Source organism: Rhodococcus sp. ARP2, assembly GCF_001029585.1.
Lineage (GTDB): Bacteria > Actinomycetota > Actinomycetes > Mycobacteriales > Mycobacteriaceae > Rhodococcus_F > Rhodococcus_F erythropolis.
In genome coordinates, this window is record NZ_LEKE01000024.1 from 57,672 (window position 1) to 173,014 (window position 115,343).

Genomic DNA, 115,343 nt, shown 5'->3' on the forward strand with positions numbered 1-115,343 from the left:
GCGACGCTCTCACCCGCTGCTTGCAACTGCACCGCCGCCGCGTGAGCGATCAATCCCCCGATCGACCACCCCAGCAGGTGATACGGACCGTGCGGCTGAACTCCGCGAATTTCCTCGACGTACCGCGCCGCGAAGTCCTCGATCAGCTCCGCCCGGAATTCGGGGTCCGTCAGAATCGGCGACTGCAGGCCGTAGAGCGGCCGGCTGGAATCGACGTACCGATCGAGTGCCCCGTAGCACCAGGCCAATCCGATGGCCGGATGGATGCAGAACAGTGGCTCGGCGCGGCCTTCCGGGCGTAGTGGCAGGACTACTGCAAGTGCGGAGGTATCCGCGTCACTTGTCACAACTGTTGCCTCGAGTTCGAAGAGTCTGCGCGCCAATGCCTCCGGCGTCGGGTCGGAGAATATCCACGCGACGGGGACGGTCATGCTGGTGCGTTCCTTGATGGCAGCGACCAAACGCGTTGCCATGAGCGAGTTTCCGCCGAGTTCGAAGAAGCTCGAATCGGCGTACGTGTCTGCGTCGGCGAGATCGAGTACCTCCGCGAAAGCAGCGCAGATCGCAATCTCGTCGCTGCCGTCCGGACTGCGTCCACTCGGCGCCTCCCAGAGGGGCGCAGGCAGAGCTGCGCGATCCAGCTTGCCCGCCGGTGTGGTCGGGACTGCACCGATCGTGACAAAAGCGGACGGGATCATGTGCGCAGGTAGGGATGTGCCTGCGTGGCGTCGTAGTGCGGTGACGTCGACGTCCCCGTGTGCCGGGACGACGTACGCGACGATCCGAGCGTCGACGCCGTCGCCGACGACCACGCTCACAGCCGAATGCACGGACGCCTCCGACGCCAGCACCGCGTCGATTTCACCGAGTTCGATCCGGAACCCTCGGACCTTGACCTGGTGGTCCGCGCGTCCGAGATAGACAAGCGACCGTGCGCGATCTTCACGCACAAGATCTCCGGTGCGGTACATCCGAGAGCCTTCGGGTCCGTGCGGGTCGGCGACGAACCGCGCTGCCGTGAGCGCGGGGTTGCCGAGGTACCCGCGGGCGAGACCGTCGCCGCACACGTAGAGCTCACCGACGACCCGTCCGGGGACCGAGTGCAGTCGGGAATCGAGAACCATCGCATCCACGCCTCGGATCGGACCGCCGATCGTCACGGTCTCCCCCGCGACGAGTGAATCGCTGATGGTGACTGCGACGGTAGCCTCGGTCGGGCCGTACGCGTTGAACATTCGGCGCCTCGGCGCCCACCGAGATACGAGGTCGGCGGTGCAGGCGTCGCCACCGACAACGACGGCCTCGAGATGGTCGAGACCGGCGGGATCGACAGTCGCCAGGGCGGCCGGAGTCACGAATGCATGGGTGATCGTCTGCTCGTCGAGCAGTTCGTGCAATTCGACACCGCCGAGAACCGTCGGAGGCGCAATCACCATCGTTGCGCCGGCGCCGAATGCCAGAAGGAGCTCGAGAACCGACGCGTCGAAGCTCGTCGAGGCGAAGCTCAGAGCGCGAGAGTGCGCGGTGACGCCGAAACGTTCCCGCTGTTCGTCGGCAAACGCAGCCAATCCCGCGTGAGTGACCAATACGCCCTTGGGTTTTCCGGTCGAGCCCGAGGTGTAGATCAGGTAGGCCGGGTTATCGAGCTCGAGTGGCGCGTCCGGCAGTGTCTCGGAATGGGCTGCCTCGATTTCGGTGGTGAATTCGACCGCGTCGAGCTCGATCCACGGCGTGGAGCCCGGAAGGCCGGCCACATACTCGCCCCTGGTGATACCGAGTACCGCCCCACTGTCGGTGAGCATGTGCTCGATCCGCTCGGCGGGGTACGCCGGGTCCACGGGAAGAAACACTCCGCCGGCTTTCGCTACGGCCCAGAGCGCGATCACATAGTCGGCCGACCTCGGAAGCGCGAGTGCCACAATCATTTCCGGCGCAATCCCGCGAGCGATCAACGCAAACGCCATTGCGTCGGAGCGTCGGTCGAGTTCGCCGTACGTGAGCGTGGCGGAAGCCGCGACGTCGACGATTGCCGGAGCATGCGGATCGGCCGCGCCGCGAAGCAGCAACTCCGGCAAGGTCAAAGCATCGCCGGCCGGACGTCCGGGCAACGCACGCAGGCCACGTCCCGCAAGATCCACGTCACCGACGACGGCGGAGGGCTGGGCAGTCAGTGTCTCGATGATCGTTTCCAGCATCACCGCAAACGACTCCGCCGTATCGGTGTCGAAGAGGTCCTTCGCGTAGGTGAGGGAGGCCTCGTAGCCGCCGCCTTCCTCCGCGGTCTGTTCGACAACGGTGAACTGCAGGTCGTACTTGGCGATGTCCGGTGTGATCTCGTGGGCACGAACGGCAAGTCCAGGCAGGTCCCACGTCGTCGGGTGGGCGCCGTGGAACGAGATCATCGTCTGGAACACCGGATGACGGTCGGTGGTCCGGGTCGGCGCCACAACGTCCACGACCTGCTCGAACGGAATGTCCGCGTGGGCGAAGGCGTCGAGATCGACGGAGCGGACAGTACGCAGAACGTCGACGAACGTCGACCCGGGATCGACCGTCGTGCGCAGTCCGACCGTGCCCACGAACATTCCCACGAGGTCGTCGAGAACTCGGTGTCCTCGCCCGGCGACCGGAGATCCGATCACGATGTCCGTGCTTCGACTCAGCCTGGACAGCAGCACGGCATAGGCAGCGTGCAACACCATGAACGGCGTCGCCGCATTCGAGCCGGCGACCGCCTCGACCGCGATCCGGGTGTGCGCCGGAAGCGAGACCGCGGTGTGGCCGCCGCTCAACGACTGGGTGAGCGGGCGCGCTCGATCGCTCGGAAGGTCGATCAGCTCAGGTGCTCCCCGCAACGTCTCCCGCCAGTACGACGCCTGTGCCCCGAGCACGCTCTCGGATTCGTTCACAGAGCCCAGCGCTTCCCGCTGCCAGATGGCGAAGTCCGCGAAGTGCACCTCGAGCGGGGTGAACTCGGGAGCGCGTCCCGAACTTCTCGCGACGTAGGCGGTGAGCACGTCCTTCATCAACGGCGCGATCGACCATCCGTCCGCCGCGATGTGGTGGATCACGATGACAAGCGTGTGGTGCTGCGGCGTCGACTCGAGCAGGAGCGCGCGAACGGGAGCTTGGGTCGTGATGTCGAATCCACACGACGCGAATTCTCTGGCGAGCTCTGCCGGTTCACGGGTGTCCGCATTTGCGTACTCCAGCGAGGTGAATGCATCCTGGATCACCTGGTGTGGGCCGGTGTCGGAGTCGGGGAACACCGTGCGCAGGATTTCGTGCCTTTCGATCACGTCGAGGACCGCAGCTTCGAGGGCTGGGACGTCGAGTGCACCGTCGAGGGAGATCGCGGCAGGGACGTTGTACGCGGGTGAGCCGGGATCCATCTGGTTGAGGAACCAGATGCGGGCCTGCGCGTAGGACAGCGGAACTTGCTCGGGGCGGTCGACGGCGGTGATCGGTGGTAGCGGCTTCGCCCCGGCGGATGTGTCGAGCACGGTGGCAAGTTCCCGAATTTCGGGGTGCTCGAACAGCATTCGGACAGGTACCTGCCTGCCCAACGATTCGCCCAGTCGCTGGGCAAGTCTGGTGGCGAGCAGTGAGTTGCCGCCGAGTTCGAAGAAACTGTCCGACGCACTGATCTGTTCGATACCCAGCAGTTCCGCCACGACGCCGGCAACCTGGAGTTCGGTCGCGGTGGTCAGCGGCTCGACACTCCGCTCGGACGAACGCAGTGTCGGCGCCGGCAGCGCCGATCGGTCGAGTTTCCCGACGGGGGTCAGCGGAACGTGCTCGATCGGGGTGATCGCCGACGGCACCATGAAGGCGGGCAGTGAGCGGCGCGCATGGATCAGCAATTCGTCCATCTCGACCGCATCGGCGCCGAGCACTACGTACGACGCCAACATCGTCTCACCGGAAGCTGCGTCGACGCCCACGGTGACCGCGAACTCGACGCCGGGGTAAGCGCTGAGCACGGAGTCGATCTCGCCCAGTTCGATGCGGAATCCGCGCACTTTCACCTGATGATCAGAGCGTCCGACGTATTCGATCGTCTCGAGCGGCGTCCACCGAACCAGGTCACCGGTCCGGTACATGCGGGCGCCGGCCGGGCCGAACGGCGCTGCCACGAATCGCGTCGCCGTCAACGCGGGTTGGTCGAGGTAGCCGCGGGCAAGTCCGAGGCCGGCGATGTAGAGCTCACCGGTGACCCCGACGGGTACCGGCTGAGCCGAGCCGTCGAGAATTACCGCGGACACGCCCCGGACGGGCCCGCCGATGGTCACGGTCTCCCCCACCGTCAGGGCATCGCTGATGCACACCATGACCGTGGTTTCCGTCGGCCCGTAACCGTTGAACAACCGGCGACCCGGTGCCCACTTGCGGACCAGTTCGGGTGAACAGGCCTCGCCGCCGACAACGATCGACTGCAAGACGTCCAGCCCGGTGGGATCGACCGAGGCCAGCGCAGCCGGCGTGATGAACGCGTGGCTCACCTGCTGATCGGTGATCAGTTTTGCGAGGTCCTCGCCGCCGTACACATCGGGAGATGCGATTACCATCGTCGCGCCCTCACCCACGGCGAGCAGCAGTTCGAGGATGGATGCGTCGAAGCTCGGTGAGGAGAAGTGCAGCGTCCTCGAGTGCGCCGAGATGCCGTAGCGCGCCGTCTGCTCGGCGGCCAATGCGCTCAGGCCACGGTGAGTGACGCTGACACCCTTGGGCTTTCCCGTCGATCCGGAGGTGTAGATGATGTAGGCGAGGTTGTCGATTCGGATCGGCGCGGCAGGAACCGGCTGCCAGACACCGTCGCCGTGGATGTCGTCCATCGTCATCCACGGAACCGGACGGGGCAGTGATTCGATCACCGCTTCCGTTGTCACTCCGCGAGTGGCTCCGGAGTCGGTGAGCATGTGCAGAATGCGATCGGCGGGGTATCGCGGATCGACCGGAACGAACGCGGCGCCGGTCAAGGAAACGCCCCACAACGCGACGATCGAGTCGATCGAACGCGGAATCGCTATCGCCACAATGTCTTCGGCGCCGATACCTTCCGTGGTCAAACGGCGGGCAAGCGCCGATGCACGGGCGAAGAGATCTCGGTAGAGCACGGTGGTGTCACCAGATCGAAGGGCCACCGAATCGCCTGAACGGGTGGCGGTCCGCGTCAATATTTCGGCCAAGGTGCGCGAACTGGTCCACGCCGGACCTCGTACCGGCATCAGCGACGCCCGCTCGAGGGTGCTGAGAAATTCCATGTCGTCGATTGCGGTGTCCGGGTCTGCGGCGACGGCACGGGCCACCGACTGCACACGTGCGGCGATCGTTTCCGCAGTGGAAATGTCGAAGAGCGCCTCGGCAAACCTGAGCGACCCGGTGATCTCCGCCTTCTCGGAATCGCCTGCCAGCAGGGTGAACTCGAGGTCGAACTTCGCGACGGACGGTTCGAGCGCTTGCGCCTCGAGATGCGCGTCGTGGACGGTTACCTGCGGCGAGACCACATTCTGGTGGTACGACAGCATGACCTGAAACAGCGGGTGTCGCGTAGTGGACCGGTCGAGATCGAGGGCGTCGACCAGCACCTCGAATGGCAACTCGGGGTGCGCGAAGGCGGCAAGGTCGCGTTCACGGACGACCTCGAGCAGGGAGGTGAACGACGCTCGGTGATCGACCGGTGTGCGAAGCGGTACCGAATTGACGAACATCCCGATCAGGGAATCCAGTTCGGGTCGGCCGCGGCCTGCCACAGGAGTGCCGACCACCACGTCGTCGGTAGCACCGAGACGCGCCAGAACAACCGTCAAGATCGCGTGTACGACCATGAATTGCGTCGCGCCACTGCGCCTTGCCAAGGCGGCGAGCCGCTCCCCGGTCGCCGCGTCGATGACGATCGGCACCGATCCGACGGCGGTCGTGGTGACAGATCCGCGTGGGCGATCCACCGGTAGCAGTACCTCGTCCGGGGCACCAGCCATGGCAGCGGTCCAGAAGGTCAGCTCGCGGGCAACCAGAGACTCCTGGTCGTCGATCTGCCCGAGCGAGTCTTGCTGCCACACCGCGTAGTCGGCGTACTGCACGTCGAGCGGTATGAAAACCGGGGCGTCTCCGACGACGCGTGCGGAGTACGCCGCGACGAAATCTGTCGCGAAGGGAGTCAGGGACCAGCCGTCGAAGGCGATGTGGTGGATGACGACAATCAGTACGTGAGCGAAAGTGTCCTCGCGCACCAGCATGGCCCGAATCGGCAGATCCGAACCGAGATCGAACCCACGCGCCGCGAACTCCGTCGTCGCGGATTCGATACCTTCGGATCCGCAATAGCGCTCGACGGAGAACTGCACGTCGGAAATTGCTCGGATGACCTGGCTCGGGCCGTCGGCGCTGTCGACGTAGATCGTTCGAAGCACCTCATGGCGTGCAATGACGTCCGCAAGCGCCTCCTCGAGTGCATCGCCGTGGATGTCTCCGGTGATCCGGATCGCGAACGGAATGTTGTAGACCGCGGACTGCGGGTCGAAGCGATTGACGAACCACAGGCGCTGTTGCGCAGCGGAGAGCGGTAGTCGGTCCGGGCGAGCACCGGCGCTCAGAGCAGGTCGATCGTCTGATTCTTCGGCGCTCGCCGCCAGACGTGCAGCGAGCGCTTCGACGGTCGGCGCTTCGAAGATCGAGCGCACGTCCACAGCGAGTCCCGTCGCTGCGCTCAACCGCGCGGACACCTGCGTCGCGACGAGCGAGTTGCCCCCGAGATCGAAGAAACTGTCTCCGGCCCGGACCTCGGGTACGTCGAGCAGTGAAGCGAACACGTCGGCGACGGTGCGTTCGAGCCCGGCCTCGGGTTCACGACCCGTACCGAGGACTTCGCGCGGTATCGGCGTCGGCAATGCTCTCCGATCGAGTTTGCCGACCGGAGTCAACGGAATCGCGTCGATCGGGGTGATCGACGACGGAATCATGTACCGCGGCAGCGTGTCGGCGAGTGCCGCAAACAGCGACTCGATATCAGCGTCGCCGCTCAGCAACACGTACGACGCCAGAGTGGTGCCTGCGGCGGATTCGACGGGAATCGTCGTGGCGAAGTGAACGAGAGGGGAATCCATCAGAGCAGCGTCGATCTCGCCGAGTTCGATGCGGAACCCGCGGATCTTGAGCTGATGATCGCTGCGGCCCACGTAGCGAAGGGTCAGGTCCTTGGTCCAACGGACCAGGTCACCGGTTCGGTACATCCGCGCACCGGACGTCGAGTACGGATGCGCGACAAAACGATCCGACGTCAGCGCGGGACGAAGGTGGTAACCACGTGCAAGCCCCGGCCCACCGATGTACAGCTCGCCGACGCCGCCGATCGGGACCGGTTGCAGCCGAGCGTCGAGCACCACGGCGTCGATTCCGCGGATGGGACCGCCGATGGTGATCGGCTCGCCCGGTGAGAGTGGGTCACTGATGGCAACCATGACAGTGGTTTCGGTCGGACCGTATCCGTTGTGCAGTCTGCGCCCGTTGCCCCAGCTCGAGACCAATTCCGGGGTGCACACGTCGCCGCCGACGACTACGCATTCCAGTGCCGTCACGCCCGCCGGATCGACGGTCGCCAGAGCAGCCGGAGTGATGAAGGCATGAGTGACCTCGCGGCTTCGGAGGAACTCGCTCAACGCCTCCCCTCCGTAGATGTCGGGAGGGGCGATCACCATCGTCGCGCCGGTCGAACCGGCGAGCAGTAGCTCGAGTACGGCGCCGTCGAAGCTCGGTGACGCAAAATGCAGAGTCCGCGACCCGGCGGTGATCCGGTACCGATCCTGTTGTTCGCGAGCAAGATTGGCCAAACCTGCGTGAGTGACGACGGTGCCCTTCGGCACTCCGGTCGAGCCGGAGGTGTAGATGACGTACGCAGCCGACGCCGCAGTGATCGACGCTGTTCTGTCCGCGTCGTCGATGGCAGCGTCGTCGATGGCAGCGTCGGAGTAGGCGGCACATTCTGCAACCGTGTCCGCGTCGCCGAGGTCGATCCAGACTGCGACGTTCCCGCCGGTTGCCGGACCGGCCGCAACCTCGGCGGACCGAATTCCGATCCGCACACCCGAATCCTCGAGCATGTGCGCAACTCGATCTGCGGGATAACGGGGATCGACCGGGACGAAAACGCCACCGGCTTTGGTGACCGACCAGACTGCGAGCACGGAGTCGACCGATCGGGCGACGGCCAGTGCGACCGGTGTCTCGGGGCCGACGCCCAGGTCCATGAGGTATCGAGCGATCCGATTCGATCGACGCTCCAGCTCCCCGTACGAGAGTGAGCGCTCGGAGTCTTCGAGGGCGATCGCGTCGGGATACGTCCTCGCGGTAGCCCCGAGGATCTGCGCCAGCGTCGATTCGCCCACCGAAGCCACGCCGCGCCGCGGCAATATCGCGGCACTCTCCCGGGATCCGAGTACACGAAGATCACCAACCGGTGCAGTCGGTTCCGATACTGCCGATTCCACGAGGGTCACGAAGTTTCGAGCCAACGCTTCGACCGTCGCGTTGTCGAACAGGTCGGTGGAATAGGTGAACGTGGCATCGATTCCAGCTGCGGCCCCGGACTCGTGACGTTCGGTGACGGTGAGCTCGAGGTCGAACTTGGTCAGCCCCGTCTCGACTGCCCGCGCCGTCATCGACACCCCGGCCAGTTCGGCTGTGTGAGCCGTGGTTATCCGAGAGGTGATGGCAGCTTGAAAGACCGGATGGTGCGCAGGCGAGCGGTCCAGTTCGAGCGCGTCCACGACGACGTCGAAAGGCACGTCCGCATTGTCGAAGGCATCCACGTCGACGGCCCTGACCTGCGACAGGTGTGCGGCGAACGTCGCGTCCCGATCGACGACGGTCCGCAAGGCCAGAGTGTTGACGAACATGCCGACGAGCAGATCGAGAGATCTGTCCCCTCGTCCTGCCACCGGTGTTCCGATGACGATGTCGTCCGTGCCGCTGTACCTGGCCAGAAGCAGGGCGAAGCTCGCGTGCAGGGCGATGAACGGCGTGGCGTCGTGATCGCCGGCGAGTACAACGAGCTTCTGATGAGTGGAAGCGCCAATTCTGATGTCGACTCCGGCCCCGCGCATGGTCGGGTCGAGTGGGCGCGGACGGTCCGTCGGCAGGTGGAGTTGCTCGGGCGCTCCCGCCAGCTGCTGCTTCCAGAACGCGATCTGTGAGTGGGCAAGCGAATCGGTGGATGCCGCGTCGCCGAGGTGTTCTCGGTGCCAGAGCGTGTAGTCGGCGTACTGCACCGGAAGGGGCGCCCACTGCGGGCTGTTGCCGCCGACGCGGGCGGCGTAAGCGCCGGTGAGATCAGCAGCCAACGGCGCGAGCGACCAGCCGTCGGCCACCATGTGGTGCAGAACTACGACGAGGACTGCTTGCTCGTCATCGCCGTCCTTGCCATCGCCTTCCTCATCGTCGGCGACAGTGATCAGCAGGTAGCGGACCGGGCGTTCGCGGACCAGATCGAAACCCGCCGAGGAGAATTCGAAGATCACTCTTTCGAGATTCTCGCGTTCCACTTCGATCGACTCGAGCCCCGCGATACCCTCGCCCAGGCCCAGAACCTTCTGCGTTGCGTTGTCCCCGATTTGAGGAAACACGGTGCGTAGTGACTCGTGACGTGTCACGACGTCCACGATCGCGGCGCTCAGTGCGTCGGGATCGACGTCGCCGCGCAACGACACCGCCAACGGAATGTTGTATGCACCTGATTCCGGTGCGACGCGGTTCAGGAACCACAGTCGCTGCTGCGCGGGAGCGAGAGGTAGTACCGCCGGCCGGGCCACGACCTGGATACCGTCAGCGTCCGGGGTCTGGGCAGCACGCTCGATCGTCGCCGCGATCCCGGACACCGTGGGATGGTCGAAGAGCGCACGCAGTGGCATACGAACTCCGGTGGCTTCGGTCAAGCGCGCCACAGCCGTCGTCGCTACCAGCGAGTTTCCGCCCAAATGAAAGAAATTGTCGTCGAGCCCGAGCGGTCCGCTACCCAGGATGTCAGCCAGAACCGCGGCTACCTTGCCCTCGGTCGTGGTCGTCGGGGGCCGGAAGACCCTGGTGGAGGCGAGGATCGGCGACGGCAGCGCACGCCGGTCGAGTTTTCCGTTGGTGGTCAACGGAATCGAATCGATGACCATGAAGGCATCGGGAACCATGTAGGTCGGGAGGGCTTCGGCGGCGTGCGTGCGAAGGGCTTCGGCGTCCACGGCGTCCGAAGCGGTCACATAGGTCACGAGAGCGCCGCCGGCCGGCGTCGGAGCCACGACGGTCACGGCGTCGTCGATTCCCGGCGCGCCGAGGATGACGGAGTCGATTTCGCCGAGTTCGATCCGGAATCCGCGGATCTTGACCTGCGCGTCGCCGCGTCCGAGGTATTCGAGTTGTCCGGGCGCAATCCATCGTGCGCGGTCACCGGACCGGTACAACCGTCGTCCGCCGGCATTGAACGGATCGGCGACGAACCGGCCCGCGGTGAGGTCTGGTCGGCCCAGATAGCCACGGGCGAGTTGACCGCCGGCGACATAGATCTCCCCCGCAATCCCCACCGGGACCGGGGAGAGATGCTCGTCGAGCAGGTACACACGAAGTCCGTCGATCGCGTCACCGATCCGGCTGCCGGTAACCGCACTCGCGCTCGCCCGGTCGAGTTCGAGATGGGTGACATGCACCGTCGTCTCGGTGATGCCGTACATGTTGACGAGTGCGGGCCCGGATTCCGTGGGATTGTCGTGATTGTCGTAGCCCGCGTGATTGTCGTACCAGCGCCCGAGGCGACGAAGATCCAAGGCTTCGCCACCGAAGATCACGTACCGGAGCCGGGTCGCCGAATCGGCTCGAAGGTCGGCTTCGATGTACTGGTAGAAGGCCGAGGGCGTTTGATTGAGCACGGTGACGCCTTCTGCGGCGACGAGCGCGCGGAAGGCATCGGGGTCGCGTGAGACTTCGTGATCGACCAGAACCAGCGTTCCACCGTGGAGCAGCGCGCCCCACAGTTCCCACACCGAGAAGTCGAAGGCGAACGAGTGGAACATCGTCCACACGTCGTTGCCGTCGAATCCGAATTCGACCTGCGTGTTCTCGAACAATCGCACCACGGTGGCGTGGGTAACCGAGACGCCCTTGGGTCGGCCCGTCGACCCCGAGGTGTAGATCACGTACGCCAGATTGCCGGCTCCGTGCCCGCGCGGGCACTCATCGGTTTCCAGACCCTCACCGGAGTACTCGTCGGAGTCGACCCCGACGACCACCACGTCAGAGTTCGGGAAGGCGGAGTTCGGGAAAGTGGAATCGGAGATGACGCACACCGGTTGCGCATCCTCGACCACGTATGCCAAACGCTCGGCGGGGTGCGCACGATCGAGTGGGAGGTATCCGCCGCCGGCCTTCACTACCGCGACAGCGGCAACGATCATGTCCACGGATTTCGGCAGCATGATTCCGACCAACGACTCGGATTGCACGCCATGCTCGACGAGCTTGCGCGCCAACTGATTCGATCGTCGATCGAGTTCGCGGTACGACACGCGCTCGCTACCTGCGACAACGGCGATCGCTTCCGGGGTCGCCCGAATGCGATCGGAAAGGATGTCGGAGAGCGTTCGGACCGGGGTAATCGGGAGAACGGGCGGCACCAGCGCCTGGCGCGCGTCCGGGCGGAGCAGATCCACTGAGCCGAGCGCCGAGTGCGGAGCACCGACCATCGCGGTCAAGATTCGTAGATAACGGTCGGCGAGGTCCTCGGCTTGCTCCTTCGTGCCGAGCCAATCCAGAACACCGGAGATCGGCTGATCGAATTCGGCATGCTCACCAGTCGGAATCGCCAGGGAGACAAACAGTTCCGGCGCGGTGGCCAGATCCGATCCGATAGGCGCACCGACCATGAGCCCCGGAAATCTCGGGTGAGCATCCAGCGGCTCCTCGAAGCAGACCATCGCCCGGAACAACGGGCCCGTCTCCACCCAGCGGCCGTCACCGAGTGCGGCGGTTACTGAAGACAGAAGAATGTCTGCGTGTTCGAAAGCTTCGATTGCGACGGTGTCCACCGCACCGACCAGGTCGTTGAGCGTCATGGTGTTCGACACCGTCGAGCGAAGCACCAACTGGTTGGCGAACATCGAGACGAAATCGTCCGGGTTCGAGGCGCCGTACCCGCGGACCGAGACGCCGATCGACACCTCGTCAGCCGAACCGACGCGGCGCAGCAGTCCGGCCATCGCAGACTGGAACAGCACGAACAGACTCGTGTTCATCGTCGTCGCCATCGTCTCGAGGCGGCGGCAGAGGTCTGCCTCGATCTCGAGGGGCGTGGACGTCCGACCGGATCCGGCGACGACCGGCAAACCCAGATCCTCGGCGGGGTTCGACAATGTCGAAGACCAGTACTCGACGTTGCGGGCGTGTTGAACTTCGGCGATCCACTTCCCCGCGGCGTCCGGGTCGATGTCCATCAATCGAGTTCCCGATTCCGCAGCGCAGAACAATTCGAGGAATTCGAGGAAACGTCGGTGGTGACGCGTGATGTCCTCGTTGGTGTAGAGGTCTGGATTCGCGGCGAAGTCGATCTGGATCTCTTCGGCTGCGGAAGTCTGATAGACGTTGACCGAGAGGTCTTCGATCGGCCCGGTCGAGATCACGTTCAGTTCGCCGTGCGCGTCCCCGAGAGTGATTCCCGAGTGGAACAGCATGAGGTTGATCAACGGCCCGTGGAAGCCGCGTCCGTCGGCGATGCTGTGATCACCGGCGTTGAGGTCGCGTCGTAGGTCCTCGTGGCGGTACTTCTGATGACGCAGTGCGCCGGTGAGTTCGATCTTCACCTCGTGCAGCAAGTCTCCCACCGCGAAGTGCGGATCGACACTCGCACGTATCGGGACGACGTTCGACATCATTCCGCCGGACCTGCGAGCAGCTTTTGTCGTCCGCCCCGAGACCGGCAGGCTGAGGACCACGTCGCGAGTCCCGGTGGCCCGGGCGAGGTAAGCCGCCAGTGCACCGATCACCACTGACGACGTAGTCACGTCGTGAGCGACGGCAAGCCGTTCGAGGGAGCTTCGCAGTTCCGTAGGTACCGTCGCCGACCGTAGGCGTGACCACGCCTGCGACGGAGCAGTCGAGGACGCGAGCGAGGTTCCGCCCGGCTTGTCGGCCATCTTGGTGTTCCAGTAGTCGCGATCGCGTTCCCACCGGGAAGAGCCCAGATAGTCGGCCTCTGCCTTCACCAACGATTGGAGGGGGGCAGTTACCGCTGGGGGAACTGGCAGATCCCGCACCGCGGCGGTGTAGATCTCGGCTGTGCGGTTCATCATCGACATCGCGCCGAAACCGTCGAGCGCGACATGATGAATACGGCTGTACCAGTAGTAATGGTCGTCGCGAAGCACCAGGACTGCCAGCCTGACCAGGCGATCGGTGAACGGATCGATGGCAGCAGTGTGCTCTTTGCGCATCCATTCTCGCGCCGCCGATTCCGGATCGGATTCGGCGCGCAGGTCGACCACGTCGAGGGAGTCGTCCATGTCGAGATCGAGCCACTGACGCGCAACCCCGTCCACCTCGACCAGGCGCAGGTATCCGGAGCCGATCTCACGGCCGGTCTGTTTACTGGCAGCGGTCAGCAGCTCGATGTCGAGCGGGCCGTCCACGTCGACGTACTGAGCGATGCTGACGGGAATCTCGGGTCGAAGCTGTTGTGCGACAAGCAGGGAAAGTTGCGCGGCAGAAAGAGGGAAGGTGAGTTCGTCGTCCGGACGAGCTGCGGAAACGATTCCTCGGTCGGGACTGCCATCCACACGAATCTCCCTCTTACAACTTGATCATGATGCAAACAGGTATATGCGTCCGCTGGACGCTTCGAACTGATCGGGGCACTTCGAAATGAGACGAATACATTGGAAAGCTCGGGTGGAAACTGGCAAATCGCCCGCCGGAGATCACATCGTGACAATCAGCTGCGATGTTACCGATCAGTCAGCTTCCAGCAAATATTCATCAAACAACCATTTGGGACTATTGTCCTGAATATCATGGCTAAAACGGCCCTATATAACAAACCGAAGCGCCGGTACCCGACGAACAGGCACCGACGCTCCGGTGAAATGTATTCAGTTGATCGTGCAGCGAGGCTGCTTGTCAGACCGTGAAGCCGAGTGCGCGCAGTTGCTCGCGTCCGTCTTCGGTGATCTTGTCCGGTCCCCACGGCGGCAACCACACCCAGTTGATCTTCATGTCGGTACACAGATCGCTACGCACAAGTGCGCCGCGCGCCTGGTCCTCGATCACGTCGGTCAACGGGCACGCCGCCGACGTCAAAGTCATGTCGATCGTGACGACACCGTCGTCTTCGAAGAGTCCGTAGACCAAGCCGAGATCGACGACGTTGATTCCCAGTTCGGGGTCGACGACGTCGCGCATCGCTTCTTCGAGTTCGTCGAGTCGCTCAGGCGACGGGACAGTGCCACTGCCCTGTGCGCCACCGAATTCCGCAGTGGAATCGGGATTCGGATTCACCGGAGCGCCGACCTCGGCGTCCTGCACTGGTTGTGTCTCGGTCATGATCCCTGTCCTTCAGTCGTGTCGACCAATTCACTGCTGCTGTCCGCCGTCGTCACAGCACTGCCGTCGACAATCTGGACTACAGCATCCTTGAATGCCATCCATCCGAGCAAGGCGCACTTCACGCGTGCCGGATACTTCGAGACACCGACGAACGCGATGCCGTCGCCGAGAACGTCCTCGTCCCCCTCGACGGTGCCCCGACTGCTCACCATCTCGTTGAACGCCGTCACCGTCTTCAATGCGTCGGTGACCTGCATCCCGATGACGAGGTCGTTCAGCACCGACGTCGACGCCTGGCTGATCGAACAACCCTGACCGTCGTACGAGACGTCGGAGACCGTTCCGTCCTCGGAGATCTGGACGCGCAACGTCACCTCGTCGCCACACGTCGGGTTGACGTGGTGCACCTCGGCGCCGAACGGCTCACGGAGTCCGCGGCCGTGCGGATGTTTGTAGTGATCGAGGATCACTTCCTGATACATCTGCTCCATGCGCATGATTCAGTTCAACTCCCCTGCGACACCGAAAAATTCCTGCGCACGCTTGATCGCTGCAACGAGAACATCGATTTCCGCGGTGGTGTTGTAGAGCGCAAACGACGCACGGGCCGTCGCAGCGACACCGAACTTACGATGCAGCGGCCACGCGCAATGGTGTCCGACGCGGATCGCGACGCCCTCGTCGTCGAGGATCTGTCCGAGGTCGTGGGCGTGAATACCGTCCACGACAAAGGAAATCGCTCCGCCGCGGTTCTCGGACGTCTGCGGTCCGATGATGCGCAGACCTTCGATCGCCGACAACTTTTCGAGAGCAGCCTCCACCAACACGTGCTCGTGCGCGGCGACGGCGTCCATCCCGAAGGTGTTCAGGTAATCCACGGCAGCGCCCAGTCCGACCACCTGTGAGGTCATCGGTACGCCGGCTTCGAAACGCTGAGGCGGCGGCGCGTAGGTGCTGACCTCCATGGTGACCGTCTCGATCATCGACCCGCCGGTGATGAACGGAGGCATCGCTGCCAGCAGTTCACGACGGCCGTAGAGAACTCCGACCCCCGAAGGGCCGAGCATCTTGTGGCCCGAGAACGCCGCGTAGTCCACTCCCAGTTCGTGGAAGTCGACGGCCATGTGAGGCACCGACTGGCACGCGTCGAGCACGACGAGTGCACCGACGGCGCGTGCTCGTCGCACCAATTCCTCGACGGGCGCGATCGCGCCGGTCACGTTGGACTGGTGGGTGAACGAAACGACCTTCACCGCGTCCGTCAGCTCCAGCGAATCGAGATCGATCCGGCCGTCGTCGGTGACGCCGTACCACTTGAGCGTCGCACCGGTTCGGCGCGCAAGTTCCTGCCAGGGAACGAGGTTGGCGTGGTGTTCGAGTTCGGTGATGACGATTTCGTCGCCAGGACCGACATGGCGGTCGAAGCGATCGTCACCGAGAACGTAGGTCACCAGATTGAGAGCCTCGGTGGCGTTCTTGGTGAACACCAACTCGTCCGAATCCGCGCCCACGAAAGAAGCGATGGTGGCGCGAGCATTCTCGTACGCGTCCGTCGCCTCTTCTGCGAGCTGATGAGCACCCCGGTGTACTGCCGCGTTACACGTGGTCAGGAAGTCCCGTTCGGCATCGAGAACCTGGACCGGACGCTGCGAGGTAGCGCCGGAATCCAAGTACACCAAAGGTTTTCCGTCGCGCACGGTTCGCGCCAGGATCGGGAAGTCGGCCCGAACCGCTGTGACGTCGAGCTCGCGCACCGAGGTGGTCATCGTGATTACGCTCCCTGGGTAGCTGCGGTGTCCGCGGTGAAACGAACGTAGCCGTTGGTCTCGAGCTCGTCGGCCAGCTCCGGTCCACCGGACTCGACGATGCGGCCACCGACGAACACGTGAACGAAGTCGGGGTTGATGTAGCGCAGAATGCGCGTGTAGTGCGTGATCAGCAGAACACCGCCGTTCTCGCGCTCCTTGTAGCGGTTGACGCCTTCGGAGACGGTACGCAGAGCGTCGACGTCGAGGCCGGAGTCGGTCTCGTCGAGGATCGCGATCTTCGGCTTGAGCATGCCCAACTGCAGGATCTCGTGGCGCTTCTTCTCGCCACCGGAGAAGCCTTCGTTGACCGAGCGCTCGATGAACGAGGGATCGATCTCGAGCTCGCTGAGGGCTTCCTTGACTTCCTTGACCCAGTGGCGCAGCTTGGGAGCCTCGCCTCGCACGGCCGTGGCGGCGGTGCGCAGGAAGTTGGACATGGAAACGCCGGGAACCTCGACGGGGTACTGCATCGCCAGGAAGAGCCCGGCACGTGCACGCTCGTCGACGCTCATTGCTAGGACGTCTTCACCGTTGAGGGTGATGGAGCCGGACGTGACCTGGTACTTGGGGTGACCGGCGATGGCGTACGACAGAGTCGACTTGCCGGAGCCGTTGGGGCCCATGATCGCGTGGGTCTCGCCGGAGCGGACCGTCAGGTCGACGCCCTTGAGGATCTGGATGGGCTCGGCGTTGGCATCGGAGTTGGCGACCTCGACGTGCAGGTCACGAACCTCGAGGACCGAGGTGGTGGTGTTGTCACTGGTAGACATGAAATTCCTTCAAGATGAGGCGGGCGAGCGTAGCGACGGGGTGGTGTCGCAGGCGGGGCGGTCAGGAGCCGACGGCTGCGAGTTCGGCTTCGACTGCGGCTTCGAGGCGATCGCGCACCTCGGGAACAGCGATCTTGTTGATGATTTCGTGGAAGAACCCACGTACGACCAGACGACGAGCCTGATCCTCCGGGATACCACGAGCACGCAGGTAGAACAGCTGCTCGTCGTCGAAACGTCCCGTTGCACTTGCGTGGCCGGCACCGACGATCTCACCGGTCTCGATTTCGAGGTTCGGAACCGAGTCGGCGCGGGCGCCGTCGGTCAGCACCAGGTTGCGGTTGAGCTCGAACGTGTCGGTGCCCTCCGCTGCGGCGCGGATGAGAACATCGCCGATCCACACGGTGTGCGCGTCGGGCTTGCCGGATCCGGGATCGCCCTGAAGCGCACCCTTGTAGACCACGTTGGACTTGCAGTTGGGCTGCGAATGATCCACCAGCAGACGCTGTTCCAGATGCTGGCCGGCGTCGGCGAAGTACAGGCCGAGCAGTTCGGCGTCGCCGCCCGGTCCGTCGTACTTGACGGTGGCGGACAGGCGAACCAGGTCGCCGCCCAGGCTGATCGAGGTGTATCGAAGCACTGCGTCGCGATTCAGGCGAGCGTGGTGTGACGTCACGTGAACTGCGTCGTCCGCCCAGTCCTGGATGGCCACCACGGTCAGCTGCGAACTGTCACCGAGAACGAATTCGATGTTCTCCGCGAAGGTTCCGCTGCCGCGCTGGTCGATCACGAACGTCGCCTTGGCGAACTGTGCCAGGTGAATCTGGGTGTGCCCGTAGGCGACGTTGTCGACTCCGGGGCCGGTCATGGTGACCACGACTGGCTTCTCGACCTCGACCTCGGCGCCCACCGAGATGACCGTTGCAGTCTCGAAGCTCGAATACGCCTGCGCTGCAATGCGATCAGCGGGAACGCCGGCTTTGCCCAGACGCGCGTCGTCACGGCCGACGGTCTCGACGGTGATGTCGCTTCCCCCGTCGACCTCGACGGTGACCTGTCCGTTGGCGACGGCGCTGCCGTCATGCAGTCCCCGGAGACGACGCAGCGGGGTGAACCGCCAGATCTCGTCACGTCCGCCGGGAACCTCGAATGCATTGACGTCGAACGAGGAGAACTGCTCGCCCTTGTTCGTGATAGGTGAGCCTGTGGCTGCACCCTTTACAGGAGCGGTCGGGTTCTCCCCGGCAACAGCTCCGATGACTCCGGTCTCTGGCGTGGTCACTAACCCACAGCCCCTTCCATCTGAAGTTCGATAAGGCGGTTGAGCTCGAGCGCGTACTCCATCGGGAGTTCCTTCGCGATGGGCTCGACGAATCCACGCACGATGGTGGCCATCGCCTCGTCCTCGGTCAGTCCGCGGCTCATCAGGTAGAAGAGCTGATCGTCACTGACCTTGGAGACGGTGGCCTCGTGACCCATGGTGACGTCGTCCTCGCGGATGTCGACGTACGGGTAGGTGTCGCTTCGGCTGATCTGGTCGACCAGCAGAGCGTCACACTTGACGGTCGACTTGGAGCCGTGGGCACCCTTGTTGACCTGCACCAGACCGCGGTACGACGCACGTCCACCACCACGGGCGACAGACTTGCTGATGATGGTCGAGGACGTGTGCGGCGCGAGGTGGAGCATCTTGGCGCCGGTGTCCTGGTGCTGGCCCTCGCCGGAGAACGCAACGGAGAGAACCTCACCGCGGGCGTACTCGCCCATCAGCCACACGGCCGGGTACTTCATGGTGACCTTGGAGCCGATGTTGCCGTCGACCCACTCCATGGATCCGCCTGCCTCGACCTTGGTGCGCTTGGTCACCAGGTTGTAGACGTTGTTGGACCAGTTCTGGATGGTCGTGTAGCGGCAGTGGCCGCCCTTCTTCACGATGATCTCGACGACGGCCGAGTGCAGTGAATCGGACTTGTAGATCGGCGCGGTGCAACCCTCGACGTAGTGCACGGAGGCATCTTCGTCGACGATGATCAGGGTGCGCTCGAACTGACCCATGTTCTCGGTGTTGATGCGGAAGTACGCCTGCAACGGGATGTCCACGTGGACTCCCGGCGGAACGTAGATGAACGAGCCGCCGGACCACACGGCGGTGTTCAGCGCGGAGAACTTGTTGTCGCCGGCCGGGATGACCGATCCGAAGTACTCCTTGAACAGCTCCGGGTGCTGCTTGAGACCGGTGTCCGTGTCGAGGAAGATGACGCCCTGCTCCTCGAGGTCCTCACGGATCGAGTGGTAGACGACCTCGGACTCGTACTGAGCTGCGACGCCGGCAACGAGGCGCTGCTTCTCCGCCTCGGGGATGCCGAGCTTGTCGTACGTGTTCTTGATGTCCTCGGGCAGATCTTCCCACGACTCGGCCTGCTTCTCGCTGGACCGGACGAAGTACTTGATGTTGTCGAAGTGAATACCTTCGAGGTCGCTGCCCCAGTTCGGCATCGGCTTCTTGTCGAAGGTGCGCAGCGCCTTGAGGCGGATGTCGAGCATCCACTCGGGCTCGCTCTTCTTGGCGGAGATGTCCCGCACGACAGCCTCGGACAACCCGCGCTGCGCGCTGGCTCCGGCTTCGTCGGAATCGGACCAGCCGTAGCCGTAATGACCGAGGGACGCGATGGTCTCTTCCTGCGTGAGCGGCTCGGTGCCTGCTGCCGCAGTGGTAGTCGCCTGGTCTGATGTGACGGTCATGCGAGCTCCTTCCGGAGTCTTGTTTCTTGACGGCTGCTCGGGTTCAGCGAGGGCTGGTCGCTGTGGTCGAGCAGTTCTGACTTTGAAGAACTAGCTGAAAAATCTCTATTCGAACGCTGCACGGTGGCAACGCTCGGTAGAACACTGTGGTCCGGTCATCTACTCCCGGTGGACACGAGGGGCACGTGCGTCGTGCAGGCGCAGTCACCGTTGGCGATGGTCGCCAGACGCTGGACATGAGTCCCGAGCAATTGCCGGAATGCTTGCTGCTCTGCCTCGCACAGTTCCGGAAACTCTTCTGCCACATGGGAAACCGGGCAATGGTGTTGGCAGATCTGCACGCCGTTGCCGACCGGCCGGGTCGACGCTGCGAACCCCACCGCATTGAAGGCTTCGGCGATTGCGTCCGCTGTCGCCTCGACGTTGTCGACATCTGTCGGATCAGCCGGTTCGACGTCTCCGACGATCGCCTGGACCCGACGCTTGGCGAACTCCTCGATTGCCGCGTCTCCGCCGATTTCACGGAGTTGCCGCATCGCGGCTCCCGCCAGATCGTCGTAGGTGTGGCCGAGGCGGCCGCGACCGGTCGCGGTGATCTGGAACTGCTTGGCGGGACGACCTCGTCCACGCTGACGCAGCGACGACGCCGAAGCGGTACGGGCTTCGCCCGACTCGATCAACGCATCCAAGTGACGTCGGACACCTGCGGCACTCAAACCGAGGCGTGTGCCGATTTCGGAGGCGGTAATGGGGCCTTCTTCGAGTAGCAGCTTGACCACTGCCGCCCGCGTCTGACCTTCGACGCTCACCGTAACCGGATTTGCGGCAGCACTCGGCGAGGCCGCTACAGTGGGCTGACCTGCAACTTCCTTGCTTCGTGGGTCTGACGCATTTCTTTTCACAACACAAGTGTGACGGAATTCTTTTCGCAGGTCTACTAAGGGCAACCTGCATTACATTCGGGAATATCCGGACAACGTGCGTTGTTTGTGCTTGTCTGTCCGGCTGGATGGAGCCGCTACGCTGCCTGGTGTGCCGCAGACCCCCGAGAAGACGACGACCGCGCGATCGGCGCGCGCGATCCTGCTGGAAAAACCCAAGGCACTCGCGCTTTCCACAATCGGCGTTCGACCTTTCGGATCCGCTCCCCGGCAGAGTATGGCCGCGGTGCTGCACGGCGACGAGGACGAGCGCCCGGGCCTGAACGCGAAGGAAACCGCACAACTGCGAGGGATCCGCCGATTCGGCGCGACCGGCGCGGTCTTGATGGCAGTCGGAGCGCTCGGCGCCGGCGCACAACCCGTCCTGCAGAATCCGACCGCAGGACTTCGAGTCCTCAGCCTTCCCGGACGTATGCCGACGGTCTCACTCACCATGACGATGACCGGAACCGTGCTCGTCGTTCTCGCCTGGCTGATGATGGGCCGATTTGCAGTCGGGGACATACGCAGCCGTTCCGGCGCACCGCGGCGCATGACCCGTTCCCAGTTGGACCGCACACTCCTGCTGTGGATCCTGCCGCTCTCGGTCGCACCGCCGATGTTCAGCCGCGACGTCTACTCGTATCTGGCACAAAGCGAAATCGCGGCCCGTGGACTCGATCCGTACGCCATCGGCCCCAAGGCGGCACTGGGCGTCGACCACGTTCTCACCCGTACGGTTCCGACGATCTGGCGCGACACCCCGGCTCCGTACGGTCCGTTCTTCCTGTGGCTGGGACGCGGGATCAGCTCACTGACCGGCGACAACATCGTGGCCGGAATCTTCTTGCACCGCTTGCTCGCATTGGCCGGCGTCGCGCTCATCGTGTGGGCGATACCTCGACTGGCCAAGCGATGCGGTGTCTCTGCTGTCAGTTCGCTCTGGCTCGGTGCCGCGAACCCTCTGTTGCTCTTCCACTTGGTGGCCGGCATCCACAACGAAGCGCTCATGCTCGGGTTGATGCTCGCCGGAATCGAGATCGCCCTCCGCGCAGTCGAAGGGTCCGGGCCCATCCGTGGGCAAGCGCTGTTCTATCTCGTTGCGGGATCAGGTTTGATCGCGTTGTCGTCGACCGTCAAGATTCCGTCCTTGCTTGCGCTGGGATTTGTCGGCATGGCCTTGGCTCGGCGTTGGGGTGGAACCTGGAAAGCCCTGGCGGGAGCCGCGATTCTCCTGGGCGTCGTTGCCGCTGTCGTCACGTTTGTCATCAGCGTGGCCAGTGGGCTCGGTATGGGTTGGATCAACACCCTCGACACCGCCACCGCAGTCCGGAGTTGGATGTCCATCCCGACGCTCCTGGGCGTCGGCACGGGATTGGCCGGTGTACTGCTCGGACTCGGCGATCACACGACGGCGATCCTCACGATCACGCGGCCCATCGCGACTCTCGTCGCCATGCTCGTCACCGCACGGATGATGATCTCGGTGTACATGGGCCGCATACACCCGGTCGGTGGACTCGGCATCGCGCTCGGAGCGATCGTTCTCCTGTTCCCCGTCGTTCAGCCGTGGTATCTGCTGTGGGCGATCCTTCCGCTGGCCGCGTGGGCAACCGCACCGATTTTCCGCATCCCTGCCGTCGTCTTCACCTCGATCGTCAGCGTCATGTTGATGTCCAACGGCGCCGAATACCTTCCGTTCATGATCGTGCAGGCCGTCATCGCGACCATCCTCACCGCCGGAACGCTCATCGTCTTCACCCGCAATTCACTCCCCTGGCGTAGCGACAAGCCAGTAGCGGAGATCACGAAAGGCGGACCGGTAGACGAAGACAACTCGGCGGGGGCTTACGCTGATTCCCCGTGACCTCGAGAGCCTCCAGATCGTCGACGCCGGCGGTACAGATCCAGGGTGTCGTCAAGTCCTTCGACGGTGTTCGAGCCGTCGACGGTATCGATCTCACTGTCGAGACGGCCCAGGTCGTTGCCCTGCTCGGCCCCAACGGAGCCGGTAAGACAACCACCGTCGAGATGTGCGAAGGGTTTGTCACCCCCGATGCCGGCACGGTTCGAGTGCTCGGTCTCGATCCCATCGCCGACTCCGGTGAAGTCCGCTCGCGAATCGGCGTCATGCTGCAGGGCGGCGGCGCGTACCCCGGGTCCAAGGCCGGAGAAATGCTCGACCTCGTGGCCGCATACTCGGCCGACCCGCTCGATCCCGCCTGGCTCCTTTCCAAACTGGGCCTCACCGATGCGCGCAAGACCCCGTACCGACGTCTTTCCGGAGGCCAGCAGCAACGACTGTCCCTGGCGTGCGCGCTGGTCGGCCGCCCCGAATTGGTATTTCTGGACGAACCCACCGCTGGACTCGACGCTCAGGCGCGCCTGCTCGTGTGGGAACTCATCGACGCTCTGCGACGCGACGGCGTGAGCGTCCTGCTCACCACGCACCTCATGGACGAGGCCGAAGCGCTCGCCGACGAACTGGTCATCATCGACCACGGCAAGATCGTCGCGTCGGGAACGCCGGCCGAGGTCACCAGCAAGGGCGCCGAAGGACAACTCCGTCTGACGACGGTTCCCGGTTTGAGCCTCGATTCGCTGGCCGGTTCGCTCGCGGGGTTCCGCATCGAGGAATCCAACCCAGGCACCTACGTCGTCGAAGGTGCAATCGATCCGGCAACCGTGGCAACAGTTGCGACGTGGTGTGCCGATCAGGACGTGCTGATCAACGACATTCGCGTCGATCAACGGAGTCTGGAAGACGTCTTCCTCGAATTGACGGGCCGGGAACTGAGGGGATGACGGAGATCAAGGTCATGAACGAAACAGCGTCGAACGGCCAGAACAGTCCCATCAGCGTTGCCAGAGACCGACGGCTCGCCGAGAACCGCTTCGAGCCAGGCACCTTCTCGCCGGATCCCCGCCCCAATTCGGCGGCCAAGATGCTGGCGGCGCAGACCAAACTGGAGCTGACACTTCTGCTCCGCAACGGTGAGCAATTGCTGCTCACCATGTTCATCCCGATCACCCTGCTCATCGGACTGTGTCTGCTTCCGATCGGCGATTTGGGCGATTCTCGGGTGGATACCGTGCTCCCTGGTGTCATGATGGTTGCCGTGATGTCGACGGCGTTCACCGGACAGGCCATCGCCGTCGGATTCGATCGCCGATACGGCGCGCTCAAACGACTCGGTGCAACGCCTCTACCGCGGTGGGGAATCATCGCAGGCAAGAGCGCTGCCGTCATCATCGTCGTGGCGCTGCAGTCGCTGTTGCTCGGCGCTATCGGTTTGGCGTTGGGGTGGCGTCCGTCGTTCGTCGAACTTGTACTCGGCGCAGTGGTCATTGCCATCGGTACTGTCACATTTGCCGCGCTTGGCCTCCTGCTCGGCGGTACTTTGCGAGCAGAAATCGTTCTCGCGCTCGCCAACATCCTGTGGTTCATCATGGTGGGCATCGGCAGTGTGGTCTTCGCCAGCGGTGAACTCCCGACCGCTGTTCACACGCTGGTGCGCATTGTTCCGTCCGGCGCACTGGCACACGCACTCGAAGCGGCCCTCGACACCTCGATGGACTGGTTCTCGATTCTCGTACTTCTCGTCTGGGCCGCAGTGGCCGGAGTCTGCGCAGCAAGGTGGTTCAAGTTCACGTGAGTACACGACGGACAGCTCAGATCGTCGGCTGTGTGGCCGCAACAGTGATGTTGTGTGCCGGACCCGCAACGGCGACCCCTTCGGTGTCCGGTCCACTCGCACCTGCAAATCCGCACCTCGGTCCCGTCGGTACTTCCACCATGCACGGTGACGCGGGCTCGTCCGACGTCACGCCGCTGCCTGGTCCAGGAACCGGCCCACACGAGGTGACAGCTTTCCCGATGATGGCCGCCTGCCCGACGGTCCTCCAGGGTTCCGACGGCATGATCGTCTCGCTCTGCACGACGATGATCGGCCAGATCCCAACAATCCATTTGATCGATCCGAAGGCCGACGCCACGCCGTTGGGCCGGTCGGTCGCGCAACTGCCGCTCGCGAAGGGCAGCCTCCTCGGCGGCGTCTACGCCTACCTCGACAACGAGAACCGTCTCGTAGCCGTCGACGGAAACCGTCAACTGGTCCGTATTTCCCATGCGCAGAATCCGGACGGCAGTTGGCGGCTGGAACTCGCGGATGTCATCGATCTCAGTGGTGCGGTTGCCGCCGACGACAACGTCACCGGTCTCGCCCCGGATTGGGACGGCAATGTCTGGTTCGCCACCGGGCACGGCACCGTCGGGTACGTCGGCACGGATCGAATCGCGCACAGCATTGCGCTCCCCGAGGGTGAGCAGGTGCAGAACAGCATCTCCACCTCCCCGACGGGCACTGCCGTCGCAACGACCCACGCGCTCTACCAACTGAAGCGAAGTGGCGACGAGGTCGTCATCGACTGGCGTCAGCCGTACGACCGCGGGCCGGCCCGCAATCCGGGTCAGCTCAGCTGGGGAACCGGATCGACTCCGACATACTTCGGCCCGTCGACGGGCAGCGATTTCCTGACCATCGTCGACAACGCCCACCCGACGGTGAGCTTGCATGTCTATCGCGCTGACACGGGCGCCGAGGTGTGCACGCAGCCGGTGTTGTCCGCGGCCAGCAAGGACGGCTCACCGAGTGGCAGCGAGAACTCCCCCGTCGGCATCGGTCATTCGGTCTACGTGGCCGGCACTTACGGATACCCGTACCCCACGACTCCTGAAGGTGCCGGTCCAGCGGTCCCCGCCACGGCACCCTTCAACGGCGGAATGACCCGGGTCGACATCGATCCGGTCGGCTGCCATGTCGTGTGGGACAACACGATTCGTAGCTCCGCGGTACCGCACCTCTCGACGGCGGACGGCTCGATCTACACCGTCACGCGGGACGGTAATCCGAGCACCTCTCCGCTCGACGGGTACTCGTTCGCGGTGATCGACTCGAAGGACGGGTCACAGATCGGTTCGACTCCCCTGCCGTCGACCATCCTCAACGACACCCTGCAGATGTCGGCACTCATCACCGAGTCGGGCGAGTACTTCCAGGGAACGATCTCAGGAATCGTGCGCGTTCGCGCGAACTGACGCGAGCTGGTCCCGACGACGCGGGGCAGCTCGCTTCGCGCCTGCTTCAACGCCTGCCCCCAACGACGCGGGGCAGGCGCGGAGCGAGCTGGCCCCAACGACACTGTGTAGTTGATGGGGAACTACGATCGTTGGCGTGGTGAATCGTGTGTATGCCGGATTTTTACGCTTGGTGGATCGACTACCTCTCCCCTCGCTGAAAACGCAGAAAATCATCGCGTTCATCGTGATCCTGACGCAGGGCGGCATCGCTGTCACCGGCGCGGTGGTTCGCGTGACGGACTCGGGACTCGGTTGCCCGACGTGGCCGCAGTGCTTCCCCGGTAGCTTCGTCCCGGTCGGCCACGGACAGGTCGCAGTGATTCACCAAGCCGTCGAGTTCGGCAACCGCCTACTCACGTTCCTGGTCGTCATCGTCGCTGCCGCAATCGTGCTCGCGGTGACTCGCGCTCGCCGCCGCAAAGAGGTGCTTGTCTACGCCTGGATGATGCCGCTCGGCACTGTCGTTCAGGCAGTGATCGGCGGTATCACCGTCCTCACAGGTCTCCTGTGGTGGACGGTCGCCATTCACTTGGTTGCGTCGATGCTGATGGTCTGGGTTGCCACGGTGATGTACGCGAAGATCGCGGAACCCGACGAGGCAACAACTCTGGTCGTGATGCCGAAGCCGCTGCGCTGGCTTACCGCGCTGTCAGGTGTCGCGCTCGCCGGCGTATTGGTCGCCGGAACTCTCGTGACGGGTGCAGGTCCCCACGCGGGCGACAAGGGCCTGGAGCGCACGGTTCCGCGCCTGGAGGTCGAGATCGTGACGCTTGTTCATCTGCACTCACAGCTGCTGGTCGGATATCTCGCGCTGGTCGTGGGTCTGACATTCGGTCTATATGCGGTCGGGACATCTGCGGCCGTGAAGATCCGTCTGAAGGTCCTGCTCGGACTGATCCTCGCCCAAGCGCTCATCGGGGTCGTGCAGTACTTCACCGATGTGCCGGAAGTTCTGGTGATCATGCACGTCGCCGGTGCGGGACTGTGCACGGCTGCGACCGCAGCAGTTTGGGCTGCGGGTAAGACCCGCCAGTACACGCCGACCGATTCGCCGATACCGGCCCTCTGACGCTTCAAGACACGTGTGGGGCGTAGGAACACCAAGAAGTGTTCCTACGCCCCACACGTCATTTCAGGCTTCGTTGCGTGCTTTCGGGAACCGAGTCTGGTTGGCGACCCAACCGGCCATCTTCTTGAAGTGGCCTTCCTGGGGGGTGACGATGCTCGTCAGCTCACGCTCCCACTCGGCAACGGTGACGGTGTCGAAGGACGCAACGACGGCATTGGCCGTGGCGAGGTCCTCGACGACCTGATCACCGAGGATGCCGTCGGCACCCACGAGAGTGATGCGAACGCCGGCCAGGCCGACCGGCTGAATGACGGCGCTGGCGGTGCCGCCGTGCTCGGCGACGAACTTGGTGATGGCGTTCACCGTGGACTTCGGCAGTTCCGGCGCGGACGGGGTGGCGTCCGACTTCTCGGTATCGGTGCTCATGACTCGACAATACTGGTCGGTAGCCCGGAAGCGACACCAGGCATGGACTGAGCGTCGGCCGTCTCGGGTGTAGAACAGAAACCATGCGAGCCATCTACGTGACCGAGACCGGCGGACCAGAGGTTCTGACTCTGACCGAACAACCCGAACCGACACCCGGCCCAGGCGATCTACTCGTCAGGACCGAAGCGATCGGCATCAATTTCATCGACACGTATTTCCGAATGGGCCAGTACAAGCGTCCGCTCCCCTACATTCCCGGCGACGAGGGCAGCGGCGTCGTCGAAGCTGTCGGTTTTGACGTCACCGAATTCGCCGTTGGTGACCGTGTCGCGTGGGCGGCCGCCACGGGCAGCTACGCCGAGAAGGTGGCTGTTCCCGCCGCAGTCGCCGTGAAAGTGCCTGACGGTGTCCCGGCATCGGCCGCAGCGTCGGCGCTCCTGCAGGGGATGACGGCGCACTACCTCGCGAAGTCGACGTATCCGATCCAGAGCGGCGACACCGTGCTCGTGCACGCAGGCGCGGGCGGCGTCGGGTTGATCCTGACGCAGATGGCCGTCAGCCTCGGGGCGAAGGTCATCACGACTGTGTCGTCGGATGCGAAGGAAGAACTCTCGCGCGGCGCCGGTGCCTCGGAGGTCCTGCGGTACGACGAGGACATAGCAGCGCGAGTCCGGGAGTTGACCGGCGGCGAAGGAGTAGCGGCGGCATACGACGGCGTCGGCGCGACAACTTTTGATTCGAGCCTGGCTTCCGTCCGTATTCGCGGCACTGTCGCATTGTTCGGTGCGGCCAGTGGACCTGTTCCGCCCGTAGATCCGCAGCGGCTCAATTCATCGGGTTCGCTGTTCCTGACGCGTCCCACGCTCGCGCATCACATTCGCACTCGTGAGGAACTGAGCTGGCGTGCCGGTGATGTCTTCGACGCCATTGCGGCCGGGAAGCTCGATATTCGCGTCGGCGCCGAGTATCCCCTCGCCGATGCGGCAACAGCGCATCGGGATCTGGAGGGTCGAGCAACGACCGGGTCGATCGTTCTGATTCCCTAGCGAAGTGCTGTGCGCCTTTATTAACCGCCCGCGGTTAATAAAGGCGCACAGCAGAATCAGCTGAGCATGTCGCTGATCGTCTGGAGTCCGAGAACCGAGTCGACAGCGAGGCCGACGAAAACGATCGCAAGATAGTTGTTCGACTGCAGGAACAGGCGCAGCGGCTTGACCTGAGCACCGCCGCGAACGCTGCGGTACAGCTGATGAGCCATGAGCAGGAACCACGCACCGGCGACGATGGTGATTGCGGCGTAGATGACGCCCGACGCGGGGACGAGGACAAGCGTCGTGACGACCATCGCCCAGCTGTAGAACAGGATCTGCTTGGTCACGTGCTCCTCGGTGGCGATCACCGGAAGCATGGGAACGCCTGCCGCCTTGTAGTCCTCTTTGTATCGCATCGCGAGCGCCCAGGTGTGCGGCGGCGTCCAGAAGAAGATGATCAGGAACAGCACGACGGGCTGCCAGCTCAGCGACCCGGTGACAGCGGCCCAGCCTACGAGGACGGGCATACATCCGGCTGCGCCACCCCAGATGACGTTCTGCCAGGTACGACGCTTGAGAACCATCGTGTAGATGAGGACGTAGAACGCGATCGTGATCACGACGAGGATGCCGGCCAGGAGGTTGGCTCGCCACCACAGCCACAGGAACGACGCGAGTCCGAGAAGAAGTCCGAAGACGAGTGCGTTACGGGTCGGCACCGCCTCGCGGGCCAACGGACGCTTCGCGGTGCGCTTCATGACCTTGTCGATGTCGGCGTCGACGACGCAGTTGAGCGAGTTCGCACTCGCCGCGCCCATCCAGCCACCGAAGAGGGTGCTGAGGATCAGAACGATGTCGACCGTTCCGCGAGCTGCCAGCAGCATTGCCGGAATGGTTGCCACCAACAGCAATTCGATAACTCGCGGCTTCGTGAGCGCGATATAAGCCAGAACCTTGCCCGTTGCGCGACCCCACACCGTATCGGTATTGGTCGCCCGCGGGGCGGCACCTGGGCTGCCGAAGCCATGTCCGCTCGGCTGTTGCCCTGTCCGCACGTTCTCTCCTTGCACCACGCGTTACCGCACTAACTGTTCACGACACACTGCTGACACTGTCCTCTACTACGAACGATGGTAGACCGCAGCCATTGAGGAACCGAATCGACCCGGACAGCCAGGACCATTAGGCTGGGTTACGCAGTGGAGGGACACCCCACCCTCGCAATCCACGTACACCATGTCAGGAGACATCTGCCAGTGTCGATCACAGACGAGATCCACGTCCTCACGCAACCCGTCCACCCCTCGGACTGGACCGACCTGGACACCAAGGCTGTCGATACCGCCCGCGTGCTCGCCGCCGACGCGGTTCAGAAGGTCGGCAACGGCCATCCCGGAACTGCAATGAGCTTGGCGCCGTTGGCATACACCCTCTTTCAGCGCATCATGCGCCACGATCCTTCGGATGCAGAATGGGTCGGCCGTGACCGCTTCGTTCTTTCCTGTGGCCATTCGTCCTTGACGCTGTACACCCAGCTCTACCTGTCGGGCTACGGTCTCGAGCTTGCTGACCTCGAAGCTCTCCGCACATGGGGCGCACTGACCCCCGGTCACCCCGAGGTCGGCCACACCGTCGGCGTCGAGATGACCACCGGTCCGCTCGGCCAGGGCCTTGCGTCCGCAGTCGGCATGGCCATGGCTGCGCGTCGTGAGCGCGGGCTGTTCGATCCGGAGACCCCGGTCGGCTCCTCTCCCTTCGACCATCACATCTACGTGATCGCGTCCGACGGTGACATCGAGGAAGGCGTCACCTCCGAGGCGTCGTCTCTCGCCGGTGTCCAGGAACTGGGCAACCTGATCGTCTTCTACGACGACAACAAGATCTCCATCGAGCACGACACCGCCATCGCTCTCGGCGAAGATGTCGGAAAGCGCTACGAGGCATACGGCTGGCACGTTCAGCACGTCGAGGGTGGCGAGAACGTCTCCGGCATCCTCGACGCGGTTGCCGCTGCCAAGGCCGTCGTCGATCGTCCGTCCATCATCTTGCTCCGCACCATCATCGGTTTCCCGGCGCCGAAGAAGATGAACACCGGCGACGTTCACGGCTCCGCACTCGGTGCCGACGAGGTCGCTGCGGTCAAGGAAGCCCTCGGCTTCGATCCGAGCAAGTCCTTCGACGTCGACGCCGACGCTCTGGCTCACGCCCGTGAGGTCGTCTCGCGCGGAGCCGACGCACACAAGGCATGGCAGGTCGAGTTCGACGCGTGGGCCGCACGTGAGTCCGAGCGCAAGGAACTCTTCGACCGCCTGTTCGCCGGTGAGTTCCCTGCCGGCTGGGCCGACGCTCTCCCGACCTACGAGGCCGACGCCAAGGGCGTTGCGACTCGCAAGGCCTCCGGTTCGGCACTCAACGCGCTCGGACCGATCCTGCCCGAACTGTGGGGCGGTTCCGCCGACCTCGCCGGCAGCAACAACACCACCATCAAGGGCGCAGATTCGTTCGGCCCCTTCTCCATCTCCACGAGCGACTGGACTGCGCAGCCTTACGGCCGCACGCTTCACTTCGGTATCCGTGAGCACGCGATGGGCTCGATCCTCAACGGCATCGCGCTGCACGGCCCGACCCGCCCGTACGGCGGAACCTTCATGGTCTTCTCCGACTACATGCGTCCGGCGGTTCGCCTGGCTGCACTGATGAAGACTGCCGTCACCTACGTCTGGACCCACGACTCCATCGGTCTCGGCGAAGACGGCCCGACTCACCAGCCGGTCGAGCACCTCGCTGCTCTTCGAGCGATCCCGAACCTCGCCGTCGTCCGCCCGGGTGACGCCAACGAGACCTCGTTCGCATGGCAGGCAGCACTCGAGAACAAGACGGGCCCGACGGCTCTGGCGCTCACCCGCCAGGACATCCCGGTTCTCGAAGGCACCAAGGAGAAGGCTGCCGAAGGCGTCAAGCGCGGCGCTTACGTCCTCGTCGACGCTGCCAACGGTTCGCCCGAGGTCATCTTGCTTGCGACCGGTTCCGAACTGCATCTGGCCACCGAGGCTCGCGAGACCCTCGAAGCTCAGGGCGTCGCAACCCGCGTCGTTTCCGTGCCGTGCCTCGACTGGTTCCTCGAGCAGGATCAGGCGTACCGCGACGAGGTCATTCCGCCCGCCGTCCGCGCACGCGTGTCCGTCGAAGCCGGTATCGCAATGCCGTGGTGGCGCATCCTCGGCGACGCCGGCCAGGCCGTCTCGCTCGAGCATTACGGCGCTTCCGCCGATTACAAGACCTTGTACCGGGAGTTCGGCATCACCGCCGACGCGACTGTCGAAGCCGCGCAGCGCTCCCTCGCATCTGTGAAGGGATGATCTCGATGACACAGAACGTGAATACCGAAAAGCTCTCCGCTGCAGGCGTTTCCATCTGGCTTGACGACCTCTCGCGAGATCGCATCCAGTCCGGCAACCTGCAGAACCTCATCGACACGAAGTCGATCGTGGGTGTCACGACCAACCCGTCGATCTTCCAGGCGGCACTGTCCAAGGGCTCCGACTACGACGCTCAGGTTCGCGAGTTGGCCGAGCGCGGCGCCGATGTCGACGCCACCATCACGGCCGTCACCACCGACGACGTGCGCGCTGCGTGCGACATCCTGGCCCCGCAGTTCGAGGCATCGAACGGCGTCGACGGCCGCGTGTCCATCGAGGTCGATCCTCGTCTGGCGCACGACACCGACGCGACTGTCGCGCAGGCGATCGAGCTGCACAAGATCGTCGACCGCCCGAACGTCCTCATCAAGATCCCCGCGACGCTGGCCGGTATCCCCGCCATCGCCAAGGTGATCGGTGAAGGCATCAGCGTCAACGTCACTTTGATCTTCTCGGTCGAGCGCTACGAAGCTGTCATGGGCGCGTACCTCGACGGTCTGGACACCGCCAAGGCTGCCGGCCGCGACATCTCGTCCATCGAGTCGGTCGCCTCGTTCTTCGTCTCCCGTGTGGATTCCGAGATCGACAACCGCCTCACGGCGATCGGCACGCCGGAAGCTCTCGAGCTTCGTGGCAAGGCTGCACTCGCAAACGCTCGTCTGGCGTACAACGCGTACCAGCAGATCTTCGAGGTGCAGCCGCGCTTCCAGGCTCTCCTGGCCGATGGCGCCAAGGCTCAGCGCCCGCTGTGGGCGTCGACCGGCGTGAAGAACCCGGATTACCCGGACACGCTCTACGTCACCGAGCTGGTTGCGCCCAACACGGTCAACACCATGCCGGAGAAGACGCTCGACGCTCTCGCCGACCATGGTGAGATCACGGGCGACACGATTTCGGGCACCGCTCAGGACTCGCAGGTCGTCTTCGATCAGCTCGCAGCTGTCGGCATCGATCTTGCGGACGTGTTCAAGGTCCTCGAGACCGAGGGCGTCGACAAGTTCGAGGTGTCCTGGAACGAGTTGCTCGACGCAACTGCCGAGCAGCTTCGCGCAGCAACCCAGAAGAGCTGAGCCTGTGAGCGATTCCGCGGCGGCATCAGATTGGGTGAATCCCCTTCGGGACAGCACCGACAAACGGCTTCCGCACATTGCGGGGCCCTGTGCCCTGGTGATCTTCGGTGTTACCGGCGACCTCGCCAGGCGCAAGCTCATGCCAGCCATCTACGACCTCGCCAACCGTGGACTGTTGCCGCCCGGATTCGCTCTGGTCGGGTTCGCCCGGCGTGAATGGACGGACGAGGACTTCGCGAACGTCGTCCTCGAAGCAGTCAAGGACGGTGCTCGCACCAAGTTCCGTCAGGACGTCTGGGAGAGGCTCGCCGAAGGTATCCGGTTCGTGGAGGGCAGTTTCGACGAGGCCGAGGCCTTCCAGAACCTGTCCGTGACGTTGGCCACGCTCGACAACGAACGTGGTATCGGCGGCAATCACGGGTTCTACCTTGCGATTCCGCCCAACGCGTTTCCTCAGGTGCTCGAGCAACTGTCGGCGTCAGGCCTCGCGCAGGCCGAGGACGGTCAGTGGCGACGAGTTGTCATCGAGAAGCCGTTCGGTCACGACCTCGAGAGCGCTCGCGAACTGAACGCCGTCGTCAACAAGGTGTTCCCCGAGGACACGGTCTTCCGTATCGACCACTACCTCGGCAAGGAAACGGTCCAGAACATCCTGGCTCTGCGCTTCGCGAACCAGTTGTTCGATCCGATCTGGAACGCGCACTACGTCGACCACGTCCAGATCACGATGGCCGAGGACATCGGCCTCGGTGGGCGTGCCGGGTACTACGACGGCATCGGCGCGGCCCGTGACGTGATCCAGAACCACCTGCTCCAATTGCTCGCGTTCACGGCGATGGAAGAACCCATCAGCTTCGAACCGCTCAATCTGCAGGCGGAGAAGATCAAGGTTCTTTCGGCAACGCGTCTGGCCGAACCACTCGACGAGACCACTGCCCGCGGACAATACGAAGGTGGTTGGCAGGGCGGGTTGCCGGTGGTCGGACTCCTCGAAGAAGAGGGCTTCGCAGCGGACTCCACGACGGAGACCTTTGCCGCCATCACCCTCGAGGTCGACACCCGTCGCTGGGCGGGCGTGCCGTTCTACCTGCGCACGGGCAAGCGTCTCGGCCGCCGCGTCACCGAGATCGCGGTGGTCTTCAAGCGCGCACCACACCTGCCGTTCGACAAGACCATGACCGAAGATCTCGGCCAGAACGCACTCGTGATCCGCGTGCAGCCTGACGAGGGCGTCACCATGCGGTTCGGCTCGAAGGTTCCCGGATCGAGCATGGAAGTCCGTGACGTCAACATGGACTTCTCGTACGGTCAGGCTTTCACCGAGTCGTCACCGGAGGCGTACGAGCGACTCATCCTCGACGTGTTGCTCGGCGAGCCGTCTCTCTTCCCCGTCAATGCCGAAGTCGAATTGTCTTGGGAAATCCTCGATCCCGTCCTCGAACACTGGGCAGCCGGCGGCAAGCCGGAACCCTACGAGGCTGGAACGTGGGGACCACCGTCTGCGGACGAAATGATGCAACGCACCGGACGCGAATGGAGGCGACCCTAGTGATTCTCGATTTGCCCTCCACCACCACGGTCCAGGTCAGCAAGAAACTGGTCGAGGTACGTAAGACCGGCGGCGCTGTCACCTTGGGACGTGTGCTCACGCTTGTCGTCTGCACCAGGGACACCGGGAACGCCGAGGCCGCAATCGAGGCCGCCAACGAAGCAAGCCGTGAGCACCCCTGCCGCGTCATCGTGCTTCTGCGTGGCGACGAGCAGAGCGAGCCTCGGCTCGATGCTCAGATCCGCGTCGGTGGGGATGCCGGCGCCTCTGAGGTCGTGGTGCTGCGCCTCTACGGTCCCCTGGCGGACCACGAGAGCAGCGTCGTCATCCCGTTCCTGCTCCCCGACACACCGGTAGTCGCGTGGTGGCCCCTCGAGGCACCCGAGATTCCGGCGAAGGACCCCGTCGGAAAGCTTGCGATCCGTCGTATCACCGACGCCACCGGTGCCCCGGATCCGACTGCCACCATCAAGGGACGACTCGCGTCGTACACCGCCGGTGACACCGATCTCGCCTGGAGTCGCGTCACCTACTGGCGCGCACTGCTCGCGTCGGCTCTCGATCAGCCGCCGCACGAGAAGATCACCTCAGCGGTGGTCTCCGGTCTCAAAACCGAACCGGCACTGGATATTCTCGCCGGTTGGTTGGCTGCCAAGATCGACGGTCCGGTCATCCGACGTACGGGTGAGCTCACCGTCGAGCTGAAGCTGGAGACTCGCAGCATCTCCATCAGCCGCCCACAGGAGGGTACGACCGCAACCCTGATCCGCACCGGTCAGCCCGACTCGCTGGTCTCGCTCGGTCGTCGAGAGACGCGCGATTGCCTCGCCGAGGAATTGCGTCGGCTCGATCCGGACGAGATCTACGAAGAAGCTCTGGCTGGGTTGGACAAGGTGACCTATGAGTGATGTTGTCGTAGAGAAGTTTCCCGACGCCGGCCAACTGGTCGATGCCGCTGCCGCACGCCTGGTCACGACAATCGTTGATGCCCAGAAGGCTCGCGGGTTCGCATCCATCGTGCTGACGGGTGGCGGAACCGGGATCGCACTTCTCGAGAAGTTGCGTGACGCTCCCGGCGACATCGACTGGTCGCAGATCGATCTGTACTGGGGCGACGAACGGTTCCTGCCGTCCGGCGATCCCGAGCGGAATGAAGTCCAGGCTCGTGAGGCGCTTCTCGATCACGTGCCGGTCGATCCCGACAGGGTGCATGCGATGGCCGCATCCGACGGTATCTACGACGGTGATCCGCACGGGGCGGCGACGGCGTACGAACAACTGCTGGGCGCTCAGGCACACGGCAATCAGGTTCCGACGTTCGACGTGCACCTGCTCGGCATGGGTGGAGAAGGACACGTCAACTCGTTGTTCCCGCACACCGACGCCGTTCGCGAGGAAGCTCGTTTCGTTGTCGCGGTGACGGACTCCCCCAAGCCGCCACCGGTACGGATCACCCTGACGTTGCCTGCTGTTCGGCGTGCCAAAGAGGTCTGGCTGCTCGTCTCGGGTGCTGCAAAGGCCGAGGCCGTTGCCAAAGCTGTCGGAGGTGCTTCGTCCGAGGACTGGCCGTCCGCCGGCGCCACCGGTTTGGTGGCGACGCGTTGGTTCCTCGATACGGACGCTGCCTCGCAGCTCTGATCTGATTTCACGGATCTGATTTCACACCGGGCCGGGAATCGTCTTCAGGCGATTCCCGGCCCGGTGGTACATCGAGGACATTTTCACAGTGGCGAGTCATGACTACCCGCCGAGTCCGGATCCGATGCGAATTTCCTTTTGACGGAACGGAACTCAATCCCGAGATCCCTTGTCTCCAAAGGGCACTCTGCCCTGCACAATGATTCATCTCTCCCCCTGTCTCGTTCTTTCGAGCGATTACTACCTTGGACGCCGCGAAGTAGGGTTCGGTTCCGCAGATCGCTTTCACTCTTGAACGAAGCAATCCAGGCGAGAACAATCGAACAATGTCGTGGACACCGAATCCGGATGCACTTCGCGGGCGAGTGGCTGTTGTTGCCGGGGCGACGAGGGGCGCCGGACGCGGAATCGCCGCAGCCCTGGGTGAGGCCGGTGCAACCGTCATCTGCACTGGCCGGAGCACATCTGCCGGAATACTTCAGTCGGACTATCCGCGCGGCGAAACCATCGAGGAGACGGCAGAGCTTGTCACCGAACTGGGCGGCGTCGGCGTGCCGATTGCCGTCGATCATCTCAAGAGCAAACAAGTGGCTGATCTCGCCGAACGCTTGCGCGCCGACTATCAACATATCGACATCTTGGTCAATGACATCTGGGGCGCGGAACTACTCAAGGGTGGGCCGGCGGAGTGGAACACGCCGGTGTGGGAACACGATCTGGACAAGGGCTTTCACATTCTGCGCCTGGCGATCGACACCCACATCACCACGTCGCACCACCTCCTGCCGCTGATGATCGATCGGCCAGGCGGACTGGTCGCCGAAATAACCGACGGCACTACCGAATACAACGCATCGAACTATCGCATCTCGGTGTTCTACGACCTGGCGAAGGTATCCGTGAACAGGCTTGCATTTTCGCAAGGCCACGAACTTGCCCCGTTCGGCTGTACTGCCGTCGCCATCACTCCGGGGTTCCTGCGATCGGAGATGATGCTCGACAATTTTGGTGTCGGCGAATCGAATTGGCGTGACGCTTTGTCGCCGGAGCGGGATGGGCCGACTGCACCTCCGGATTTTGCCCGCTCCGAGTCACCAAGATTCACAGGACGTGCGATCGCCGCCCTCGCCGCCGATTCGAATCGGAAGCGATGGAATCAGCGATCGGTCAGTTCAGGCGAACTCGGAACGGCATACGGGTTCACCGACACCGACGGCAGCCGCCCCGATTTTTGGCGAGCCAACTGAATCCGACAGTGATTAAGATCCGTTTCATGGCCGAATTCGCGACGATCGACGATTACATCGCGTCGTTTCCCACCGACGTGCAGCGATCCCTCGGGAGCATCCGCGAGACGATCCACAGCACTGTTCCCGGCCTCGATGAAACCATCAGCTATCAGATGCCGACCATGACGGTGAATGGGAAGAACCTGGTTCACTTCGCAGGCTGGAAACACCACATCTCGATGTACCCACTCCCGGCAGGTGACGCAGAGTTCGAGAAGTCCGTCGACCCGTACCGGGCTGCGAAATCAACCGTGAAGTTCCCGCTGAACAAACCGATCCCCCTCGATCTCGTGGCTCGAATCGTCGAATTGCTCGCGCAGCGCCACTAACCTCAGTTCCCGTCGGAGCCTTGTGAGAGCGTATGGCCGTGCAGAGACAACCCATCCGACGCATCAAGGCCGGGACATCGTCGGGCGCTGACGTAGGCAGCTGGCCGATGACGGTGCCCGCGGTTGCGCAGATCATTCAGGACGGTCTTGAACTTCCACCGGGTGTCACCATTCTGGTCGGCGAAAACGGAGCGGGGAAGTCGACCGTCATCGAAATTCTTGCCGCCGTTCTCGGTCTCAATGCCGAAGGCGGGTCGACCAATACGCGACATCAGACCAGATCGAGTGAACCGAGCGCCCTCGACCTTGTGGTCGAGCGGAGCCCCGGCGCGTCGAAGTGGGCGTACTACCTCCGAGACGAAACCTTGCACGGGTTGTACACGTATTTGGAGGACAACCCCAATCCCACGCGACCTGAACCGCTTTACCATCACCTCTCCCACGGTGAGGCGCTGCTCGAGATCTTGTCGTCGAGGACCTCCGACGGCGGCTTCTATCTGATCGACGAACCCGATGCCGCACTCTCATTCCAAGGGACCTTGACGCTGGTCGCGCTGCTCGGTGAGCTGGTGGAATCTGGCGCGCAGGCGGTGATCGCGACGCACTCGCCGATCATCGCGGCACTGCCGAACGCCAATCTGCTCGAGATCGGCGAATGGGGAATCCGAGCCGCGAGCTGGGAGGACCTCGATCTGGTCTCGAACTGGCAGCGGTTCCTTCACGACCCGCAGACGTACCTGCGCCACCTGATCTAACCTGGAACTCCACCCCAGGAGGCATCCATGGCATACGACAAGGCGCTGGCTGAGCGTATCCGCGATGCGCTCTCGGGCGAGAGCGACGTCGAAGAAGTAAAGATGTTCGGTGGGCTGAGCTTCATGGTGAACGGGAAGCTGGCCGCCAGTGCGAACTCACACGGCAACATCATGGTTCGGTGTGACCCCGATCGAGTTGACGAACTCCTGACGCACAAGGGTGCAAGTTGGCCCGAGATGCGGGGTAAGCCGATGAGCAAGGGATGGATCGTCGTCGACCGAACCGGGACGAGTTCGAACGTCGAGTTCAATGCGTGGATCAAGGAAGCTCTGGACTTCGTGCACTGACTGGTACTGCCGGTTCGATCAATTTCGCTCGATTCGGCAAAAAGTGAAGTGGGCGGCCCTAGACTCCGAAAAAGCATTGGATTGGGCGCCACGACGGCGCGGAGGAAAGGTGGTCCGTCGCGTGACGTTCACACCCAATCAGCCGGATCACCAACGCGCCTTCGGGTTTCAGCCGCCGTCGACCCGCGCAATTCCCTCCCTCATGCCCGACCGTTTCGGACCTAGCCTCATCGGCTCGCTGTGGGCGTGCGCCGGGATCGTCGCCGGAAGCCTCGGCCCGTGGACGTCGTCCTCCGCCCTCGACCACAGTGGTATCGACGAATGCGGAGTGATCACACTCGTCCTCGCTCTGGGCTCGGTAACCGCGCTTATCACCCTCATGGTTCGAGACGTCACGCCCGAGATGAAGAATCACTGCACGGGACCGCTGGTGGGAATCGCCGTCTTGATCGTTGCCGTCGGAAACGCCGCGTCCATTGTGCGACGTAGTACCGAGGTCGCAGGGCACACCGCCGGACCGTCCATCGGGTGGGGACTGTGGGTGGTCATCGCGTCTGCAGTGATCCTGTGCATCATGTCGTCGTCCGTCGCGCACATGATCAGGTTTCAGGCAGCAATGATCACAAGGTCTTGATCAGCCCGCCGTCGATCACGAAATCCGCGCCCGTCACGTTCCCCGCGCGATCGCTGGCGAGGAACAACACCAGGTCCGCTACCTCTTCGGGAAAGGTGAAGCGGCCCGTCTCGGCGCCGGCGGCGGCACTTTCGACGATATCGTCGGCCGCTGAACCATTCGCCTTCGCCAGCGTCGAGGCCACTCCGTGCTTGCCGAGCCACAACTCCGTCTGCACCGGACCAGGGCTGACGGTATTGACGCGGATCCCCTTCCCTCCCAGTTCTTTCGACAACGACTTCGAGAAGTTGGTCAACGCCGCTTTGGCGGCGCTGTAGTCGATCACCGTGGGGTCAGGCAAGAATGCGTTGACCGAACTGATCGTCACGATGCTCCCACCACCTCTGCGGATCAACTCCGGCAGCGCAGCGCGAACAGTGCGTACAGCCGACAAGAACGTCAGATTGAATGACGACGCCCACTCTTCGTCCGTGATAGCCGCGAAGCCGCTCGTTCTCGGAGTGACGGCGCCGACGTTGTTGACCAAGATGTCGACGCCGCCCCTCGCTGCTGCAACCTCGAGCAGTCGGGTAGATCCTTCGACACTCGCGAGGTCGACGCCGACAAAGGTGACGGCGCCGCCGGACTGCAGCGATTCGAGTTCCGGCGAGAGCGTCCGCGAGCCCGCGACGACGTGGACTCCCTCGGCCACCAAGGCCCGAGTGATCGCCAACCCGATACCTTTTCCCGCGCCGGTAACCACGGCAGTTCGTCCGTCCAATTGCAGATCCACTGCGGTCCCCGTTCGGTCCGGTGCGCAGCGTTGGGTGTGCGTGCGACAGCTCTAGAGTCGCCGCACGCACACCCTGGTAAACCTGCAGAACCAGCCGCTGTTACCTAGCCACTGTTACGAAGCGCAGTGGCCAGGCCGTTCATCGTCAGCTGGATACCCCGACGCACCTGATCGCTCTCGTCGCCGGAACGGTACCGACGGATCAGCTCGACCTGTAGATGGTTGAGTGGTTCGAGGTACGGGAACCGGTTGTGAACCGAACGCTCGAGGCCCGAGTTGTCGGCAAAGAGGTTCTCGTTGCCTGTGATTGCCTTGTACATGCGAATTGTGCGTTCGTGCTCGTCGGTGATCATTCCGAAGACTCGATCGCGCAGTTCGGCGTCGGGCACGAGGTCCGCGTAGCGGGCCGCCAAACCGAGATCAGACTTCGACATCACCATGGCCATGTTCGAGAGCACGGTTCGGAAGAACGGCCACTTCTCGTACAGGGCCGTCAACGTGGCAAGCCGAGTGTCGTCTCCGTCTATCCATCTTTCGAACGCGGCGCCGGTTCCGTACCAACCCGGAAGCATCACGCGAGACTGACTCCACGAGAGCACCCAAGGAATGGCACGCAGATCGGAAATCGCCTTGGTCTGCTTGCGAGAGGCCGGACGAGAGCCGATATTGAGTGCTCCGATCTCGGCGACCGGTGTCGACGCTTCGAAGTACTGCACGAATCCTGGTGTGTCGTGCACCAATTCGCTGTACGCGGTACGGGCGAGTGCCGCCAACTCGTCCAACACCGCGTAGGCCGCATCTGCGTCGCTGCCAAGACCTTCGACGTCGAGCAACGTCGACTCGATAGTCGCGGCGATGAGTGTTTCGAGGTTGCGGTGCGCCAGACGCGGTTCGGCGTACTTGGCCGCAATCACCTCACCCTGCTCGGTGATTCGCAGAGAACCAGCGACTGCACCGGGGGGCTGCGCGAGAATCGCTTCGTAGCTCGGTCCGCCGCCACGTCCGACGGTTCCGCCGCGGCCGTGGAAGAGCCTCAACCTGATTCCGCTCTTACGCGCGGCATCGACGAGGTCGAGTTCGGCACGGTACAGCGCCCAGTTGGCGGCCAGGTATCCGCCGTCCTTGTTCGAGTCGGAGTACCCGAGCATCACTTCCTGACTGTCACCGCGAGAACGGACGATCGCACGATAGATCGGGATGTCGAGCGTCGCCAGCAATGTGTCGGCGCCGCCCTGCAGATCCTCGATCGTCTCGAACAACGGGACGATTCCGATCGGGCAGGAGGGCTCGCTACCGACGCCCGGATCGAGCACTCCAACCTCTTTGAGCAGCACCGCAGCTTCGAGCATGTCGCTGACCGAGGTACACATGCTGATGATGTAGTTGGGTACTGCGCCCGCTCCGAGAACCCGCACTGCCTTGGCGCCGGCCGCCATGATGGCCAGTTCCTTGGTGGTCAATTCGCTGAACTCGGCGTCCGGCGAAGTCAGTGGTCGCCGCGTCGTCAACTCGGCCGACAGCAATTCGATTCGATCGGCTTCCGGCAAGGACGTGTAGTCCGGGTGAACTCCGGCCCACGCCAGAAGTTCTGCGACGACGCTTTCGTGTACCTCGGAGTTCTGCCGCATGTCCAGACCGGACAGGTGAAAGCCGAACACCTCCACCGCTTCTCGGAGCCGATCGAGTCGATCGTCAGCGATGGTCTCGTCGCCGAAACGACGCAACGAGGTGTCGATGATTCCGAGATCCCGCTGCAGTTGTGCCGGGTCGGTGTACGCCTCGAGACCTTCATCAGCACCGTGTGCGGGCAACTCCCCCAATACCGTCAGTGCGGTTGCGCTCAATCGCCCGCGGATACCGCGAATCGCACGACGGTACGGCTCGTCGGCCCGGAATGCAGAATCGTCGCCAGAGGTAGACGCCAGCAGATCGAGTTCGGGCGTGACGGACACCAGCCGCGCCGACATCGACAGTTCACGCTCGAGATGTTCGAGTTCCTCGAGATGATGCTCGAGAGCAGTCGCCGCAGCGCGCGACGTGGCGCGCTGGACGATTTCGCCGGTCACGTACGGATTGCCGTCCCGGTCACCGCCAATCCACGAACCCGGCCTCAGGATCGGTTCCGGCAGGAGCCCGGCGTCCGGCCAACGCGTGCGCAGAGCTTTGCGGACCTCGGCATTGATCTTCGGAATCACCTCGAACAACGCCGCGTCGTAGTAGCGCAGGCCTACCTCGATTTCATCCTGGATACGGAGGCGGCTGAGCCGGATCAGAGCCGTCTGCCACAGGGTCAGAATCTGACGGCGCAATTGCAGATCGACATCAGCGGTTTCTGCGACGCTCAGCGCCGTGCGCTCGCGGTATCGCATCAACTCGGTGATCCGACTCTGCGTCTCGAACACCGTGCGGCGTCGAGTCTCCGTCGGGTGAGCGGTGATGACGGGCGAGACCAGGGCGCCCCGCAGCGCTTCTTCGACGGTAGCCGAATCGATATCGGCTGCATCGAGTTTGGTGTACGTGGCGGCGAGAGTGCTGTCGCGGGGCGGTTCACCCGCGTTGACGTGGATGGCCCGTCGACGCTCGCGGTGGATGTCCTCGGCCAGGTTGGCGAGCAGCGCGAAGTGACTGAACGCACGAATGACGGGAATGGCGTCGTCCGTACTGATTTCGGCGAACAGCGACACCAGTTCGGCGCGGTCGATCTCCGACCGACGGACTCGGAACGACTCGACACGGGCTCGCTCGACCAGATCGAAAACATTGTCGCCGGCTTGCTCTCGCACTATTTGTCCGAGTATTCCGCCGAGAAGCCGGATGTCTTCGCGCAGCGGCTCGGTGGCCTCTCGCGGTGTTTCTCGATGCGACGCGGTTTCAGTCATCACTCAATTATCGACCGAAACAAAGAACCCCGCTCGATAGGCGGGGTTCCGTGTCTGAAATTCGTGTGTGAAAAACTACCGGCTGCAAGTCATGAGCCGAGAATCAGGCGAACTTGATCTCCAGGCCGATGCCGACGATCGAAATGAGCCAGATCAACGCGGTGAAGACCGTCAACCGGTCGAGGTTCTTCTCGACAACAGTCGATCCGGACAGGCTGGACTGGACACCGCCACCGAACAGACTCGACAAACCGCCGCCCTTACCGCGGTGCAGGAGCACCAAGGCGATGAGGAGCAAGCTGGTGATGACCAGCAGGATATCCAGGAACAGTTTCATGTCTGTCTACGTCCACCAATCCAATAGGGACAACTACAACCGATAACACCATACAGGCGCGCACAGATAGCCTGACCACATACCCGCCTCGCACATGACTTTGCACCCGGCCAGGCACGACTCTTGGTCAGTGGCATCGATCACACTGTCGAGATACCGATTCAGTAGTTTTTCAGTTGACGCGACTCTACCTCCGAAAGGCCGGCTCCATGCTTTCCGACACTGCCCTGCCCGACACTGCCCTGCCCGACACTGCCCTGCCCGACACTGCCCTGCTCGACACTGCCCTGCCCGACATACCCTTGCCTGACACACCACGTCTGGCTTCGATTCACAACTTCCGCGACGTGGCCGGCCCCGGGTACGTCACGACCAGCGGACAGGCGATGAGCCGCGGAGTTTTCTACCGCGCAAACGTGCTGACGCCCTCGCCTGAGGATCTTGCAATCGTGGAATCGCTGGGGCTGACCGCCGTCTACGACGTGCGCTCCGAAACCGAAGCGAACGAAACTCCCGACACCGTGCCTACGCCGGCTATGTACGCCCACATTCCCATCCTGTCCGGCAACATCCACGCCGAAGCGATGGCTCTCCGAACAGCGGACGCTGCAACAGCTTTCATGCAGAACATCAATCGCAGCTTTGTCGCAGACCCGGTCACTCGCAGCGGATTCTCGCAGTTGTTCGCCGCCCTGGCCACTACCGCCGGGCCGCAACTCTTCCACTGCACGGCAGGCAAGGACCGAACAGGCTGGGCAGCAGCACTACTGCAAACACTCGCCGGTGTACCGCGCGAAACGATCATGGCGGACTACCTGCTCACGAATACGTACTCGGCCGAGTACATCGATGCGACGGTCGCAACGATCGCCGCCGCCACAGATGCAGACAAGGGCGAGGTGATCCGGTTGCTGCTGTCCGTCGACGCAAGTTACCTGGGCGCTGCCTTCGAGCAGGTGGAGCACCACTACGGGACCGTCGAGAACTATCTGACCACCGGGTTGGACCTTGCTCCCGAACTCGTCGGCGCTTTGGAAACCAAACTCGTGAGCTGAATCCGGCGAATCAAAAAACTGCGGGCGTGTGACCTACTCGGTCACACGCCCGCAGTTCAGTGTCATACAGCTCAGTGTCATGCAGTGACAGTGTCCTGCAGTTTCCAGCTCACTACCCGATCACATCACGGGAGTGGACCGCCTGCAGCGATCGCAGACAGTGTCGCGAACTCGTCAGCCTTGAGCGACGCGCCGCCGACCAGAGCGCCGTCGACGTCAGTCTGGCCGACGATCTCTCCGACGTTCTTGGAGCTGACGCTGCCGCCGTACAGAACGCGAACGCCGGCTGCGACCTCGGCGTCGGCAAGTTCGGCAACTGTTGCTCGTACCGCAGCGCACACTTCCTGTGCATCGGCGGCAGAAGCGACCCGGCCGGTGCCGATGGCCCAAACAGGTTCGTACGCGATGACGATCTTGGAGATCTCCTCCGCGCTCAGGCCCGCCAATGAACCCTTGAGCTGGTCGACGTTGTAGGCAACGTGATCGCCCGCTTCGCGGATCTCGAGGCCTTCACCGATGCACACGATCGGCGTGAGGCCGTTCTTGAGAGCGGCCTTGGTCTTGGCGAGGACGGTCTCGTTGGTCTCACTGTGAAGGGTGCGACGCTCCGAGTGGCCGACCACGACGAAGGTGCATCCGAGCTTGGCCAGCATGGAGCCGCTGATCTCACCCGTGAACGCACCCGAGTCCTGAGCCGAGACATCCTGCGCGCCGTACGTGAGGAGGAGCTTGTCGCCCTCGATCAGCGTCTGGACGCTACGGATGTCGGTGAACGGCGGGATGACCGTGACGTCCACTTTGTCGAAGTACTTCGCAGGCAAGGAGAAAGCGATCTTCTGCACCAGGGCGATAGCCTCGAGGTGGTTCAGATTCATCTTCCAGTTGCCGGCGATCAACGGCTTACGTGCCATGTCGGATCAGCCTTCCAGTACTGCGATGCCAGGCAGCTCTTTGCCCTCGAGGTACTCGAGGGAAGCGCCACCACCGGTGGAAATGTGCGAGAAGCCCTCATCCGGGATACCGAGCTGACGAACGGCTGCTGCAGAGTCGCCGCCGCCGACGACGCTGAAGGCGCCCTTCTCGGTTGCCTCCACGATTGCTTCGGCGACACCGCGGGTGCCTGCCTCGAACTTCGGGAACTCGAACACGCCCATCGGGCCGTTCCAGAACACCGTCTTGGCGCCGGTCAGGATCGCGGCAAAGCGCTTGACCGACTCCGGTCCGATGTCCAGCCCCATCCAGCCGTCGGGAATCTTGTCGAACGGAACGATCTTCGACTCGGCATCGGCCGAGAAGGAGTCCGCGACGACAACATCCTGAGGGATGTGGATGACGTCGGCGTACCGGTCGAGGAGACCTTTGCAGGTCTCGATCATGGACTCTTCGCACAGCGAATTGCCCACGGAGACACCCTGAGCCGCGAGGAACGTGTAGAACATTCCGCCGCCGATCACCAGAGTGTCGACCTTCGGTGCCAGTGCCTCGATGACGGCCAGCTTGTCCGAGACCTTGGAGCCACCGAGCACTACCGCGTACGGACGCGCAGCGTCCTGCGTGAGCTTGGCGAGCACCTCGACCTCGGCGCCGACCAGGTAACCGGCGTAATGCGGGAGCAGCTTCGCGACGTCGAAGACCGACGCCTGCTTACGGTGAACAACACCGAATCCGTCGGAGACGAATGCGCCGTCGTCACCGACCAGCTCGACGAGAGCCTTGGCGAGCTTGACCCGCTCGGCTTCGTCCTTGCTGGTCTCGCGAGGGTCGAAACGGATGTTCTCGAGCATCAGGACGTCACCATCGGTGAGTCCTTCGGAACGAGCCAGCGCGTCCTGTCCCACGACGTCACCGGCGAGTTGCACGTTGCGACCGAGGATTTCGGCCAACTTCGCGGCAACCGGTGCGAGGGAGAACTTGGGATCGGGCTGACCGTCGGGGCGCCCGAGGTGCGCGGTCACGATGACCTTCGCTCCACCCTCGGCAAGTGCCCGCAGGGTGGGAGCGGACGCGACGATGCGGCCCGGGTCCGTGATTTCTCCGCCATCCAACGGGACGTTGAGGTCGGAACGCACCAGTACGGTGCGCCCCTCGACCCCAGCGTCCAGCAGATCCTTCAGCGTCTGAACTGCCACTGTTATCGAAACTCCGCTCAGAGAGACTTGGCGACGAGGCCGATGAGGTCGGCGAGGCGGTTGGAGTAGCCCCACTCGTTGTCGTACCAGGAAACGATCTTGACCTGGTCGTCGATGACCTTCGTCAGACCCGAGTCGAAGATCGACGAGTGCGGGTCGGTGACGATGTCCGAGGAGACGATCGGTGCGTCGGTGTACTTCAGGATGCCCTTGAGGGGTCCTTCGGCAGCGGCCTTCATCGCGGCGTTGATCTCGTCGGCGGTAGCCGACTTCTTCAGGTTCGCGGTGAGGTCGGTGACCGAGCCTGTGGGGATCGGCACGCGCAGTGCGTAGCCGTCGAGCTTGCCGAGCAGCTGCGGGAGAACCAGGCCGATTGCCTTGGCTGCACCGGTGCCGGTGGGAACGATGTTGAGGGCAGCTGCGCGGGCGCGACGGAGGTCTGCGTGCGGAGCGTCCTGCAGGTTCTGATCCTGGGTGTACGCGTGGATCGTGGTCATCAGACCCTTGACGATGCCGAACTCGTCGTCGAGAACCTTGGCGATGGGGCCGAGGCAGTTGGTGGTGCACGACGCGTTGGAGATGATGTTCTGGCTGCCGTCGTACTTGTCGTCGTTGACGCCCATCACGATGGTGATGTCTTCACCCTTGGCCGGAGCCGAGATGATGACCTTCTTGGCGCCGGCTTCGAGGTGTCCCTTGGCCTTTGCGGCGTCGGTGAAGATGCCGGTGGACTCGACGACGACGTCGACGCCCAGCTCGCCCCAGGGAAGCTCGTTCAACGGGCCGCGGTGTGCGAGGGCCTTGATGCGCTGATCGCCGACGACGATCGTGTCGTCACCGTCGAGCGACACGTCGTACGGCAAACGGCCGAGGATGGAGTCGTACTTCAGCAGGTGAGCGAGCGTCGCGTTGTCAGTCAGGTCGTTGACTGCCACGATCTCGATATCGGTGGTTCCGAGCGCCTTCTGCGCATCCACCGCCCTGAAGAAGTTACGTCCGATACGGCCGAAACCGTTTACGCCAACCCGGACAGTCACAATTCGCTCCTTTGACCATGATTCTGGTGTGCAACTTGACCCACGCATACTCCGAATCCGTGTGTGCACGACGCGGACGTGGGGTTCATCGGTCGATGTGACTCATACCCTAATGCGCGTGGCCCGAACGTGCGCAGCCCACCCTGACGGAGGGCAGGTCACCCCTCTTCGAGTAGCTCCACATTCACTGCGGATTCGGTGTCGGGTATGCCCGTTTCCTTCGCCTTGCGATCAGCCATGGAGAGCAGGCGACGGATACGTCCGGCAACGGCGTCCTTGGTCATCGGCGGGTCGGCCAACTGGCCGAGTTCTTCGAGGGACGCCTGCCGATGCTCAACGCGCAGTGCGCCGGCCGCCGCGAGGTGATCGGGCACGTCCTCGCCGAGGATCTCCAACGCACGCTCGACGCGCGCAGCAGCCGCAACGGCAGCGCGAGCAGAGCGTCGCAGGTTTGCGTCGTCGAAATTGGCGAGACGATTGGCGGTGGCGCGGACCTCGCGTCGCATCCGTCGCTCCTCCCACACCAGGCGTGTGTCCTGGGCTCCCATTCGGGTCAGGAGATCGCCGATGGCCTCACCGTCGCGGATCACCACACGATCCGTTCCGCGAACCTCACGTGCCTTCGCCGAGATCCCCAGACGCCGCGCAGCTCCGACCAATGCCAGTGCAGCTTCCGGGCCGGGGCAGCTCACTTCGAGCGCCGACGAACGGCCGGGTTCGGTCAGGGAACCGTGCGCGAGGAACGCACCGCGCCAAGCTGCTTCGGCGTCGCCGACACTTCCGCCGACGACCTGCGCAGGCAAGCCGCGAACCGGGCGCCCGCGAAGATCGAGCAGTCCCGTCTGGCGCGCGAGGGCCTCACCCTCCTTCGCCACACGCACGATGTAGCGAGCGGATTTTCGAAGCCCGCCCGCACTGAGTACGTGAACATCGGCACTGTAGGTGAACAGGTCGAAAATCTCCCGGCGCAGACGTCGCGCCGTAGAGCCCAGATCCACCTCTGCTTCGACGACCACCCGGCCGCCGACGATGTGGAGCCCACCGGCAAAGCGCAGCAACGCGGAGACCTCTGCCTTGCGGCAGCTGACCTGAGTCACCACTAACCGGCTCAGTTCGTCCTTGACCTCCGCTGTCATTGCCACGAAGCGTTCTCCCTCTGTTCTTCGGATTGCTGTTCTTGCAGGGAAGACTGTGTCGAATCCCCTACTGCCGCACTGCTCGACAGTTCAGCCAGTACATCGGCCAGTTTTGCCGGATCGTGTACATGCGCTGCGCCCGGTGAGGTGTCCGCGACATCCGCGTACCTGACTTCGGCTGAAAATTGATCCGCCGCACGCTGCAGATGTTCACGTTCACGCCCGGCCGGTACCGACGCCGAGTCGACCACCACGTAGTCGACCCGAAAATCGGGCACGTGTTGGGAGAGTACGTGCAGGTGACGCTCTGCGGAGAATCCGGCGGTCTCCCCCGGCTCGGGTGCGAGATTGAGCACCAGCACCTTTCGAGCATTCGTCGACGACAGTGATTCGACAAGTTCGGGTACCAGTACGTGCGGGATCACGCTCGAGAACCACGATCCCGGGCCGAGAACCACGAGATCGGCACGATCGATCGCAGTCACAGCCTCGGGACACGCGGGCGGATTGGACGGGAGCAGTCTCACACGCCGAACCTTGCCCGGCGTGGTCGCGACGGCGACCTGTCCACGAATGCAGCGGCTGACGCGTGGGTCCTCTTCGAGTCCTTGAACGTCGGCTTCGATCTCGAGCGCGATCGGCGACATCGGCAGCACGCGGCCACGGATTCGCAGCAGTCGCGCCATCTCGTCGAGCGCGACGACCGGATCGCCGAGCACCTCGGTGAGTCCGGCCAGGATGAGATTGCCCACCGAGTGCCCGGCAAGTGCGCCGACACCGCCGAAGCGATGCTGAATGGTCCGAGTCCAGTCGACTATCTCGGGTTCGTCCGACGCGAGAGCCGCGAGCGCCATCCGGAGGTCACCGGGCGGGATGACGCCGAGTTCGGCGCGCAGCCGGCCCGACGAACCACCGTCGTCGGCGACCGTGACCACTGCGGTGACGTCGACCGTCAGGCGTCTGACGGCCTGGAGCGTGGCGAACAATCCGTGCCCGCCGCCGAGCGCGACGATGGCCGGCCCATCTGGCTTCTCCCGCGAGCTATGTGTCGGTTCACTCATTCGCGCCCCAGATCCCGGTGCACGATGCTGACCGAGATGTCGTCCTCGGAACCCAAACGCCTCGCGAGAGCTTCGGACATGGCCACGCTTCGGTGCTTACCGCCGGTGCACCCGACCGCAATTGTCATGTAGCGCTTTCCTTCTCGCCGATATCCGGCGATCGTCAAATCGACCAGATGTCGGTAGGTGTCTAGGTAGTCTTCCGCACCCTCGCGGGACAACACGTAGTCGCGGACGTCGGCATCCTGACCGGTGTGCGGGCGAAGTTCCGGGATCCAGTGGGGATTGGGCAGGAATCGAACGTCACAGACGAGATCGGCGTCCATCGGCAGGCCGTACTTGAATCCGAACGACTGGACCGTCACCTTCATCGTGCGGTTGGCATCGTTCCCGAACGCCGTTTCGATCTTCTGACGCAACTGATGTGCCTTCAGCGCCGACGTGTCGATGACCAGATCGGCGGCCGCCTTCACCACGGCCAACTGCCGACGCTCGGCTGCGATCCCTTCGGACAACGTGCCGTCGATGCCGTCGTTCTGCAACGGATGACTGCGGCGCACCTGTTCGAACCGTCGGATCAACACGTCGTCGGATGCTTCGAGGTACAGCACCCGAGTGTGGATCGGCTCCGCCTCGAGTTCGGTGAGCACCCACCCGAGATCGCCGGTGAAGAGTCGACTCCGCACGTCGATCACGACGGCGAGACGATCGACCGGCGGATCGGAGGTCATGCTCAGACCGACCATCCGGGAAATGAGCTCAGGTGGCAAATTGTCCGCGACATACCAGCCGAGGTCTTCGAGCACCTTGGCAGCGGTACTCAAACCGGCTCCGGACAATCCCGTCACCAGCAGGAAATCCATCGTTCGACTGTCTTTGGCGCTGTCGGTAGTCACTGTGCACTCGGCCCCGTCGTCGGCATGGACAATTCTCGCGACTCGGAGCCCTCGTCACCGCTACCGGATTCGGCGCTTGGCGCGTCAGCAGAGGTAACAGACGATTCGGATTCCTTGTCCAGCTCATCATCCCCTACCGCGGCTGGCAGCGCTCGAGCTTCAGCACCCGCATCGGCTGCAGCCGAATCCGTGCCGAGTGCGGCCAGAACTGCTGTGGCTGTGGTCTCACCGATACCGGGGACCTGCATGATCTCCTCGACCGTTGCCGTTTTCAGCTTCGCCACGGAACCGAAGTGAGCCACCAGAGCAGTACGACGAGTTTCACCGAGCCCCTTGACCGAGTCCAGAGCCGAAGCCGTCATCCGCCTCGAGCGCTTGCTGCGATGGAACGTGATCGCGAAGCGGTGGGCTTCGTCTCGGATGCGTTGCAGGAGGTACAACGACTCGCTCGTTCGGGGAAGGATGACCGGATCTTCTTCCCCCGGTACCCATACCTCTTCGAGTCGCTTGGCCAAGCCGACTACCGCGACGTCGGTGACCCCCAGCTCGTCGAGGACCGCCGCTGCGGCCGTGACCTGAGGGGCGCCGCCGTCCACGACGAACAGATTGGGTGGATAGGCGAACCGCCGAGGCCGGCCCGTCGCCGGGTCGATCGCCGCTTCGGGAGCCAGATCCCCACCGTCCGCGTCCATGGTCGACGCCGACGCAGCGAGAATGCCCAGGTCGCGGTTGTGTCGCAGGAACCGCCTGCGAGTGATCTCGGCGATACTCGCCACGTCGTCGGAATGACCGTCGCCGGCAGCTTCCTTGATCGCGTAATGGCGGTAGTCCGACTTACGCGGGAGCCCGTCTTCGAACACGACCAGTGACGCCACGACGTCGGTTCCCTGGACGTGACTGATGTCGATGCATTCGATTCGTAGCGGAGCCGAGTCCAGGTCCAGTGCTTCCTGGATGCCCTGAAGCGCCGCAGAACGCGAGGTGAAATCGCCGGCGCGCTTGAGCTTGTGCTGCGCCAGAGCCTCTTTCGCGTTTCGCTGGACCGTTTCGGCGAGGTCTTTCTTGTCGCCGCGTTGCGGAACCCGCAGTTGCACTTGCGATCCCCGAAGCTTGCTCAGCCACGCCTGGATCTCGGTCGCGTTGGCAGGCAGGACCGGCACGAGAACTTCCTTGGGAACGGCGCTGATCCCGGCCTCGGAGCCCGCTCCCGGGTCGAGTGCCGCCTGCTCACCGTAGAACTGGGTGAGGAACTGCTCGACCAGGATCGGCAGGTCGGACTCGGCGTCGAGTGCGGCCCAGTCGATGGCATCGCCTGCCTTCTCCACGACCCATCCACGCTGACCCCGCACGCGTCCGCCGCGCACGTGGAACACCTGAACGGCGGCTTCGAGATCATCGGTTGCAAAGGCGACGAGATCGGCGTCGGTGCCGTCACCGAGTACGACGGCCTGCTTCTCGAGCGCCTTGCGCAAAGCGCCGATATCGTCACGCAGACGGGCCGCGGTCTCGAAGTCGAGCTCCTCGGAAGCCTGCTGCATGCGCTTTTCGAGATCTTTGACCAGCTTGTCCGTGCGGCCGGCGAGGAAGTCGCAGAAATCTTCGACGATCTGACGATGCTCCTCGGCGCTGACTCGCCCGACGCAGGGCGCCGAGCACTTGTCGATGTAGCCGAGCAGACACGGCCGGCCGATCTGGTTGTGTCGTTTGAAGACTCCGGACGAGCACGTTCGTGCGGGAAACACTCGCAGCAGCAGATCGAGTGTTTCGCGGATGGCCCAGGCATGGGAGTAGGGACCGAAGTAGCGGACGCCCTTGCGCCGCGGACCGCGGTAGACGAACAGCCGCGGGAACTCTTCGTTGAGCGTCACGGCGAGAACCGGATACGTCTTGTCGTCGCGGTACCGCACGTTGAACCGCGGATCGAATTCCTTGATCCAGTTGTACTCGAGCTGAAGCGCTTCGACTTCGGTACTGACGACGGTCCACTCGACGCTGCCGGCGGTGGTCACCATCTGCCGAGTACGGGGATGAAGTGTCGTGACGTCCGCGAAGTACGAGTTCAAACGTGAACGGAGGCTTTTCGCCTTTCCGACGTAAATGACCCGACCATGCGGATCGCGAAATTTGTAGACGCCCGGCGCAGCCGGAATGGTTCCGGTAGCGGGGCGGTAAGTCGAGGGATCCGGCACGGTTTCAGGTTAGTCGCCGCCACCGACCGACTCGGAAACGCGCAGGATGCGGGCACCGAACCGGTCGGAAGACGTCAGTTGCTCTTGTGCGCGACCGGTGCGTAGCGGTCGGCCAGTTCGCGGAACTTGCCGACCGTGTCGACGGCGTACTCACGGTCGTTGGACTGGATCGCCATCACTGCCATGTACTCGTCGTCGGGCAATTCGATGCGTGCCCAGGCGGCGCCGTCGGGGAACGAGAGTCCCTCGAACAGATCCCAGTCGACGATCTTCTCGCCCAAGATGTTTCGTACGGCGATTCCCTGCTTGCCCACCTTGACCCGGGGCCGCGTCAACATCAGTACACCGAGAGCCAGAATGGTGCCGATGCCTGCCATCGCAAGTTGGTCCGCGGCTCGGAAGTACACGCCGGTGGACCCCTGGCGGAGCAGGAGTGCAAGTGTGACGTGAACGATCACCAGGAGGACAGCAACTCCGATCGCGTATCGCGTCGACTTACGCGGTGACGCAATCAGTTCCCAGTTCTCGTTGTCGCCGGGTGTACTCATCGAAACGAATCCTCGGTCCATGGTGCTCGGAGATGGCGCAGGGTCACTGCGGTGTCCAGTGCGGCGGCGCAGGCCTGTGCGCCCTTGTCCTCGACGCTACCCGGCAGCCCCGAACGGTCAAGAGCCTGCTGCTCGGTGTCGGTGGTCAGGACACCGTTCCCCACGGGAGTGCTTTCGTCGAGCGAGACGCGTGTAAGGCCCGCGGTGACCGCGTCGCACACGTACTCGAAGTGCGGCGTGCCGCCGCGGATGACAACACCGAGTGCGACGACGGCGTCGTGCGTGCGAGCCAATGCCTGCGCAACGACCGGCAGTTCGATCGCGCCAGCGACACGGACCAGTGTCACGTCCTTGATCTGTGCCTCCTGCGCGACGCGCTGCGCGCCGGCGATCAGAGCCTCGGAGATCGTCGCGTGCCACTGCCCGGCAACGATCGCCAGCTTCAGGTCCTTGGCCTCGGCGATCGCGAGCTTCGGCTGACCTTCGCCGCTCACAGTGCGGTTCCCGGCTGTGCGGTGTTCTGGTTCGCCTCGTACTCGTCCAGTCCGATCAGATCGTGACCCATCCGATCGCGCTTGGTGCGCAGGTAGGTGAGGTTCTCCGCATTCGCGCGCAGCGGCATCGGAACGCGATCGGTGATCTGCAGGCCGTAGCCGTCCAGACCCACACGCTTGGCCGGGTTGTTGGTCAGCAGACGCATCGACGAGATCCCCAGATCGACGAGGATCTGCGCACCGATGCCGTAGTCGCGGGCGTCCGCCGGTAGCCCGAGTTCGAGATTGGCGTCGACTGTGTCGGAACCGGCGTCCTGGAGCTGGTAGGCCTGCAGCTTGTGCATGAGGCCGATGCCACGACCCTCGTGTCCGCGCATGTACAGGACAACGCCGCGGCCTTCCTGGGCGACCATGTCCAGTGCGGCGTCGAGCTGCGGGCCGCAATCGCACCGCAGCGAACCGAAGACGTCGCCGGTGAGGCACTCGGAGTGAACGCGGACGAGTACGTCGCTACCGTCTCCGTCGGGGCCTGCGATGTCGCCGCGCACCAGCGCAACGTGCTCGACCTCGTCGTAGATGCTGGTGTAGCCGACAGCGGTGAACTCACCGTGGCGGGTGGGGATGCGCGCCTCGGCGATGCGCAGTACGTGCTTCTCGTGCTTGCGACGCCACGCGATGAGGTCCGCGATCGAGATCAGAGCAAGGTTGTGTTCGTCGGCGAAGACTCGCAACTCGTCGGTCTGAGCCATCGCGCCTTCGTCCTTCTGGCTGACGATTTCGCAGATGACGCCGGCGGGACGCAGGTCCGCCATGCGGGCGAGGTCGACTGCAGCTTCCGTGTGGCCCGGACGACGCAGCACTCCGCCTTCCTTCGCGCGGAGCGGAACGACGTGGCCGGGACGAGTGAAATCGTTGGCACCGGATTCGGGGTTGGCGAGCAGACGCATCGTCGCAGCGCGGTCCGACGCCGAGATGCCGGTACCGATTCCCTCACGGGCGTCGACGGTCACGGTGTAGGCGGTGCCGTGCTTGTCCTGGTTGGTGGCGTACATCGGGGGCAGGCCCAGCCGATCGCAATCGTCACCGTCGAGCGGCACGCACAGGTAGCCGGAGGTGTACCTGACCATGAACGCCACCAGTTCCGGGGTGGCTTTCTCGGCGGCGAAGATGAGGTCGCCCTCGTTCTCGCGATCCTCGTCGTCCACGACGACAACAGCTTTACCTGCAGCGATATCTGCTACTGCGCGCTCGATACTGTCGAACCTGGTCACGTGCTCGCACTCCAAAGTCTTGACTTTTAACATCATCGAATACAACAAGTGCATCCGACGGATGCACTGACAACCCTACGACCAATCGGACGGGTCCGATCAGCCTGGTCCTACCGACCGGCAGAGTGAAGCCGCTCGACGTACTTGGCGATCACGTCCACCTCGAGGTTGACCGGCGTACCGACCACAGCGGTTCCGAGCGTCGTCAACTCGAGCGTTGTCGGGATCAGCGAGATCTCGAAGTACTCGAACCCGCGGTCGCCGCCCAGCGCGGAGACCGTCAGCGAGACTCCGTCGACAGTGATCGAACCCTTCTCCACCACGTATCGGGATATGGAGTCCGGCAGTGCGATCCGCACTACCTCCCAGTTCTCGGAAGGCGAGCGGGAAATGACGTGGCCAGTTCCGTCGACGTGCCCTTGAACCAAGTGGCCGCCGAGTCGACTGTTCAGCGCCGCGGCGCGCTCGAGGTTGACGCGAGAGCCGACATCCAACTTCGCCAGGCTCGAGCGGTTCAGCGTTTCCTGCATGACGTCTGCGGTGAACGAACCGTCGGCAAGCACATCGACGACCGTCAGGCACACGCCGTTGACCGCGATCGAATCGCCGTGACCAGCGTCGGAGGTGACCAGTGGCCCGCGCACCGTGAAGCGTGCAGCATCGACCAGTTCTTCCTTGGCGACAATTTCGCCGAGTTCTTCCACAATTCCTGTGAACACGCGCCCTACTCCTCGTTCCCCGGAGCAGAACTCTCCGGAACCAGACTCAACAAAATATCGGGGCCGATCGTTACCGCGGACTCCAAACGGAATCGGTGGGCGTCGGTGATGGTGTGCACTCCGGCATCGACGAGCGCGGAAGCGCCCGCGCCGAGCAGTATCGGAGCGATGTACGCCTCGATGACGTCGACATATCCGGCGGCGAGGAATGCTCCGGCCAGACGGGGCCCACCCTCGAGAAGTACGTCTGTGTACTCCCCCAACGCCTCGACTACTTCGTCGATGTTGTCGGCGTTGAGCACCAAAGTCGGTGCGGTGTCATCGAGAACGCTTGCCGTCGAAGGTATTTCACGCTTTCCGACGACGACGCGTACGGGCTGATGCGCCGCGAGCTCACCGGTGGGCTGACGCGCCGTCAGCCACGGATCGTCGGCGAACACGGTGCCGGTACCGACCACGATCGCATCGATCTGCGCCCGCTGAGCATGCACGCGCGCCCTCGCCTGCGGACCGGTGATCCACTGACTCGTTCCGTCCTCGGCGGCGCTGCGTCCGTCCAGACTGGCCGCGTACTTCCACGTGATGTGCGGGCGACCGGTGCGCTGTTTGTGCAGCCAGGCTCGCAGTGGACCAGCTTCCACCTCGGGTGCCCGGAGTCCGGCCGTGACGCTGATTCCAGCGCGCATGAGCGTCGCTGCGCCGCCGGAAGCCTCGGGATTGGGATCACCGACTGCGTAGACGACCGCCGAGACTCCGGCATCGATCAATGCCTGCGAGCAGGGCCCGGTTCGCCCCTGGTGATTGCACGGTTCCAGTGTCACCACGGCCGTACCGCCACGTGCCGCATCGCCGGCCTCGTCGAGAGCTACAACCTCGGCGTGCGGTCCACCGGGCGGTTGCGTCATACCGACGCCCGCGATGGTTCCGTCGGCAGCGAGGATGACCGCGCCGACCGGTGGGTTGGGGCTGGTGAATCCGCGCGCGGAATCAGCTGCGGCCAGCGCGATCTGCATCGCGGCGTCGAGATCAGCCGTCGACGCCTGTCCACCCTTTGCCATCGAGCGGCTCAGACCGACAGCGTCAGGTGCGGCGACGCCGAGGCGGCCTGCGCGCGCAGCTTGCGCACCGCCTCACCGGGATCACTCGCACCGTACACCGCCGAACCGGCGACGAAGCAGTCGATCCCTGCTTCGGCGGCCTGCTCGATCGTGGAAGCGTTGATGCCGCCGTCGATTTCGACGAGGAGCGTCAGCTCACCCGAGTCGACGAGCTTTCGAACTGCGCGTGCCTTGTCGAGCACCTGAGGCATGAAGGACTGACCACCGAATCCGGGTTCGACGCTCATGATCAAGAGGGTGTCGAAGTCCTTGAGGATTTCCAGGTAGTCGTCGATCGGGGTTCCAGGCTTGATGCTCAGCCCCGCCTTGGCACCAGCTGCACGAATATCGCGGGCAACCGAACGCGGATCGTCGGTGGCCTCGGCGTGAAACGTGACGTTGTACGCACCGGCCTCGGCGTACGGCGGCGCCCAGCGCTCCGGATTCTCGATCATGAGATGGCAGTCGAGAGGAATGTCCGTCGCCTTCAGCAGACTCTCGACCACCGGCAGACCCAGCGTGAGATTGGGAACAAAATGCGCGTCCATCACGTCGACGTGAAGCCAGTCGGAGCCGGACACGGCAGTCGCTTCATCGGCGAGTCGAGCAAAATCTGCGGACAAAATGGACGGTGCAATCATCGGGGAAGCCACGCCGCCGAGTTTAGCTGTGACTCATCGCCGACCGTGCATGCACATCGGCTGTGACTCATCACCGACCGTGCATGCACATCGGAGCCGGTGAAATCCGATCAGTTCTTGACGACGGTGCGGAGCTTTCGCACCTTGGCGGGCGCCTTGATCCGCCACGCATCTTCGAGCATCTCGCCCAACTGCACCTCGTCGATCAGTTCGAGGTGCACGAGGATCGATCCGTGCCCGTGATAGTGATCTGTGGTGAAGAAAGCCGCCTCGCCACTGGCGAGTAGCGCCTCCTTCTCGTCCAGACCGCACATCACGACCAAAGCGCCCTCCGCTTCGGTGCGGAGCCGCGCAAAAGTTTTACCTGCCACCTTGAGTGCCGGGGTGTTGTACGAGGTCGACTCTTCCACGGAGGGAAGAGCCGAACCCAGTACTACAACCTGTTCCCACGTAACCATGTAGGCACCATACGACTACCGATGCCCAGAAGTCATCCGATCAGGCCAGCGGCTTGCGCAAAGCGGCCATGAACATAGCGTCCGTGCCGTGTCGATGCGGCCACAACTGAACCGACGATCCGTCTCCGACGTCCGGGACACCTGGCACCAATTCCTTGGTGTCGAGTTCCACGACGCCATGACGCCGCACCGCATCGGCGACCACTGCCAGCGTTTCCGACAAGTGCGGCGAGCACGTGGAGTACAGCACCACTCCGCCGGGGCGAACCAGTTCGATTGCAGCAGCAAGCAATTCACGCTGCAACTTCACGAGCGGAGCCACATCGGACGGCTGGCGACGCCAACGTGCCTCCGGGCGCCGACGCAGCGCACCCAACCCGGTGCAGGGAGCGTCGACGAGGATGCGGTCGTATCCGGGTTCGAGCCCGGATTCGCGGCCGTCCGCCACGTGTACGTCCACGGGAAGCTCGCGAGTGGTCTTGCGAATCAACTCGGCACGGTGTTCGACCGGCTCGACGGCGTCGAGTCGACCACCTTCGATGCCGGCAAGAGCACCGAGAAGTGCCGCTTTTCCTCCTGGACCTGCACAGAGGTCGAGCCAGCGTCCGGAGTCTTCACCTTCGAGAGGAGCAATGCTGAGGGCGCGGGCAACCAGCTGACTGCCCTCGTCCTGCACTCCTGCCAGGCCTTGGCGGACCGCCTCGAGTTGTCCGGGGTCACCGCCGTCGAGATGCACGGCGTACGGCGAGTACGGCCCGATCTCGCCGCCGGTCACCAGTGCGAGCTCCTCGGCGGAGATCTCACCGGGGCGGGCGACGAGGTGCACGGCGGGGCGGGCGTCGTCGGCGATCAGAACGTCTTCGAGCTCTCCGGCTGCGGCGCCGAGCGAGTCGGCAAATACCTGCGCGATCCACAGGGGATGCGCGTGCTCGAAGGCGAGTCGGCCGACCGGGTCCTTCGGGGCTAGCAGCTCGACCCACTCGTCCTGGGTGCGTTCGGAGACACGGCGCAGGACCGCGTTGACGAATCCTGCTCGGCCCTGGCCGTTTTCGGCGCGGACGAGGTCGACCGAGGTGGCAACAGCAGCGTGCGGTGCGACACGAGTACGCAGCAGTTGGTACGAGCCGAGTCGAAGAACATCGAGCAGGGTTCCGTCGATCTCTTCGATCGGCCGACCCGCTGCGTGGGCGATCACCGCATCCAGGAGGCCCTGAGCACGTGCCGCGCCGTACGCGAGTTCGGTTGCCAGCGCCGCATCGCGTGCGTCGAGTTTGCGGTCGCGCAGGAGCCCGGGCAGAACCAGGTTCGCGTATGCGTCACGTTCACGGACCGCGCGCAGGACGTCGCGCGCAGCCAGTCGCGGCTGATCGAGCCCGGCGGTTGCCGGATCCGGCCGCTTGGCCTGCTTCGGCTTGGTGTTCTTGCCGCCGGTTGCATTCTTGGCTCCGGGACCCTGTGTCCGCCGTGCCGGTCGTCGTGATTCGGTCACTGTGCTCGTACCTCCGCGTCGAGTCGGGCACCGCGTGCCCAGTCCCCTGCCGACATCAATTTCTTGCCCGGGGGCTGAATCTGCCCGAGTCGTACCGCGGTGGTCGCGGTACCGATGTACAGACCATCCTTGCGTACCGAGATCTCACCGACTGCCAGGGTCTCGTCCGTAACGGTGACCGGGCCGACCTTGACTCGAAGATCACCGATCATCGTCCATGCCCCAGGCGCGGGTGTGACTGCTCGGATGTGCCGGTCCACCGTGCGAGCGGGCAATTCCCACCGCACGCGGGCCGCGTCCACAGTCACCTTGGGGGCGTACGAGACGCCGTCGGCAGACTGCGGAACCGCGTTGATCTCTCCGGCCTCCAGGCCGTCGAGTACCGATTCGAGCAGGGCAGCGCCGTTTTCCGCCAGACGCCCGAGCAGGTCGCCTGCCGTATCGGTGTCGCGAATCCGCTCGGTCATCACTCCGTACACGGGGCCGGTATCCATGCCGGCTTCCAAACGGAACGCACTGGCGCCCGTCACCTCGTCACCGGCACTGATCGCAGCCTGCACCGGCGCGGCGCCGCGCCACGCCGGAAGCAGCGAGAAATGCAGATTGACCCAACCGTATTTCGGAATGTCGAGGACGTTCTGCGGCAACAGGTTTCCGTAGGCGACGACGGGTGCGCAGTCCGGTTCCAGGCGGGCGAGTTCGGCTGCGAAGTCGGGATCGGACGCCTTGACCGGTGTCAGGACCGGGATGCCGTACTCGTCGGCAAGCAGACCGATCGGCGAGCGGGTGACTTTGCGACCGCGGCCCGCCACAGCGTCCGGACGCGTGACGACGGCTACCACTTCGTGGTTGGCGGACTCGATGAGACGCCGCAGCGAAGGAACCGCGGGTTCGGGCGTTCCGGCGAACACGACGCGCATGTCAGCTCTCCCGTTTCGTTGGGCTCTTCGGACTCTGATCAGCCGATCGGCCTGTCGAACGCGGTGGACTGCAACTCACGAAAATGCTCCCGGATGTGTCGGTGGGTGGAACTGTCAGTCTAAGGACTGCGGGAGCTACGACCTACCTCGCGCCACACCGAACCACTTTCTCAGCAATTTCTTTGATCAGAACCCTGCAGATTCACCGGTCCTCGGTATTGACTGTCTCTGTCGTCGCCACTCGGCGGAGGCTGATACGGGATACACCGATCACACGGAGGAACTTAGATGGCAGGCATCGACAGTAAGTTCGACAAGGCCTACGCAGGAAAGTCCGTCGAAGAATTGGCGGACGCCCCGGTCGCGGCACTCAACGGCGTAAGCGATTCGGACGCAGAACATTTGAAGGCAGCGTTCAACATCAAGACCGTCCGCGACCTCGGAACGAACAAGTTCTTCCTGTGGGCGCAGGCCACTGCCAAGCTCGCCGAGTAAACATCCCGACCCACGTGATCTCGGTGCTCACGAGTTAGCAGCTCACGAATTTGCAGCTCACGAATTTGCGTCGATGACCACTTGCGGAATATCCGTGCCGAGCGGCACCGCGCTGCACGAAGCGTGCCGCTCGGCATCGGGGTCGAGGACCGTCCGGATGACGTCGATCACGTAGGGGTCGTACGGCATGCGGAAGTGGCCGGTCAGGTTCGACGGGCACAGATCCTGGAGGACGATGTTTTCTGCACCGGCGTCACGGAGCGCGATGTTCGAGGACGGCTGGATCATCTCGTCGACAGCGGACCCGATAGTCGTGTAGCGCACTCCGGGTACGGTGTCGCCGCCGTCGTTGAGGGCGTTCAACGTATCCGACCCCTGCATCTGCTCGCGGACAGCTCGCGAAAAGACATCTTCGACAAAGTCTTCTCCGCCGGGGATCGCACGGACGATGGGAACCAACCCGAACATCACCCCGCCGTAGGTCGGCGAAGCCAAACCGACCCAATGATCGACGTAGGCGTCGCCGCCCATTTTGTTGACGTAGTACCGCGTCACCGTCGCGCCTTGGGAGTAGCCGATCACGTCGACATTGTCTGCTCCGGTCGCGGTCAGCACCTGATCGACGAAAGAACCGAACGCTGTGGCACTACCGACTATGTCGCCGACGCCGTAAGTCTCGTGTGCGACGTCCCCGTCTTCTTCTTCGATCGCACCGCCGTAATTGAGGGCGAAGACGCAATAGCCGTCAGCTGCCAGTGCCGGCGACAGGGCCGCCCAATCCGCGTACGCCTCGGTGTCGGTTCCGTGGGCGAGTACAACTGGTCGGGGATGCGTGGCGGAAGGCTCACAGGCGAAATCGTTCGACCCGGCAGGTGCGGATCCTGGATGAGCATGCGCATATGCCGTGGCAACGGAACGAGTCGCCTGACCCGGACCGATGTCGAGAGGAACGTCCATCGCGTCGGCACTCGCAGACGGGAGCGTCGGTGCGGCAGCCGATATCGCCGGCGGTGCTCCGATCAGCAGCGCCACTGCTACCGAAAATGTCAGTCCCACAGACCGTTTGACGCCAGCCATTGTTCCTGCTCCTGCTCTGATCCTACGAGGGAGCTGACCGTAACACCAGAAACTTCGGGGCGCATACCCTACCGAACAGTAGGTATCCGACGTCTCAATTGCCGCCTTCATCGGCGTCATCACCGGCAAGCACTCGGTAGAGCGACTTGCGCGCCTCGACAAGCACGTCGGCTGCGGCCTTGACCTGCGCTGGTGTGCCTACAGCAGCCACTTGACCGGCCGCGCCCATCAGCTGGCCGATCAGTTCACGAAGGTCCTGCTCCGGCTCCCCTACGCTGAGACGAACGTCATCCCACGGTGCCCCGAGATCGGCGCGATGCTCCTCGACGTATGCGACGCCTTCCTCGGTCAGCTTGGCGGTCTTTCGGCCGGCGACCTTTTCGATGATCACCAGTCCCTCGTCCTCGAGTTGGGACAGCGCGGGATAAATGGAACCCGGACTCGGCTTCCAGACGCCGCCGCTGCGCTCGACGATCTGCTGAATCAATTCGTAGCCGTGCATCGGCTCTTCCGCGATCAACAACAGAATCGCAGCGCGCACATCTCCACGACGACCTCGTCCGCCACGTCCTCGCCCGCGACCGAACTGAGCGCCCGGACCGAAGCCGGGGCCGGGTCCGCCGTCTGGACCGAAACGCCCCCGCCGATGGCCTCTGCGTGGCATGTCACCGAAGCCCGGCCGCTCGTGCGGTCGACCGCGTCGTCCACCGTCTCGATCGCCGGGACCATCGCCCGGCGCGCCGTCGTCCGTCGGCACCCACATCACAAATGGTGGCCGTTGCTCACGGCCGAAACCGCCGAAGAAACCGCGTCGGCCGAACATCCCCTCGTTCGGGAAACTTGCATCCATCGTCGAACCTCCATCACTATCGTTGATAGTTCGACGATATATCGTCATATCGGGTTGCGCAAGATTTTTGCTGCACACAAGCATGCCTCTGAGGACTCGAAAATCAGCCGATGCGGCGTGGGTCGATCTGAATGCGGACCGGACCCGATGACTTCCGCGCACTGCGCGCGGCCCTCGCATGTGCCAGAGCGTCCGCGAGGCCGCGACCGTCCTTGCGTGGAACGCGGACCAGCATTCGCTCCGGCGCGACACCGCTCTCGTCCTCACCGGAATACGGAAGCCTCTCCCCCGCAGGCAATTCCACTGGTCCGAGTAGTACAGCACTTGCCGGCAGATCAGCTGAGTCCACCAACTCCGCAATTGCTGCGGATCCACCGTCGATCGCAGCCATGTGAACGGCCGGAGGAAAGCCGACCTCGTCCCGTTCCTCGAATTGAGATTGTGCGTGCCCCACTGGATCCCATCGGACCAACGCCTGCACCGTCGGGATACCCGAGTCTGCGACAACCACAACTTCACCGCCTTCGGACAGCGGAATCACCATGGCAGCAGCCGACATCCAGCGTCTGAGTGTTTCCTCGGCGGCTCGAAGATCGGGCCGGCCGAGCAGTGCCCAACCGTCGAGCAAGAGCGCGGCGCCGTAGCCGCCGGTCATCACCGGCTCCGCACCCACTGTCGAGACCACCAACGCGGGCCCGTGTGGCAGTTCCTTGACCACATCACCGCCCCCGGACAGAACAACTTTCACACCGGGAAACGCCCGCCCGAGTTCTTCGGCGGTCCGGCCGGCACCGACTACCACCGCGCGCAACGCTTTCGCCCCGCACGCGTGACATCGGTAGGCGGCATCGGCAACCCCGCACCAGCGGCATGCCGGTGTCACGGCGCCGTCGGGACCTGCCGCAGCGGGAAGAGCCAGTGGGCCGTTGCACCGACGGCACCGTGCCGGGGCACGGCACTTTCCACAGGCCAGGGTCGGTACGTACCCCCGCCGAGGCACCTGCACCAGGACTCCGTTGCCCTCACCCAGAGCGCGCCGGGCGGCCGCGAATGCAATAGCGGGCAAACGAGCCGCTCTGGCTCCCGGATCGCGGGCCAAGGCTTGATCGCTGTCGGCAAGCGCGGTGATCTTGGGTGCGTGAGCACGAACGACGTCCCGCGTAGCGACCAGATCGTGCGCCCATCCCGAGTCGACGAGTACCTGCGCTTCTGCCGTACGGGAGAACCCACCGATCACGACGGCGCACTCGGCGACGTAGCCACGCAGGACGGCAACTTCGCGGGCATGTGGATACGGCGACCGCGGCTCGGACAAGTTGTCGTCGCCGTCGTCCCAGACGACGACAAGACCGGTCTCGGGCGTCGGCGCAAAAACTGCACTGCGCGTGCCGACGACGATCCGGGCGGTCCCGTGCAGTGCAGCGAGCCACCTTCGGTATCGCATGGCCGGCCCCAGGCCTGCGGACAGACCCACCACTGCATCCGCTCCGGAGAGTTCGGTACATGCGGCGACGACGCGGTCCAGGTCGCGTTGATCGGGCACAACCAGGATCGCGGATTTACCACTTGCCGCTACAGCCCCGGCCAGTTCGGCCAGGCGCAGTGGCCAGTTTTCACCAGGCAACGCCTGCCAGACCGCACGCGGGCTTTTCGACTCGCGAATCGCGGACAGAAAGGCGTCACCGAATCTGTAGAGATGCCAACCATTTTCGATCGGTTCAGGAGCGGACGGCGGCTCGGCGGGCTCCCACGGTTCCGCCTCGACCTTCGCGTGGCGCGGCGGTACCGCCAAACGGAGAACATCGGCGCGGGTTCCGGCATAACGCTCCGCCACACGATCGACGACTTGCGCGATTTCGGCCGTCAGGACCCGCTCGGACGAGATGACGCGTTCGAGCCAGCCGAACTTCCCCTGATGGTCACTGGTGGCCTCGCGCGAGACGATGAAACCGTCCACCAGACGACCAGCGAAGCGGATGCGCACCCGGACTCCGGGCTGCGCATCCGCTTCGAGTTCACGAGGAACGAGGTAGTCGAATTCACGGTCGAGGTGAGCGAGCGGGAGCATCGGCAGCACCCGGGCGACCGGATCGACTTCTGCCGCTACTCTTTCCGCGCCCACCCGCGCCCCGTCTGTACGTCAGTGATCAGAGACCAGCTGCGCTACGCAGCTTGTCGGCACGATCGGTGCTCTCCCACGGGAGGTCGATGTCGGTGCGACCGAAGTGACCGTATGCCGCCGTCTGCGCGTAGATCGGACGCAGCAGGTCGAGGTCGCGGATGATCGCTCCCGGACGCAGGTCGAAGATCTCGGTGATCGCCTTCTGGATCCGTGCCGGATCGGTCTTCTCGGTGCCGAAGGTTTCGACGAAGAGTCCGACCGGAGCTGCCTTGCCGATGGCGTATGCGACCTGAACCTCGATGCGGTCGGCCAGACCTGCGGCAACAGCGTTCTTGGCCACCCAACGCATGGCGTAGGCAGCGCTTCGGTCGACCTTTGACGGGTCCTTGCCGGAGAACGCGCCGCCGCCGTGGCGAGCCATTCCGCCGTAGGTGTCGACGATGATCTTGCGGCCGGTCAAACCGGCGTCACCCATCGGGCCACCGAGGACGAACTTGCCCGTCGGGTTCACCAGCAGACGAACATCGGAGGTGTCGAGATCGGTGAGGTTCACGTCGGTCAGCACCGAGTGAAGCACCTTCTCGCGAAGATCGGGCGTCAACAGGTTGTCGAGGTCGATGTCAGCGGCATGCTGGGTGGAGATGACCACGGTGTCGAGACGGACAGCCTTGTCACCGTCGTACTCGATGGTGACCTGGGTCTTGCCGTCCGGGCGCAGGTACGGCAGCACGCCGGACTTACGGACCTCGGTCAACCGGCGAGAGAGACGATGAGCCAACGCGATGGGCAGCGGCATCAGTTCCGGCGTGTCGGTGGTGGCGTAGCCGAACATCAGGCCCTGGTCGCCCGCACCCTGACGGTCGATCTCGTCGTCGCTGATTCCGTCGACGCGAGCCTCGTGCGAGTGATCGACACCCTGCGCGATCTCGGGCGACTGCGCGCCGATCGCGACGTTGACGCCACAGGAGTTACCGTCGAAGCCCTTTGCCGAGCTGTCGTAGCCGATCTCGAGGACCGTGTCGCGCACGATCTTCGGAATGTCTGCGTACGCAGTGGTCGTGACCTCGCCGGCTACGTGAACCTGGCCGGTGGTGACCAGAGTTTCGACGGCCACGCGGGCGCGCGGGTCCTGGGTGAGCAGCGCGTCGAGGATCGAGTCGCTGATCGCGTCACAGATCTTGTCCGGGTGCCCCTCGGTGACGGACTCGCTGGTGAATAGCCGACTGCCGGACTTGCTCACAGATCTCCCTCTCGACGACTGAGTTCTTGACTACAGCTTATTGAAGTATCCGAATCACCGTTCGGTGACCGTTTTGTCATGCTTTGTTAGCTGGGGGCTGAGCCGACGATAACGGTTGGACCGCCTGCGCAACACCCTTGTGCTCACCCGATTATCGTGGGGTAACTCTCACCACCGGGCGCGTGTCGCTACTCGGGGAAGAGCTTGACCAGGGCGTCGAGTACTCGACTGGCCATCAAAGCCTTGGATCCGTGCTCGAGCGCGGACTCCGAGCCGTCGGAACCGAGCAGCCAACCGTCGTTGTGATCGACCTCGAACGCCTTGCCCTCGCCGACCGCATTGACCACGAGGAGGTCGCAACCTTTGCGGGCAAGCTTGGAGCGGGCGTAACTGAGAACGTCACCATGGGCGTCACCGGTCTCTGCGGCGAATCCGACAATCACCGTTCGAGCGTCCAGATCGCCGTCACGACGCGCTTCGACGAGACCGGCGAGGATGTCGGCGTTTCTGGTGAGGCTGATCGAGTCGGGTTCGTTTGCGCCCTTCTTGATCTTGCTGCCTTCGACGGTGGTGGGGCGGAAGTCCGCGACAGCTGCAGCCATGACGACTCCGTCGTGTCCCGGTGCGTGCTTCTCCACTGCCAACCGGAGATCTTCGGCCGTCTTGATGTGCACGACGTCGACAGCGGCGGGGTCGGCAAGATCGGCCGTGTAACCGGCGATCAGCGTGACGTGAGCGCCGCGTTGTGCGGCCAGACGGGCGAGCGCGTAGCCCTGTTTGCCGGAGCTGCGATTACCGAGAAAGCGCACCGGATCGAGCGGCTCGCGAGTACCGCCGGCGGTGACCAGAATGCGGCGACCTTCCAGGTCGCGCGGCAACGCGTCCGAGCGCTCGAGGAGCAACGATGCCAACCCGACGATCTCGTCGGGTTCGGGAAGTCGACCGGCCCCGGTGTCTTTTCCGGTCAAACGCCCGGAGGCAGGTTCGATCACGTGGACGCCGCGCGAGCGCAGTGTCGCCACGTTGGACACCGTTGCGGGGTGCTCCCACATCTCGGTGTGCATTGCGGGGGCGAAGACGACCGGACAGCGTGCGGTCAACAAGGTGGCTGTCAACAGGTCGTCTGCGCGGCCCATGACAGCTCGCGCCATCAGATCAGCGGTTGCCGGCGCGATGACAACGAGATCGGCTTCCTGTCCGAGGCGGACATGCGGAACCTGCGGGACGTCGTTGAAGACGCCGGTGTGAACCGGGTTGCCGGAGAGTGCTTCGAACGTGGCGCGGCCGACGAACTCCAGAGCGGATTCGGTCGGAATCACACGGACGTGATGACCGCTCTCGGTGAAGCTGCGGATGATCGAGCACGCTTTGTACGCGGCGATACCCCCACCGACACCGACGACAATGCGCTTACGTATCGATGTGGGCGCGTCGGACACTCCCCCGACACCCGAACGAGGTTCGGGTGCGGCAGACGTGGTGCTCACTCGCCTTCGGTGTGCTCGAGGAGATCAGCGTGGATTTCACGCAACGCGATGGACAGCGGCTTTTCCTGCAGACCGGGCTCGACCAGAGGTCCGACGTACTCGAGGATGCCGTCACCGAGCTGGTTGTAGTAGTCGTTGATCTGGCGCGCACGCTTGGCCGAGTAAATGACCAGGGCGTACTTGGAAGAGGTGCGTTCGAGCAACTCGTCGATCGGCGGGTTGGTGATGCCGAGCGGGGTGTCGTAGGCAGGCAGAGCGCCCTGACCTGCTGCGGACGCGGCTGAAGTGCTGCTCACTCTTGTGTCTCCTGAATTAGATCTTCATCGAAGAACTAGTTTTATCGATCCGGATATCTGAGAAACGGGGCGGAAATCGGTTCCCGAAGGGTGCGGAATCAGTTCCCAACCAACAAGGATACCAACTCATCGCAAGCACGGCTTACATCCTCGTTCACGATGACCGTGTCGAACTCGTCCTGTGCGGCCAATTCCACTCGGGCCGTCTCGAGTCGGCGTGCCACGACGTCTTCCGTTTCGGTTCCCCGTCCGGTCAGCCGTTGCACCAGAACGTCCCAGCTCGGTGGAGCCATGAACACCAACAGAGCTTCGGGCATCGCCTTGCGGACAGCTCGTGCTCCGGCGAGATCGACCTCGACGAGTACGGGCTTTCCAGCTTCGAGCGCTTCTTCGATCGGAGCTGCGGGGGTGCCGGAGCGCTGTAGACCGCCGTGGATTTCCGCCCATTCGAGAAGTTCACCGGAGTCGATCATCCGTTGAAATTCTTCACGGGAGGTGAATCGGTAGTCCTTGCCGTCCACTTCACCGGGACGGGGATCGCGAGTGGTCGCCGAAACGCTGAAAACGAGTTCAGGCAACCGAGTTCTCAGCTCGCGAACGACGCTGGACTTACCGACAGCCGAAGGGCCGGCCAGTACAACCAGCCGACCCCTCCGCACTGCGGTCTTGCTCTCTGACACTGTTGCGTCAGCAATCATCAGACACTGCCGCGTCAGCAATCATCACTTGTCGGCTCAGGCCTCGAAGTCAAACTTGGTGAGCAGAGCCTTGCGCTGCCGATCACCGAGGCCACGAAGGCGACGGGTCGGTGCAATCTCCAGCTCGGTCATGATCTCCTGAGCCTTGACCTTGCCCACCTTGGGCAGCGCCTCGAGCAGTGCCGAAACCTTCATCTTGCCCAAGATTTCGTTGTCTTCGGCGTCCTTGAGGACCTGCTTGAGGTCGGTGCCGCCACGCTTCAGGCGCTCCTTGAGCTCAGCCCTGGCCTTGCGGGCAGCAGCTGCCTTCTCCAAAGCAGCAGCGCGCTGCTCATCAGTCAACTGGGGAAGGGCCACGGTTCCTCCGTCTCGTCGTGTGCAAATTTTGTCTATTCCGCTGATAACCAGCAGCGATAGCGACCGTACTCACGCCTGGCGCGAATTGCTAACCCACCCCCCGCGGTCCGATGCAGATCGCGGTGGGTTATGCGCGTCGAATCGATGTCACACATCATCGCCGTTTTCGGCTGGATCGAGACGGATTCGACGCAACACGAACGTGCGTACAGTACCGAAATAGACTGTAACACAAAGCATTTCGATACATCGGGTGCGACGTCCCCATGCGTGTGTGCGAAATCGTTACCTGCGGGAATGAACGTGGTCGCCGACACATCCAAAAATTTCGAGCATTTTCGACGCCCATGCGCGTGTCGCGGCCTGTTTTCAGGTCGGCAGCGACGATTTCGGATCGTCGGCATCGACCGTGTCCGGTTCGGTGCGGCTCACGCCGGGGGCGGCCAGAGCGAGTACTACCGCGAGGCTCGCCCAGAGCAATGAATTCTCCAGGACGAAGCCGACGACCGGGATATCCATGTCCGCGCCGACCCGAGGAAGCCGAAACAGCACGACCGCGGCGGTGAGGCCGATCGCGATCCAGGACCACGCGGGTACCGATCGGGTGTCCTCCCCCACGCCCGACTTGATCGGAACGAGGAGCACACCCACCGCCGGCACCAACCACACGAAGTGGTGGGTCCAGGCAATGGGAGTCACGATTGCCGCCAGCAGAGCCACCACCGTGAAACCGGCAAGATCACCTCGCAGGCGCTGAGCGCGCCGCGTCGCGACAATTCCGAGGACACCCAACACTGCACAGGCGACGAGCCATGCCGGACCCACCAGGCCCTCGGGGAGTAGCCGTAAGGCCATTCCACGCACGGACTGGTTACCGAACACGGACGGGTCACCGACCGCGACGCGCCCCGAGAGTGAGGCGATGTCACCGAAGTAGTCGATCGTCTGGCGCGGGAGAACGGCAAAGCCGAGTGCCGAGGCGCCGAGGAAGCCGGCGAGGCCGCCCGCAACTGCTTTCCAACGCCCGGTGATCACGTAGTAACCGATGTAGACGAGAGGCACCAGTTTGACGGCCCCGGCGATCCCCACCAGCACACCCTCGGGAATCCACCGTGGTCGAGCCAGCACGTCGATCAGGCACAGGAGTGTCAGGAACAACCCGACCTGCCCGTACCCGAGGTGATCGGAGATCGGCGATGCCGCCGTCCACAGGACCAGGAAACCTACGTAGACGACGACGGGCCGCCTACGTGTGAACGGGACTTCGCGATAGCTGAGCACGATGATCGCGGCCAGCATCAGGAGGCTGACGAAACTCCATCCCCACTGGACCGCACCCCAGGAACCCAAGGCGACCGGAACGGCGACGAGCGCAGCGAAGGGCGGATAAGTGAACGGCAGTCTCGCGTTGAACGACTCGTCGTACAGGTTCGAGCCGTCGAGGACGGCTTGACCCGCCGTCCGGTACACGGCGAGATCGTCGCCGTGTACGCCGGTGACGGATTGGAACCCGGAGGCGAGCAGCGCGCACGCCGCGACGAGAAGTCCGATCTGCCACCAACGATTCACCGACGGACGGTACCACCGGGTTCCACCGCTCGAACGAGCCTCGAGGTCACTCACGGATCAGTGCGCCAATGCGGCTTCGATCTCGTCTCGGTCACGCATTGCTGCCTCCCGAAGTGCCGATACCGAAGGACCATGCTTGAGCACCCCACGGGAAGTGTTCGGCAGCAGGAGTTCGGTCGATCCCGCGAAGATGTCTGCGAGATCCGCTGCCGTCGCACCCTGCGCGCCGAGCCCCGGAGCGAGAATCGGGCCGTTGAACTGCGACAGGTCCAGACCGTGGTCCCGAGTTGCACCGACCACCAGTCCGACGGTGTCACGGCCGTCGGAGTTCGCATCGACCGCAGCGTTGACGATCGACTGAGCCACGCTCACACCGTCAGCCGACGACTGTTGAAGTACGCCGCCTTCCTGATTGGAGGTTCGTGCCAGCACGAAGATCCCGCGTGCGTTCTGCCTTGCCAGTTCGAGTGTCGGAGCCAACGCCCCGAATCCCAGGTACGGCGAAACGGTGACCGAGTCGGAGGCCAACGGCGAATCACCCAACCAGGCTTGCGCGTACGCGTCCATCGTCGAACCGATGTCACCGCGCTTGGCGTCCGCGACGACAAGCGTTCCAGCATCGCGAAGAACCGAGATGGTCCGCTCCAACACGGCGAAGCCGGCGCTTCCGTACGCCTCGAAGAACGCAACCTGAGGTTTGACGAGTCCAACCTCACCGGTGAAGGCCTCGACGCAGATCTCGGCGAAAGTCTCCAGACCTTCGGCGGTACGTGGCAGTCCCCACGCGTCGAGAAGCGCGGGATGCGGGTCGATACCGACGCACAGCCGCCCCCGGTCCGCGATCGCGGACCGGAGACGATGCCCCCAACTGTGACTCACGACTGCTGTGCCGGCTGACGAAGACCTGCGTGCAGTTCCTGCAGGGAGTGAACTCCGATGTCGCCGCGGATGGCCGCTTCGATGCCCTGCACGGCGGCCGAGGCGCCCTGGACCGTCGTGATGCACGGGATGTTCGACGCGACTGCTGCGCTTCGGATCTCGTAGCCGTCGACACGCGGACCGTTGTTGCCGTACGGGGTGTTGATGACCATGGCGACCTCGCCGCTGCGGATCTGGTCGACGATGGTCTCGGCACCGGCCGGAACATCCTCACCCGACTGCTTGTACACCTGCTTGCACTCGATACCGTTGCGCCGCAACACATCTGCGGTTCCTTCGGTGGCAAGGATGGTGAATCCGAGATCTGCCAGGCGCTTGACCGGGAAGATCAGCGAACGCTTGTCCTTGTTGGCGACCGAGACGAACACCGCGCCTGTGGTGGGCAACGACCCGTAGGCGGCCGTCTGCGACTTGGCGAAAGCCGTACCGAAGTCGAAGTCGATACCCATGACTTCACCGGTGGACTTCATTTCCGGGCTGAGCAAGGTATCCACGCCGGTACCGTCGGCGCGACGGAAGCGGTTGAACGGCAACACAGCTTCCTTGACCGCGATCGGTGCACCGGCCGGGGTGTTTCCACCGTCGCCGGTCGCCGGCAGGATGCCGCTTGCGCGCAGGTCGGCGATGGATTCGCCGAGCATGACGCGGGCGCATGCCTTGGCCAGCTGGACGGCCGTCGCCTTGGACACGAACGGAACCGTACGGCTGGCGCGGGGATTTGCTTCCAGCACGTAGAGGATGTCGTCCTTGAGTGCGTACTGGACGTTGAGCAGACCCTTGACGCCGATGCCCTTTGCGAGAGCCTCGGTGGAGCGGCGGACGTTCTCGAGGTCCGCACGGCCCAGAGTGATCGGCGGGAGCGCACACGCCGAGTCACCGGAGTGAATGCCGGCTTCCTCGATGTGCTCCATGACGCCGCCGAGATACACCTCGGTGCCGTCGCACAGAGCGTCGACGTCGATCTCGACCGCGTCTTCGAGGAAGCGGTCGACCAGGACCGGACGATCGTCGGAGATCTCCGTGGCACGCGAGATGTAGTCGGCGAGTGAAGCCTCGTCGTAGACGATCTCCATGCCGCGTCCACCGAGCACGTACGACGGACGCACCAGCACCGGGTAGCCGATGCCTGCTGCGATCTCGCGGGCGCCGTCGAACGTGGTGGCGGTACCGAACTTCGGTGCAGGCAGACCGGCTTCGGTGAGCACGCGACCGAATTCGCCGCGGTCCTCCGCCAGGTCGATGGCTGCGGGGCTGGTTCCCACGATGGGAACGCCGGCAGCTTCGAGGCGCTTCGCCAATCCGAGCGGGGTCTGGCCGCCGAGCTGGACGATGACGCCGGCAACGGTGCCCGACTGCGCCTCCGCGCGGTAGACCTCGAAGACGTCCTCGAATGTCAGCGGCTCGAAGTACAGGCGATCAGCGGTGTCGTAGTCCGTGGAGACGGTCTCGGGGTTGCAGTTGACCATGACGGTCTCGTACCCGGCCTCGGACAGCGTCTGGGCAGCGTGGACACACGAGTAGTCGAACTCGATGCCCTGGCCGATGCGGTTGGGGCCGGATCCGAGGATCAGAACCTTGGGTCGCTCGGTCTGCGGAGCAACTTCGGACTCGGCCTCGGGATCAAGCTCGTAGGTCGAGTAGTGGTACGGCGTCTTGGCCTCGAACTCTGCGGCGCAGGTGTCGACGGTCTTGTAGACGGGGCGCACGCCCAGCTGATCACGCAGAGCGCGAACGGCGTCCTCACCTGCGTGCGTGTCACCACCGAGTTCGGGGCGCAGAGCCGCGATCTGGCGGTCCGAGATGCCGTGGTACTTGGCCTGACGCAGGGCAGCCTCGTCGAAAGACTCTGCAGCGCGAAGCTTTTCACCGAGCTCGTGAATCTGCTGGAACTGGTCGAGGAACCACGGATCGATCTTGGTGGCGTCGAAGAGCTGCTCGACAGTTGCGCCGAGGGCGAATGCCTTCTCGATGCCGTACATGCGGCCGTCCTGCGGAACGCTCAGATCGGCGAGCAGGGCGTCCAGGCTCTCCGTCTCGATGTCGGCGCCGGTCCAGTAACCCGCACGCTTGGTCTCGAGTGAACGCATGACCTTGCCGAAAGCCTCGGTGAAGTTGCGGCCGATGCTCATGGCCTCGCCTACCGACTTCATCGTGGTGGTCAGGGTTCCGTCGGCACCGGGGAACTTCTCGAAAGCGAACCGCGGAGCCTTGACGACGACGTAGTCGAGTGTCGGCTCGAAGCAAGCCGGGGTTTCCTTGGTGATGTCGTTGACGATCTCGTCGAGCGTGTAGCCGATGGCAAGCTTGGCGGCCATCTTGGCGATCGGGTAACCGGTCGCCTTCGACGCCAGCGCCGACGAGCGGGAAACGCGCGGGTTCATCTCGATGACAACCAGGCGGCCGTCGGCCGGGTCCATCGCGAACTGGATGTTGCAGCCGCCGGTGTCGACGCCCACCTCACGCAGAATGTCGATGGAGAGGTCGCGCATCGCCTGGTACTCGCGGTCGGTCAGCGTCATCGCCGGAGCAACGGTGACCGAGTCTCCGGTGTGGACACCGACCGGGTCGACGTTCTCGATGGAGCAGACGATCACGACGTTGTCGCGACTGTCGCGCATCAGCTCGAGTTCGTATTCCTTCCAGCCGAGGATGGATTCCTCGATCAGGACGTTCGCCGTCGGCGACGCGGCCAGACCGCCACCGGCGATGCGGTTGAGATCGTCGACGTCGTACGCCATGCCGGAACCGAGGCCGCCCATGGTGAAGGACGGACGCACGACGACCGGGTAACCGAGTTCGGCGACCGTGGCGTGTACTTCGTCCATCGTGTAGCAAACTGCGGACTTCGCGGATTCGCCACCGACCTTGGCGACGATGTCCTTGAACTTCTGGCGATCCTCGCCGCGCTGGATGGCGTCGAAGTCGGCGCCGATCAGCTCGACGTCGTACTTCTCGAGGATGCCCTGCTCGTGCAGCGCCACAGCGGCGTTGAGAGCGGTCTGACCGCCGAGCGTCGCGAGGACGGCGTCGATCTTGTTGCCCTGCAACGCTTCCTTGGCGATGACCTTCTCGAGGAACTCGGCCGTGATCGGCTCGACGTACGTGGCGTCGGCGAACTCCGGGTCCGTCATGATGGTGGCCGGGTTGGAGTTGACCAGGCTGACGCGCAGTCCCTCCTCCTGGAGGACGCGGCAAGCCTGGGTGCCCGAGTAGTCGAACTCACAGGCCTGACCGATGACGATCGGACCGGAGCCGATTACCAGGATGTGCTTGAGATCTGTACGGCGTGGCATTAGTTCTTGACTCCGGTTTCTTTCCGTGCGGAGAGCAGGCTGGTGAAGCGGTCGAAGAGGTACGCAGCGTCGTGCGGGCCGGCTGCCGCCTCCGGGTGGTACTGCACCGAGAAGGCCGAATCGTCGAGCAGGCGAACACCTTCGACGGCTCCGTCATTGGCGCAGGTGTGGCTTACCACGGCGCGACCGAACGGGGTGTCGAATTCCTGGCCGGCTTCACCTTCGAGTGCGAAGCCGTGGTTCTGCGCGGTGATCGCGATGCGACCCGTCTGATGCTCGATCACCGGGATGTTGATGCCGCGGTGGCCGAACTTCATCTTGTACGTGCTCAGGCCGAGGGCGCGGCCCAGGATCTGGTTGCCGAAGCAGATACCGAACAGCGGCAAGCCCTGTCCGATGACCTCTTTTGTCAGGTGCACTGCGCCGTCGGCGGTGGCCGGGTCGCCCGGGCCGTTGGAGAGGAACACTCCGTCGGCCTTCAGGTCGAGGATCTGTTCGAGGCTCGCGTTGGACGGCAACACGTGGACGCGGATACCGCGCTCGGCGAACATGCGCGGGGTGTTGGTCTTGATACCGAGGTCGATCGCGGCAACCGTGTACAGCGCCTCCCCGCCCTTCGGCTCGACGACGTAGCCGCTGGTGGTGCTGACTTCACCGGCAAGATCGGCGCCGAGCATGGTCGGCTGATCCTGAACCCGTCGGACCAGTTCGTCATCGGCGGCGATGGCTTCACCGGAGAAGACGCCTGCCTTCATCGAACCGCGAGTACGCAGGTGGCGAACCAGGGCACGAGTGTCGATCCCGGCGATTCCGACGATGCCCTGCTCTTCGAGCTTGGCCTGCAGCGAACCGGTTGCACGCCAGCTCGAGGTGACGCGCGAGGGGTCACGAACGACGTACCCCGCAACCCAGATCTTGGCACCGGCACTCTCGCCGGTCGGTCCGACTGACTCGTCGTCTTCGTCGTTCCAGCCGGTGTTGCCGATCTGCGGCGCGGTGGAGACCACGATCTGGCGGTGGTAGCTGGGATCGGTGAGCGTTTCCTGGTAGCCGGTCATGCCGGTGCTGAACACCGCTTCGCCCAGGGTCTGTCCAACCGCACCGAAGGTGGTTCCGCGGAACACCCGTCCGTCTTCGAGGACCAGTACTGCGGGGCTGTTGCCAAAGCCGCTCATGCGTTCTTTCCGTTCTGCTCGATGTCGCCAGAGCTTGCGTCTTCGTTGTCATTCGTCTTGTTCGAGGCAGTCTTGTTCGAAGCAGTCTTGTTCGAAGCAGTTACCGGCTTGACCCAGTCCGGATAAACCGTCTTGTCGTCACCGCGCACGCCCGTGTCGATCTCGGTTCCGCTCGGCAATTCCCAGCGAATCACCAGGACGCCGTCCTTGCTCATGACCTTGCCGGCAAGACCGTTCTCCGTGCGGATCGCACGGATCGACTTCTCCGGAATCCAGATGGCCGACGCACCGTCACGCTCGACCAGAATTCCGCCGCTGTAGCGGCTGATCTCGCAGGTGGCGCGGAAACCGAGGTCGCCGACGGCGATGCGGTCCTGCCAACTGGGTGCGATGGTGCTACCGACGTACAGGCCGGTGGTCGGCAGGACGAGCAGTTCACCCAGGGTTGCCGGTACCGTCGGCAGTTCGCCGATCTTGTCTTTCTGGCGTCGAGCGCGTCCACGCCAGCCGACGTACATCAGGCCGATCATTGCGACCCAGAAGATCGCCAGACCGATGATCCACAGTGCTCTGTCCATGACGCGCTACTCCTCGCTACTCCGCAGCCGCACATTCCCGTCGTGTGCGGTGATGCGGCCACGTAACAGTGTGGTCGTGACCCGTGCGGGCAATGTCATCGACTCGTACGGAGTGTTATGCGCGACACTCGCCAGGTCGGGTCCGTGGACCGTCCACTCGGCCGACGGATCGACCAATGTCAGGTTGGCGGGCTCCCCCACCTCGATGGGACGGCCTTGGTCGTCGAGTCCGACGATCGCCGCCGGGCGCTCGCTCATGACCCGCGCAACACCGCGCCAGTCCAACAGGCCGGGCTGGACCATCGTCTGCACGATGATCGAGAGCGCGGTCTCGAGGCCGAGCATTCCGGGGCGGGCGGCCGCGAATTCGCAGCACTTGTCCTGCTCGGCGTGCGGAGCGTGATCGGTGGCCACGCAGTCGATGATGCCCTCGGCCAGACCCTTGCGCAGGGCAGCAACATCGCTGGCCTCACGCAACGGCGGGTTGACCTTGTTGATGGCGTCGTACGTCTCGAGACGTGAATCATCGAGGAGCAGGTGATGCGGGGTGACCTCGGCGGTGATCGAAATCCCTTGGCTGCGAGCCCACTTCACGAGTTCGACGGTTCCGGCGGTGGATGCGTGGCAGATGTGAACGCGGGCGCCGGCGTCACGCGCGAGCAGTGCGTCACGGGCCACGATCGATTCTTCGGCTGCTCGCGGCCAACCGGCCAGTCCGAGACGCGCGGCCGTGGGACCCTCGTGGGCGACCGCACCGACCGTCAAACGCGGTTCTTCCGCGTGCTGCGCGATCAGGACGCCCAACGAGCTGGAGTATTCGAGCGCGCGACGCATGATCAGTGGGTCGTAGACGCAGTGACCGTCGTCGGAGAACATCTTGACCTTGCCGACGCCTGCCGCCATGGTCGCCATCTCGGCGAGCTGCTTGCCTTCCAGGCCTGCGGTGACTGCGCCGACGGGGTGGACGTCGACGAGGCCGACTTCCTGTCCGCGTCGCCAGACGTGATCGGTGATGACCACCGAATCGGCGACGGGGCTCGTGTTCGCCATCGCGAAGACCGCGGTGTATCCACCCAGAGCGGCCGCGGAGCTTCCGGTTTCGATGGTCTCGGTGTCTTCGCGACCAGGCTCACGTAGATGGGTGTGCAGGTCCACGAAGCCGGGAAGCAGGATCTGCCCGCCGGCATCGATCACCTCGGATGCCGTGGCCGGATCGAGGTCCACGCCGATCTCGAGGATCGTGCCGTCGCCGACGAGGACGTCGGTGGGCTCACCTTCTCCGTAGATCAGGACTCCGCGGAGCAGGACACTCACGGGTGATTCTCCGTTCTCGTTTCTGGTCACAGCGCACCGTCCTCCGACCCGACCAGCAGTCGGAACAAGACAGCCATGCGCATGTGTACGCCGTTGGTAACCTGTTGCAGTACAGCAGTTTTCGAGGAATCAGCGACGGCGGATGCGATCTCCATGCCGCGCAGCATCGGACCGGGGTGCAAGACCACCGCGTGATCGGCCAGCATCGCCAGTCGCTTCTCGGACAGGCCGTAGTTGATCGAGTACTCGCGCTGCGAAGGGAAGAAGCCGCCGTTCATGCGTTCGGCCTGGACCCGCAGCATCAGCACCGCGTCGAGTCCGGGCAGTTCGGCGTCGAGCGAATGCGAGACCGTGACCGGCCACGTGTGCGCGCCGACCGGCAGCAGTGTCGGAGGCGCCACCAAGACGACCTCTGCGCCGAGCATCGAGAGCAGCAGCGCGTTGGACCGGGCCACACGGCTGTGCAGAATGTCGCCGACGATCGCGATCCGCTTGCCCTCGATGTCGCCGAGGCGCTGGCGAAGGGTCAAAGCGTCGAGAAGCGCCTGAGTGGGATGCTCATGCGTGCCGTCACCTGCGTTGATGACTGCCGGGCCACCGTCGTCGGCCGCTCCGGTCCACTTGGCGATCTGATGGGCGGCACCCGAAGCCGGATGCCGCACGATGAGAGCGTCGGCACCGGCCGCGCGCAGGGTCATCGCGGTATCGCGCAGGGATTCGCCCTTGGACACCGAGGAACTCGATGCGCTGACGTTGATGACGTCCGCGCTCATCCACTTACCGGCCACCTCGAAGGACACCCGGGTGCGCGTCGAGTTCTCGAAGAACACCGTCATGACCGTGCGTCCGCGCAGCGTCGGGAGTTTGCGTACTTCGCGGCCCAGCAGCGCCTGCTCGAAGCGTTCTGCCTCGTCGAGAAGTTCTACCGCGGACTCACGATCGAGGTCCGCGATGGAAAGAAGGTGCTTCACGCGCTCTTACCTCCGGAGATGACTACCGCTTCCCTGCCGTCGTGTTCCTGGAGGAGAACCTTGACGTCTTCTGACCTCGCGGTCGGGACGTTCTTGCCGACGTAGTCGGCGCGCAGCGGCAGTTCGCGATGACCGCGATCGACCAGCACTGCGAGTTGGACGGCCCGGGGGCGACCGAGATCGCGCAACGCATCGAGGGCGGAGCGCACGGTGCGACCGGAGAAGAGGACATCGTCCACCAGGACGACCAGAGCATTGTCGACGCCACCTTCGGGGACGGACGTGCGCTCGAGCGGGCGATGCGGCTTGGTGCGGAGATCATCACGGTAGAGCGTGATGTCGAGAGATCCGATGGGAAGACGCACACCGGAGAATTCTTCGATCTTGGCGCGCAGTCGCGTGGCGAGGGTGGTTCCGCGCGTCGGGATGCCGATCAGGACCACACGAGGGGCTGTTCCCTCGGGTCCGTCGAGCGCGGTTTTCTCGATGATCTCGTGAGCGATCCGCGCGATGGTCCGGCCCACATCCTGGGCGGACAACAATTCACGGGTCTCACTACTTGCCTCGGCACCAGCGGATGCCTTGGCGCTGCCTGGACCTGCAAGATCGGATGGGCGAGACCCTTCGGGCACGCTCATACAGCGACCTCCTTCTCCGCCTCACTGGACGGATCGTTAAAGGATGTCTGACGGTCCCCACCCTATCAGCCGACAGACCTGATCCCGCCGTGCGAGCAGCGACTGAGACCGGTTGTGTGCAGACACACAACGCGCACGGTGACACTCGCACGGCGGTGGTGGAACAGAACTTGCTACTCGGTACCCGAATCCGATTCCTGCGCGCGCTGCGAGGTCGCAGCTGCAGCCGATCGAACCTGCGGCGCAACGAGAACGACCTGACCGAGGATTCCGTTGACGAATCCCGGAGAGTCGTCCGTCGAGAGCTGCTTCGCGAGTTCGACGGCCTCGTCCACGGCGACAACCGGCGGAACGTCCGTCGCATGGAAGAGCTCCCACACGGCGATACGCAGAATCGCACGGTCGACGGCGGGCAGACGCTCGAGCGTCCAATCCTGCAGATGCGAGGAGATGACCTGATCGATCCGGTCCAGGTTCTCCGCAACGCCGGACACCAACGTGACGGTGTAGGCCGCGACGGGTGCTACCGCGTCGTCCTTGACGGACAGATCGGAACGCTCCGATGCGAGCGCGACCGGATCGAGGTCACGTGCCTCGGCTTCGAAGAGGAAGTCGACGGCACGCTTGCGCGCCTTGTGGCGTGCACCGAGTTTCTTATGTGTGCCGGACACTCAGGAATTCACACGCCCGAGGTAGTTGCCGTCACGGGAATCGACCTTGAGCTTGTCACCGGTGTTGATGAAGAGCGGCACGTTGATCTCGGCACCGGTCTCGAGGGTGGCAGGCTTGGTGCCGCCGGTGGAGCGGTCGCCCTGCAGGCCCGGATCGGTGTGCTTGACGACGAGCTCGACCGTGACCGGAAGCTCGACGAAGAGGGGAACGTCTTCGTGGGTCGCGACCTGGACGGCCATGTTCTCGAGCAGGAAACGCGACTGGTCGCCGACGGTGGATTCACTGATCGACACCTGGTCGTAGGTGTCGCCGTCCATGAAGATGTAGTCGCTGCCGTCGTGGTACAGGTAGGTCATGTCACGACGGTCGACCGTGGCGGTCTCGACCTTCACACCGGCGTTGAACGTCTTGTCCACTACCTTGCCCGAGAGCACGTTCTTGAGCTTGGTGCGCACGAAGGCAGGGCCCTTGCCGGGCTTGACATGCTGGAACTCGATGATCGTCCACAGCTGGCCTTCGATCTGCAGAACCAGACCATTCTTGAAATCACTGGTGGAAGCCACTTGCTTCGCGTCTCCTAGGGGTCGGGAAACCGTCTCAGACGACGGTAAGGTCTTTTGCGGTCAGTGTGAGCAGCTCTGGCCCCTGCTCACGAACAACGAGCGTGTCCTCGATCCGTACACCTCCGCGCCCGGAGAAGTACACGCCCGGCTCGACGGTCACCGCCGCGCCGGAAAGAAGTGTACCGGTGCCGAGCTTGCCGATTCCCGGTGCTTCGTGGATTTCGAGGCCGACACCGTGGCCGAGGCCGTGCAGGAACAACTCGCCGTAGCCTGCATCGTCGATCACCGAACGGGCGGCGGCGTCCACGGCCGCACATTCGACACCCGGAGCGAGGGCATCGCAACCGGCAGCTTGTGACCGCGCGACGAGTTCGTAAATCTCCCGTTGCCAATCGGAAACGGACTCGAGCACGTACGTCCGGGTCATGTCCGAGTGGTACCCACCGACCTGTGCGCCGAAGTCGAGTTTCACGAAGTCACCCGACGCCAGGATCGCGTCGGTCGGTCGGTGATGCGGAATCGCCGAGTTGACGCCTGCCGCCACGATCGTCTCGAAGGAAATACCGTCTGCGCCGTTGTCGAGCATCAGGTTTTCCAGTTCACGACCGACCTCTCGTTCGGTTCGGCCAGGTCGCAGACCGCCGCGAGCGATCAACTGCGCCAACGCGACATCGGCTGAAGTGCATGCGGCGCGCAACAACTCCACCTCGTGCACGTCCTTGACCATGCGCAACTGTTCGACGAGTCCACTCACCGGTTCGAACCGGATCTTCGGTGCTGCCTCGGTCCATGCGCGATGTTCGGCGAACGTCGCGACGTGTGACTCGAACGCGAGAACGGGCATCGTCGACTTCTCGATCAAGTGCGCAGCACTCGAACGGGCGATTTCAGCGCGCAGGTCCGGAACCTGCTCCGCCACCTGCGTCACGTAACGACCGTCGGTGCAGATCACCGTCGCGCGTTCGTCGGATGCCGAATCGGACGCACTGACGACGAGCGCAGCATTGGAACCGGTGAAACCGGTGAGGTACCTGATGTTGAGGAGATCTGTGACGAGAATCGCGTCGAGTTCGCGCTCCGCGAGGAGGCGTCTGAGGGATTCACGGCGTGTTCTGAAGTCGACCGGCATCCCTCGAACCTACCGCCCTGGCAGACCTGCCGATCAACTCGAAACTCACGGTTACAGCAATAAGTGTGGGTTAGGCCACAAGGTGTAATGGGTTCTAGTTAGGCTGTACCCATGAATGCGTGGTTGGTACGTGGCCTCGGCATGGCCCTGATACATGTTGTGTTTCGTGCGTTGCTCGGTGCAGCAATCGCACAGTGGCCACTTCAGGGGTCCACCCTGCGCTGGCTGTCCCTGTTGATCGTCATCGTCTTCGCCGCGATCTGGGGTGGTATCGACGGCATTCGCGACCGCCGAAACTTCCCCGAACCCGAGGACGGCGCCGATCTGACCATGCTGTGGCTCAAAGCTGCTTTGGTCGGCGGATTCGTCGCCGGCGCTGCCAGCTGGGCACTCAGCCTGGTCCCCTCCCTCGAACTCACTCAGCAGGGCTTGTTCTTCGAGGTGACCTCCGGTGCGGCGTTCACGATCCTTCTCATCTTCGTCCCTGCCATGATCGCCATCACCGTCGGACGTTTCTTCGTCAGTCGTGAGCAGCGCAAGAACGGAACCGCTCCGCAGACCCCGTCCCACGAGCGTCACCACGAACCGGTGCCCGTCAGCGAGGGCTACGACTCCCCCACCGAGCAGCACGCATACAGCGGAGCCGCCATGTCCGTCGAGGAATCCGACGCCGATACCGCGGTCTTCCCAGCGATCGATCTGGGCAAGCGCGAGCAGTAACGCCCGCCGTCCACACAACCGAATGCGGCCCCGAGGAAATTTTCCTCGGGGCCGCATTCGTGTGGTCGGCTTTTCGACTTCCCTCGTTCAGCCTCGCTCGGCGAGGAACCTGATCGCCAGCGGATACGCGGCGACGCCGAGTCCGACGATCACGCCGGTCGCAATCGGACTCAGGTAGGAATGGTGCCGAAACTCTTCTCGCGCATGAACGTTCGAGATGTGCACCTCGACGAGACCTGCGGTCAGTTCGGCGCATGCATCTCGCAGGACCACCGACGTGTGCGTCAAGCCACCGGCATTGAGGATCACCGGTTCCCCCGCGTCCGCCGCGTCGTGGATCCAACCGAGCAGATCGCCTTCGTGATCGCTCTGACGGACGATCACCTCGACGCCGAGGTCCTTACCTGCCGCGACGCACAATTCGATCAGATCGTCGTGTGTGGTCGCGCCGTAGACCTCGGGCTGACGCTTACCCAGACGCCCCAGATTGGGTCCGTTGACGACGTTGATCCTCACAGCAGGACCGTTCCGCCGGCCGGCCGAGGATCACGGGCGATCGCGGAGTATGCCGCGACCAGCAGGCTCGGATCCGGCCCTTCGAGGCGGCCCGGCTTGGCGAGGCCGTCGAGGACCACGAAACGGAGCAGCCCGGCACGGTTCTTCTTGTCGGTCTGCATTCCCTTCATCAGATCGCCGAACGCATCACCGTCGTACGACGTCGGCAGCCCGACGAGATCGAGGATCGACTTGTGACGATCGGCGGTGGCGTCGTCGAGTCGGCCCGCGAGCCGTCCGAGTTCGGCAGCGAAGACCAGGCCGACGGAGACAGCGGCACCGTGGCGCCACTTGTAGCGCTCACGACGTTCGATCGCGTGGCCGAGGGTGTGGCCGTAGTTGAGGATTTCGCGCAGATCCGACTCGCGCAGATCCGCGGCCACGACCTTGGCCTTGACCTCGACGGAGCGCCGAATCAGCTCGGGCAGAACAGTTCCCGACGGATCGAGAGCAGCCTTGGGATCGGCTTCGATGAGGTCCAGGATCACCGGGTCGGCGATGAATCCGGTCTTGATGACCTCGGCCATGCCTGCAACGATCTCGTTGTGCGGCACAGTCTCGAGCGTCGCGAGATCGATGAACACCGCTCCCGGTTCGTGGAACGAACCGACGAGGTTCTTGCCCGCTTCGGTGTTGATACCGGTCTTGCCGCCCACTGCTGCGTCGACCATCGCGAGCAAAGTGGTGGGGACGTGAACAACCTTGACACCTCGCATCCACGTAGCCGCTACGAAGCCGGTGAGGTCGGTCGCCGCTCCCCCGCCCAAGCTCATGATCGCGTCGCTGCGAGTCAGGCCGATCCGGCCGAGCACGTCCCAGCAGAAGCCCGCGACGGCAAGATCCTTACCGTCCTCGGCGTCGGGGATTTCGATGCGGTGAGCGTCGATTCCCTTCTCCGCCAATGCAGCCCGTACAGCCTCCGCGGTCTCCGCCAGCGGCGGCTGATGGAAGATCGCGACAGTGCGCGCGCCGTCGAACTCGGCGACAAGGTCACCGAGCAGGCCGCGGCCGATCACGACCGGGTAGGGACTTGCGGTCTTCACCTCTACACGTACGGGTTCGGTCACTGCTCCACTACTCCGCTCCGGTTGTTCATTTGTCTTGAAGTTTCGACACCAATTGCCCGACGACACGCGCCGGGCTTCGGCCGTCGGTCCGAATCCGAATCGTGGCCGAACGCCGGTACAGCGGACGACGACGCCTCATCAGCTCCTGGTACTTGACCTTGGGATCTCCGCCGGCCAGCAGCGGACGATGATTGTTCGCCCCCGTGCGGCGAAGCCCTTCGGCGACACTGATCTCCAGGTAGATGACCGTGTGGCCCTGGAGCAGTTCGCGCGTGCGATCGGACAGGATCGCACCACCGCCGAGCGAGACGATTCCGTCGGTGGCCTGCAACGCGTCGCGAACCACCGATTCCTCGATCTCACGAAACCGAGGCTCTCCGTCGTGGGTGAAGATCTCCGGGATCGTTCTACCCGTGGTCCGTTCGATCTCGGCGTCGGTATCGACCAATTCGAGTTCGAGTGCCTGCGCGAGACGTCGACCGATGGTCGATTTGCCGGCGCCGGGCGGACCGATGAGTACAGCCTTCGGCTTCATCGATACGTGAGTCCTATCGAGGCGGTCGGGCTGCGATGCCCTCGGCGTAACGACGGTAGTTGGCAGTGGTTTCAGCAATGGAATCACCACCGAACTTTTCGAGTGCGGCCTGAGCGACGACAAGTGCAACCATCGACTCGGCGACGACGCCGGCGGCCGGAACCGCGCACACGTCGCTGCGCTGGTGGATGGCCACGGCCTCTTCGCCGCTCTCCATGTCGACCGTCGCCAGAGCGCGCGGAACCGTCGAGATCGGCTTCATCGCGGCGCGAACTCGAAGAGCCTCACCGTTGGTCATGCCACCTTCGATACCGCCTGCGCGGTTCGTGGAACGCACGATGCCGTCGGGGCCCGGACGGATTTCGTCGTGAGCCTCGCTGCCACGACGGCGCGCGGTCTCGAAGCCGTCACCGACCTCGACGCCCTTGATGGCCTGAATTCCCATGAGGGCAGCGGCAAGTCGTGAATCGAGACGCTCGGCGCCACTGACGAAGGTGCCGAGTCCGACCGGCAGCCCGTGGATGACGACCTCGACGACGCCACCGAGGGTGTCGCCGTCCTTCTTGGCCGATTCGATTTCGGCGATCATCGACTCTTCGGCAGCCTTGTCGAATGCGCGGACCGGGCTCGCGTCGATCGCGTCCAGGTCCTTGCCATCCGGCACGGGCCCGACGTACGGCTCGGAAGCACCGATGGAAATAACGTGTGAAACGACCTCGGCACCGAATACCTGACGCAGGAACGACCGTGCGACTGTTCCGGCGGCTACACGGGCTGCGGTCTCGCGAGCGCTGGCGCGCTCGAGGACGGGACGCGCGTCGTTGAAGCCGTACTTGAGCATGCCGCTGTAATCGGCGTGACCGGGACGCGGGCGGGTCAGCGGGGCATTGCGAGCCTGATCGGCGAGCAGGTCCGGGTCGACCGGGTCGGCGGACATGATGGTTTCCCACTTGGGCCACTCGGTGTTGCCGATTTCGATGGCCACGGGGCCACCGAGCGTAAATCCGTGGCGGACACCACCGATGATGGTGACCTTGTCGGCCTCGAACTTCATCCGCGCGCCACGGCCGTAACCGAGTCGACGACGGGCAAGTTCGGACGAGATGGCCTCAGAGGTCACTTCGACCCCCGCGACCATGCCCTCGAGCATCGCGACGAGGGCGGGACCATGGGATTCTCCGGCAGTTATCCAACGCAGCACGCCGACCATCTTTCCACGTCGCAGACCTCAGTTGTCACAGTGGCCCTCCGGGTGAACGCAGATGGCCCACACGCACGATGCGTGTGGGCCATCTCAGAGGTTCCTGTGGGTCTAGAACAGGCGGAATCCTCCACCGTTGGCATTGATGTCAGCCAAACCGATGTTGATGTCCGCCGAGTTGTCGGGAGCATGGAACGGCGGCGGGAGCGGCTCGAAGCAGTACGGTTCGAAGCCGTTGCTGATCAAGCCCACCAGGCGATCGCCGACGACGAGTGGTCCACCGGAGTCTCCGGGAATCGAGCACGTGTGCTCGACAATTTCACCGTAGACGGAGTCGTAGCCCCAGGTGATACCGCACGTGTTGCCGGTCGAACGGCCTTCCTTGCACACGATCGTGCCCGGTGCAGGCGGAGCGCCGATTCCGTTGATCGTCGTGCCGCCGACGGTACGTAGCGGGGCTACCTTCGCGTCGTCGAGATCGATCACCGCGATATCCGAGACCGGACTCGAGTAGGAGAACCGACCGATGGGGCCCGCTTCGGGCAGGTATTCGGCGAACACCCGGTCCCCGACAACTCCGCAGTGTCCGGCGGTGAGTGCCACGAGCGAGCCGGCGTTGTCGTATCCGACCGCGGTCAATGTGCAGGCAGCAACTTGCTCCGGATCGGAATGATCCACGTCCGGCAGCAGGATTCCTGAGCCCCCGCCCAGTGCCACCGACGAAGGTGCAGGCGCGGCGCCGGCGACGCCCGCCCCTGCAGCCACAGCCGCCAAACAGGCTGCCGCAGCGACGAAAAGCCTTGTGCGCATAGGTTCCCCCGATAATCGAGTGCGAAACGAGATTCGTTTTGTCCCATTTCCGAAGCCTCAGTCAACGTCAGGGAGTGGACATTCGGCAAGTCCGACTCGCCGCATGCTGGGACTGCGCGCCTGCGATACCCGCCTTTATGAAACCGACGGTTACGTCTTTCCTGCAGATCACGGTCCGTCGTTGAATAGTCAATAACGCAAGGTTTTCCGCGGATGTTGCACTCGTCACGTCAACCAGGCAAACGCCATCGAACCGCAGGCTGCCAGGCACATCGAGGGACCGTGCGCGATGGGCGAATTGTGGGCTACCGGCCCCGACTGTCGCCGGCCCAGTTTTCGCAGTTCGATCACGACACCCAGGGTTGCGGTGAGCACCGACGCAGACACCAACGACCACAGCCAGGCGTCAGCGCCCACCAATCCGGTCAGAGCGCCCAGCGGAAGAGAGAGCTTCACATCGCCGAGACCCATCGAACCAGGCGACATCACGTGCGCCAGGAGGTGGATTCCGGCGAGCAGTGCCGATCCCACCGCAGCAACCCACACCGTTCCCGACGCCGCCGCATAGACCATCACGACTGCGTAGCCGGGCAGCGTGAAACTGTTGGGCAGCCGTCGCACGGCCAGGTCGACAGTCGAGATTGCGACGCACCACCACACCACGGCAAGACCTGAGATCAGTTGCACCACCGAGGTATTCAGTGCGCCGACGGCAACCCAACCTGTGGCGACACCGCACTGGGGCACACAACAGAGAGCCACGACTGGTCGATAACCGTGTCGTCGCAACCAACTGTCGACGATCGCCCGAGCACCGGCACCCGCGGCTACCCCAGCGCCTGCCAAGACCACCAACGTCCACATGGTTTCGAGCTTGGTGTCTGGCGTTCACCAGCGGCACAATACGAATCGTCTTGTGGACTACCTCGACACTGTGAACAGAGCTAAGCGACAGCGGCTGCCATCGCCTCTCGCGGAGCGGGCTTGCCCGTGAACTGCTCTACCTGCCCGAAGGCCTGATTGAGCAACATCTCGAGGCCACCGATCACCGTGCCACCAGCCGCCTCGACAACCGAAGCGAGTGGCGTCGGCCAAGGGTTGTAGATCGCGTCGAGGACAAATCGCGCCTTCCCCAATTGCTGGGCAAAGGGCGCTGCCGCATCCGCGGGAACGGTACTGACCAAGACCGAGGATTCGGCACAGATCCCGCCCAGCCGTGCGTCGTCGAAGGAGACCAGATCAATGTCCAACCCGACCGCGCCGCCGCATTCGACGGCCCCGGACGCACGTCCCGGATCACGCGCGACCACGGTGACTGCCCGAACTCCCATGTCGGCCAACGCGACCAGTGCCGGCCGCGCGGTGCCTCCCGCGCCGACAACTACCGCCGAAGTCCCGCTGAGATCGCCGACGCCGCCGGCGATCAACGCACCGCTGACTCCGTCGACGTCCGTGCAGTCGGCACGCCAACCGCCCTCGATGCGAACCAAGGTGTTGGCCGAGCCTATGGTCACCGCTCGCGGTGTGCGTTCGGTGGCATAGTCGAGTGCTGCGATCTTGCCCGGCATCGTCACGGAGAGGCCGACCCATTCGGGGCCGAGTGAGTCAACGAGGGCAGGCAACTGCTCGCCGGTGCATTCGATCCGCTCGTAGGTCCAATCGCTCAGACCCAAAGCCTCGTACGCAGCAAGGTGCAGCAACGGCGACTTCGAGTGAGCGATCGGGCTTCCGAGAACTGCCGCCTTACGCGGCGTCGCGAGCGAAGTCGCGGTACTACCGTCCACTGTCGAGAATCCCACTTTGCTGTGCCAGTTCGATGTTGGCCAGATGCTCCTCGTAACTCTTGGTGAAGAGCGTCTGGCCTTCCTTGTTGATCGTGACGAAGTACAACCAGTCACCGGCCGCCGGAGATTCCACGGCCTTCAGCGCGTCGATGCTCGGTGAAGCAATAGGCGTCGCAGGCAGACCGGGCATTGCGTACGTGTTCCAGGGCGTGACGCGCTCACGGTCCGCATCGGTCGTGGCGACCTCGGTGGTGTCGAGTGAGTAGTTGACCGTGGAGTCGAACTGCAAAGGCTGATCGACTGCGAGTCGGTTGACGATCACCCGCGCGACCTTGGCCATGTCGCCAGGCAATGCCTCACGCTCGACCAGCGACGCTGCCACCAACAACTGGTACGGCGACATTCCGACTCCGCTGCCTGCTGTCAGGATCCCGGTGGCCTCGTACTTGGCGGCGCTGCCCTCGACCAACGAACGCAGGATCTCGGTCGGCGTCGCAGTGGGGTCGAAATCCCAACTGCTGGCGGCGATCAGGCCTTCGAGCTGACGGTCCTTGTCCGGCACGCTCTTGACCGACGACATCGCCCAGTCCGGCACGCCGAGCGAAGCCAGATCGGAAGACGCTCCCGCAGTGTTCAATTCGTCCGTCGAGACGCACTTCTGAGCAGAAACCGGGCCGACACAACTCGCCTCGGAAATGAGGTTGTAGATGCCCTTCTTGAGCGAGCCCGTCTGCGCGTCCGAACTGTCGTGCAGCTGACGCCCTTCGGCGATGACAACACTGCCGACACGAGAGTCCGGGGCAACCAAACTGTCGAGTGCGCTCGCGGCACTACTCTGCACCGGCACCTGGTAGAAGCCGGGTTGTACCTTCTGGATCTCCGACGGATTGGCGATCGCAGCGTTGTAGAAAGCAGCCGAACTCGCGACGACGTTCTTCGCCTCCAGCGTCGCACCGATCTCCGATGCGGTTTCTCCACTGTTGATCTGGATGACCACGGGTGCGCCGCCCGGGCCGGCGAAGTCCTCCGCGGCCTTGTTGCGATCCATGTACCAGAGGGCACCGTATGCACCGACACCGAGAACCGCGATCACCAACACCAGGAGAGCGAGAACACCAACCTTCTTACCTCGCTTGGCGCGCTTGTTGCGCGCTTCGCGTTGCTTGCGTGCCTCCGCTCGCGACATGTGTGGCGGATCGATGTTCTGCGGCAACGCACGCATGACCATGGTCTCGTCGTTGTCGAAGTCGAACGAACTGGTGGGCCGGCTTCCGCCGCCCTCATCCCACCGCGCGTTCACAGATCGCCCTCCAGTGCAGCGTCCTTCGACGACTCCCCTGGTTTCACAGCTCTACTCCGCTCGTCCAGCCAGCCTTGCAGGATTTCCACCGCCGCAGCCTGATCGATCATCGGCCGCTGGCCGCGAGCCTTGACTCCACTTTCGCGGAGGTTGCGCGCAGCCGTGACGGTCGTCAGTCGTTCGTCGGACAGTCTCACCGGGATCGGTTCGACGGCCCGCTGCAGTCGTTTGGCGAATGCAGTCGCGATACCGGCGGCTTTACCTTGCTCACCGCGCAGCGTCTGTGGCAGTCCGACGATAACCTCAACGGCCTCGTATTCGGACACGATGGCGATAATGCGCCGGATATCCGGCGCGTCGGGCCCACGCTCCTTCGAGCGTGGAACCGTTTCCACCGGTGTCGCGAGGATGCCGTCTGGGTCGCTTGACGCGACGCCGATGCGAACACTGCCGACGTCGATGGCGATGCGCCGCCCGCGACCAGGGTCGTCGATGCCGGGGCGATCGGGACCCTGCTGCGTAGCCACCACCGTCAGCTGCCGCCCGCCAGCTCTCCGACTCTGTCCCGGATCGCATCGAGCGCCGCCGGGATTCCGGCAGAGTCCGAACCCGAGCCCTGGGCCATGTCGGGCTTTCCGCCGCCGCGGCCACCGATCTTGGGACCGAAGGACGCGACAAGCTCGCCGGCCTTCACACCGAGACCCTGGGCCGCCTTGCTGGATGCGACCACGAACGGGACCTTGCCGTCGACGTCACCGAGGAGAGCTACGACGGCGGGTTCGGAGCCGAGTCGGCCCTTGATGTCCGTGACGAGGCTGCGCAGATCGTTGCCGCCGACTCCCGCGGGAGCAGGCTCGGCAATGACCAGGACGCTGCCGATGCGCTTGGCCTTGGCGACGTACTCGCCTGCCGACGCCAGCACAGCCTTGGCCTTGGTCTGCTCGAGTTCCTTCTCGGCCACCTTGAGTCGCTCGACGAGCGCCTCGACGCGGGCGGGTACCTCTTCCGAAGGAACCTTCAGTGAGGAGGAGAGTCCGGCGAGGAGAGCGCGTTCCTTGGCGAGGTAGCGGTAGGAGTCCAAACCGACGTACGCCTCGACGCGTCGGATTCCGGAGCCGACCGACTGCTCACCGAGCAGCGTGACCTGACCGATCTGGGCGGAGCTTCCGACGTGAGTACCGCCGCACAGTTCCATCGAGAACGGACCGCCGATTTCGACGACACGAACCTCGTCGCCGTAGTTCTCACCGAAGAGTGCCATCGCACCCATCGCCTTGGCCTTGTCGAGATCCGTGACAAATGTGTTGACCGCGTAGTTGGACGCCACGGCTTCGTTGGTGAGTGCCTCGATGTCCTGCTTCTGGGAGTCGGACAGCGCGCCCTGCCAGGAGAAATCGAAGCGGAGGTAACCCGGCTTGTTGAGCGAACCCGCCTGAACGGCGTTGGGGCCGAGCACCTGACGCAGCGCCGCGTGCACCATGTGGGTACCGGAGTGCCCCTGGGTTGCACCCTTGCGCCACTCGGCGTCGACGTGCGCGAGCACGACGTCGCCCTCGGTGATCTCGCCCTTCTGCACCGTCACCTTGTGCGTCCAGACCTTCTTGGCGATCTTCTGCACGTCGTTGACCTTGGCTTCGAGGCCCGGCGCGGTGAGCGAACCGATGTCGGCGATCTGTCCACCGGACTCGGCGTAGAGCGGGCTGCGGTCGAGGATGACCTCGACGTCCTGACCGGCCTTCGCGACCGGCACGCGGACACCGTCGACGATCAGTGCGAGGACGTGAGCCTCGGAGACGAGCTCGTCGAAACCGGTGAACTCGGTGGCACCTCGATCGAGCAGTTCCTTGTATACCGTGAGGTCCGCATGCGCGTGCTTGCGCGCTTGAGCGTCGTCCTTGGCGCGCTTGCGCTGCTCGGCCATGAGCGTGCGGAAGCCGTCTTCGTCGACGGTGAGACCGGCCTCGGATGCCATTTCGAGCGTGAGGTCGATCGGGAAGCCGTAGGTGTCGTGCAGTGCAAACGCCTGATCGCCGGCGATGACCGACTTTCCGGACGACTTGACCGTCTCGGCAGCATTCTCGAACAGGGCCGAACCGGACGCCAGCGTCTTGAGGAACGCGGTCTCCTCACCGACGGCAACGTTCTCGATGCGCGTGAAGTCGGTTTCCAGAACCGGGTACGACGGCGCCATCGTGTCGCGGACGACGATCATGAACTCGCGCATGGTGGGCTGCTCGCTGCCGAGCAGTTTGGCCGAGCGCACGATACGACGCAGCAACCGGCGCAGGACGTATCCGCGGCCGTAGTTGCCGGGGTTCACACCGTCGGCGATCAACATCGCGGCGGTGCGTGCGTGGTCGGCGATGACGCGGAAACGGACGTCAGAAGTGTGATCGGTCCCGTACACGCTGCCGGTCAGTTCGGCGGCCTTGTCGATGACGGGGCGGAGAAGGTCTGTCTCGTAGACGTTTTCGACGCCCTGCAGGAGGAACGCAACGCGCTCGACGCCCATGCCGGTGTCGATGTTCTTCTTCGGCAGCGGTCCGAGGATCGGGTAGTCGCCCTTGTTGGTGCCCTCGCCGCGCTCGTTCTGCATGAACACGAGGTTCCAGATCTCGATGTAGCGATCCTCGTCGGCTTCCGGGCCGCCCTCGACGCCGTACTCGGCGCCGCGGTCGTAGAAGATCTCCGAGCAGGGGCCGCACGGTCCGGGAATGCCCATGGACCAGTAGTTGTCCTTCATGCCGCGGCGCTGGATGCGCTCTTCGGGCACACCGACCTCGTCGCGCCAGATCGAGAACGCTTCGTCGTCGTCGAGATAGACGGTTGCCCACAAGCGCGTGGGATCGATGCCGTATCCGCCGTCCTCGACCGAACCTGTCAGCAACTGCCAGGCGTGGGAGATGGCTTCCTTCTTGAAATAGTCACCGAAGGAGAAGTTGCCCGCCATCTGGAAGAAGGTGTTGTGGCGGGTGGTGATGCCGACCTCTTCGATGTCCAGGGTGCGGACACACTTCTGCACAGACGTCGCGCGCGAGTAGGACGGCGTCTGCTGCCCGAGGAAGAACGGCACGAACGGAACCATGCCCGCGTTGACGAACAGAAGGTTCGGGTCGTCGAGAATCAGCGAGGCGCTGGGCACCTCGGTGTGGCCGGCCTTGACGAAGTGGTCGAGGAATCGCCTGCGGATCTCGTGGGTTTGCACTAACCGGTCCTTACCTTCAAGAGCGTCGAGCTATGGGTGTCCAGACTAACGCGTCGACCGGTGGAACCTGGCAGGCGTCAGCCACGAACGATTCGGCGGAGTTTGCTCACCCGATCGGCGATCTCTCGCTCGTTGCCGTGTGCGGTGGGCTGGTAATAGTCGACACCCACCAGATCGTCCGGTGGATACTGTTGCCGCAGAACACCATCACGTGTGTCGTGCGGGTACTTGTATCCGACTGCGTTGCCCAATTGCTCGGCACCCTTGTAGTGCCCGTCACGCAGATGCGGCGGTACCAGTCCGGATTTTCCGGCGGCCACGTCGGCCATGGCTGCACCGAGAGCGGCGATCACCGCACCCGATTTGGGAGCCGTCGCCAGATGAATGGTGGCCTGTGCCAGCGCCAGACGAGCCTCCGGCATACCGATCAGCTGCACTGCCTGGGCAGCGGCGGTGGCAGTCTGCAGCGCCATCGGGTCCGCCATGCCGATGTCCTCGCTGGCATGAACCACCAGACGCCTCGCGATGAAACGAGGGTCTTCGCCCGCGGTCAGCATCCGAGCGAGGTAGTGCAGGGCGGCATCGACGTCGGAGCCGCGAATGCTCTTGATGAAGGCGCTGATGACGTCGTAGTGCTGATCCCCGGCACGGTCGTACCGAACCGCGGCCTTGTCGACACTGGCCTCGACGGTCGCGAGGTCGAGCACCACCGGGCCCGGAGCGTCACCGGCCGTGTCCAGTGCAGCTCCGGCAGCGGCCTCGAGTGCCGTCAGGGCTCGGCGTGCGTCACCGGCTGCCAGACGAACGAGGTGTTCCATCGCGTCGTCGTCGATCGCGATCGCTCCCCCGAACCCGCGCTCGTCGGTGACCGCACGCTCGAGCAGTTCCTGGACATCCGCAGCGGTGAGCGATTGCAGTTGCAGGACCAACGAGCGCGACAACAGCGCGGAGACGACCGAGAAGGACGGGTTCTCGGTGGTCGCGCCGACCAGGAGCACGATCCGGTTCTCGACCGCGGCGAGCAAGGCGTCCTGCTGGGTTTTGGAGAAACGATGGACCTCGTCGATGAACAAGACGGTCTGTTCGCCGTTCAGCAGACGACGGCGGGCAAGTTCGATGACACCGCGGACTTCCTTGACGCCGGCGGACAGGGCAGACAATGCCTCGAACCGACGGCCGGTAGCGCCCGAGATCAACGACGCGAGCGTGGTCTTGCCGGTGCCGGGAGGTCCGTACAGGAGGACCGATGCAGCGCCGGACCCCTCGACCATTCTGCGCAACGGAGCACCAGGGCCGAGCAGGTGCTGTTGACCGACAACTTCACCGAGGGTGAGGGGACGCATGCGGACGGCCAGAGGAGCTCCAGGCGGCACCGAGGACAATGCGCGCTCGGCGACAGACACGACATCGGGTTCGTCGACGATCGCGGATTCCTCCGGAGTTGCCTCGAACAGGCCGTCTTCCGCCACCACGCCGTCTTCCGCCACCACGCCGTCTTTCGCCCCCACACTGTCTTCCGCTTGCCAATCGCTCACGAATCGACGCTACTAGAGACCACCGACGCTTGACACAACCCGCGGTTCCGCCAGCCCTCACGTCCTCGGCAAAGGCGCTGTAATAGCGTTGTCGCCATGAGCACCTCCGAGATCGCCACCGTCCTCGCGTGGCACGATGCACTCAACTCCCAAGACATCGACACACTTCTGCAGTTGTCGAGTGACGACATCGAGGTAGGCGGCCCCAAGGGCGCGAGCCAGGGACTCGCTGCCCTGCGCGAGTGGGCCACCAACGCCGGCATCACGCTCGTCCCCGGGAAGATGTACGTCCACCACGGCGTGGTCGTCGTCGAACAGACCGCAACGTGGGCGGCCGAACCGGACAAGTCCGCGACCCTGGCCTCGGCTTTCCGAGTCGTGGCCGACCAGGTGACGTCGACGTTCCGCCATCCTGATCTGGCGACGGCGCTCGCGGCGACGGACCTGTCCGAGAACGATCTGGTCTCCGACAACTGAGCGGACTCGACCGAAAAAGGGCGCTCGTGCTGCATGCACGGGCGCCCTTCTGCGTGTGATCAGTCAGAAACTCAACTGAACTCGGTGCGCAGCGCCGCCACGACGTCGCGGGCGTGTGCCTCGACGGCGTCGTTGCCGGCGAGCTTCGCCGAACGCGCGAGTCTTGCCCAGCGTCCCACCAGTGCGTCGGCCCGTGGAATCGAGAGATAGTGCTCGCGGACAGCGGCGATACGTGAATGATCCTCGGGCAGGTACAGATAGGTGCTGAGCCAGACCCAGATGAGTTGGGCCTCGACGATCCTGCGCCCCAATTCGGCCTCGTCGGCCAGGGCCGGCCACATCCCGACGACCTCGGCCCGCCAGGCATCGACCATCGCCGACGCCCGCTCTTCGGTCAGGTCGATGTTGCACAGGCAACCGGGGAACGACACCAACGCGTAGGTGATGTCGAGGAGGGCGTCCCGGTAGCCACCCCACTCGTAGTCGAGGAACTGCACGCCGTCGTCGTTGACGATGATGTTGTCTGGGCACAGGTCCGACGGACTGAAGGCGCGGAATCGACCGCCACTGAACAGTGTCTGCGCGTGCCGAACCTGCTCGAGAATGTCCGAACTCACATCGATGCCGAGACTTTCCACCAACATCGCGGGAACACCGGCCACTGCGCGTCCCACCTGATCCGCCACTTCATCGGAGCAATGGGCGACCTCGGCACGACGCAGCAGTGCGGTGAAGTCGTCCTCACGGCCGACGGTCGCGGCGTGCATGCGCCCCATGGCCTGCGCCATGGCCATCAGCGTGTGAGTGACGGTGTCCGGGTCGGAGTCTTCGAGTCGGACGCTGATTGCGGTGGCGTCGCCGAGATCACTCAGGATCAAGAGGCGAGCATCGAGGTCGGACGCCAACAGTTCGGCGCCGGGGCGTGCGTCCTTGGCAAGCGCGTTGGCGAACTGATACGACACCGCTTCACGAAGGAAAGCGGTCTCGACGTCGAAGTCACCTTCGGACGCGGCGGGGAGCGCAATCGCGGTTTTGGTAGCTCCCTGGAAGTTGTCGCGGACCTGCTTGATCACCAGCGTTCGAGGCAGGGAGAACGGGTTCTCGGCGACACGTACGCGCAGCACGACGGTGCGGCCACTCCCCCCGAGATCGACTGGATCCACCAGGGTTACGGGTGCCCCTGTGCGGCGTGTCAGCAACTGCTCAGCAGCTGCGACGACTTCGGAAACGGGGTCTGCCAGTAATGCGGTCATCACCGACCAACTTACCCGTTAGTGACTCCGATCATGCCCAGCTCATCCACTCACAGCGGAGAATTCAAGCCCTCACAGCGCCAGAAATTGCCGTCTACCTGCGGCGATGACAAAAGTCCCTAATCGCCACACCGGCACACAGTTCTCGCGAGAATTCTGCTGTCGGTGAGCAGAACTCCGAACCGGCGATGTCATGGAGTTTTGTCCTCGTCGACAAATCGAGAAATGCCTTTCAACGCTGCTTCGAATTCCTCGTCGGCCCGGGTTCTGACCCAGAGGACGAGCACGCAGGCAGTGACGATCCCGACCAGGTTGACAGCCAGTTGCAGCGACGACAACCCGGCGATCCGCCATTCTCCGTTTGCTGCCGCAACCACCGCGAAACCGGCGGCAGGAACCGTGGTGACGGAGATGAACACTCCGACCAAGGCAGCGGACTTCGACGAGACGAGTGCCAGCATCCCAGCCGCACCGGCAAGAAGCGCGACGACAAACGAGATGGGCCCGACCTTGTAGACGAAATCGACCTCGTGGAGCGATTCGAGACTCACGACGTCCATCCACCCGAAGAACTTCACCACGAACGTTGCGGCGAGAGTCACGCCCATCGCGATGGGGAATCCGACGGCGAGCGCGAGAATCGAACGTCGACGCAACCGTCGATCCCGCCGTACGAGTGCCACAGCCAGCGCGGCCAGCGGCCCGAACTCCGGGCCGACGACCATGGCGCCCACGATCGTGATCTGAGAGTCGGTGACAACGCCGATTGCCGCGAGCAGACATGCGATCGTCAGGAACGCGACGAACAATCCGTTGAGAGTTGATTCTTCCCGAGTGCGGGACAGCAATTCCTCCCACACGACGGAATCCGCGGGATCACCCGGCACGTCGCGCTCGGCTTTGCGCGCCGCCGCCGACAACACCGTCTCGACTGGTACGAGCGTCATTCCGCCGTCCTCGGCGACGCCGAGAGCGGTCAGAGCATCGACGACGTCGTTGGCCGCCTCACGGGCGACGTCGGCCTCCACCATGTCGCCGGCGGGATGAACCGCGACATCACGTAGTACGACGATGTGTGTCGCGCCCCGCTGCGACGCGAGCGCACCGAGAACTTGCTCGGTGCGCTCGGTCGGGCAGATCACCCGCAAATGCAGCATGGCGATCCGGTGTCGGCTCTACTTGGCTTCGACGGTGTCGCCTTCGGACTTCTTGTCCTCTGACTTCTTCTCGGGCTTCGCATCAATACCCGATTCCTTGCGCTGCTGCGCAGAAATCGGTGCCGGAGCATCCGTCAGCGGGTCGACGCCGCCACCGGACTTCGGGAACGCGATGACCTCACGGATGGAATCCATGCCGGCGAGGAGAGCGGTGATGCGGTCCCAGCCGAAAGCAATTCCGCCGTGCGGAGGCGCGCCGAAGGCGAAGGCGTCGAGAAGGAAGCCGAACTGCTCCTGCGCCTCTTCCTCGGAGATACCCATCACCTTGAACACTCGTTCCTGAATGTCCTTGCGGTGGATACGAATACTGCCGCCGCCGATCTCGTTGCCGTTGCAGACGATGTCGTAGGCGTAGGCGAGAGCGGAATCCGGATCGGTGTCGAACGTGTCGAAGAACTCCGGCTTCGGCGACGTGAACGCATGGTGCACGGCGGTCCAGGCGGAGTGGCCGAGAGCAACGTCACCGGATGCAGTGGCGTCGGCGGTCGGCTCGAACATCGGAGCGTCGACGATCCACACGAAGGCCCACGCGTCGGGATCGATGAGATCCTTCTTGCGGGCGATCTCACCACGGGCAGCGCCGAGGAGAGCGCGCGTCGACTTGGTCGCGCCCGCTCCGAAGAAGATGCAGTCGCCCGGCTGGGCTCCGACGTGAGCGGCCAGGCCCTCACGCTCGGCGTCGGTCAGGTTCTTGGCAACGGGACCACCGAGAGTGCCGTCTTCGCCGACCAACACGTACGCCAGGCCCTTGGAGCCGCGCTGCTTCGCCCACTCCTGCCAGGCATCGAGCTGCTTGCGCGGCTGGCTTGCACCACCGGGCATCACGACGGCGCCAACGTATTCGGCTTGGAAGACGCGGAAGGTCGTGTCCTTGAAGAACTCCGCGCACTCGACGAGTTCGATACCGAAACGCAGGTCCGGCTTGTCGCTGCCGTAACGACGCATTGCCTCGTTGTAGGTCATGCGGTCGATCGGCGTCTTGATCTCGTGGCCGACGAGCTTCCAGAGCGCCGTCAGGATTTCCTCGGCAAGCAGGATGATGTCGTCCTGGTTGACGAAAGCCATCTCGATGTCGAGCTGAGTGAACTCGGGCTGACGATCGGCGCGGAAATCCTCGTCGCGGTAGCAACGCGCGATCTGGTAGTAGCGCTCGATGCCGCCGACCATGAGTAGCTGCTTGAACAGCTGCGGGCTCTGCGGCAGTGCGTAGAAGCTACCGGGCTGCAGGCGTGACGGTACGAGGAAGTCACGGGCACCCTCGGGCGTCGAACGCGTGAGCGTCGGAGTCTCGACCTCGACGAACTCGTGGTGCGCGAGAACGCCGCGCGCTGCGGCGCTTACCTTGGAACGCAAGCGAATTGCGGATCCGGGCCCTTCACGACGCAAGTCGAGGTATCGGTACTTGAGGCGTGCTTCTTCGCCGACCTGATCGTCGAGCTGGAACGGCAGCGGTGCGCTTTCGTTGAGAACCTCGAGTTCGGTGGCGTTGACCTCGATCGCTCCGGTGGGGATCTCGAAGTTCTGGTTGCCCTCGGGGCGAACCTCGACCGTTCCGGTTACGCGAACGCAATATTCCGCGCGCAGACGGTGCGCCTGCTCGGCCACGTCACCTGCCCGGAAAACTACCTGCGCAACTCCGGATGCATCACGGAGATCGATGAAGATCACTCCGCCGTGATCACGACGCCTGGCTACCCAACCGGTGAGCGTTACGGTCTGCTCTGCCTGCTCGGGTCGCAATGAACCGGCGAGATGTGTGCGCAGCACGGGATTCCTTTCGAACTACTTCCAATAACCGACGACCGACTACTTTGCCTGCGATCCTACGGAGCGAACTGCGCAGAGCGGAAACGCGGACCCGCATCGCATGCGAAGCTATCTCCAGAAGTGACGGCAAGCACTTGTTCACGACAGCAGAAAGCGGACATAGATGACCTTCAACGAGGGGGCCCGCGGCGAAGCGGGACGCGTTCAGGTTCAAGGCGGCGGGGGCGGCGGTGGCCGCGGCGGCAAGATCGCGATCGGCGGTGGCGCGGGCGGCATCATCGTTCTGATCCTGGCGCTGTTGTTCGGCGGTGACCCCGGCTCACTACTGGGCACGTCCACCGAAACTTCGAGTTCGTCGACCGGACTGTCGTCGGTCGACGAGTGCACCGGCGCTCAGGCAAACGCCGATGTGAACTGCCGCGTCACACTGACCGTCGGAAGCCTCGACGACGTTTGGGAACAGCAGTTGGTCAAGCAGACCGGCACGGCATACGTGCGACCCGAAGTCATCCTGTTCAGCGGTTCGGTCAACACCGGTTGCGGCCAGGCGTCGAGTGATGTCGGTCCGTTCTACTGCCCGGCGGACCAAACGGCGTACTTCGATACGAGCTTCTTCCAATTGCTCGTCGACCGTTTCGGTTCCAGTGCCGGACCGCTCGCACAGGAGTACGTGGTCGCTCACGAGTTCGGACATCACATCCAGAATCAGCTCGGCGACATCGGCCGCGCGCAAGCTGACCCACAGGGCGAGCAGTCCGGCGCGGTTCGCACCGAACTCCAGGCCGATTGCTACGCCGGCGTCTGGGCACATTTTGCGGACACGATTCCCGACGAAGCGACCGGTCAACCATTCCTGAAGCCCTTGTCCGAGAGCGATATTCGGGACGCCCTCTCGGCGGCGTCATCGGTGGGCGACGACCGCATCCAGAAGTCCACGACCGGACGGGTCAACCCCGAAGGTTGGACACACGGTTCCTCCGCACAGCGGCAGGCGTGGTTCAAGACCGGATACCAGACCGGCCAGATCTCCTCGTGTGACACGTACTCGGCGCGGGATCTGAACAATCCGCCCGATCTGAAGCGGTAGAGAACCTCCGAAATACCATCCCGCCGACAATTTTTTCTGTCTTGACAGATTTGGTTGTCGGTGGGATGGTTTTCTCATGTTGGAAGTTGCAGTCATCGATCGTCCCGCAGCTGCCGAGGCCTCGCTCGATCCGATCCGCCAACGGATTCTGGCTGAACTGGCAGTCCCGGCATCAGCATCCTCGCTGGCACCCCGAGTGGGCTTGACGCGCCAGAAGATCAATTACCACTTGCGCACTCTCGAGGAACACGGACTCGTCGAACTCGTCGAGGAGCGCAAGCGGGGAAACATGACGGAGCGGATCATGCAGGCCAGCGCCGCGTCGTACGTCATCTCCCCCGCTGCAATGTCCGCGCTCGCGCCGGACCCGAGCCGGTTCCCGGATCAGCTCTCGGCGCGCTGGCTCGTCACTCTCGCGGCGCGGATCGTCCGAGAGGTCGGCGAACTGATCGCCGGCGCAACTGCGGCCGGAAAACCGTTGGCGTCCTTTGCCATCGACAGCGACATCACCTTTGCCACGGCGGCCGACCGCGCCGCCTTCGCCGGCGAACTCGGCGAGTCGGTCAACTCACTTGTGGCCAAATACCACGACGGCAATTCCGAAGTCGGGCGCAAACACCGCTTGGTTGTCGCCCTGCATCCCAGTCTCACCACACCCCACGTCACCACACCCGAAACGGAGCAGTAGCGATGTCCGAGAAATTCGAAATCCGCCGCGAGGTGGTCGTCCCCGGAACTCCCGAGCAGATCTGGGCCGCAATCTCGGCAGAGACGGCCGGCTGGATGTTCCCGTCTCCGCTCGAAATCCCTGCGGACGGCAGTAGTCCGGACAGCCCGATCATCGCGACGTGGGAGCCGCCCCGCGAGCTAGCCATCCACATGCAAGGCCCCGACGGCTGGTTCAACAACCTCGAGTACGTCGTCGAGGCCCGCGACGAGAGTACCGCCGTTGTCCGCTACGTCCACGCCGGAGTGTTTGCCGAGGACTGGGACAACCAGTACGACGGCGCGAGTAAGCACACGGACTTCTACCTGCACAGTCTCGGCCAATACGTGCGGTACTTCGCCGGCAAACCCGTCACCTATGTCTCGGCCGAAGGCCCGGAATCCTCGTCCTCGCCGCAAGCGATGGGAACGCTTCGCAGCGCCCTCGGAATCACCTCGGGCACCGCTGTCGGTGACGCCACGTCGGTGGAAGTCCCCGGAATCGGAACCGTCGACGCGATTGTCGACTACATCAACGACTGGTTCATCGGCTTGCGTACCGAGGACGCATTGCTGCGGTTCTACGGACGAAACGCCTTCGGCGGCACCGTCGACGCGGCCCATCACCTCTTCGCAGAGGGCGCTGACGGTGGATCAGCAACGACAGCGTGGCAGGCCTGGCTCGACGGCGTGTTCGCCTGAGTCGTCACACTCCCCGCTCTGCTGACACGCGACCGTCGTCGATCGCGGTCAGCAAAGCGGCATGATCGCGTGCGTTGCGTTTGGCGTAGGCAGCCGCGAACTCCCCGATCGCGAAATCGAATTCGGTTCCGTCACCGAGATATTCGGCGATCGCAATCCGATCGGACGAGCGAGCATGCGCATAGGCCAGGACCCTCGCGCATAGTCGCCCGTAGAGTTCCATCCCTTCAGGTTTCATGGTTTCGATGACCGCTGATCCCTTGCCGTCCCGAAGTTGGCGGATGTAGAAGTCGTGCTCATCCTCGTCGAGTCCCGGTCCGCGCTCCCACCCCAGGAAGATGTCACTGGTGGCCTGCATCAGGCGCTGCCCGTTCACTACTCGTTCGCCCTCGTTGGAGAAGGTGGGGCCATCGACGTACGCCGAGAGAACGGACGGCTGCGCCTCCTTGACCTGCAGGATCAACGGATCGTCGTCGTCGACGCCTTTCATCAGGATCATCCACGCGCGCGTTCCGACGCTCCCGACACCGACAACTTTCCGCGCGATGTGCGTCATCTCGAAGCTTTCGAGCAACACCCGACGGTCCCACTGCAACGTGCTTCGATAGGAACGAACGCGCTGACGTAGCAACTCCTCGATCTGAGTGAGGTCGGTGCCCGCGAACAATTCCTCTGCCGGCACGATCAGCGGCGGGTCACTGATGAACCGCCTTCTCCCGTCGACGATTTCGGTGAATTTGCCGGCAGCCTGAGCGCTGTCTCGGCGACGAGCCTTGTCCAACGTCGCCTGGGTCCGCTCGAGCATTCGCTTCTTCAAATCGACGCGAAGTTCTTCCAGTCCGTCTTCGGGTGCGATGTGCGCGTACCAAACTGCGAGGTTCCCCAATCCTGCCTGAGCGATCAGGGTTTCGCGATACTCGGCCGCACACCCGCGAACGATCTTCTTACGCTCTTTGCCGGAGTATCCGTTGTCCTTCGCTGCGATCGCCAAACTGGCGGCCAGTCGTTTCACGTCCCATTCGAACGGCCCCGGGTACGTTTCGTCGAAGTCGTTGATGTCGAACGCGAGCTTTCGCTCGGGCGTCGCATAGATACCGAAGTTGCTCAGGTGTGCGTCGCCGCAGAGTTGGCTGTTCAGGCCGGAATCAGGGCTTCGGGACAAGTCGTCCGTCATCACCAGGGCAGCACCACGGAAGAACGAGAACCGGGACGCCGACATGCGCCCGTATCGGATGGGCACCAGGTCCTGTACCCGCGACTTCGCCTGCAATTCCAGCAGTGATATCGGATCGCGGTCACTCTCTGTCAGATCCGCGAGCGCGGCCAATGGCGTATCTCTACGCGCCTGGCGGCCGCGCGCCCGCCTCTCGTCGACAGTGGGATGCTCGGTACGCACTGCTGTCATCTGCCCGACCTTTCACTCGCAACGGCTATCGCTACGAACTCGACGCGTCGGGCGTCGTTCGGCCTCCTGATCCGCGCGCTGCGCGTACCAGGAGTTCCGGACTTGACACCAACGCCTTGCGCCACGGAAGTACCCCGTCGATCTCGATCTGAATCGACAGGCTCAACACGGTCCGAATCAGAACGATCATGCCCAGAACTGCGGCGTCGGTCAGCGACGGTGAAGACGTCACAGTCTTCACCAGATCAGCGGCGACAAGGATCTCGAGCCCGAGAAGGATGACCGCACCCATCGTCTCGCGCAGAGTGCGAAACGCTGAACTACCGTCGCGCGTTCGACTCCAGGCGCGCCCCGCGATCACGAATGCGAACACGAACCCGAGGACCATGGCGACAACACCGAGTACTTCGAACCATTCGGTGACAAGCTCGAAGAACCTGATTTTGTCCATGATCATGATTCTCGAGGTAATGCACCGATAAGTCGAGGTGACACGACGGAGTCAGCTGAAGATCCGCTCGATGTCGTCGAGTCGCAGCTCGGTCGCGCGAGGAGAATAGCCCGAGCCCCACAGGCTGTCGTCGACGTAATGGACGTTCCCCGAGCGGACAGCGGGAAGACGCTCCCAGAGCGGGTTCATTGCCAACTGCGCGCGGACGTCCTGCTGGTCCTGGAATGCACCCACGATGATCACGTCGCTGGTCACCTGATCGAGTTGCTCCGCTGTGAGTGTGCGGGTGAACTCCTCCGATGTAGCTCGATCGCCCGGGAAACCGAGAGCATCGAGAAGAGCGTCGACCTGGTTGTAGACGACACCGTTTTCGCCGGTACGCAGCAGCGTCACCGACGGTAGCGAGCCGAGGGCCGAGAGCCGATCCTTGATTGTGAGGAGGCGCTCTTCCGTTCTCGCGTTCAATTCCGCAGCAGCTTCTTCCCGTCGGACCGCGACGCCCATCGAGGTGACCAACTTCTTCATCTCGTCCCACGTGAGGTACCCGTTGAAGCCGGCGAACACTGGAACACCGGTCGCAGAGAGTTCGTCGTAGGACTTTGCCGCATAAGCATTTCCGGCGGTCAGGAGCATGACGATCAGATCTGGCGACGCGCCGATGATCGCTTCCTTGTTCCACGTTCCCGCCGTGCCGAGGTTCGGGATGTTCGCCGCCTCCGGCATCGTGCGCAACACCGCGTCGCCGCCCACCCCTTCGAGACCGAAGAAGCCGCCGACGATCTTCTCCGGCGGCACACCGAGGTCGAGGACCGTCGCCATGGCGCTGACGTGGGCGATGACCATTCGCTGCGGATCCGACGGAATCTCGACACTGCCCGTCTCATCCTGCACTGTGACGAGACCACTTGGCGCCGAGCCGTTTTCGTCGCTGCTGCACGCTGCCAGCAAGGTCGCGGCCGCGACACCGAGCCCGGCGCCGAGGAATCCCCTGCGTGTCAGCGCATCGACGATGCGTTCCCACTGCTCGTCTGTATCGAGTGTGGTGTTATCGAGTGCGGGCGTCAGGCAGATCGAGTTCGGCACAGTTCGGTCCATTCGTTCGAGCGGTCGAAGATCTCCTCGATTGTGGCTATCGAACCGTCGAAACTGAACAGGATTTCGAGCCGACATCTATCGCTGTCCGGTCACACCTTCTTGACGACACTCGACTTCAATTGCATCGGTCCGATGCCGTCGACCTTGCAGTCGATGTCGTGGTCGCCAACGCCCTGGACAAGGCGGATGTTGCGCACTTTCGTACCTGACTTGATGCCGGTCGGACTGCCCTTCACCTTGAGTGTCTTGACGACCGTCACCGTGTCTCCGTCCGCAAGGATGTTTCCTACGGCATCTTTCACCACACCCAGTTTCACCACACCCGAGTCCTCGCCGACACTATCGGTCGGCGCCCACTCGTGCGCGCAGGACGGGCAGACCATCAACGCGCCCATCTCGTAGGTGTATTCGCCGGCGCATTCGGGGCAAGGGGGCAAGGTTTCTTCCACGCGGTTCATCCTATCCACCAGGCACCCGATCCCCATTTTTGCATTTCATGAGGCATTCTTGGGCGAAATATTGCATTCGATGAAACTTTGCACTCTGTGCAATTATGGATGAAATGGGAACCGAAACTCTCGGATTGCGCGAACGAAAACGAATTGCGACGAGGCAGCTGATCGAGCACACTGCCGTCGAACTCGTCCTCGACCTCGGCTACGACGAAGTGACTGTCGAGAAGATCTGCGAGGCCTGCAATCTGTCGACCCGCACGTTCTTCAACTACTTCCCCACCAAGGACGCAGCGATCGGTGGGCTCATGCTCGTCGTGCCAAGTGAGGCAACCATGCTCACGCTCATCGGCGAGCACCCGGACGATCCGCTGCGCGGCGCCCTCGCGGTATTCGAGGCGGCGATGCAGATCGTCGACGAGCGACCCGATCTGCTCGCGCATCGACGCGAATTGTTCGAACGTCATCCCACGCTGTTGCAACAACATCTGGCCACCTTCCACGATCTTGAAGACACGCTCACCCGGATCCTCACGCGGGAGTTGTCGCACAGAACCGAGTATCGCCGCCTGCACTCGGATACAGCCGCTGCCGACGAAGCCACGGCAACGGTCATCACCGCAGGCGCCGCGATGCGTTACGTCTTCCGAAAATGGCAGAACAGTGAACGGGCAAGCCCCAGAACCGACTTGCTTGATCCGGCGCTACTCCTGATGGCTCGAATACTCAGGTCCGAGAGCTGATCCACACTCTCTCGCACCAGCTGTCACTCAACTAAGGAACTACATGTCCACTCGAGAAGCTGCGACCGTCGAGCCCGACGGCACGCATACCGATACCGAGGCCGCGCCGGACAAACGGTCGATCATCCTCGTTTTTGTCGGGCTTATGATCACGATGCTTCTGGCATCGCTCGACCAGATGATCTTCAGCACCGCGCTCCCGACCATCGTGGGCGAATTGAACGGCGTCAACCACATGGTCTGGGTGACGACGGCATACATCCTCGCCTCGACCGTCATGATGCCGGTGTACGGAAAACTCGGTGACCTGATCGGGCGCAAGGGCCTCTTCATCGGCGCCATCAGCATTTTCATCGTCGGTTCGGTGATCGGCGGTCTGTCCCACGACATGACCACACTCATCGCTGGTCGAGCCGTGCAAGGACTCGGCGGCGGCGGATTGATCCTGCTGTCCCAGGCGATCATCGCCGACGTCGTCCCGGCCAGGCAACGCGGCCGGTACATGGGTGCGATGGGCGGCGTGTTCGCACTGGCTTCGGTTGCCGGCCCCCTTCTCGGTGGATGGTTCACCGAGGGCATCGGCTGGCGCTGGGCATTCTGGATCAACATCCCCCTCGGGCTCCTCGCAATCGCGAGCGCAATGGCATTCCTTCACCTGCGGAAGCCGAACCTCGGCAAACCTCGCATCGACTATCTGGGAATGATCCTCGTCGCAACGGCCGCAACCTGTCTGATCCTGTTCACCACCTGGGGCGGCAACACCTACGCCTGGGGGTCAGGCGTCATCATCGGGTTGATCATCGGCTGCATCGTGACCGCAGTGGCGTTTGTCTTCGTCGAGAAGCGTGCTGACGAACCGGTAATTCCGATGCACCTGTTCGCTCAGCGAAACTTCGTGTTGACCACCGTCGCGGGCCTGATCATCGGCATCGCGATGTTCGGTGCGCTCGCCTACCTGCCGACCTACATCCAGATGGTGACAGGCAAGAACGCCACCGAAGCAGGACTGATGATGATTCCGATGATGGCAGGCCTGCTGGTCGCCTCCATCGGATCCGGTCAGCTGGTCAGCAAGACCGGCCGCTACAAGATCTTCCCCATCGTCGGAACATCCATCGTCGCAGTCGCTCTCGTCCTGCTCTCACGTCTGACGCCGTCGACCTCACTGCTGGTCTTCGGTTGCTACATCGCACTCATGGGTATCGGCCTCGGCCTCGTCATGCAGATCTTGATCTTGATCGTGCAGAACACCTTCCCCGCGGCCGAAGTGGGAACGGCCACCGCGTCGAACAACTTCTTCCGTCAGATCGGTGCGTCGTTGGGCAGCGCGATCGTGGGCAGCCTGTTCGCCTCGCGTCTGACCAATCTCCTGGCCGAGCGACTCCCCGCGAATGGCGGCGCGGTCGGTGGTGACGAGAACTCCTTGACCCCGGGAATCCTCTGGAAGTTGCCCAGCCAGGTTCGCGAGATCATCGTCGGTGCATACAACGACGCGCTGGCGCCGATCTTCCTGTACCTCGTCCCCTTGGTCATCGCGGCGGTTGTCCTGTTGCTCTTCGTCAAGGAGAAGCCACTCGCGACGACGATCGATCGCTCGGCACCCCCGCTCGAGTAATTGACTATCGTGGCGTGATGTCGCACGCACCGAATACGCCCAGACGCACTCTCGCTGTTCTGGGCGTATTCGGCGTTGTGGTGGTCGTAGTTGTCGCCGGCGCACTGTGGTGGTTCGCGCGCGGCGACGACGCTCTTGCCGGCGAGAATCTCGATTCGTTCCCGGCCGTCGACCACAGCATTCTCAGCGCTCAGCAGAGTGCGCTACTGGGCGTCCTCGAGCAGGAGTGGGAGTCAGGGAGTCCCGGCACCAAATACGCCGAGGGTGTCGAAGAATCGTGGTGTGCCGATTTCGTGAGCTGGTCGATGAACCAGATCGGCACGCCGTTCTCGAACCCCAACTCAGGGTCGTGGCGCATCCCCGGGGTGTACACGCTGCAGGAGTATTACGAGTCCGTCGACGCGTTTGTCCCCTACGGTCAGGACTACCAGCCCAAGGTCGGCGACACGATCCTGTACGGCGACTCGAGCCCCTTCGGCCAACACGTCAACGTCGTTCTGGTCAACGACGGCGGCACTCTGACGACCGTCGGCGGCAACGAGAACAACAAGGTCATGCTCCATCGCATCGTCCCGTCGGAAGTCCCGGGGATCGTCGGGTTCGGCGTCATCTTAGCCACCCCCGCCGTCTTTGCGTGATGAAACTTGATTGCTGTGAGCGGTGAGATTTCCGAATTGGTTCAACCGTTGATTGGTTCGAACGGATCGACATTGTTCGGATAATTCCTTGTTTCCGTCGTCGACAGATTTTGATATCGAACGAAGGATCAGACCTGGCAACTAGATTCATATCCAGCTGCCCCCTACCTCAGACAGGAATTCGATGCGCCCTGGTGAGCTGACCACCCTCGAGCAGATACAGCTCATGGCCCGCGCGGCTGCTACGCAGGCCATGAGCACGCCGTCGATGCTCCGGCTGCGGCTCGGCCGCTACCCCACTCGCACACCCGAACTGCGCAAACGCCCACTCCCCGACACCAAGCTGTGCAGCGAAGCGCTCGATCACGCCAGAGGAACCCTCTCCCCCGCGGTCTTGAACCACAGCCTGCGCTGCTGGATCTGGGCCGACGCCTTCGCGCAGATCGATGCGATCGAGTACGACCCCGAAGATCTCTTCACTGCGTGCGCCCTTCACGATGTCGGACTGGGCGCAGAAGGATCGGCCGAGCACGGGTGTTTCACCTACATCAGTGCCGCAGACGCAGAAGAACTCGCGACCCGAGTGGGAACTTCGGAGAGGTCGGTACGGCGAATCGGCGAAGCGATCCGTCTACACATGGATCTGACCGTCGACCGCGGCGCGGGCGCTGACGCCTATCTACTGCATGCCGCAGCGCATTTCGACGTTGCCGGTCGGCGTGCGCCCGAAATTCCGCGAGCAACTGTTGATGCAACAATCGCGGAGTACCCGCGAACAGGGTTCACCGACGAGTTCGCGCAATCGATGCGGCGCGAGGTCGAGCTCCGTCCGCACTCTCGCGCGGCGACGCTCTGGAGATCGGGAATGGCCCTGCCGTTGCGTACCAATCCCCTGGATTGGAAGAGCCGGTAACTACGAAAAGTCCTCGAGCACTGCAGTTCGCGGCCCTCCGACGTTCCCGGTATTCACCACGCCGACGGGTTCGATCAACATCACCTCCGCTTCTTCCTCGGCGATCGGGCAATGTTCGACTCCGCGAGGTACCACGAACAGTTCACCGGGCCCCAGTGGAACATCTCCGTTTCGGAGTTGGATTCGAATCTGCCCCTTCGTCACCAGGAACATTTCGTCGGTGTCGGTGTGGGAGTGCCAGACGAATTCACCTTTGATCTTGACGATCTTGATCTCGTAATCATTGAGGGCCGCAATCTTCTTGGGCGACCAGTGCTCGGCGAACTGACCGAACTTCTCGCGGAGCGATACCGCTGTTGCCGAACTGTTCATGTTGTTCCTCCCTCGGGCGCGACACCATCGCGATGACGACCCCGCCACTCTTCGTCACCCGCGGCAGCTGCGTCTTGTACGTTTCTGACATGGATCCCCGCGGCGCACAGATCACCGCGTGGGCACCGGGCCTCGCGGGAATCACCGAGGTCTTCCATGCCGATTTCGTCGGACACGCCTATCCCAAACACACGCACGATCAGTGGTCTCTGATGCTCGTCGACCGGGGCACGATTGCATACGACCTCGATCATCGCGCTCATGGCGCAGCACCCGAGATCGTGACTCTGTTGCCGCCAGGCATCGCACACGACGGAGTTCCGGTCACCGAGGCCGGATTTCGTCAACGAATCCTTTACCTCGACACGTCAGTTCTCGGTGAGGTCCTCATAGGCCCGGCGGTGGACAGCCCCGAGATTCGAGACCCTCTGCTGCGCCACCGCATCGATCAACTGCACTCTGCACTCGGCCCACACGGCGAATCACTCGAAGCCGAAAGTCGCCTGGGGTTCCTCGCTGAAAGATTGAACGAGATCCTCACACCGGCCACAGGTCGATCCCGTCACATGCCGACCGTTGACGAACGCGTTGCCGATCAACTTCGGGACCTGCTCGATGCGCGACTCACAACGGGAATCACGATGCGGGAAGCGTCGAACATCCTGCAACGGAACCCCACGTATCTGATCAAGAACTTCGCGAAGCATTTCGGGCTTCCGCCTCACAAGTACGTGACGGGACGTCGGATCGATCTGGCGCGACGCGCAATCCTCGCCGGTCGCGAATTGGCGGACGTGGCCGTCGACGTCGGATTCCACGATCAATCCCACCTGTCGCGGCACTTCGTCAAGCATGTCGGGGCGCCGCCCGGTAAATACGCACTGAACGTGGTCGGCAGAGCGCGCTAGTCGAAGCACCTGGCACCGGTTTCGTCGAGCAGACACTGGTTCCGGTCAGCTGGTGCCTGTGTCCACTGAATGAAAACGGTGTCAGGTCCCAACGATCAAGCAGCCGTCTCGAGGTCGACCAGGAGGAGGTCCTCGCGCCGCGGCCCGTATTCACGATCGGTCAGCTGATACGAGCGCAACGCGCGAGGCGCGCGGGCCAATTCGTAGAACCGCTCGGACCCGGACACGAACTGCCTCGATGCCCAACCCCAGTTCGGGCCGTGCGGAAACTTCGGGTCGGGCAGCATGTCGGACTCCATCGACATCAGCCGTAGACGGCGAACCACTCCGGTAGTGGAGGCATTCTCGTCGAAATCGGTCCACGCCTGACGGGCATTTGTGTCGTCACGAGGAGTTCCGGCGCGTAGTTGCAAAGCGCCCGCGGCTTCGATCCGAGAAGGCAACGGTGGTTCGGCGTCGAACATGAATTGCAGTGCGCCGACGCGAGCGATCGCCGGCTGGACCGGCTCCCGGATGTCTGACCCGTCGCGAGGCAGTCTCCACATCAACGGTTTCGAACTCGTGCGCACTTCCGCCGTCAAGACCCACGCCGGCTCGACTACCGCCCACCTGCTCGGGCTGTCGACATTCCAGGAAAGTCCCCACCGGACGGTCTCCCCCAATTCCGGAGGAACGAACCACCGAAGACGCAGAGCGTCGACCACTACCGGCGTGATCATCGCGTCGAAGTTCGCCGACGCACCGACCACTCGACCGGATCCACCGCATCGTCCAGCCCGAGAACCACGCGAGCTGCGTTACGCCCCTGATCGAACAGGGACTGGCGAACTGTGGTCAAGCCGGCGTCCGATGCGGCTGTTGTGTCGTCCCATCCGACGACTGCGACATCGTCGGGCAGCGCGAGGCCGAGTTCACGGATCGCGTCCAGAACCCCCAGAGCCAGTTCGTCACTCATCGCCAAGATGACATCGGGCCTTCGGCTCTCGGGAACGTCGAGAAGGGACCGAGCCATCCGCGCACCCTCGCTCCGCTCGTTGACGGTGACGACCCCCACCCGCACCGAGGGCCAATCGAGGCCCGCGTCGCGGACGGCGCGCTCGTAGCCCTCGAGCCGATGGCGGGACACCGGAAAGAACGCTTCACTTGAAACCACGTCCATCCGAATCTCGGACCGACGCTCACGATCCCACGGAAGGCTGATCACCGCGGGCCGCTGCGCCCCCGACAACCCGACTGCCGCGATCGCAACGGCGCCGGCAACATCGTCCATCCCGACGAGATCCACACCCTCGTGCAACGGCCCACCCTGGATGCATGCGGGTTTTCCGGTGCCGACAATCGCATCGAGGATGGGATCGTCGAAGACGGTGGTCCAGACGACAAAACCGTCTACTGCCGCGTCGCGAACTCTGTCGACGTCTCCCGGTTTCCCCGAGTTCGGCAGCATCATCAATCCGGCGTTCGCATCCAGGCACGCTTCGGCGACTCCCGAGAGGAATCGCCGAGCTACTGCGTCTTCGAAGGCATACGTCAGCTTCTCGCTGAAGACGACCGCGATGTTGTTGAATTTCCCGCTCCGCAAGGACTGCGCCGCCCGGTTAGGGCCCGCGTACTCGAGCTCTTCGGCGGCGGCGAACACCTTGGCCCGCGTTGATTCAGACACGCGCTCGGGCTGTGCGAAGGAGTACGACACCGACATCACCGACACGCCTGCGGCCTTGGCGACGTCGGCCATCGTCGGACGACTCGAACGCTGCGCACGTATGGCCATGAGCATCAGCATAGCGAGTGCAAAATATCCATTGCGCAGGTGTGTATCGATACATGTATCGTTACACAACATGACTGTTCGACTGCCGAAGGCAACCACGCTACGGCTGATGACACTGGCCGGAGCAGCCTTCGCCTACGTGACGGCCGAAATGCTCCCCGTCGGACTGCTCAGCGAAATCTCGACGGACCTCGACGTCACCGAAGGGCGTGTCGGCCTACTGCTGACCTTCTACGCATACGGTGTCGCGGTCTTGACGCTTCCGCTGATCGGAGCGGTCAAAACCTGGCCGCGCCGACGTGTTGTCGTTCTGACGGTGGCCACCCTCGCGGTGTCGCAACTGGTCGCAGCATTGGCCGTCAACTATCCGATGCTGGTGATCGGACGATTGCTCTGCGCTGCGACGCACGGAGTGTTCTGGGCTGTCGTTGCCCCGGTCGCAGCCACTCTGGTTCCGCGCGGACAACAGGGCAAGGCAATCGCGATGGTGTATGCCGGTACGTCTCTCGCTTTTGTTCTCGGAGGTCCACTGTCTTCGGCGATCGGCCAATCCTGGGGTTGGCGGACTGCGTCGGCGGCAATCGGTGTGGTGGCAGTGGTCATCGCTTTCTCACTGCATCGTGCGTTGCCCGAAATGCCGGTCGATCAACACCATCGGAGCAAGCGAGACAAACCGAAGCCGACACCGGCGATGAAACGGGCACTCGCCGTCATCTGCGCGGCAACGCTGTTTGCCGCCCTGGGGCAGTTCGCTTCGTACACGTTCTTCACACTTCTGGTGGAGGAAAGCCTCGGCTCGTCCGGTGGCATCCGTACCGCGATGCTTCTGGTCTACGGCGCCGCCGGCGCAGTCGGAGTGTGGGTCGCCGGCAAGTACTACGACCGCCGACCGCGTCTCTTCACGCTCATCTCGATCGCGACGGTGGCAGGCGCGCTGGCCATCTTCTGGCTCTTGGCGCCGTCGATGGGAGCGTTCGCCGTCGTCGCCACGATCTTGTGGGGTGCGGCGTTCACCACCGTTCCGATCTGCCTCCAGTCCTCGGTTCTGCGCGCCGTTCCGATCGGGACCGACCGTGCCTCGGCCATCTACGTCGTCGTGTTCCAGATCGCGATTGCTACGGGTGCCTTGCTCGGCTCTGCCGTCGTCGACGGTGGCGGGCTCTCACATCTGGCGGGCATCGGGGTCGCTCTGATGATCGGTTCGTTGGTGATAGTCGGGTTCGGCCGACGCGCATTTCCCCGCGAACCGCAGCGGTCTACTCACTCCCCCACCGACGCGGCAGCGACGGTCGCGTCGTAGATCAGGGTGTATCGCCAGAAAAGTCGTCTCCTGATCCGGCTACCTGGCAAACACAACGCGGCCGCGCGTCGGACGTCAGCCATCGACTCACCCGGTTCCGCGGTGGGAACCGTCATCGCCTTCAGTGGCTCGGAGGCAACCCGTCGATGCTTGACGACGCCGACGACGGGATTGCACACGGTCGCCAACACCGACAGGAGTGCGTCGGTTGCTGTGGTCGATCGATAACACCCGACCACGACGAGCCGCCCGCCCGATTCGAGCAGGCCGCTCAGCCGCTTCATCGACTCCTCGAGTGGAAGATGATGCAACGCCGCGACGACTGTGATCGCGTCGTACTTCGCCTCGGATGCAAAGTCCTCGATCCGCCGTGCTTCGATGATCACGTTCTCGTCGTCGACAAACCTTGCGCGCACGGCGGCCGACGTCGTCAGGTCGGGTTCCACACCGACCACCACGTCGAACCGCCGCCGCAAGAGGTCGATCAGATTGCCGGTCCCGCTCCCCACGTCGAGAGCGCGACCGGACCTGACCCCGCGCAGATTACGTAGAACCCACCGGCCGTAGTGATCGTTGTGACTCCACGGATGGCGTCGGTTGAAACCGTCCAAGCGCGCAATCACACCCATACCCGACGGTATCAATCCGAGCTCGGGCACCGGCCGTCACAACCGCGGGTCGACCGGCTCCGATTCGAGAGCCAACACTGCGAACACGGCCTGGTGCGCTCGCCACAATGGTTCACGGTCGACGAGCCTGGATACCGCCTCCATGCCGAGCGCGTACTCGCGCAGCGCCATCGACTGCTTGTGTCCGAGGTTGCGGTTACGCAATCTCGCAAGAGTCGACGGTTCGAGGTAGTCGGCACCGTAGATCAATCGCAGGTACTCCCGGCCGCGGACCTTGATCCCCGGCTGAACCTTCGCGTTGTACCCCCGCGGTCCGTGAATCTGATTCGCCAGCGGTTTGACGACCATCCCCTCACCACCGTCACCGGTGAGCGACTCCCACCACTTCGTCGCTTCGGACACCGAGTCTTCGGAACCGAGATCGACGACCAGGCGACGTGTGGTGGTAAATCGACTCGGGTCGGCCGCGGCCAGGCGGTCCGAAATACCCAGGTGCCATTCGTGATCCCGTTCCCCGTACGACTTGCCCTCGGCCGCCAGAATCTGGAACGGCGCGATGGTGACGCCGTCCAGTCCGTTCGTCGGCCACACGTACCGTCGGTACGCCTCGCCGAAGCGCTCGATACTGGCGGCCCGAACAGTTGTCTGTTCGAACATCTCCGCCACGTCCAGGCCCCGCGCCCCGGCCTGCGCCAACACGGCCTCGCGAGCTGTGAGGTCTGATCGCCCGGCCGCCGCGACCGACGCGTACTGCGAGCGCAGCAGACCTTCCGCTTTGACGTTCCACGGCAACAGTTCGCAGTCGAGGAGCAGCCAGTCGGTGCCCAACTCTTCCCACAACCCAGCGGAGGTGACTGCGGCGGCGATGTCGTCGATCAACTGCTGAGTCAGGTCGTCGTCGAAGAACTGGCGGCCGGTGCGGGTGTGCACCATCCCGGTGAGCGCATCCGGTGCGTCGAAGCGGGACTGAGCAACCGATCGATCACGGCACACGAGCGCCACTGCCCGAGAACCCATGTGCTTCTCTTC

At 63.7% G+C, this 115,343-nt stretch carries 100 protein-coding genes (2 of these 100 cut by a window edge); 29 read left to right on the top strand and 71 right to left on the bottom strand.

Annotated features, from left to right (window positions below; genetic code table 11):
• The 8 genes from ABX74_RS04700 to ABX74_RS04735 form a co-directional block, all read right to left on the bottom strand.
• On the bottom strand, nucleotides 1-13,805 hold the 5' portion of the coding sequence (locus ABX74_RS04700; RefSeq protein ID WP_047888337.1) for a non-ribosomal peptide synthetase. The gene continues 520 nt to the left of window position 1, outside the view; only the first 13,805 of its 14,325 coding nucleotides appear in the window; its start codon is at nucleotides 13,803-13,805; its stop codon lies off the left edge, out of view.
• A 340-nt stretch (nucleotides 13,806-14,145) separates the two neighbouring features.
• Complete coding sequence (locus tag ABX74_RS04705) at nucleotides 14,146-14,568, bottom strand: metal-sulfur cluster assembly factor (protein WP_003944963.1); 423 nt, start codon at nucleotides 14,566-14,568, stop codon at nucleotides 14,146-14,148.
• On the bottom strand, nucleotides 14,565-15,068 hold the full coding sequence (gene sufU / locus ABX74_RS04710) for a Fe-S cluster assembly sulfur transfer protein SufU (protein ID WP_003944894.1): 504 nt from the start codon (nucleotides 15,066-15,068) through the stop codon (nucleotides 14,565-14,567). Before sufU ends, ABX74_RS04705 begins: the two co-directional genes overlap by 4 nt.
• Before the next feature lie 3 nt (nucleotides 15,069-15,071).
• Complete coding sequence (locus ABX74_RS04715) at nucleotides 15,072-16,337, bottom strand: cysteine desulfurase (protein WP_003944865.1); 1,266 nt, start codon at nucleotides 16,335-16,337, stop codon at nucleotides 15,072-15,074.
• Nucleotides 16,338-16,342: 5 nt separating this feature from the next.
• Nucleotides 16,343-17,149 carry a Fe-S cluster assembly ATPase SufC gene (gene sufC / locus ABX74_RS04720; protein ID WP_003944795.1) on the bottom strand — a complete coding sequence of 269 codons (807 nt, stop codon included), beginning with the start codon at nucleotides 17,147-17,149 and terminating at the stop codon, nucleotides 16,343-16,345.
• A 61-nt stretch (nucleotides 17,150-17,210) separates the two neighbouring features.
• A complete protein-coding gene (gene sufD / locus ABX74_RS04725) occupies nucleotides 17,211-18,431 on the bottom strand; it encodes a Fe-S cluster assembly protein SufD (protein ID WP_020907733.1) in 1,221 nt (406 codons plus the stop codon).
• Nucleotides 18,431-19,891 carry a Fe-S cluster assembly protein SufB gene (gene sufB, locus ABX74_RS04730; RefSeq protein ID WP_003944799.1) on the bottom strand — a complete coding sequence of 487 codons (1,461 nt, stop codon included), beginning with the start codon at nucleotides 19,889-19,891 and terminating at the stop codon, nucleotides 18,431-18,433. Before sufB ends, sufD begins: the two co-directional genes overlap by 1 nt.
• A 155-nt stretch (nucleotides 19,892-20,046) precedes the next feature.
• Entirely contained in the window at nucleotides 20,047-20,793 is a 747-nt protein-coding gene (locus ABX74_RS04735; protein WP_269455348.1) for a helix-turn-helix transcriptional regulator, read from the bottom strand.
• Nucleotides 20,794-20,923: 130 nt separating this feature from the next.
• On the opposite strand from ABX74_RS04735, the gene mptB reads away from it, so the two are divergent.
• The 5 genes from mptB (at nucleotide 20,924) to ABX74_RS04760 (ending at nucleotide 27,020) form a co-directional block, all read left to right on the top strand.
• Nucleotides 20,924-22,678 carry a polyprenol phosphomannose-dependent alpha 1,6 mannosyltransferase MptB gene (gene mptB, locus ABX74_RS04740; protein ID WP_082148452.1) on the top strand — a complete coding sequence of 585 codons (1,755 nt, stop codon included), beginning with the start codon at nucleotides 20,924-20,926 and terminating at the stop codon, nucleotides 22,676-22,678.
• Nucleotides 22,675-23,616 carry an ABC transporter ATP-binding protein gene (locus tag ABX74_RS04745; RefSeq protein ID WP_007727917.1) on the top strand — a complete coding sequence of 314 codons (942 nt, stop codon included), beginning with the start codon at nucleotides 22,675-22,677 and terminating at the stop codon, nucleotides 23,614-23,616. Before mptB ends, ABX74_RS04745 begins: the two co-directional genes overlap by 4 nt.
• Before the next feature lie 14 nt (nucleotides 23,617-23,630).
• Nucleotides 23,631-24,467 carry an ABC transporter permease gene (locus ABX74_RS04750; RefSeq protein ID WP_411269023.1) on the top strand — a complete coding sequence of 279 codons (837 nt, stop codon included), beginning with the start codon at nucleotides 23,631-23,633 and terminating at the stop codon, nucleotides 24,465-24,467.
• A gap of 47 nt (nucleotides 24,468-24,514) precedes the next feature.
• Nucleotides 24,515-25,909 carry a hypothetical protein gene (locus tag ABX74_RS04755; RefSeq protein WP_223257842.1) on the top strand — a complete coding sequence of 465 codons (1,395 nt, stop codon included), beginning with the start codon at nucleotides 24,515-24,517 and terminating at the stop codon, nucleotides 25,907-25,909.
• Nucleotides 25,910-26,045: 136 nt separating this feature from the next.
• On the top strand, nucleotides 26,046-27,020 hold the full coding sequence (locus ABX74_RS04760; RefSeq protein WP_175413843.1) for a COX15/CtaA family protein: 975 nt from the start codon (nucleotides 26,046-26,048) through the stop codon (nucleotides 27,018-27,020).
• Nucleotides 27,021-27,083: 63 nt separating this feature from the next.
• Here ABX74_RS04760 and ABX74_RS04765 read toward each other — a convergent pair whose 3' ends face one another.
• Nucleotides 27,084-27,446 (bottom strand): hypothetical protein, encoded by a 363-nt coding sequence (locus ABX74_RS04765; RefSeq protein ID WP_020969598.1) that lies wholly within the window; start codon nucleotides 27,444-27,446, stop codon nucleotides 27,084-27,086.
• An 83-nt stretch (nucleotides 27,447-27,529) separates the two neighbouring features.
• Between ABX74_RS04765 and ABX74_RS04770 the strand changes: the two genes are divergently transcribed.
• On the top strand, nucleotides 27,530-28,495 hold the full coding sequence (locus ABX74_RS04770; RefSeq protein ID WP_047888339.1) for a quinone oxidoreductase family protein: 966 nt from the start codon (nucleotides 27,530-27,532) through the stop codon (nucleotides 28,493-28,495).
• A 56-nt stretch (nucleotides 28,496-28,551) separates the two neighbouring features.
• Here the strand turns inward: ABX74_RS04770 and ABX74_RS04775 are convergent, their stop codons facing one another.
• Nucleotides 28,552-29,535 (bottom strand): heme o synthase, encoded by a 984-nt coding sequence (locus ABX74_RS04775; protein ID WP_047888412.1) that lies wholly within the window; start codon nucleotides 29,533-29,535, stop codon nucleotides 28,552-28,554.
• A 201-nt stretch (nucleotides 29,536-29,736) separates the two neighbouring features.
• Here ABX74_RS04775 and tkt point away from each other — a divergent pair, with 201 nt between their 5' ends.
• From tkt to ABX74_RS04825, 10 genes are all read left to right on the top strand, one after another.
• Complete coding sequence (gene tkt / locus ABX74_RS04780; protein WP_047888340.1) at nucleotides 29,737-31,839, top strand: transketolase; 2,103 nt, start codon at nucleotides 29,737-29,739, stop codon at nucleotides 31,837-31,839.
• A gap of 5 nt (nucleotides 31,840-31,844) precedes the next feature.
• Nucleotides 31,845-32,969, top strand: a complete 1,125-nt coding sequence (gene tal / locus ABX74_RS04785) for a transaldolase (protein WP_046379904.1) — start codon at nucleotides 31,845-31,847, stop codon at nucleotides 32,967-32,969.
• 4 nt (nucleotides 32,970-32,973) lie between these two features.
• Nucleotides 32,974-34,518 carry a glucose-6-phosphate dehydrogenase gene (zwf, locus tag ABX74_RS04790; protein ID WP_047888341.1) on the top strand — a complete coding sequence of 515 codons (1,545 nt, stop codon included), beginning with the start codon at nucleotides 32,974-32,976 and terminating at the stop codon, nucleotides 34,516-34,518.
• Nucleotides 34,518-35,426: a glucose-6-phosphate dehydrogenase assembly protein OpcA gene (gene opcA, locus ABX74_RS04795; RefSeq protein WP_097388189.1), complete on the top strand. Its 909-nt coding sequence runs from the start codon at nucleotides 34,518-34,520 to the stop codon at nucleotides 35,424-35,426. Before zwf ends, opcA begins: the two co-directional genes overlap by 1 nt.
• Nucleotides 35,419-36,156: a 6-phosphogluconolactonase gene (gene pgl, locus ABX74_RS04800; RefSeq protein ID WP_020969595.1), complete on the top strand. Its 738-nt coding sequence runs from the start codon at nucleotides 35,419-35,421 to the stop codon at nucleotides 36,154-36,156. The genes opcA and pgl overlap by 8 nt, the downstream gene beginning before the upstream one ends.
• Nucleotides 36,157-36,482: 326 nt before the next feature.
• Entirely contained in the window at nucleotides 36,483-37,403 is a 921-nt protein-coding gene (locus ABX74_RS04805; protein WP_046378543.1) for an SDR family oxidoreductase, read from the top strand.
• A 26-nt stretch (nucleotides 37,404-37,429) separates the two neighbouring features.
• Entirely contained in the window at nucleotides 37,430-37,774 is a 345-nt protein-coding gene (locus tag ABX74_RS04810; RefSeq protein ID WP_041814994.1) for an iron chaperone, read from the top strand.
• Between the two features lie 32 nt (nucleotides 37,775-37,806).
• Entirely contained in the window at nucleotides 37,807-38,529 is a 723-nt protein-coding gene (locus ABX74_RS04815) for an AAA family ATPase (protein ID WP_046378541.1), read from the top strand.
• Between the two features lie 27 nt (nucleotides 38,530-38,556).
• Nucleotides 38,557-38,877, top strand: coding sequence for a TfoX/Sxy family protein (locus ABX74_RS04820; RefSeq protein ID WP_019748395.1), 321 nt, complete (start codon nucleotides 38,557-38,559; stop codon nucleotides 38,875-38,877).
• Between the two features lie 121 nt (nucleotides 38,878-38,998).
• Complete coding sequence (locus ABX74_RS04825; RefSeq protein WP_223257831.1) at nucleotides 38,999-39,511, top strand: hypothetical protein; 513 nt, start codon at nucleotides 38,999-39,001, stop codon at nucleotides 39,509-39,511.
• Here the strand turns inward: ABX74_RS04825 and ABX74_RS04830 are convergent.
• The 3 genes from ABX74_RS04830 to secG form a co-directional block, all read right to left on the bottom strand.
• Nucleotides 39,498-40,283: an oxidoreductase gene (locus ABX74_RS04830; RefSeq protein ID WP_021344228.1), complete on the bottom strand. Its 786-nt coding sequence runs from the start codon at nucleotides 40,281-40,283 to the stop codon at nucleotides 39,498-39,500. The two genes, ABX74_RS04825 and ABX74_RS04830, sit on opposite strands and share 14 nt — an antisense overlap.
• 104 nt (nucleotides 40,284-40,387) lie before the next feature.
• Entirely contained in the window at nucleotides 40,388-43,162 is a 2,775-nt protein-coding gene (gene ppc, locus ABX74_RS04835) for a phosphoenolpyruvate carboxylase (RefSeq protein ID WP_047888342.1), read from the bottom strand.
• 103 nt (nucleotides 43,163-43,265) lie between these two features.
• A complete protein-coding gene (secG, locus tag ABX74_RS04840) occupies nucleotides 43,266-43,499 on the bottom strand; it encodes a preprotein translocase subunit SecG (RefSeq protein ID WP_003944946.1) in 234 nt (77 codons plus the stop codon).
• 209 nt (nucleotides 43,500-43,708) lie between these two features.
• Between secG and ABX74_RS04845 the strand changes: the two genes are divergently transcribed.
• Nucleotides 43,709-44,554 (top strand): tyrosine-protein phosphatase, encoded by an 846-nt coding sequence (locus tag ABX74_RS04845; RefSeq protein ID WP_047888343.1) that lies wholly within the window; start codon nucleotides 43,709-43,711, stop codon nucleotides 44,552-44,554.
• Between the two features lie 125 nt (nucleotides 44,555-44,679).
• Here ABX74_RS04845 and tpiA read toward each other — a convergent pair whose 3' ends face one another.
• The 16 genes from tpiA to fmt form a co-directional block, all read right to left on the bottom strand.
• Nucleotides 44,680-45,465 (bottom strand): triose-phosphate isomerase, encoded by a 786-nt coding sequence (gene tpiA / locus ABX74_RS04850; RefSeq protein ID WP_047888344.1) that lies wholly within the window; start codon nucleotides 45,463-45,465, stop codon nucleotides 44,680-44,682.
• Nucleotides 45,466-45,471: 6 nt separating this feature from the next.
• Nucleotides 45,472-46,683, bottom strand: a complete 1,212-nt coding sequence (locus ABX74_RS04855; RefSeq protein ID WP_019748389.1) for a phosphoglycerate kinase — start codon at nucleotides 46,681-46,683, stop codon at nucleotides 45,472-45,474.
• 17 nt (nucleotides 46,684-46,700) lie between these two features.
• The gene (gene gap / locus ABX74_RS04860; RefSeq protein WP_003944851.1) at nucleotides 46,701-47,720 is read right to left on the bottom strand and encodes a type I glyceraldehyde-3-phosphate dehydrogenase; all 1,020 of its coding nucleotides are present in this window, start codon (nucleotides 47,718-47,720) and stop codon (nucleotides 46,701-46,703) included.
• A 158-nt stretch (nucleotides 47,721-47,878) separates the two neighbouring features.
• Entirely contained in the window at nucleotides 47,879-48,856 is a 978-nt protein-coding gene (whiA, locus tag ABX74_RS04865; protein WP_021344225.1) for a DNA-binding protein WhiA, read from the bottom strand.
• Complete coding sequence (locus tag ABX74_RS04870; RefSeq protein WP_019748388.1) at nucleotides 48,853-49,917, bottom strand: uridine diphosphate-N-acetylglucosamine-binding protein YvcK; 1,065 nt, start codon at nucleotides 49,915-49,917, stop codon at nucleotides 48,853-48,855. The genes whiA and ABX74_RS04870 overlap by 4 nt, the downstream gene beginning before the upstream one ends.
• A complete protein-coding gene (gene rapZ / locus ABX74_RS04875; RefSeq protein WP_082148454.1) occupies nucleotides 49,914-50,813 on the bottom strand; it encodes an RNase adapter RapZ in 900 nt (299 codons plus the stop codon). The genes ABX74_RS04870 and rapZ overlap by 4 nt, the downstream gene beginning before the upstream one ends.
• Nucleotides 50,810-53,002 (bottom strand): excinuclease ABC subunit UvrC, encoded by a 2,193-nt coding sequence (gene uvrC, locus ABX74_RS04880; RefSeq protein ID WP_047888346.1) that lies wholly within the window; start codon nucleotides 53,000-53,002, stop codon nucleotides 50,810-50,812. The genes rapZ and uvrC overlap by 4 nt, the downstream gene beginning before the upstream one ends.
• A 74-nt stretch (nucleotides 53,003-53,076) precedes the next feature.
• Complete coding sequence (locus tag ABX74_RS04885) at nucleotides 53,077-53,550, bottom strand: PH domain-containing protein (protein WP_007727982.1); 474 nt, start codon at nucleotides 53,548-53,550, stop codon at nucleotides 53,077-53,079.
• Nucleotides 53,547-54,044 carry a 6,7-dimethyl-8-ribityllumazine synthase gene (gene ribH, locus ABX74_RS04890; protein ID WP_020907710.1) on the bottom strand — a complete coding sequence of 166 codons (498 nt, stop codon included), beginning with the start codon at nucleotides 54,042-54,044 and terminating at the stop codon, nucleotides 53,547-53,549. The genes ABX74_RS04885 and ribH overlap by 4 nt, the downstream gene beginning before the upstream one ends.
• The gene (locus ABX74_RS04895; RefSeq protein WP_003944833.1) at nucleotides 54,041-55,315 is read right to left on the bottom strand and encodes a bifunctional 3,4-dihydroxy-2-butanone-4-phosphate synthase/GTP cyclohydrolase II; all 1,275 of its coding nucleotides are present in this window, start codon (nucleotides 55,313-55,315) and stop codon (nucleotides 54,041-54,043) included. Before ABX74_RS04895 ends, ribH begins: the two co-directional genes overlap by 4 nt.
• A 110-nt stretch (nucleotides 55,316-55,425) precedes the next feature.
• Nucleotides 55,426-56,034, bottom strand: coding sequence for a riboflavin synthase (locus ABX74_RS04900; RefSeq protein WP_003944892.1), 609 nt, complete (start codon nucleotides 56,032-56,034; stop codon nucleotides 55,426-55,428).
• Nucleotides 56,035-56,039: 5 nt separating this feature from the next.
• Entirely contained in the window at nucleotides 56,040-57,092 is a 1,053-nt protein-coding gene (ribD, locus tag ABX74_RS04905; RefSeq protein ID WP_047888347.1) for a bifunctional diaminohydroxyphosphoribosylaminopyrimidine deaminase/5-amino-6-(5-phosphoribosylamino)uracil reductase RibD, read from the bottom strand.
• An 8-nt stretch (nucleotides 57,093-57,100) separates the two neighbouring features.
• A complete protein-coding gene (gene rpe / locus ABX74_RS04910) occupies nucleotides 57,101-57,784 on the bottom strand; it encodes a ribulose-phosphate 3-epimerase (RefSeq protein WP_019748384.1) in 684 nt (227 codons plus the stop codon).
• A 98-nt stretch (nucleotides 57,785-57,882) separates the two neighbouring features.
• Nucleotides 57,883-58,230 (bottom strand): MmcQ/YjbR family DNA-binding protein, encoded by a 348-nt coding sequence (locus tag ABX74_RS04915; RefSeq protein WP_019748383.1) that lies wholly within the window; start codon nucleotides 58,228-58,230, stop codon nucleotides 57,883-57,885.
• 40 nt (nucleotides 58,231-58,270) lie between these two features.
• Nucleotides 58,271-59,719 carry an RsmB/NOP family class I SAM-dependent RNA methyltransferase gene (locus ABX74_RS04920; protein ID WP_019748382.1) on the bottom strand — a complete coding sequence of 483 codons (1,449 nt, stop codon included), beginning with the start codon at nucleotides 59,717-59,719 and terminating at the stop codon, nucleotides 58,271-58,273.
• Nucleotides 59,716-60,639 (bottom strand): methionyl-tRNA formyltransferase, encoded by a 924-nt coding sequence (gene fmt, locus ABX74_RS04925; RefSeq protein ID WP_047888348.1) that lies wholly within the window; start codon nucleotides 60,637-60,639, stop codon nucleotides 59,716-59,718. The genes ABX74_RS04920 and fmt overlap by 4 nt, the downstream gene beginning before the upstream one ends.
• A gap of 288 nt (nucleotides 60,640-60,927) precedes the next feature.
• Between fmt and ABX74_RS04930 the strand changes: the two genes are divergently transcribed.
• Nucleotides 60,928-61,134: a hypothetical protein gene (locus ABX74_RS04930; protein ID WP_003944900.1), complete on the top strand. Its 207-nt coding sequence runs from the start codon at nucleotides 60,928-60,930 to the stop codon at nucleotides 61,132-61,134.
• A 57-nt stretch (nucleotides 61,135-61,191) separates the two neighbouring features.
• Here the strand turns inward: ABX74_RS04930 and ABX74_RS04935 are convergent, their stop codons facing one another.
• From ABX74_RS04935 to ABX74_RS05025, 19 genes are all read right to left on the bottom strand, one after another.
• The gene (locus tag ABX74_RS04935; RefSeq protein WP_047888349.1) at nucleotides 61,192-62,211 is read right to left on the bottom strand and encodes an esterase/lipase family protein; all 1,020 of its coding nucleotides are present in this window, start codon (nucleotides 62,209-62,211) and stop codon (nucleotides 61,192-61,194) included.
• Between the two features lie 94 nt (nucleotides 62,212-62,305).
• Nucleotides 62,306-62,974, bottom strand: coding sequence for a PadR family transcriptional regulator (locus ABX74_RS30560; protein ID WP_370627685.1), 669 nt, complete (start codon nucleotides 62,972-62,974; stop codon nucleotides 62,306-62,308).
• Nucleotides 62,975-63,164: 190 nt separating this feature from the next.
• Complete coding sequence (locus ABX74_RS04945) at nucleotides 63,165-65,183, bottom strand: primosomal protein N' (RefSeq protein WP_082148455.1); 2,019 nt, start codon at nucleotides 65,181-65,183, stop codon at nucleotides 63,165-63,167.
• Between the two features lie 25 nt (nucleotides 65,184-65,208).
• Nucleotides 65,209-66,423 (bottom strand): methionine adenosyltransferase, encoded by a 1,215-nt coding sequence (gene metK, locus ABX74_RS04950; protein WP_003944827.1) that lies wholly within the window; start codon nucleotides 66,421-66,423, stop codon nucleotides 65,209-65,211.
• Nucleotides 66,424-66,611: 188 nt separating this feature from the next.
• Nucleotides 66,612-67,910, bottom strand: a complete 1,299-nt coding sequence (gene coaBC / locus ABX74_RS04955; RefSeq protein ID WP_020969581.1) for a bifunctional phosphopantothenoylcysteine decarboxylase/phosphopantothenate--cysteine ligase CoaBC — start codon at nucleotides 67,908-67,910, stop codon at nucleotides 66,612-66,614.
• Entirely contained in the window at nucleotides 67,907-68,206 is a 300-nt protein-coding gene (rpoZ, locus tag ABX74_RS04960) for a DNA-directed RNA polymerase subunit omega (protein WP_003944996.1), read from the bottom strand. The genes coaBC and rpoZ overlap by 4 nt, the downstream gene beginning before the upstream one ends.
• Before the next feature lie 98 nt (nucleotides 68,207-68,304).
• On the bottom strand, nucleotides 68,305-68,904 hold the full coding sequence (gmk, locus tag ABX74_RS04965; protein WP_020907704.1) for a guanylate kinase: 600 nt from the start codon (nucleotides 68,902-68,904) through the stop codon (nucleotides 68,305-68,307).
• Between the two features lie 36 nt (nucleotides 68,905-68,940).
• The gene (gene mihF / locus ABX74_RS04970; RefSeq protein WP_003944825.1) at nucleotides 68,941-69,261 is read right to left on the bottom strand and encodes an integration host factor, actinobacterial type; all 321 of its coding nucleotides are present in this window, start codon (nucleotides 69,259-69,261) and stop codon (nucleotides 68,941-68,943) included.
• 369 nt (nucleotides 69,262-69,630) lie between these two features.
• Nucleotides 69,631-70,830, bottom strand: a complete 1,200-nt coding sequence (locus tag ABX74_RS04975) for a glycosyltransferase 87 family protein (protein WP_223257832.1) — start codon at nucleotides 70,828-70,830, stop codon at nucleotides 69,631-69,633.
• Nucleotides 70,831-70,887: 57 nt separating this feature from the next.
• A complete protein-coding gene (gene pyrF / locus ABX74_RS04980; protein ID WP_047888352.1) occupies nucleotides 70,888-71,709 on the bottom strand; it encodes an orotidine-5'-phosphate decarboxylase in 822 nt (273 codons plus the stop codon).
• On the bottom strand, nucleotides 71,706-75,062 hold the full coding sequence (gene carB / locus ABX74_RS04985) for a carbamoyl-phosphate synthase large subunit (protein WP_047888353.1): 3,357 nt from the start codon (nucleotides 75,060-75,062) through the stop codon (nucleotides 71,706-71,708). The genes pyrF and carB overlap by 4 nt, the downstream gene beginning before the upstream one ends.
• Nucleotides 75,062-76,237 carry a glutamine-hydrolyzing carbamoyl-phosphate synthase small subunit gene (gene carA, locus ABX74_RS04990; protein WP_003944927.1) on the bottom strand — a complete coding sequence of 392 codons (1,176 nt, stop codon included), beginning with the start codon at nucleotides 76,235-76,237 and terminating at the stop codon, nucleotides 75,062-75,064. Before carA ends, carB begins: the two co-directional genes overlap by 1 nt.
• Nucleotides 76,234-76,815, bottom strand: a complete 582-nt coding sequence (locus ABX74_RS04995) for a hypothetical protein (RefSeq protein ID WP_020907699.1) — start codon at nucleotides 76,813-76,815, stop codon at nucleotides 76,234-76,236. The genes carA and ABX74_RS04995 overlap by 4 nt, the downstream gene beginning before the upstream one ends.
• A gap of 6 nt (nucleotides 76,816-76,821) precedes the next feature.
• Nucleotides 76,822-78,159 (bottom strand): dihydroorotase, encoded by a 1,338-nt coding sequence (locus ABX74_RS05000; protein ID WP_007728012.1) that lies wholly within the window; start codon nucleotides 78,157-78,159, stop codon nucleotides 76,822-76,824.
• Complete coding sequence (locus ABX74_RS05005) at nucleotides 78,156-79,100, bottom strand: aspartate carbamoyltransferase catalytic subunit (protein WP_003944883.1); 945 nt, start codon at nucleotides 79,098-79,100, stop codon at nucleotides 78,156-78,158. The genes ABX74_RS05000 and ABX74_RS05005 overlap by 4 nt, the downstream gene beginning before the upstream one ends.
• Nucleotides 79,097-79,738, bottom strand: coding sequence for a bifunctional pyr operon transcriptional regulator/uracil phosphoribosyltransferase PyrR (gene pyrR, locus ABX74_RS05010; protein ID WP_020907698.1), 642 nt, complete (start codon nucleotides 79,736-79,738; stop codon nucleotides 79,097-79,099). The genes ABX74_RS05005 and pyrR overlap by 4 nt, the downstream gene beginning before the upstream one ends.
• A gap of 173 nt (nucleotides 79,739-79,911) precedes the next feature.
• Entirely contained in the window at nucleotides 79,912-80,409 is a 498-nt protein-coding gene (nusB, locus tag ABX74_RS05015; RefSeq protein WP_007728014.1) for a transcription antitermination factor NusB, read from the bottom strand.
• Complete coding sequence (efp, locus tag ABX74_RS05020; protein WP_003944958.1) at nucleotides 80,410-80,973, bottom strand: elongation factor P; 564 nt, start codon at nucleotides 80,971-80,973, stop codon at nucleotides 80,410-80,412.
• 34 nt (nucleotides 80,974-81,007) lie between these two features.
• On the bottom strand, nucleotides 81,008-82,102 hold the full coding sequence (locus ABX74_RS05025) for a M24 family metallopeptidase (RefSeq protein WP_047888354.1): 1,095 nt from the start codon (nucleotides 82,100-82,102) through the stop codon (nucleotides 81,008-81,010).
• Between the two features lie 111 nt (nucleotides 82,103-82,213).
• On the opposite strand from ABX74_RS05025, the gene ABX74_RS05030 reads away from it, so the two are divergent.
• Nucleotides 82,214-82,822 (top strand): B-4DMT family transporter, encoded by a 609-nt coding sequence (locus ABX74_RS05030; protein WP_019748369.1) that lies wholly within the window; start codon nucleotides 82,214-82,216, stop codon nucleotides 82,820-82,822.
• An 87-nt stretch (nucleotides 82,823-82,909) separates the two neighbouring features.
• Here the strand turns inward: ABX74_RS05030 and aroQ are convergent, their stop codons facing one another.
• From aroQ to ABX74_RS05085, 11 genes are all read right to left on the bottom strand, one after another.
• Nucleotides 82,910-83,338, bottom strand: a complete 429-nt coding sequence (aroQ, locus tag ABX74_RS05035; protein ID WP_020907695.1) for a type II 3-dehydroquinate dehydratase — start codon at nucleotides 83,336-83,338, stop codon at nucleotides 82,910-82,912.
• Nucleotides 83,335-84,444 carry a 3-dehydroquinate synthase gene (gene aroB, locus ABX74_RS05040; protein WP_020907694.1) on the bottom strand — a complete coding sequence of 370 codons (1,110 nt, stop codon included), beginning with the start codon at nucleotides 84,442-84,444 and terminating at the stop codon, nucleotides 83,335-83,337. The genes aroQ and aroB overlap by 4 nt, the downstream gene beginning before the upstream one ends.
• Nucleotides 84,445-84,469: 25 nt before the next feature.
• Nucleotides 84,470-84,979, bottom strand: a complete 510-nt coding sequence (locus tag ABX74_RS05045) for a shikimate kinase (protein WP_020907693.1) — start codon at nucleotides 84,977-84,979, stop codon at nucleotides 84,470-84,472.
• A gap of 13 nt (nucleotides 84,980-84,992) precedes the next feature.
• Nucleotides 84,993-86,180, bottom strand: a complete 1,188-nt coding sequence (gene aroC, locus ABX74_RS05050; RefSeq protein ID WP_024487252.1) for a chorismate synthase — start codon at nucleotides 86,178-86,180, stop codon at nucleotides 84,993-84,995.
• Between the two features lie 111 nt (nucleotides 86,181-86,291).
• On the bottom strand, nucleotides 86,292-86,990 hold the full coding sequence (locus ABX74_RS05055) for a S1 family peptidase (protein WP_020907692.1): 699 nt from the start codon (nucleotides 86,988-86,990) through the stop codon (nucleotides 86,292-86,294).
• Between the two features lie 225 nt (nucleotides 86,991-87,215).
• Entirely contained in the window at nucleotides 87,216-87,854 is a 639-nt protein-coding gene (locus tag ABX74_RS05060; RefSeq protein ID WP_047888355.1) for a prepilin peptidase, read from the bottom strand.
• Between the two features lie 80 nt (nucleotides 87,855-87,934).
• Entirely contained in the window at nucleotides 87,935-88,774 is an 840-nt protein-coding gene (locus ABX74_RS05065; RefSeq protein WP_047888356.1) for a shikimate dehydrogenase, read from the bottom strand.
• Complete coding sequence (gene mltG, locus ABX74_RS05070) at nucleotides 88,764-90,074, bottom strand: endolytic transglycosylase MltG (RefSeq protein WP_019748362.1); 1,311 nt, start codon at nucleotides 90,072-90,074, stop codon at nucleotides 88,764-88,766. Before mltG ends, ABX74_RS05065 begins: the two co-directional genes overlap by 11 nt.
• Nucleotides 90,071-90,604, bottom strand: coding sequence for a Holliday junction resolvase RuvX (gene ruvX / locus ABX74_RS05075; RefSeq protein WP_003944838.1), 534 nt, complete (start codon nucleotides 90,602-90,604; stop codon nucleotides 90,071-90,073). Before ruvX ends, mltG begins: the two co-directional genes overlap by 4 nt.
• A gap of 2 nt (nucleotides 90,605-90,606) precedes the next feature.
• Nucleotides 90,607-93,279 (bottom strand): alanine--tRNA ligase, encoded by a 2,673-nt coding sequence (alaS, locus tag ABX74_RS05080; protein WP_019748361.1) that lies wholly within the window; start codon nucleotides 93,277-93,279, stop codon nucleotides 90,607-90,609.
• A gap of 77 nt (nucleotides 93,280-93,356) precedes the next feature.
• Entirely contained in the window at nucleotides 93,357-94,703 is a 1,347-nt protein-coding gene (locus tag ABX74_RS05085) for a replication-associated recombination protein A (protein WP_371331482.1), read from the bottom strand.
• 207 nt (nucleotides 94,704-94,910) lie between these two features.
• Here ABX74_RS05085 and ABX74_RS05090 point away from each other — a divergent pair, with 207 nt between their 5' ends.
• Entirely contained in the window at nucleotides 94,911-95,291 is a 381-nt protein-coding gene (locus tag ABX74_RS05090) for a nuclear transport factor 2 family protein (protein ID WP_019748359.1), read from the top strand.
• 71 nt (nucleotides 95,292-95,362) lie between these two features.
• Here ABX74_RS05090 and ABX74_RS05095 read toward each other — a convergent pair whose 3' ends face one another.
• The 3 genes from ABX74_RS05095 to aspS all read right to left on the bottom strand — a co-directional run bounded on the left by ABX74_RS05095 (nucleotide 95,363) and on the right by aspS (nucleotide 99,528).
• Nucleotides 95,363-96,544: a Kae1-associated kinase gene (locus ABX74_RS05095; protein ID WP_021344212.1), complete on the bottom strand. Its 1,182-nt coding sequence runs from the start codon at nucleotides 96,542-96,544 to the stop codon at nucleotides 95,363-95,365.
• A 191-nt stretch (nucleotides 96,545-96,735) separates the two neighbouring features.
• A complete protein-coding gene (locus tag ABX74_RS05100) occupies nucleotides 96,736-97,701 on the bottom strand; it encodes a DUF389 domain-containing protein (RefSeq protein WP_019748357.1) in 966 nt (321 codons plus the stop codon).
• An 18-nt stretch (nucleotides 97,702-97,719) separates the two neighbouring features.
• Nucleotides 97,720-99,528: an aspartate--tRNA ligase gene (gene aspS / locus ABX74_RS05105; RefSeq protein WP_019748356.1), complete on the bottom strand. Its 1,809-nt coding sequence runs from the start codon at nucleotides 99,526-99,528 to the stop codon at nucleotides 97,720-97,722.
• Between the two features lie 163 nt (nucleotides 99,529-99,691).
• On the opposite strand from aspS, the gene ABX74_RS05110 reads away from it, so the two are divergent.
• From ABX74_RS05110 to ABX74_RS05120, 3 genes are all read left to right on the top strand, one after another.
• Nucleotides 99,692-100,615: a neutral zinc metallopeptidase gene (locus ABX74_RS05110; RefSeq protein ID WP_021332960.1), complete on the top strand. Its 924-nt coding sequence runs from the start codon at nucleotides 99,692-99,694 to the stop codon at nucleotides 100,613-100,615.
• 76 nt (nucleotides 100,616-100,691) lie between these two features.
• Nucleotides 100,692-101,303 (top strand): ArsR/SmtB family transcription factor, encoded by a 612-nt coding sequence (locus tag ABX74_RS05115; RefSeq protein ID WP_047888357.1) that lies wholly within the window; start codon nucleotides 100,692-100,694, stop codon nucleotides 101,301-101,303.
• 2 nt (nucleotides 101,304-101,305) lie between these two features.
• A complete protein-coding gene (locus tag ABX74_RS05120; protein ID WP_019748353.1) occupies nucleotides 101,306-102,022 on the top strand; it encodes an ATPase in 717 nt (238 codons plus the stop codon).
• Nucleotides 102,023-102,026: 4 nt separating this feature from the next.
• Here the strand turns inward: ABX74_RS05120 and ABX74_RS05125 are convergent, their stop codons facing one another.
• The 4 genes from ABX74_RS05125 to ABX74_RS05140 form a co-directional block, all read right to left on the bottom strand.
• A complete protein-coding gene (locus ABX74_RS05125; protein WP_019748352.1) occupies nucleotides 102,027-103,427 on the bottom strand; it encodes a DUF2252 domain-containing protein in 1,401 nt (466 codons plus the stop codon).
• 31 nt (nucleotides 103,428-103,458) lie between these two features.
• Entirely contained in the window at nucleotides 103,459-103,878 is a 420-nt protein-coding gene (locus tag ABX74_RS05130) for a DUF1622 domain-containing protein (protein ID WP_007728052.1), read from the bottom strand.
• Nucleotides 103,879-103,929: 51 nt separating this feature from the next.
• The gene (locus ABX74_RS05135) at nucleotides 103,930-104,961 is read right to left on the bottom strand and encodes an ABC transporter substrate-binding protein (RefSeq protein WP_223257833.1); all 1,032 of its coding nucleotides are present in this window, start codon (nucleotides 104,959-104,961) and stop codon (nucleotides 103,930-103,932) included.
• A gap of 101 nt (nucleotides 104,962-105,062) precedes the next feature.
• Nucleotides 105,063-105,431, bottom strand: a complete 369-nt coding sequence (locus ABX74_RS05140) for a zinc ribbon domain-containing protein YjdM (RefSeq protein ID WP_189637307.1) — start codon at nucleotides 105,429-105,431, stop codon at nucleotides 105,063-105,065.
• A gap of 104 nt (nucleotides 105,432-105,535) precedes the next feature.
• Here ABX74_RS05140 and ABX74_RS05145 point away from each other — a divergent pair, with 104 nt between their 5' ends.
• The 4 genes from ABX74_RS05145 (at nucleotide 105,536) to ABX74_RS05160 (ending at nucleotide 109,334) form a co-directional block, all read left to right on the top strand.
• Nucleotides 105,536-106,168 (top strand): TetR/AcrR family transcriptional regulator, encoded by a 633-nt coding sequence (locus tag ABX74_RS05145; RefSeq protein WP_024487257.1) that lies wholly within the window; start codon nucleotides 105,536-105,538, stop codon nucleotides 106,166-106,168.
• Nucleotides 106,169-106,211: 43 nt separating this feature from the next.
• A complete protein-coding gene (locus ABX74_RS05150) occupies nucleotides 106,212-107,783 on the top strand; it encodes an MDR family MFS transporter (RefSeq protein WP_019748347.1) in 1,572 nt (523 codons plus the stop codon).
• A gap of 14 nt (nucleotides 107,784-107,797) precedes the next feature.
• Entirely contained in the window at nucleotides 107,798-108,421 is a 624-nt protein-coding gene (locus ABX74_RS05155) for a CHAP domain-containing protein (RefSeq protein ID WP_047888359.1), read from the top strand.
• 184 nt (nucleotides 108,422-108,605) lie between these two features.
• On the top strand, nucleotides 108,606-109,334 hold the full coding sequence (locus ABX74_RS05160) for an HD domain-containing protein (protein WP_047888360.1): 729 nt from the start codon (nucleotides 108,606-108,608) through the stop codon (nucleotides 109,332-109,334).
• Here ABX74_RS05160 and ABX74_RS05165 read toward each other — a convergent pair whose 3' ends face one another.
• Nucleotides 109,335-109,706, bottom strand: a complete 372-nt coding sequence (locus ABX74_RS05165; RefSeq protein ID WP_047888361.1) for a cupin domain-containing protein — start codon at nucleotides 109,704-109,706, stop codon at nucleotides 109,335-109,337.
• Nucleotides 109,707-109,795: 89 nt separating this feature from the next.
• Here ABX74_RS05165 and ABX74_RS05170 point away from each other — a divergent pair, with 89 nt between their 5' ends.
• On the top strand, nucleotides 109,796-110,614 hold the full coding sequence (locus tag ABX74_RS05170) for a helix-turn-helix domain-containing protein (RefSeq protein ID WP_024487806.1): 819 nt from the start codon (nucleotides 109,796-109,798) through the stop codon (nucleotides 110,612-110,614).
• Nucleotides 110,615-110,709: 95 nt separating this feature from the next.
• On the opposite strand, the gene ABX74_RS05175 is transcribed toward ABX74_RS05170, so the two are convergent.
• Both ABX74_RS05175 and ABX74_RS05180 read right to left on the bottom strand, forming a co-directional pair.
• Nucleotides 110,710-111,363: a hypothetical protein gene (locus tag ABX74_RS05175; protein WP_047888362.1), complete on the bottom strand. Its 654-nt coding sequence runs from the start codon at nucleotides 111,361-111,363 to the stop codon at nucleotides 110,710-110,712.
• Nucleotides 111,330-112,385, bottom strand: a complete 1,056-nt coding sequence (locus tag ABX74_RS05180; protein ID WP_223257834.1) for a LacI family DNA-binding transcriptional regulator — start codon at nucleotides 112,383-112,385, stop codon at nucleotides 111,330-111,332. The genes ABX74_RS05175 and ABX74_RS05180 overlap by 34 nt, the downstream gene beginning before the upstream one ends.
• A gap of 70 nt (nucleotides 112,386-112,455) precedes the next feature.
• Here ABX74_RS05180 and ABX74_RS05185 point away from each other — a divergent pair, with 70 nt between their 5' ends.
• Nucleotides 112,456-113,685 carry an MFS transporter gene (locus ABX74_RS05185; protein WP_047888364.1) on the top strand — a complete coding sequence of 410 codons (1,230 nt, stop codon included), beginning with the start codon at nucleotides 112,456-112,458 and terminating at the stop codon, nucleotides 113,683-113,685.
• Here ABX74_RS05185 and ABX74_RS05190 read toward each other — a convergent pair.
• Both ABX74_RS05190 and ABX74_RS05195 read right to left on the bottom strand, forming a co-directional pair.
• Nucleotides 113,646-114,344, bottom strand: a complete 699-nt coding sequence (locus tag ABX74_RS05190) for a class I SAM-dependent methyltransferase (RefSeq protein WP_223257835.1) — start codon at nucleotides 114,342-114,344, stop codon at nucleotides 113,646-113,648. The two genes, ABX74_RS05185 and ABX74_RS05190, sit on opposite strands and share 40 nt — an antisense overlap.
• 6 nt (nucleotides 114,345-114,350) lie before the next feature.
• Nucleotides 114,351-115,343, bottom strand: the 3' portion of a protein-coding gene (locus ABX74_RS05195) for a polynucleotide kinase-phosphatase (protein WP_047888365.1). It continues 1,551 nt past the right edge of the window; 993 of the gene's 2,544 nt are visible here — the last part of the coding sequence; its start codon lies beyond the right edge, outside the window; its stop codon occupies nucleotides 114,351-114,353.

Bases quoted from the DNA above. Each gene is read 5' to 3' on its own strand.
- ABX74_RS05150 (WP_019748347.1), top strand. From the start codon at position 106,212: ATGTCCACTCGAGAAGCTGCGACCGTCGAGCCCGACGGCACGCATACC.
- pyrR (WP_020907698.1), bottom strand. From the start codon at position 79,738: ATGAGCGTGCCCGAAGGGTCTCGCCCATCCGATCTTGCAGGTCCAGGC.
- ABX74_RS05145 (WP_024487257.1), top strand. From the start codon at position 105,536: ATGGGAACCGAAACTCTCGGATTGCGCGAACGAAAACGAATTGCGACG.
- ABX74_RS05140 (WP_189637307.1), bottom strand. From the start codon at position 105,431: ATGAACCGCGTGGAAGAAACCTTGCCCCCTTGCCCCGAATGCGCCGGC.
- sufB (WP_003944799.1), bottom strand. From the start codon at position 19,891: ATGACCGTCACATCAGACCAGGCGACTACCACTGCGGCAGCAGGCACC.
- ABX74_RS04705 (WP_003944963.1), bottom strand. From the start codon at position 14,568: ATGACCGAGACACAACCAGTGCAGGACGCCGAGGTCGGCGCTCCGGTG.
- ABX74_RS04810 (WP_041814994.1), top strand. From the start codon at position 37,430: ATGGCCGAATTCGCGACGATCGACGATTACATCGCGTCGTTTCCCACC.
- tpiA (WP_047888344.1), bottom strand. From the start codon at position 45,465: ATGGCACGTAAGCCGTTGATCGCCGGCAACTGGAAGATGAATCTGAAC.
- whiA (WP_021344225.1), bottom strand. From the start codon at position 48,856: ATGACAGCGGAGGTCAAGGACGAACTGAGCCGGTTAGTGGTGACTCAG.
- pgl (WP_020969595.1), top strand. From the start codon at position 35,419: ATGAGTGATGTTGTCGTAGAGAAGTTTCCCGACGCCGGCCAACTGGTC.
- ABX74_RS04930 (WP_003944900.1), top strand. From the start codon at position 60,928: ATGGCAGGCATCGACAGTAAGTTCGACAAGGCCTACGCAGGAAAGTCC.
- ABX74_RS04805 (WP_046378543.1), top strand. From the start codon at position 36,483: ATGTCGTGGACACCGAATCCGGATGCACTTCGCGGGCGAGTGGCTGTT.
- ABX74_RS05120 (WP_019748353.1), top strand. From the start codon at position 101,306: ATGTCCGAGAAATTCGAAATCCGCCGCGAGGTGGTCGTCCCCGGAACT.
- ABX74_RS30560 (WP_370627685.1), bottom strand. From the start codon at position 62,974: ATGTGGGTGCCGACGGACGACGGCGCGCCGGGCGATGGTCCCGGCGAT.
- ABX74_RS04820 (WP_019748395.1), top strand. From the start codon at position 38,557: ATGGCATACGACAAGGCGCTGGCTGAGCGTATCCGCGATGCGCTCTCG.
- ABX74_RS04765 (WP_020969598.1), bottom strand. From the start codon at position 27,446: ATGAGCACCGATACCGAGAAGTCGGACGCCACCCCGTCCGCGCCGGAA.
- ABX74_RS05045 (WP_020907693.1), bottom strand. From the start codon at position 84,979: ATGAAGCCGAAGGCTGTACTCATCGGTCCGCCCGGCGCCGGCAAATCG.
- gmk (WP_020907704.1), bottom strand. From the start codon at position 68,904: ATGATTGCTGACGCAACAGTGTCAGAGAGCAAGACCGCAGTGCGGAGG.
- ABX74_RS05115 (WP_047888357.1), top strand. From the start codon at position 100,692: ATGTTGGAAGTTGCAGTCATCGATCGTCCCGCAGCTGCCGAGGCCTCG.
- ABX74_RS05095 (WP_021344212.1), bottom strand. From the start codon at position 96,544: ATGACCGCATTACTGGCAGACCCCGTTTCCGAAGTCGTCGCAGCTGCT.
- ABX74_RS04815 (WP_046378541.1), top strand. From the start codon at position 37,807: ATGGCCGTGCAGAGACAACCCATCCGACGCATCAAGGCCGGGACATCG.
- ABX74_RS04885 (WP_007727982.1), bottom strand. From the start codon at position 53,550: ATGAGTACACCCGGCGACAACGAGAACTGGGAACTGATTGCGTCACCG.
- ABX74_RS05165 (WP_047888361.1), bottom strand. From the start codon at position 109,706: ATGAACAGTTCGGCAACAGCGGTATCGCTCCGCGAGAAGTTCGGTCAG.
- ABX74_RS04935 (WP_047888349.1), bottom strand. From the start codon at position 62,211: ATGGCTGGCGTCAAACGGTCTGTGGGACTGACATTTTCGGTAGCAGTG.
- ABX74_RS04715 (WP_003944865.1), bottom strand. From the start codon at position 16,337: ATGACCACCTCGGTGCGCGAGCTCGACGTCACAGCGGTTCGGGCCGAC.
- ABX74_RS05170 (WP_024487806.1), top strand. From the start codon at position 109,796: ATGGATCCCCGCGGCGCACAGATCACCGCGTGGGCACCGGGCCTCGCG.
- ABX74_RS04995 (WP_020907699.1), bottom strand. From the start codon at position 76,815: ATGGACAGAGCACTGTGGATCATCGGTCTGGCGATCTTCTGGGTCGCA.
- ABX74_RS05060 (WP_047888355.1), bottom strand. From the start codon at position 87,854: ATGTGGACGTTGGTGGTCTTGGCAGGCGCTGGGGTAGCCGCGGGTGCC.
- ABX74_RS04750 (WP_411269023.1), top strand. From the start codon at position 23,631: ATGAACGAAACAGCGTCGAACGGCCAGAACAGTCCCATCAGCGTTGCC.
- ABX74_RS05025 (WP_047888354.1), bottom strand. From the start codon at position 82,102: ATGCCGGTCGACTTCAGAACACGCCGTGAATCCCTCAGACGCCTCCTC.
- ABX74_RS04870 (WP_019748388.1), bottom strand. From the start codon at position 49,917: ATGAGTGAACCGACACATAGCTCGCGGGAGAAGCCAGATGGGCCGGCC.
- ABX74_RS05125 (WP_019748352.1), bottom strand. From the start codon at position 103,427: ATGACAGCAGTGCGTACCGAGCATCCCACTGTCGACGAGAGGCGGGCG.
- ABX74_RS04755 (WP_223257842.1), top strand. From the start codon at position 24,515: ATGTTGTGTGCCGGACCCGCAACGGCGACCCCTTCGGTGTCCGGTCCA.
- carB (WP_047888353.1), bottom strand. From the start codon at position 75,062: ATGCCACGCCGTACAGATCTCAAGCACATCCTGGTAATCGGCTCCGGT.
- ABX74_RS04845 (WP_047888343.1), top strand. From the start codon at position 43,709: ATGCTTTCCGACACTGCCCTGCCCGACACTGCCCTGCCCGACACTGCC.
- sufC (WP_003944795.1), bottom strand. From the start codon at position 17,149: ATGTCTACCAGTGACAACACCACCACCTCGGTCCTCGAGGTTCGTGAC.
- ABX74_RS05030 (WP_019748369.1), top strand. From the start codon at position 82,214: ATGAATGCGTGGTTGGTACGTGGCCTCGGCATGGCCCTGATACATGTT.
- tal (WP_046379904.1), top strand. From the start codon at position 31,845: ATGACACAGAACGTGAATACCGAAAAGCTCTCCGCTGCAGGCGTTTCC.
- carA (WP_003944927.1), bottom strand. From the start codon at position 76,237: ATGAGCGGCTTTGGCAACAGCCCCGCAGTACTGGTCCTCGAAGACGGA.
- ABX74_RS05160 (WP_047888360.1), top strand. From the start codon at position 108,606: ATGCGCCCTGGTGAGCTGACCACCCTCGAGCAGATACAGCTCATGGCC.
- ribD (WP_047888347.1), bottom strand. From the start codon at position 57,092: ATGGCAAAGGGTGGACAGGCGTCGACGGCTGATCTCGACGCCGCGATG.
- fmt (WP_047888348.1), bottom strand. From the start codon at position 60,639: ATGCGCGTCGTGTTCGCCGGAACGCCCGAACCCGCGGTTCCTTCGCTG.
- ABX74_RS05130 (WP_007728052.1), bottom strand. From the start codon at position 103,878: ATGGACAAAATCAGGTTCTTCGAGCTTGTCACCGAATGGTTCGAAGTA.
- sufU (WP_003944894.1), bottom strand. From the start codon at position 15,068: ATGCGCATGGAGCAGATGTATCAGGAAGTGATCCTCGATCACTACAAA.
- ppc (WP_047888342.1), bottom strand. From the start codon at position 43,162: ATGACTGAAACCGCGTCGCATCGAGAAACACCGCGAGAGGCCACCGAG.
- secG (WP_003944946.1), bottom strand. From the start codon at position 43,499: ATGAAACTGTTCCTGGATATCCTGCTGGTCATCACCAGCTTGCTCCTC.
- ABX74_RS05110 (WP_021332960.1), top strand. From the start codon at position 99,692: ATGACCTTCAACGAGGGGGCCCGCGGCGAAGCGGGACGCGTTCAGGTT.
- ABX74_RS04770 (WP_047888339.1), top strand. From the start codon at position 27,530: ATGCGAGCCATCTACGTGACCGAGACCGGCGGACCAGAGGTTCTGACT.
- ABX74_RS05185 (WP_047888364.1), top strand. From the start codon at position 112,456: ATGACTGTTCGACTGCCGAAGGCAACCACGCTACGGCTGATGACACTG.
- ABX74_RS05180 (WP_223257834.1), bottom strand. From the start codon at position 112,385: ATGGCCATACGTGCGCAGCGTTCGAGTCGTCCGACGATGGCCGACGTC.
- ABX74_RS05100 (WP_019748357.1), bottom strand. From the start codon at position 97,701: ATGCTGCATTTGCGGGTGATCTGCCCGACCGAGCGCACCGAGCAAGTT.
- ABX74_RS05090 (WP_019748359.1), top strand. From the start codon at position 94,911: ATGAGCACCTCCGAGATCGCCACCGTCCTCGCGTGGCACGATGCACTC.
- ABX74_RS05055 (WP_020907692.1), bottom strand. From the start codon at position 86,990: ATGCGCACAAGGCTTTTCGTCGCTGCGGCAGCCTGTTTGGCGGCTGTG.
- ABX74_RS04915 (WP_019748383.1), bottom strand. From the start codon at position 58,230: ATGGTTACGTGGGAACAGGTTGTAGTACTGGGTTCGGCTCTTCCCTCC.